The 115,343-nt window shown below is 42.0% G+C and carries 95 protein-coding genes and 2 riboswitches (1 of these 97 cut by a window edge); of the genes, 44 read left to right on the forward strand and 51 right to left on the reverse strand.

Annotated elements, in window-relative coordinates:
• Nucleotides 1–21: 21 nt before the first annotated feature.
• From ACTXGH_RS02240 to ACTXGH_RS02250, 3 genes are read left to right on the forward strand one after another with little or no spacing between them, the layout of a single operon-like run.
• On the forward strand, nt 22–831 hold the full coding sequence (locus ACTXGH_RS02240; RefSeq protein WP_439260495.1) for a DUF547 domain-containing protein: 810 nt from the start codon (nt 22–24) through the stop codon (nt 829–831).
• Between the two features lie 20 nt (nt 832–851).
• Complete coding sequence (locus tag ACTXGH_RS02245) at nt 852–1,574, forward strand: TIGR04283 family arsenosugar biosynthesis glycosyltransferase (protein ID WP_439295877.1); 723 nt, start codon at nt 852–854, stop codon at nt 1,572–1,574.
• A gap of 17 nt (nt 1,575–1,591) precedes the next feature.
• A complete protein-coding gene (locus ACTXGH_RS02250) occupies nt 1,592–2,224 on the forward strand; it encodes a TIGR04282 family arsenosugar biosynthesis glycosyltransferase (RefSeq protein ID WP_439295876.1) in 633 nt (210 codons plus the stop codon).
• A 183-nt stretch (nt 2,225–2,407) separates the two neighbouring features.
• Here ACTXGH_RS02250 and mtnP read toward each other — a convergent pair whose 3' ends face one another.
• The gene (mtnP, locus tag ACTXGH_RS02255; protein ID WP_439295875.1) at nt 2,408–3,340 is read right to left on the reverse strand and encodes an S-methyl-5'-thioadenosine phosphorylase; all 933 of its coding nucleotides are present in this window, start codon (nt 3,338–3,340) and stop codon (nt 2,408–2,410) included.
• A gap of 215 nt (nt 3,341–3,555) precedes the next feature.
• On the opposite strand from mtnP, the gene ACTXGH_RS02260 reads away from it, so the two are divergent.
• From ACTXGH_RS02260 to ACTXGH_RS02270, 3 genes are read left to right on the forward strand one after another with little or no spacing between them, the layout of a single operon-like run.
• A complete protein-coding gene (locus ACTXGH_RS02260) occupies nt 3,556–4,587 on the forward strand; it encodes a TAXI family TRAP transporter solute-binding subunit (protein WP_439260501.1) in 1,032 nt (343 codons plus the stop codon).
• Nucleotides 4,568–5,092: a DUF1850 domain-containing protein gene (locus ACTXGH_RS02265; protein WP_439260502.1), complete on the forward strand. Its 525-nt coding sequence runs from the start codon at nt 4,568–4,570 to the stop codon at nt 5,090–5,092. Before ACTXGH_RS02260 ends, ACTXGH_RS02265 begins: the two co-directional genes overlap by 20 nt.
• Nucleotides 5,064–7,148 carry a TRAP transporter permease gene (locus tag ACTXGH_RS02270; protein ID WP_439295874.1) on the forward strand — a complete coding sequence of 695 codons (2,085 nt, stop codon included), beginning with the start codon at nt 5,064–5,066 and terminating at the stop codon, nt 7,146–7,148. The genes ACTXGH_RS02265 and ACTXGH_RS02270 overlap by 29 nt, the downstream gene beginning before the upstream one ends.
• Before the next feature lie 160 nt (nt 7,149–7,308).
• Here ACTXGH_RS02270 and ACTXGH_RS02275 read toward each other — a convergent pair whose 3' ends face one another.
• The 3 genes from ACTXGH_RS02275 to ACTXGH_RS02285 form a co-directional block, all read right to left on the reverse strand.
• Nucleotides 7,309–7,782, reverse strand: coding sequence for a GFA family protein (locus ACTXGH_RS02275; protein WP_439260504.1), 474 nt, complete (start codon nt 7,780–7,782; stop codon nt 7,309–7,311).
• Nucleotides 7,783–8,060: 278 nt separating this feature from the next.
• A complete protein-coding gene (gene lipA, locus ACTXGH_RS02280) occupies nt 8,061–9,104 on the reverse strand; it encodes a lipoyl synthase (protein WP_439260505.1) in 1,044 nt (347 codons plus the stop codon).
• Between the two features lie 148 nt (nt 9,105–9,252).
• Nucleotides 9,253–9,648 carry a carboxymuconolactone decarboxylase family protein gene (locus ACTXGH_RS02285; RefSeq protein ID WP_439260506.1) on the reverse strand — a complete coding sequence of 132 codons (396 nt, stop codon included), beginning with the start codon at nt 9,646–9,648 and terminating at the stop codon, nt 9,253–9,255.
• Between the two features lie 415 nt (nt 9,649–10,063).
• Between ACTXGH_RS02285 and acnB the strand changes: the two genes are divergently transcribed.
• The 3 genes from acnB to ACTXGH_RS02300 all read left to right on the forward strand — a co-directional run bounded on the left by acnB (nt 10,064) and on the right by ACTXGH_RS02300 (nt 13,914).
• On the forward strand, nt 10,064–12,667 hold the full coding sequence (acnB, locus tag ACTXGH_RS02290; RefSeq protein WP_439295873.1) for a bifunctional aconitate hydratase 2/2-methylisocitrate dehydratase: 2,604 nt from the start codon (nt 10,064–10,066) through the stop codon (nt 12,665–12,667).
• A gap of 188 nt (nt 12,668–12,855) precedes the next feature.
• Nucleotides 12,856–13,296, forward strand: a complete 441-nt coding sequence (locus tag ACTXGH_RS02295; protein WP_439295872.1) for a DUF805 domain-containing protein — start codon at nt 12,856–12,858, stop codon at nt 13,294–13,296.
• 174 nt (nt 13,297–13,470) lie between these two features.
• Nucleotides 13,471–13,914, forward strand: coding sequence for a PACE efflux transporter (locus tag ACTXGH_RS02300; protein WP_439295871.1), 444 nt, complete (start codon nt 13,471–13,473; stop codon nt 13,912–13,914).
• 107 nt (nt 13,915–14,021) lie between these two features.
• Here the strand turns inward: ACTXGH_RS02300 and ACTXGH_RS02305 are convergent, their stop codons facing one another.
• Nucleotides 14,022–14,819: an enoyl-CoA hydratase/isomerase family protein gene (locus ACTXGH_RS02305; protein ID WP_439260510.1), complete on the reverse strand. Its 798-nt coding sequence runs from the start codon at nt 14,817–14,819 to the stop codon at nt 14,022–14,024.
• Nucleotides 14,820–15,202: 383 nt separating this feature from the next.
• Between ACTXGH_RS02305 and ACTXGH_RS02310 the strand changes: the two genes are divergently transcribed.
• On the forward strand, nt 15,203–16,015 hold the full coding sequence (locus ACTXGH_RS02310) for an alpha/beta fold hydrolase (RefSeq protein ID WP_439295870.1): 813 nt from the start codon (nt 15,203–15,205) through the stop codon (nt 16,013–16,015).
• 83 nt (nt 16,016–16,098) lie between these two features.
• Here the strand turns inward: ACTXGH_RS02310 and ACTXGH_RS02315 are convergent, their stop codons facing one another.
• The 4 genes from ACTXGH_RS02315 to ACTXGH_RS02330 form a co-directional block, all read right to left on the reverse strand.
• Nucleotides 16,099–17,163, reverse strand: coding sequence for an HpcH/HpaI aldolase/citrate lyase family protein (locus ACTXGH_RS02315; protein WP_439295869.1), 1,065 nt, complete (start codon nt 17,161–17,163; stop codon nt 16,099–16,101).
• 69 nt (nt 17,164–17,232) lie between these two features.
• Entirely contained in the window at nt 17,233–18,402 is a 1,170-nt protein-coding gene (locus tag ACTXGH_RS02320; RefSeq protein ID WP_439295868.1) for a cysteine protease StiP domain-containing protein, read from the reverse strand.
• A 37-nt stretch (nt 18,403–18,439) separates the two neighbouring features.
• Nucleotides 18,440–19,261, reverse strand: coding sequence for an HAD hydrolase family protein (locus tag ACTXGH_RS02325; RefSeq protein ID WP_439295867.1), 822 nt, complete (start codon nt 19,259–19,261; stop codon nt 18,440–18,442).
• A gap of 70 nt (nt 19,262–19,331) precedes the next feature.
• Nucleotides 19,332–20,624, reverse strand: coding sequence for a phosphoribosyltransferase domain-containing protein (locus tag ACTXGH_RS02330; protein ID WP_439295866.1), 1,293 nt, complete (start codon nt 20,622–20,624; stop codon nt 19,332–19,334).
• A 789-nt stretch (nt 20,625–21,413) separates the two neighbouring features.
• Between ACTXGH_RS02330 and ACTXGH_RS02335 the strand changes: the two genes are divergently transcribed.
• The gene (locus tag ACTXGH_RS02335) at nt 21,414–22,115 is read left to right on the forward strand and encodes a hypothetical protein (RefSeq protein WP_439260518.1); all 702 of its coding nucleotides are present in this window, start codon (nt 21,414–21,416) and stop codon (nt 22,113–22,115) included.
• Nucleotides 22,116–22,237: 122 nt separating this feature from the next.
• Nucleotides 22,238–22,978, forward strand: a complete 741-nt coding sequence (locus tag ACTXGH_RS02340) for an MHYT domain-containing protein (protein WP_439260519.1) — start codon at nt 22,238–22,240, stop codon at nt 22,976–22,978.
• A gap of 490 nt (nt 22,979–23,468) precedes the next feature.
• Here ACTXGH_RS02340 and ACTXGH_RS02345 read toward each other — a convergent pair whose 3' ends face one another.
• Nucleotides 23,469–24,590: an ATP-grasp domain-containing protein gene (locus ACTXGH_RS02345; RefSeq protein WP_439295865.1), complete on the reverse strand. Its 1,122-nt coding sequence runs from the start codon at nt 24,588–24,590 to the stop codon at nt 23,469–23,471.
• A 239-nt stretch (nt 24,591–24,829) separates the two neighbouring features.
• On the opposite strand from ACTXGH_RS02345, the gene ACTXGH_RS02350 reads away from it, so the two are divergent.
• On the forward strand, nt 24,830–26,098 hold the full coding sequence (locus ACTXGH_RS02350; RefSeq protein WP_439295864.1) for a TerD family protein: 1,269 nt from the start codon (nt 24,830–24,832) through the stop codon (nt 26,096–26,098).
• 104 nt (nt 26,099–26,202) lie between these two features.
• Here the strand turns inward: ACTXGH_RS02350 and ACTXGH_RS02355 are convergent, their stop codons facing one another.
• The 3 genes from ACTXGH_RS02355 to ACTXGH_RS02365 all read right to left on the reverse strand — a co-directional run bounded on the left by ACTXGH_RS02355 (nt 26,203) and on the right by ACTXGH_RS02365 (nt 28,530).
• The gene (locus ACTXGH_RS02355; RefSeq protein WP_439295863.1) at nt 26,203–26,811 is read right to left on the reverse strand and encodes a TerD family protein; all 609 of its coding nucleotides are present in this window, start codon (nt 26,809–26,811) and stop codon (nt 26,203–26,205) included.
• A 204-nt stretch (nt 26,812–27,015) separates the two neighbouring features.
• Nucleotides 27,016–27,768, reverse strand: a complete 753-nt coding sequence (locus ACTXGH_RS02360) for a TIGR00266 family protein (RefSeq protein ID WP_299186313.1) — start codon at nt 27,766–27,768, stop codon at nt 27,016–27,018.
• A gap of 186 nt (nt 27,769–27,954) precedes the next feature.
• Complete coding sequence (locus ACTXGH_RS02365; RefSeq protein ID WP_439295862.1) at nt 27,955–28,530, reverse strand: TerD family protein; 576 nt, start codon at nt 28,528–28,530, stop codon at nt 27,955–27,957.
• A 320-nt stretch (nt 28,531–28,850) separates the two neighbouring features.
• On the opposite strand from ACTXGH_RS02365, the gene ACTXGH_RS02370 reads away from it, so the two are divergent.
• Nucleotides 28,851–29,510 carry a 7-cyano-7-deazaguanine/7-aminomethyl-7-deazaguanine transporter gene (locus ACTXGH_RS02370; protein ID WP_439260526.1) on the forward strand — a complete coding sequence of 220 codons (660 nt, stop codon included), beginning with the start codon at nt 28,851–28,853 and terminating at the stop codon, nt 29,508–29,510.
• 144 nt (nt 29,511–29,654) lie between these two features.
• On the opposite strand, the gene ACTXGH_RS02375 is transcribed toward ACTXGH_RS02370, so the two are convergent.
• The 8 genes from ACTXGH_RS02375 to queC form a co-directional block, all read right to left on the reverse strand.
• Nucleotides 29,655–30,716 carry a DUF475 domain-containing protein gene (locus ACTXGH_RS02375; RefSeq protein ID WP_439260527.1) on the reverse strand — a complete coding sequence of 354 codons (1,062 nt, stop codon included), beginning with the start codon at nt 30,714–30,716 and terminating at the stop codon, nt 29,655–29,657.
• Between the two features lie 252 nt (nt 30,717–30,968).
• On the reverse strand, nt 30,969–31,544 hold the full coding sequence (locus ACTXGH_RS02380) for a TerD family protein (protein ID WP_439260528.1): 576 nt from the start codon (nt 31,542–31,544) through the stop codon (nt 30,969–30,971).
• A gap of 241 nt (nt 31,545–31,785) precedes the next feature.
• Nucleotides 31,786–34,083 (reverse strand): bifunctional 23S rRNA (guanine(2069)-N(7))-methyltransferase RlmK/23S rRNA (guanine(2445)-N(2))-methyltransferase RlmL, encoded by a 2,298-nt coding sequence (rlmKL, locus tag ACTXGH_RS02385; protein WP_439260529.1) that lies wholly within the window; start codon nt 34,081–34,083, stop codon nt 31,786–31,788.
• A 192-nt stretch (nt 34,084–34,275) separates the two neighbouring features.
• Nucleotides 34,276–35,481, reverse strand: coding sequence for a mechanosensitive ion channel family protein (locus ACTXGH_RS02390; RefSeq protein WP_439295861.1), 1,206 nt, complete (start codon nt 35,479–35,481; stop codon nt 34,276–34,278).
• Nucleotides 35,482–35,598: 117 nt separating this feature from the next.
• Nucleotides 35,599–37,083, reverse strand: a complete 1,485-nt coding sequence (locus ACTXGH_RS02395; RefSeq protein WP_439295860.1) for a dihydrolipoyl dehydrogenase — start codon at nt 37,081–37,083, stop codon at nt 35,599–35,601.
• Nucleotides 37,084–37,615: 532 nt separating this feature from the next.
• On the reverse strand, nt 37,616–38,113 hold the full coding sequence (locus tag ACTXGH_RS02400; RefSeq protein ID WP_439260534.1) for a peroxiredoxin: 498 nt from the start codon (nt 38,111–38,113) through the stop codon (nt 37,616–37,618).
• Between the two features lie 164 nt (nt 38,114–38,277).
• Complete coding sequence (locus ACTXGH_RS02405) at nt 38,278–38,607, reverse strand: hypothetical protein (RefSeq protein WP_299216741.1); 330 nt, start codon at nt 38,605–38,607, stop codon at nt 38,278–38,280.
• 320 nt (nt 38,608–38,927) lie between these two features.
• Complete coding sequence (gene queC / locus ACTXGH_RS02410; protein ID WP_439295859.1) at nt 38,928–39,725, reverse strand: 7-cyano-7-deazaguanine synthase QueC; 798 nt, start codon at nt 39,723–39,725, stop codon at nt 38,928–38,930.
• 328 nt (nt 39,726–40,053) lie between these two features.
• On the opposite strand from queC, the gene ttcA reads away from it, so the two are divergent.
• A complete protein-coding gene (ttcA, locus tag ACTXGH_RS02415; protein ID WP_439260822.1) occupies nt 40,054–41,184 on the forward strand; it encodes a tRNA 2-thiocytidine(32) synthetase TtcA in 1,131 nt (376 codons plus the stop codon).
• Nucleotides 41,185–41,294: 110 nt separating this feature from the next.
• On the opposite strand, the gene ACTXGH_RS02420 is transcribed toward ttcA, so the two are convergent.
• The 6 genes from ACTXGH_RS02420 to ccoN form a co-directional block, all read right to left on the reverse strand.
• Nucleotides 41,295–41,882: a FixH family protein gene (locus ACTXGH_RS02420; RefSeq protein WP_439260537.1), complete on the reverse strand. Its 588-nt coding sequence runs from the start codon at nt 41,880–41,882 to the stop codon at nt 41,295–41,297.
• 103 nt (nt 41,883–41,985) lie between these two features.
• A complete protein-coding gene (gene ccoG / locus ACTXGH_RS02425; RefSeq protein WP_439260539.1) occupies nt 41,986–43,395 on the reverse strand; it encodes a cytochrome c oxidase accessory protein CcoG in 1,410 nt (469 codons plus the stop codon).
• 341 nt (nt 43,396–43,736) lie between these two features.
• Nucleotides 43,737–44,894, reverse strand: a complete 1,158-nt coding sequence (gene ccoP, locus ACTXGH_RS02430) for a cytochrome-c oxidase, cbb3-type subunit III (protein ID WP_439260823.1) — start codon at nt 44,892–44,894, stop codon at nt 43,737–43,739.
• Complete coding sequence (locus ACTXGH_RS02435) at nt 44,894–45,073, reverse strand: cbb3-type cytochrome oxidase subunit 3 (RefSeq protein WP_299216726.1); 180 nt, start codon at nt 45,071–45,073, stop codon at nt 44,894–44,896. The genes ccoP and ACTXGH_RS02435 overlap by 1 nt, the downstream gene beginning before the upstream one ends.
• Nucleotides 45,073–45,711, reverse strand: coding sequence for a cytochrome-c oxidase, cbb3-type subunit II (gene ccoO, locus ACTXGH_RS02440; protein ID WP_299216723.1), 639 nt, complete (start codon nt 45,709–45,711; stop codon nt 45,073–45,075). Before ccoO ends, ACTXGH_RS02435 begins: the two co-directional genes overlap by 1 nt.
• 9 nt (nt 45,712–45,720) lie before the next feature.
• On the reverse strand, nt 45,721–47,202 hold the full coding sequence (ccoN, locus tag ACTXGH_RS02445; RefSeq protein ID WP_299216721.1) for a cytochrome-c oxidase, cbb3-type subunit I: 1,482 nt from the start codon (nt 47,200–47,202) through the stop codon (nt 45,721–45,723).
• Nucleotides 47,203–48,237: 1,035 nt separating this feature from the next.
• Between ccoN and ACTXGH_RS02450 the strand changes: the two genes are divergently transcribed.
• Nucleotides 48,238–48,627, forward strand: coding sequence for an SCP2 sterol-binding domain-containing protein (locus tag ACTXGH_RS02450; RefSeq protein ID WP_299216718.1), 390 nt, complete (start codon nt 48,238–48,240; stop codon nt 48,625–48,627).
• A 168-nt stretch (nt 48,628–48,795) separates the two neighbouring features.
• Here ACTXGH_RS02450 and ACTXGH_RS02455 read toward each other — a convergent pair whose 3' ends face one another.
• On the reverse strand, nt 48,796–49,782 hold the full coding sequence (locus ACTXGH_RS02455) for a hypothetical protein (protein ID WP_439295858.1): 987 nt from the start codon (nt 49,780–49,782) through the stop codon (nt 48,796–48,798).
• Nucleotides 49,783–50,286: 504 nt separating this feature from the next.
• On the opposite strand from ACTXGH_RS02455, the gene ACTXGH_RS02460 reads away from it, so the two are divergent.
• The 3 genes from ACTXGH_RS02460 (at nt 50,287) to ACTXGH_RS02470 (ending at nt 52,683) form a co-directional block, all read left to right on the forward strand.
• A complete protein-coding gene (locus tag ACTXGH_RS02460) occupies nt 50,287–51,522 on the forward strand; it encodes a lipoprotein-releasing ABC transporter permease subunit (protein ID WP_439295857.1) in 1,236 nt (411 codons plus the stop codon).
• A gap of 96 nt (nt 51,523–51,618) precedes the next feature.
• Nucleotides 51,619–52,299, forward strand: coding sequence for a lipoprotein-releasing ABC transporter ATP-binding protein LolD (lolD, locus tag ACTXGH_RS02465; RefSeq protein ID WP_299216709.1), 681 nt, complete (start codon nt 51,619–51,621; stop codon nt 52,297–52,299).
• Between the two features lie 75 nt (nt 52,300–52,374).
• Nucleotides 52,375–52,683 carry a hypothetical protein gene (locus tag ACTXGH_RS02470; protein ID WP_439295856.1) on the forward strand — a complete coding sequence of 103 codons (309 nt, stop codon included), beginning with the start codon at nt 52,375–52,377 and terminating at the stop codon, nt 52,681–52,683.
• 41 nt (nt 52,684–52,724) lie between these two features.
• Here ACTXGH_RS02470 and ACTXGH_RS02475 read toward each other — a convergent pair whose 3' ends face one another.
• Nucleotides 52,725–53,300, reverse strand: a complete 576-nt coding sequence (locus ACTXGH_RS02475) for a DUF2062 domain-containing protein (protein ID WP_299216703.1) — start codon at nt 53,298–53,300, stop codon at nt 52,725–52,727.
• A gap of 359 nt (nt 53,301–53,659) precedes the next feature.
• Here ACTXGH_RS02475 and ACTXGH_RS02480 point away from each other — a divergent pair, with 359 nt between their 5' ends.
• From ACTXGH_RS02480 to ACTXGH_RS02495, 4 genes are all read left to right on the forward strand, one after another.
• Nucleotides 53,660–56,629 carry a ComEC/Rec2 family competence protein gene (locus ACTXGH_RS02480; protein WP_439295855.1) on the forward strand — a complete coding sequence of 990 codons (2,970 nt, stop codon included), beginning with the start codon at nt 53,660–53,662 and terminating at the stop codon, nt 56,627–56,629.
• A 202-nt stretch (nt 56,630–56,831) separates the two neighbouring features.
• The gene (gene sppA / locus ACTXGH_RS02485; protein ID WP_439260549.1) at nt 56,832–57,893 is read left to right on the forward strand and encodes a signal peptide peptidase SppA; all 1,062 of its coding nucleotides are present in this window, start codon (nt 56,832–56,834) and stop codon (nt 57,891–57,893) included.
• Nucleotides 57,894–58,068: 175 nt separating this feature from the next.
• Complete coding sequence (locus ACTXGH_RS02490) at nt 58,069–58,956, forward strand: alpha/beta fold hydrolase (RefSeq protein ID WP_439295853.1); 888 nt, start codon at nt 58,069–58,071, stop codon at nt 58,954–58,956.
• Between the two features lie 71 nt (nt 58,957–59,027).
• Nucleotides 59,028–59,819, forward strand: a complete 792-nt coding sequence (locus ACTXGH_RS02495; RefSeq protein ID WP_439295941.1) for a CPBP family intramembrane glutamic endopeptidase — start codon at nt 59,028–59,030, stop codon at nt 59,817–59,819.
• Nucleotides 59,820–59,853: 34 nt separating this feature from the next.
• Here ACTXGH_RS02495 and dusA read toward each other — a convergent pair whose 3' ends face one another.
• The 3 genes from dusA to ACTXGH_RS02510 form a co-directional block, all read right to left on the reverse strand.
• The gene (gene dusA, locus ACTXGH_RS02500; RefSeq protein WP_439260553.1) at nt 59,854–60,825 is read right to left on the reverse strand and encodes a tRNA dihydrouridine(20/20a) synthase DusA; all 972 of its coding nucleotides are present in this window, start codon (nt 60,823–60,825) and stop codon (nt 59,854–59,856) included.
• Nucleotides 60,826–60,967: 142 nt separating this feature from the next.
• A complete protein-coding gene (locus ACTXGH_RS02505) occupies nt 60,968–62,269 on the reverse strand; it encodes an MFS transporter (RefSeq protein WP_439295852.1) in 1,302 nt (433 codons plus the stop codon).
• 214 nt (nt 62,270–62,483) lie between these two features.
• A complete protein-coding gene (locus ACTXGH_RS02510) occupies nt 62,484–64,127 on the reverse strand; it encodes a phospholipase D family protein (protein ID WP_439295851.1) in 1,644 nt (547 codons plus the stop codon).
• 446 nt (nt 64,128–64,573) lie between these two features.
• Between ACTXGH_RS02510 and ACTXGH_RS02515 the strand changes: the two genes are divergently transcribed.
• The 4 genes from ACTXGH_RS02515 to ACTXGH_RS02530 all read left to right on the forward strand — a co-directional run bounded on the left by ACTXGH_RS02515 (nt 64,574) and on the right by ACTXGH_RS02530 (nt 68,522).
• Entirely contained in the window at nt 64,574–65,866 is a 1,293-nt protein-coding gene (locus tag ACTXGH_RS02515) for an O-succinylhomoserine sulfhydrylase (RefSeq protein ID WP_439295850.1), read from the forward strand.
• Nucleotides 65,867–65,951: 85 nt separating this feature from the next.
• Nucleotides 65,952–66,281, forward strand: a complete 330-nt coding sequence (locus ACTXGH_RS02520; RefSeq protein WP_299216677.1) for a YbaB/EbfC family nucleoid-associated protein — start codon at nt 65,952–65,954, stop codon at nt 66,279–66,281.
• Nucleotides 66,282–66,388: 107 nt separating this feature from the next.
• The gene (gene recR / locus ACTXGH_RS02525; protein WP_439295849.1) at nt 66,389–66,982 is read left to right on the forward strand and encodes a recombination mediator RecR; all 594 of its coding nucleotides are present in this window, start codon (nt 66,389–66,391) and stop codon (nt 66,980–66,982) included.
• Nucleotides 66,983–67,250: 268 nt separating this feature from the next.
• Nucleotides 67,251–68,522 (forward strand): ribonuclease D, encoded by a 1,272-nt coding sequence (locus tag ACTXGH_RS02530; protein ID WP_439295940.1) that lies wholly within the window; start codon nt 67,251–67,253, stop codon nt 68,520–68,522.
• A 28-nt stretch (nt 68,523–68,550) separates the two neighbouring features.
• Here ACTXGH_RS02530 and ACTXGH_RS02535 read toward each other — a convergent pair whose 3' ends face one another.
• The 5 genes from ACTXGH_RS02535 to gcvT all read right to left on the reverse strand — a co-directional run bounded on the left by ACTXGH_RS02535 (nt 68,551) and on the right by gcvT (nt 75,265).
• Nucleotides 68,551–69,225 (reverse strand): esterase/lipase family protein, encoded by a 675-nt coding sequence (locus ACTXGH_RS02535; RefSeq protein ID WP_439260560.1) that lies wholly within the window; start codon nt 69,223–69,225, stop codon nt 68,551–68,553.
• Nucleotides 69,226–69,452: 227 nt separating this feature from the next.
• Nucleotides 69,453–72,353: an aminomethyl-transferring glycine dehydrogenase gene (gcvP, locus tag ACTXGH_RS02540; RefSeq protein WP_439295847.1), complete on the reverse strand. Its 2,901-nt coding sequence runs from the start codon at nt 72,351–72,353 to the stop codon at nt 69,453–69,455.
• Between the two features lie 144 nt (nt 72,354–72,497).
• Nucleotides 72,498–73,310 carry a nitroreductase family protein gene (locus tag ACTXGH_RS02545; protein WP_439260562.1) on the reverse strand — a complete coding sequence of 271 codons (813 nt, stop codon included), beginning with the start codon at nt 73,308–73,310 and terminating at the stop codon, nt 72,498–72,500.
• A 215-nt stretch (nt 73,311–73,525) separates the two neighbouring features.
• Nucleotides 73,526–73,906 (reverse strand): glycine cleavage system protein GcvH, encoded by a 381-nt coding sequence (gcvH, locus tag ACTXGH_RS02550; RefSeq protein WP_075102841.1) that lies wholly within the window; start codon nt 73,904–73,906, stop codon nt 73,526–73,528.
• A 168-nt stretch (nt 73,907–74,074) separates the two neighbouring features.
• Complete coding sequence (gcvT, locus tag ACTXGH_RS02555; protein ID WP_439295846.1) at nt 74,075–75,265, reverse strand: glycine cleavage system aminomethyltransferase GcvT; 1,191 nt, start codon at nt 75,263–75,265, stop codon at nt 74,075–74,077.
• Nucleotides 75,266–75,427: 162 nt separating this feature from the next.
• Nucleotides 75,428–75,579, reverse strand: a riboswitch (glycine riboswitch).
• A 56-nt stretch (nt 75,580–75,635) separates the two neighbouring features.
• A riboswitch (glycine riboswitch) is annotated at nt 75,636–75,767 on the reverse strand.
• Nucleotides 75,768–76,007: 240 nt separating this feature from the next.
• Between gcvT and ACTXGH_RS02560 the strand changes: the two genes are divergently transcribed.
• The 6 genes from ACTXGH_RS02560 (at nt 76,008) to ACTXGH_RS02585 (ending at nt 83,843) form a co-directional block, all read left to right on the forward strand.
• Nucleotides 76,008–76,328, forward strand: a complete 321-nt coding sequence (locus ACTXGH_RS02560) for a YcgL domain-containing protein (RefSeq protein WP_299216653.1) — start codon at nt 76,008–76,010, stop codon at nt 76,326–76,328.
• A gap of 181 nt (nt 76,329–76,509) precedes the next feature.
• Nucleotides 76,510–77,151: a hypothetical protein gene (locus ACTXGH_RS02565; protein WP_439260564.1), complete on the forward strand. Its 642-nt coding sequence runs from the start codon at nt 76,510–76,512 to the stop codon at nt 77,149–77,151.
• A 257-nt stretch (nt 77,152–77,408) separates the two neighbouring features.
• Nucleotides 77,409–78,275, forward strand: a complete 867-nt coding sequence (locus ACTXGH_RS02570) for an AAA family ATPase (RefSeq protein WP_439295845.1) — start codon at nt 77,409–77,411, stop codon at nt 78,273–78,275.
• A gap of 11 nt (nt 78,276–78,286) precedes the next feature.
• The gene (locus ACTXGH_RS02575; RefSeq protein WP_439295844.1) at nt 78,287–79,510 is read left to right on the forward strand and encodes a vWA domain-containing protein; all 1,224 of its coding nucleotides are present in this window, start codon (nt 78,287–78,289) and stop codon (nt 79,508–79,510) included.
• Between the two features lie 1,182 nt (nt 79,511–80,692).
• Nucleotides 80,693–83,323 carry a YadA family autotransporter adhesin gene (locus tag ACTXGH_RS02580; RefSeq protein ID WP_439295842.1) on the forward strand — a complete coding sequence of 877 codons (2,631 nt, stop codon included), beginning with the start codon at nt 80,693–80,695 and terminating at the stop codon, nt 83,321–83,323.
• 79 nt (nt 83,324–83,402) lie between these two features.
• On the forward strand, nt 83,403–83,843 hold the full coding sequence (locus tag ACTXGH_RS02585; RefSeq protein ID WP_439295841.1) for an outer membrane protein assembly factor BamE: 441 nt from the start codon (nt 83,403–83,405) through the stop codon (nt 83,841–83,843).
• Nucleotides 83,844–83,944: 101 nt separating this feature from the next.
• Here ACTXGH_RS02585 and fdhD read toward each other — a convergent pair whose 3' ends face one another.
• From fdhD to ACTXGH_RS02625, 8 genes are all read right to left on the reverse strand, one after another.
• A complete protein-coding gene (gene fdhD, locus ACTXGH_RS02590; RefSeq protein WP_439295840.1) occupies nt 83,945–85,015 on the reverse strand; it encodes a formate dehydrogenase accessory sulfurtransferase FdhD in 1,071 nt (356 codons plus the stop codon).
• Between the two features lie 198 nt (nt 85,016–85,213).
• Complete coding sequence (locus tag ACTXGH_RS02595) at nt 85,214–87,589, reverse strand: FdhF/YdeP family oxidoreductase (protein ID WP_439295839.1); 2,376 nt, start codon at nt 87,587–87,589, stop codon at nt 85,214–85,216.
• Nucleotides 87,590–87,870: 281 nt separating this feature from the next.
• Nucleotides 87,871–88,665, reverse strand: a complete 795-nt coding sequence (locus tag ACTXGH_RS02600) for an ABC transporter ATP-binding protein (protein WP_299216624.1) — start codon at nt 88,663–88,665, stop codon at nt 87,871–87,873.
• A gap of 69 nt (nt 88,666–88,734) precedes the next feature.
• Nucleotides 88,735–89,634, reverse strand: coding sequence for an ABC transporter permease (locus ACTXGH_RS02605; protein ID WP_439260573.1), 900 nt, complete (start codon nt 89,632–89,634; stop codon nt 88,735–88,737).
• 286 nt (nt 89,635–89,920) lie between these two features.
• The gene (locus ACTXGH_RS02610; RefSeq protein ID WP_439260574.1) at nt 89,921–90,961 is read right to left on the reverse strand and encodes an ABC transporter substrate-binding protein; all 1,041 of its coding nucleotides are present in this window, start codon (nt 90,959–90,961) and stop codon (nt 89,921–89,923) included.
• Nucleotides 90,962–91,038: 77 nt separating this feature from the next.
• The gene (locus ACTXGH_RS02615; RefSeq protein ID WP_439295838.1) at nt 91,039–92,085 is read right to left on the reverse strand and encodes an ABC transporter substrate-binding protein; all 1,047 of its coding nucleotides are present in this window, start codon (nt 92,083–92,085) and stop codon (nt 91,039–91,041) included.
• Between the two features lie 428 nt (nt 92,086–92,513).
• A complete protein-coding gene (gene metG, locus ACTXGH_RS02620) occupies nt 92,514–94,634 on the reverse strand; it encodes a methionine--tRNA ligase (RefSeq protein ID WP_439295837.1) in 2,121 nt (706 codons plus the stop codon).
• A gap of 237 nt (nt 94,635–94,871) precedes the next feature.
• On the reverse strand, nt 94,872–96,353 hold the full coding sequence (locus ACTXGH_RS02625) for a GntP family permease (protein WP_439260577.1): 1,482 nt from the start codon (nt 96,351–96,353) through the stop codon (nt 94,872–94,874).
• A 392-nt stretch (nt 96,354–96,745) separates the two neighbouring features.
• On the opposite strand from ACTXGH_RS02625, the gene ACTXGH_RS02630 reads away from it, so the two are divergent.
• The 8 genes from ACTXGH_RS02630 to dcd all read left to right on the forward strand — a co-directional run bounded on the left by ACTXGH_RS02630 (nt 96,746) and on the right by dcd (nt 105,946).
• Nucleotides 96,746–98,086, forward strand: coding sequence for a short-chain fatty acid transporter (locus tag ACTXGH_RS02630; RefSeq protein WP_439295836.1), 1,341 nt, complete (start codon nt 96,746–96,748; stop codon nt 98,084–98,086).
• A gap of 139 nt (nt 98,087–98,225) precedes the next feature.
• Nucleotides 98,226–98,939 (forward strand): CoA transferase subunit A, encoded by a 714-nt coding sequence (locus tag ACTXGH_RS02635; RefSeq protein WP_439295835.1) that lies wholly within the window; start codon nt 98,226–98,228, stop codon nt 98,937–98,939.
• Between the two features lie 104 nt (nt 98,940–99,043).
• Nucleotides 99,044–99,673 (forward strand): CoA transferase subunit B, encoded by a 630-nt coding sequence (locus ACTXGH_RS02640; RefSeq protein ID WP_439295834.1) that lies wholly within the window; start codon nt 99,044–99,046, stop codon nt 99,671–99,673.
• A gap of 64 nt (nt 99,674–99,737) precedes the next feature.
• Nucleotides 99,738–100,538, forward strand: coding sequence for a 3-hydroxybutyrate dehydrogenase (locus ACTXGH_RS02645; RefSeq protein WP_439295833.1), 801 nt, complete (start codon nt 99,738–99,740; stop codon nt 100,536–100,538).
• Nucleotides 100,539–101,376: 838 nt separating this feature from the next.
• Nucleotides 101,377–102,177: a 3-hydroxybutyrate dehydrogenase gene (locus ACTXGH_RS02650; RefSeq protein ID WP_299216594.1), complete on the forward strand. Its 801-nt coding sequence runs from the start codon at nt 101,377–101,379 to the stop codon at nt 102,175–102,177.
• A 264-nt stretch (nt 102,178–102,441) separates the two neighbouring features.
• Nucleotides 102,442–103,791 carry a magnesium transporter gene (gene mgtE, locus ACTXGH_RS02655; protein ID WP_439295831.1) on the forward strand — a complete coding sequence of 450 codons (1,350 nt, stop codon included), beginning with the start codon at nt 102,442–102,444 and terminating at the stop codon, nt 103,789–103,791.
• A gap of 244 nt (nt 103,792–104,035) precedes the next feature.
• The gene (gene apbC / locus ACTXGH_RS02660) at nt 104,036–105,253 is read left to right on the forward strand and encodes an iron-sulfur cluster carrier protein ApbC (RefSeq protein ID WP_439260582.1); all 1,218 of its coding nucleotides are present in this window, start codon (nt 104,036–104,038) and stop codon (nt 105,251–105,253) included.
• A 117-nt stretch (nt 105,254–105,370) separates the two neighbouring features.
• Nucleotides 105,371–105,946 (forward strand): dCTP deaminase, encoded by a 576-nt coding sequence (gene dcd, locus ACTXGH_RS02665; protein WP_058369435.1) that lies wholly within the window; start codon nt 105,371–105,373, stop codon nt 105,944–105,946.
• A gap of 81 nt (nt 105,947–106,027) precedes the next feature.
• On the opposite strand, the gene ACTXGH_RS02670 is transcribed toward dcd, so the two are convergent.
• The 6 genes from ACTXGH_RS02670 to ACTXGH_RS02695 all read right to left on the reverse strand — a co-directional run bounded on the left by ACTXGH_RS02670 (nt 106,028) and on the right by ACTXGH_RS02695 (nt 112,384).
• The gene (locus ACTXGH_RS02670) at nt 106,028–106,465 is read right to left on the reverse strand and encodes a ClpXP protease specificity-enhancing factor (RefSeq protein WP_439295830.1); all 438 of its coding nucleotides are present in this window, start codon (nt 106,463–106,465) and stop codon (nt 106,028–106,030) included.
• A 137-nt stretch (nt 106,466–106,602) separates the two neighbouring features.
• Nucleotides 106,603–107,217 (reverse strand): glutathione S-transferase N-terminal domain-containing protein, encoded by a 615-nt coding sequence (locus tag ACTXGH_RS02675; protein ID WP_439260584.1) that lies wholly within the window; start codon nt 107,215–107,217, stop codon nt 106,603–106,605.
• A 227-nt stretch (nt 107,218–107,444) separates the two neighbouring features.
• On the reverse strand, nt 107,445–108,161 hold the full coding sequence (locus ACTXGH_RS02680) for a cytochrome c1 (protein WP_299216576.1): 717 nt from the start codon (nt 108,159–108,161) through the stop codon (nt 107,445–107,447).
• Nucleotides 108,161–109,366: a cytochrome b gene (locus tag ACTXGH_RS02685; protein WP_299217979.1), complete on the reverse strand. Its 1,206-nt coding sequence runs from the start codon at nt 109,364–109,366 to the stop codon at nt 108,161–108,163. The genes ACTXGH_RS02680 and ACTXGH_RS02685 overlap by 1 nt, the downstream gene beginning before the upstream one ends.
• 22 nt (nt 109,367–109,388) lie before the next feature.
• A complete protein-coding gene (petA, locus tag ACTXGH_RS02690; protein ID WP_439260585.1) occupies nt 109,389–109,973 on the reverse strand; it encodes a ubiquinol-cytochrome c reductase iron-sulfur subunit in 585 nt (194 codons plus the stop codon).
• 464 nt (nt 109,974–110,437) lie between these two features.
• A complete protein-coding gene (locus ACTXGH_RS02695; RefSeq protein ID WP_439295829.1) occupies nt 110,438–112,384 on the reverse strand; it encodes an ATP-binding cassette domain-containing protein in 1,947 nt (648 codons plus the stop codon).
• 250 nt (nt 112,385–112,634) lie between these two features.
• Here ACTXGH_RS02695 and ACTXGH_RS02700 point away from each other — a divergent pair, with 250 nt between their 5' ends.
• From ACTXGH_RS02700 to ACTXGH_RS02710, 3 genes are all read left to right on the forward strand, one after another.
• On the forward strand, nt 112,635–112,904 hold the full coding sequence (locus tag ACTXGH_RS02700) for a SlyX family protein (RefSeq protein ID WP_439260587.1): 270 nt from the start codon (nt 112,635–112,637) through the stop codon (nt 112,902–112,904).
• A gap of 239 nt (nt 112,905–113,143) precedes the next feature.
• Nucleotides 113,144–114,517 (forward strand): hypothetical protein, encoded by a 1,374-nt coding sequence (locus ACTXGH_RS02705; RefSeq protein ID WP_439260588.1) that lies wholly within the window; start codon nt 113,144–113,146, stop codon nt 114,515–114,517.
• Nucleotides 114,518–114,919: 402 nt separating this feature from the next.
• Nucleotides 114,920–115,343: the 5' portion of an outer membrane protein transport protein gene (locus ACTXGH_RS02710; protein ID WP_439295828.1), read on the forward strand. Its footprint extends 1,085 nt past the window's final position; 424 of the gene's 1,509 nt are visible here — the first part of the coding sequence; its start codon is at nt 114,920–114,922; its stop codon lies beyond the right edge, outside the window.

Raw genomic sequence — 115,343 nt, forward strand, 5'->3', positions numbered from 1 at the left:
ACCAATAAGGCACTTTTATCTATGACCTCAATATCTATGGTCTCAACGACCAAAGCTCTTCTCGCTGCCACAATTATGCTATCGAGCGCCGCTTACGCTGATTTTAATCACAGTAGCTGGGATAGTTTGCTGGACAAAAACGTCACTATGACCAATGGCGGTAAAGCGTCTGTGGTCAACTATGCTGGCATGAAAGCAGACAACGGCAAGTTGAGTAGCTATTTGAATGCCACAAGCAAAGTCAGTCAGGCAGAATTTAACCGCTGGAATAAAGATGAGCAATTGGCCTTTTTAATCAATGTCTACAATGCTGCTACGATAGAGCTGGTGCTCATAAAATACCCTAATATCAAATCCATTAAAGATATCGGTGGACTACTAAGCTCACCATGGAAGCAAGACTTTATTCCGCTACTTGGCAAAACCCGTTCGCTAGATGATATTGAGCATAACCTTATACGCGGCTCAAAACGTTATAACGAACCGCGCATTCATTTTGCGGTCAACTGCGCCAGCATTGGCTGTCCAGCCTTATTGGACGATGCTTTTACCGGCAAGAAGCTAGAAAGACAGTTAGAGCAAGTCACCAATAAATTCTTAGCAGACAGCAGTCGCAATCGTCTTAAAGGTAGTACGCTTGAGGTGTCACCGATATTTAAGTGGTATAAAGAGGACTTTGAGACGAACTGGCGTGGTACTAACGACTTAGAAGGGTTTTTGGCCCGTTATAGCTCGTCTTTGGGTCTTAATAAATCACAAACTGCTGACCTAAAAGCTGGCAAAACCAAAATAAGCTACACCAATTATAATTGGAACCTAAATAAGAGATAAAAGGTTGAGTACTGCTAACTATGACCGCCACACCTACTGTTTCTATTGTTGTTCCTATATTAAATGAAGCGGACAATTTACCAAAGTTGTTTGAGCATTTGCATCAATTGACTGCAAAACCGCAGCAAATCATCATCGTTGATGGCGGATCGATAGACGGCTCTCTTACACTGGCTCAAAGTCTCATGACAGAGATGATAACGATTCAGCAGTCAGCTATCGATTGGCAAGTGCTAGCTTTTAGCGCTGGTCGTGCATTGCAAATGAATAGGGGTGCGGCATTGGCTACTGGTGATGTACTGCTATTTTTGCATGCAGATACGAAGTTGCCAGACCACGCTATGACTGAGATAGCATTGGCTATTACACAAGCTAAGTGGGGACGTTTTGATGTGCATTTGGACAGTAATAAACTGCTGCTGAAACTCGTTGGCAGTATGATAAATCTACGCTCACGACTCAGTGGCATTGCCACAGGCGATCAGGCAATATTTGTTAGGCGACGAATTTTTGAGCAGCTTGGCGGTTACCCCAATCAAGCGTTGATGGAAGATATCGAGCTGTGCAAACGTCTAAAAGCCATCGGCAAACCTGCTTGTTTAACCAGCAAGGTCGTGACTTCAGCACGGCGCTGGCAGCAGAACGGCACTTGGCGCACGATACTACTAATGTGGCGATTACGCTTCGATTATTGGCGCGGTGTTTCGGCGGATAGCATAAGGCGACGTTATTACAAAAACTAGATGACAATACATATCCTATGCCAAAAGACACCCTTATCATTATCTTTGCCAAGTTTCCTGCTCAGGGTATGGCAAAAACCCGTCTGCAACCGGCGCTTGGGGTTGCAGGCGCTGCGCAAATAGCGCGCAAGTTGCTTTTACACAGCATAGAGCAAGCCGTCGCTACTGGTCTAACCGTTGAGCTTTGCGTGAGTCCATCACCAAGCGATTCATGCTGGCAAACGCTTAATTTACCCGGGTCAGTACAGTGGTCAGGGCAAGCAGAGGGTGACTTGGGGAAACGTATGTTAACTGCTAGCCAGCAAGCTTTAGCTCAATTTAAGCAAGTTATATTAATTGGCACTGATTGTCCTAGTCTTAGCACGACTCAAATTCGAAGGGCCGTGCGGCAGTTAAAAACGTTTGAAAGCGTAATAATCCCAGCCTTTGATGGCGGTTATGTGCTTTTTGGTTTTAAGCAAGCTTGTGCCAGTCTATTCTCAAATATCGAGTGGAGTACCGCTAGTGTCGCTACGGTGACGCAGCAGCGTATTACAGCATTGAATTGGTCGCTGGCGTTATTAGAGCCATTAAACGATATTGATGAGCCTGCGGATTTAAAATACCTGCCCGTAGGCTGGCTGGACGGTTATAGAGTGACTAATAGCTAATTTATGACTATTTGAATATTTTTTCGTAGGCTGTGGCTTTAGCCCAGCATCTTAACTTTGCATAAGTAGAGCGCTGGGTTAAAAACCCAGCCTACAATGACTTCCCAAAGATAAAAAAGGCCATCAAATGCTTTGATAGCCTTTTATGTGTACAAAAAACCTATAAATTTAAGGTTTCAACCATTAAGGAAGTAACGTTGCCAGTCTTGTTTTGGTTTGCTCATCCATTGCTGTAACGGGCGTGACTAACGCTTGGGCAAGCGCAGTATGGGCGATGGATTTAGGCTGTTCAGCAGCGAGTAGCGCGACTGCTTGCTTAATAACTTGCTGGGCATTGTCGGCATTTTTCATCAGGTTCTGAATGGCGTAGTCAGCACTGACAGCTTCCTCGGTAGGATGCCAGCTATCGAAATCGGTCACTAGTGCCAAGGTGGCATAGGCGATACTGGCTTCACGCGCAAGTTTTGCCTCTGGCATATTGGTCATACCGATAATGTCAGCATTCATTTGCCGATACCAGTGTGACTCCGCACGAGTGGAGAACTGCGGCCCTTCGATACATATATAGGTCGCTTTTGAGTGGCACTGTCCATCGACAATATGCGCTTTTTTATAAGCTCGCAGCAAAATATCTGCTACTTTAGAGCATAATGGATCAGCCATCGATACATGAGCGACTGCACCATCACCAAAAAACGTACTAACACGCTGCTTAGTCATATCAATCATTTGATCAGGGACGACCATATCTAGAGGTTTTAGTGTTTCTTGCAATGAGCCGACCGCTGATACTGAGATGACATAGCGTACGCCTAAGGACTTTAGCGCATAGATATTGGCGCGATAGGGTACTTCTGACGGGGATAATCGGTGTCCTTGACCATGCCGCGTTAAGAATGCGACCGTTATGCCATTCATTTCACCCAATACAATTTGATCAGATGGCTTACCAAAAGGCGTTGGAATAACAATGCTGCGCTTATTAGTCAAATCTTGCATCTGATACAGACCACTACCACCGATGATGGCGATATCAGCGGAATGTTGAATAGTTGTAGAGGTGCGGTCGTTTAAATACGCTTTATTTGCAACTTGGCTATCTTTTATTGTGCTCATCCTAATTGGCTTCCAATTGGTTATCAATGTGGGGTCAGCATAACCTATATTTTTTCAAAAAATAAATCACTATTACTAAGTACCTATAGGTATAACACGAAAAATTCGTTAGATATCATTTTTATTTGGAGTGAGTTGCGGTATGCTTACAAGGTTATGAAGCAATTAGATTAATTGATAACCAAAAATAGTCTTAACCATCAAGGAAGAAATCAATGAAATTGACCAGTAAGACGGCTCTAATGATAGCAATGGTTGCCTCTAGTTTGGCATTCACAGCATGCTCTAATACAGAAAATGAAACAGCAAGCGCTGAGGATTCAGCGGTCTCTGGCGAGTCAGAAACCACTGCGGCTACTGCGAATGATAAGCTGGACACAAAGTTTGTCACCATAGCCACAGGCGGCGCATCTGGCCCTTATAATATCATTGGCACTGCATTGTCTGAGGTTTATGCCAAAACCTTTGGCGTTAACTCAAAGACGCAGACGACAGGCGCCTCAGTTGAAAACGTCAACCTATTGACTCAAGGCAAGGTTGATATGGTACTGGCGCTGAGTGATGTCGTCACCGATGCGGTTGAAGGTAAAAACAACTTTGATCAGCCAATTGACAACATTCAACAGATCGCTGTGTTATACCCGAATGTGGTTCAGATCGTGACGTCTCAAAAGTCAGGTATCAAGAATATCGAAGATTTGCGTGGTAAGCGTATCGCAGTAGGCGATCAAGGTTCAGGCACAGAAGTCAACGCTCGAACCCTATTAGAAGGTTTTGGTATTACTTATGATGATATCGATGTGGATTATCTAGGCTTTGCTGAAGCAGCTGATGGTATGAAGGCTGGTAAAATCGAAGCGGCGTTCTTTAGTAGTGGTCTACCAAACTCGTCATTGATGGAGTTAGAGCAAGGCTTAGACTTGCAGCTGATCACGATCGATCAAGACAAGCTGAATGACATCATCGCAACCAAACCTTATTTTAAGACTTTTGAGATTCCTGCTGGTACTTATGGCAACGATACTGCGATACCAACTGCAGCGATTATGAATGCATTATTGGTGAGTTCAGACTTATCTGAAGACGATGGTTATAAGCTCACCAAGGCTTTGTTTGAAAATTTAGATGGTCTAAAAACAGCGCATCAAGCGGCCAACGATATCAGCTTAGAGTCTGCTAATACCGGTATGGTAGCGCCGATTCATCCTGGCGCTAAAAAGTACTACGATGAGCAAGCAGCCAAATAAACGTTTATGGCTATTAACTAGCGCGGCACTGGTTGCTGCGCTAGTTTTTTTTGTGCTATGGGCCAGCTTATCACGTCAGTCCGTCATCGAAGTGCAAGTTGATACAGTGACTTGTTATTTTACTGAACCCGACTTTGAGCTGCGCTGGATTCATTCTGTAGAAAAGCAGTGGTGGGAGGAGCAGTATCAGCGCACAGACGATGGTCTGCTGTTGACCACCACTTATTTTGAAGCGTTTGGCGCAGGTACGCCTTCGACTGAAGCGCTAGCCCCCATACAAAAACCTGGCTATTTGGGTTATCAAATCAATGAAAAAATGCCAAGTCTGAATTGGGTAGTGTCTAGGCTGACCAAGGGTGAACTAAATTATGCCGACCATCGGCTTTTAATTCACGAATGGGCGCCAGATTATTCTGAAGTAACGATTACGCCCAAAGCGTATCATTTAATTGATAGATTAAAAAAGGATTTTTGTCATGAACTCTCAAGTGACGGATCACGATAATGTGACAACGATATCAGCCAATCAAGCTGATCTGCCCATACATGCCAACACCCATGCTGATACCAATGTAGATGCTGAGCTTGACGCGCAAGCTCATAATCAAGCCATATTAGAAAAGTATGATCGAGAGTCAATCACCCGTCAAATCACTCAAGGTCCAGTCAAGTATTTTATCGCTGGAATTTGCATTTTATATTCTATCTTTCATTTGTATATCACCTTTAATCCGATGCCAGCATTGCTACAACGCTCTGTACACGTCGGAGTTGGATTTGCCCTGATATTTCTTATCTTTCCAGCGAGTAAAAAAAGCAGCCGTAAGCGCGTAGCCTGGTATGACTGGATATGGTTTATGCTGTCCTTGTCAGGGATGGCCTATCTGATATACGAGTATCAAGACATTGTGACCTCACGTGGCGGCATGGCCAATCAGGTTGATGTGATATTTTCTATTATTACGGTCATCTGTGTACTCGAAGGTAGTCGACGTATCACAGGCTGGATACTGCCCATACTGGCGTCGATATTTTTGGCTTATCCATTTATCAGTCATCTAGATTTTATGCCTGATCGATTGCTCACGCGTCCTTATGATATGGGCGATATTTTTGGTCAATTATTTTTAAAAACTGAAGGTCTATATTCTGTCGCGATTGGCGCATCGGTAACGTTTATCTTTTTGTTTATTCTATTCGGGGCATTTTTAGCGCGCTCGGGCATGGGTCAGCTGTTTAATGACTTGGCACTTGCGCTAGCTGGTGATAAAAAAGGCGGACCTGCAAAAGTCGCGGTTATCTCTAGCGGCTTTATGGGCAGTATCAATGGCTCAGCGTTATCGAACGTTGTTAGTACTGGAGCGTTTACTATCCCGCTGATGAAAAAGGTCGGTTATCATAAAGACTTTGCAGGGGCAGTAGAAGCAAGTGCGTCGGTTGGTGGACAGATATTGCCGCCTATTATGGGAGCCAGTGCTTTTATTATGGCTGAGACAACAGGCTTGCCGTACAGTACCATTGCTTTAGCCGCTCTATTACCCGCAGTACTCTATTATCTGGGTGTCATTGCCCAAGTGCATTTTCGTGCAGGGCGCCGCGACCTAAAAGGCATCGCTAAAGAAAACTTACCAGCCGTCAAAGAGGTATTAAAAGCGCGTGGCCATATGCTACTACCGATTGTGTTTCTAATATTTTTATTAATCAAAAACGTACCGGTCGGCTATGCAGCGGCCTATACCATCGGTTTTACAGTCGCAATTAGTATGATACGCAAAGAGACCAGAATGGGGTTCTCCGATATTTTAGGCGCACTAGAAGATGGTGCTCGTCAGTCGCTGGCTGTGATGGCTGCTTGTGCGGTCGTCGGGGTGATTATTGGTGTGGTCAGCTTGACCAGCTTTGGGACGGTGATGACCTCATCCATCGTGACATTAGGAGCGGGGTCGTTGTTCCTCACCTTAATCTTGACCATGCTGGCCTCGATGGTTTTGGGGATGGGCTTGCCGTCTATTCCTGCTTATATTATTACAGCAACGATGGCAGCTCCTGCGCTAGCAGGTTTTGATATTCCGATTTTGTCAGCGCATATGTTTGTGTTTTATTTTGGTATTTTTGCCAATATTACCCCGCCTGTGTGTCTAGCCGCCTTTGCTGGGGCGGGGATATCTGGTGGTGATCCGATGAAGACAGGATTCTTATCGTTAAAGTTAGCATTGGCCGGATTTATCGTGCCGTTTATGTTTATTTATAGTCCGACGATGCTGATGATAGATCCAACTGGTCTAGCGGTTACAGCAAAAGACTTTCCGCTGCCACCTATCTTTGACATAGTGACAGTCGTATTGACATCGGTAACAGGTGTTATTGCCTTAGGGGCCGCGTTAGAAGGGTATTTTAAAGGTGCTATGAGTCCACTCACGCGTGGCGTATTGACCATCGGCGCGTTACTACTGATTTATCCTGAGCTTACGACAGGATTAATCGGGGGAGTAATAGTATTAATCGTGGCGGTATTTAATATAAAAACAGCTGATAAGCCAACGCCAACTCTAACTGTTTAAAGCGTTAGGTTTGAAGGCTTTACAGATTTATTAAAGTCATAAAAAAGGGTGAATAATGATTATCTGTTATTCACCCTTTTTATATTCTCAGCTGACTGTTTTTAGTGATGATTTCTAGGCTCTGAATTTGAGTTCTAAACCTAGATCCTAAACACAGACACTAACGACTCGCCACTCTTTCAAATATACCCTGGGCAAGCGCTTTAACGATCATTGCCTGACTTTGCACAAAGCCGTTGTATTTTGGCAAATTATCATCCGCATTTCTAACGCGGCGATGATAAAACAGATGCATAGACGGCTGAGGCAAGGCGTCGATATCTGGGTAGTTGTCCGTCGGTACTAATACAAGGTTACCACCTACCGCCATTTCTATACTGGGTTTGTGACAATATTTACAAAGGCCGCGGCTAATATTCGGCGGTAGTTTCCAGCGGCGAAAACGCGTTTTATTTATCTCTAATTCGCTAATATCCGATTTTAGCAAAACTGTAACATCGTTATATGCCTTTCCTGTGTAATCCTGACAAATAGTGCAGTGGCAAATAAAGCGCGCAATAGGCGTATGGGTGATCGTATAGGTATTGCTATAGCAGGAGCAAGAGCCATCTTGTGGGGTAAATTCGCTGCTCATTAGTTAGTCCTTCATTAATAAGAGGGTAAGAGAGTTAGCATCATTTATTAATGCAAAATATAGCACTATCTTAACGTACTAATGTAGTCACTTTGAGTAGAAAAATTGACTAATAGTTTAATTTTTCAATAAGTTAGTTTTCAAGTTCTAAGGCTCATTAGAATCGCTGTATGAAAAAGTAGTATGGTTTTTATAAAAATCCAATAAAAAAGAGACCAATAGTAGGTCTCTTTTTTATGTATAACTAACTTTCTATCACTAGCATAGTCAATCATAGACTAGCAGCCAAGCTTACCTTCAGCTGCCAATGCCTTTTTGCTACGAACCGGCGCAGGGCAGTCCTCGCCGTAATATTGACGATCAGCGAAGTAGCTTGAGCGTACCATTGGACCTGCCCAAATGCTAAAGAAGCCAATCTTTTTACCGTAGTCCATATAGCGCTGAAACTCGTCTGGATGGACATACCGATCGACAGGCGCATGGTTTTTACTCGGCTGTAGATACTGACCAATAGTGATCATATCCACATCATGAGCTTTTAGATCATCGAGCAGCGCATAGATTTCTTCTTCAGTCTCACCGAGGCCAACCATAAAGCCGCACTTAGTGGCGATATCAGGACGACGCTCTTTATAAATCTTAAGCAAATCTAGCGAATGCTGATAGTCAGAACCTGGACGGAAGGCTTTGTATAGACGTGGCACGGTTTCGATGTTGTGGTTAAAGACGTCTGGCGGTGTTTCAGTCAATAAGTCTAACGCAATCTCCATACGACCACGGAAATCTGGCACCAATATCTCGATCAAGCAGTTTGGGCTTAGCGCGCGCGATTCATTCAATACTTCTACAAAATGCCCAGCGCCGCCATCTTTTAGATCGTCACGATCGACAGAGGTAATGACCGCATATTTAAGACCCAAGCCTTGAATGGTCTCAGCAGTGTGACGTGGCTCATCTTTATCTAGCTCGTTTGGACGACCGTGGCCCACATCACAGAACGGACAGCGGCGGGTACAGATATCACCCATGATCATAAAGGTAGCTGTACCATCAGCGAAGCACTGCGGCAGGTTAGGGCAGGCCGCCTCTTCGCAGACGGTATAAAGCTTTTGCTCACGCAAGGTGGCTTTGATACGCGCGACTTCAGCAGGCGACGACATCTTTACCCGAATCCAATCTGGCTTTTTCTTCGCCTCGACGGTCGGGATGACCTTAATTGGGATACGCGCAACTTTGTCGTAGCCACGCAGTTTTTCGCCTTGAATGGCTTTCTTGGGTTTGACCTTCGCAGCAGGTACATGTGTTTGTACGGCAGTTGTCATAATGGAGTTATCTCTTAACCCTTTATACTATAAGGGTTTATGGAATGATCAGAATGTTTGATAAGTGTCGGTATTATAGCAGAAATTTAGGGTTTAATTTTTAGTGAATATTCTTAAGACTACTATGAATTGTTTGACTACCATAGTTTTAAATATCTATATCAATATCCAACTCATTCAGGATTTCTATGGCAGCGCGAAACGCTTCTTGAGTGGCAGGTGCACCGCAGTATGGCAAGCTATGCATCAATACTTCTCGAATCTCAGCGACACTAGCACCATTATTAATGGCACCGCGAATATGGCCTTTGAGCTCGGTCGGACTTTTTTGCGCGATCAAAAAAGCAATGGTTATTAAAGAGCGATATTTACGCGGTAGTACTGAGTCATCTTGCCATGTGCTGCCCCAAGCGTGTTCAATGATCCAGTCTTGTAACGGCTGAGTAAAGCCAGTCGCGCTATCAAGCGAGCGCTTAATATGTGCTTCACCCATTACTTCAGTGCGCACTTGTAGACCATTTTGATAATCGACATTTTCTGTCATTTTAAGCTCCTTCCTATTGTTTTTAATGTCATTATTCCCTATAGATCTTTTCTTTTGTACGGTTCTTATTTATGAATAAAATTTGCTTTTTCAAGTTAGTTTAGCGTATTCATACAGTGTATCTATTTTGTTTAGTATCGACTATCGCCCATTTATATATCTAACTATGATGCTAAAAATAGGCGCCTATTTTTAGCATCATGAGAGGGTAGTTAATCATACAATTGATAGTACTATTTTTATAATAAATGTCCAATATGGCTTTATTCTGTACCTTTTAAAGCCATAGCCATTAACATTGAGAGCATTTTAAGCTATGATTGCACCGAAATTATTTTATAAAGTACATAGACGCAGGCAGTCATACTGACTACCCACGTATTGTGTTAATTCCCAACTAACGAGGACGACTATTGTGTTAGAAGCTTATCGTAAACATGTCGAAGAACGTGCCAAGCTAGGAACTGTACCGCTACCATTAAATGAAAAACAAGTAGCAGAGTTGGTTGAGCTATTAAAAAACCCACCAGCAGGCGAAGATGATTTCTTAATGAACTTGCTAGAAAACCGTATTCCAGCAGGGGTTGACCAAGCGGCTTATGTTAAAGCCGCATTTTTAGCTGCTATCTTAAAGGGCGAAGCCTCATCACCGCTTATCAATAAGAAAAAAGCGGTTGAAATCTTAGGTACGATGCAAGGTGGCTATAACGTACAGCCATTGGTTGCTGCCCTTGATGATAGCGAAGTTGCTCAAGATGCTGCTGAAGCGTTAAAAAAGACTTTGCTCGTATTTGACGCGTTCAATGACGTGACTGAAAAAGCTGAAGCCGGCAACGATATTGCCAAAGAAGTCATACAGTCTTGGGCGGATGCTGAATGGTTCTTGAACCGCGCCGAGGTACCAAAGAAATCAACTTATACGACGTTTAAAGTCACAGGCGAAACCAACACCGATGACTTATCTCCTGCGCAAGACGCGTGGAGCCGTCCTGATATTCCACTGCATTCATTAGCCATGCACAAAAACTCTCGCGACGGCATCAATGCTGACGAAGAGGGCGTTGTTGGTCCGATGAAGCAAATCGAAGCGCTGAAAGAAAAAGGCCACCCACTTGCGTACGTTGGTGACGTGGTTGGTACGGGTTCTAGCCGTAAGTCTGCGACCAACTCAGTACTATGGCTGATGGGCGAAGACATTCCGAATGTGCCCAACAAACGTGGTGGCGGTCTAGTATTAGGTAACAACATTGCTCCTATCTTCTTTAACACTATGGAAGATTCTGGCGCATTGCCAATTGAGAAAGTGGCGGTTGATAACCTAAATATGGGCGATGTGTTTGACATCTATCCACATGATGGCAAAATCACTAAGCATGACTCAGATGAAGTTATCTCTGAATTTAAATTGAACTCACCAACGTTGCTTGACGAAGTGCGTGCTGGTGGCCGTATTCCATTGATCGTTGGTCGCGGTCTAACCAACCGCGCTCGTGAGTACATGGGTCTTGGTCATTCAGATGTCTTTGCTAAGCCTGAAGAGCCAGCCGATACTGGTAAAGGCTTTACCCTTGCGCAAAAAATGGTTGGTAAAGCGTGTGGTCTAGAAGGCGTACGTCCTGGTATGTATTGTGAGCCAAAAATGACCACAGTTGGTAGTCAGGATACTACTGGTCCGATGACTCGTGATGAGCTAAAAGATTTAGCATGTTTGGGTTTCCAAGCGGACCTCGTCATGCAGTCATTCTGTCATACCGCCGCTTATCCAAAGCCAGTTGACGTTGAGACTCAGCATACTCTACCTGACTTTATCATGAACCGTGGCGGTGTGAGCTTACGTCCGGGCGATGGTATTATTCATTCGTGGTTGAACCGTATGCTTCTTCCAGATACCGTTGGTACTGGTGGTGACTCGCACACGCGCTTCCCAATGGGTATCTCGTTCCCAGCGGGTTCTGGTTTGGTTGCATTCGCTGCTGCGACTGGTGTGATGCCTCTAGATATGCCTGAATCTGTGCGTGTCCGCTTCGTTGGCGAGCGTCAGCCTGGTATCACACTACGTGATCTCGTGCATGCCATTCCTTATCAAGCGATCAAAGAAGGTTACTTGACGGTCGACAAAAAAGGCAAAATCAACGAGTTTAACGGTCGTATCCTTGAGATCGAAGGTTTAGAAGACTTAACCGCTGAGCAAGCGTTTGAGCTATCTGATGCCTCCGCTGAGCGAAGTGCTGCTGGTTGTACCATTACCTTATCTGAAGAGTCAGTGACTGAGTACTTAAACTCAAACATCACGTTGCTTAAGTGGATGATCTCAGAAGGCTATGGCGACGCGCGTACTATCAGCCGCCGTATCGAACAGATGCAAGACTGGCTTGCCAACCCAAGCCTGATGCGTGCTGACGAAGACGCTGAATATACTATCGATATGACTATCGATATGAACGAAATCAAAGAGCCGATCCTGTGCTGCCCGAATGATCCAGACGATGCCAAAACTTTGGCAGATGTGGCAGGCGATACCATTGATGAAGTATTCATTGGTTCGTGCATGACCAACATCGGTCACTTCCGTGCGGCAGGTAAACTGCTACAAGACGTACCAGCAGGTAGTCTCAAGACTCGTCTATGGATTGCGCCACCGACTAAGATGGATGCGCGCCAGTTGATGGAAGAGGGTTACTACAACATCTACGCACAAGCAGGCGCTCGTACTGAAATGCCAGGCTGTTCACTATGTATGGGTAACCAAGCGCGTATCGCACCGAAGTCTACTGCCGTTTCGACCTCTACTCGTAACTTCCCGAACCGTTTGGGTCAAGGCGCAAACGTTTATCTGGCTTCAGCTGAGCTTGCTGCGGTCGCTGCGGTACTGGGTAAACTGCCAACCAACGACGAGTACCAGCAGTACGCTGGTATGCTAAATAGCATGGGCGATGAAGTCTATCAATATATGAACTTCGATCGTATGGAAGAGTATACTGAAGAAGCGGATAAAATTAACGTTGCTCAGTTGACCTAGTTTTTCATTTGAAAGCTTTTTAATCTTTTGAAAGAAAACCCCGTATCGAAATGATGCGGGGTTTTTTTATAACTACAAAATACTTTAATAACGGTTTGCAAACTTTTATTGAGTGTTTATAATTTAAGGAGCCAGTTAAAATCTTGAGTTGCCGATTCTACCGTTACAAATAAATGATGACAACCCCTATGGAAAATAGAAATATGCTCAATAAAGCGACGCCGCCACCCTTACCACAGAATACTATCAATAATAATGCCGCCGAAGCGAACTACGGAATTATTGATTGGTTTAAAAAAGCCTTGAGAAATTATGTCAATTTCTCGGGCCGTGCTCGCCGTAAAGAATTTTGGTATTTTTTCTTAGTACAATTGGGTTTAACTATCCTTGCAATGATAGTAGATGCCATAATATTTAGTTCAGAGACGGGACTGTTTTATATTATAGTAGCGTTTGGCTTGTTTCTGCCAGGTTTGGCGGTGACTGTGCGCAGATTACATGATACTGGTCGTTCAGGATGGTGGTTTTTGATATCGTTTGTGCCGCTTATAGGCGGTATCATATTATTAGTGTTTATGGCAAGCGATACCAAGCATGAAACCAATCAATGGGGTCCACCAGCAAAGTAAGCGTTTTACTGGCGCTTATCTAACGATAAAAGCACTAACTGATTTTCCCAGTTATCTTCTGTATAATATAAGGGCAGGCGGAAACCGTGGCTCTGCACTTTTTTACTTTTTCTATCTCGGGACGGACCGATACTTTAATTATGCACTTATAATCCAGGTGCTTTGGAGTCTTGGTTGATTACTTTATCCCCTCTCAAACGTCGCATCGTTTATGTGGTTATCTTTGAAATTATCGCTATTATCTCGTCCACTTATGTATTGATGAAACTTAGCGGTAGCAATGCGGCAGAGTCTTTGCCAGTCGCGGTGATGGTGTCATTGGCAGCGGTAATTTGGAACTTTATATATAACACCGCTTTTGAAGCATGGGAGCGGCGCCAACAGGTGGCAAAGCGTACGTTATTAATCCGCAGTATTCATGCATTGGGGTTTGAAGGCGGCTTGGTATTGGTTTGCCTACCGATTTATATGATTTGGTACGATGTTGGTTTGCTAGAAGCCTTCATGATGGAGGTGGCATTACTGCTTTTCTTCTTAGTTTACACTTTCGTTTTTACCTTAATTTTTGACAAGATATTTACCTTACCAAACCATCATAAGCCAGCCCCTGCTTCTTAAACAGCACCAATATATCAAAGTACTGCTTATTATTTATAAACTATGCTCAAAAAAAGCTGCCTATTATTGGCAGCTTTTTGAGTAATTTATACAGATATAAAGAGGTGTTATTTGCCTTGATAAACTGGCTTGCGCTTTTCGATAAAGGCGGTTACCCCTTCAATAAAATCATCGGTTTTGGCCAGCATGGCTTGCTGCTGTACTTCCCTATCTAGGGCTTCGTGTAGGCCAGAATAGGCATGGGTATTAAGAGAGTCTTTCATGATAGACAGTGCTTTACCGGGCAAGGCACTCAGACGAGAGGCGAGCTTTAGTACTGCGTCATCTAACGCCTCGGCAGTGACAACTTGATTGACTAGATTTAAGTCAGCCATATCTTGTGCGCCGATTTTATCTCCCAGCATGACAAGCTCGGTAGTCTTGGCAGGACCGACTAGCTGATTTAATAAGTACACACCGCCAGCATCAGGTATGAGACCAATATGGACGAACGCTTGGACAAATTTGGCGTTGTCTGCGGTGATACGAAAATCACAGGTAAGCGCCAAGTTCATGCCAGCGCCCGCGACAGCACCTTCGAGCTTGGCGATAATAGGCTTGGGGATACTACGCAGCTTTAAGCTGACTTCGCCTGCGCCTTCGACCATACCTTTTAGTTTATTGGAAATTACCTCTTTGTCGATGCCTTCAGACAGCATCTCTTTGATATCACCGCCGCTTGAGAAGTTACCGCCAGCACCTTGTAAGATAATTACCCGAACGTCATCATCAGCGTCGGCCTGCTTAAGCGCTGTTAGTACACTTTCTTTAAGAGGGGTACTAAAGGCGTTTAGGCTCTTTGGATCATTTAGGGTAATAGTGGCGATATGATTTTCGCTTTGATACTCAACGAGAGATTGGAGCATTTTGGATTTCCTTGTCTTATATAGTTGTTTATATCTATTAGCAGTCAATACAAAGAGAAGATAATAAGTCGGTTCTACTAATGCCAATTACTATAGCAGCTTGCTATGATTATAAAAGCAGGTTCTGTGAGCGCTAAAGCCACAGTAAGATAAATAATATATAGAAGATTATGAATCAGGGGTCAGTCTCAACACTTGATAAAAACAATGTATTTATTTAAATTTGCTTACATTCATTACGAAAAACCCTACTAGGCGACAGAGGGTTTGTGTCTTATGCTGAAGCATAAAAACCTGTATATAAAAATACTCACAAACAAGCCAATCGCTTTTTGCTTATAAACAACTATAGTTAATTGACTACATCAGACAAGGACGCTTCTATGCCACATATACAAATCAACAATGCCGATATTTATTACGAGGACAGTGCACCCAACGATCAGAATAAACCGGTCATGGTATTCGCTCATGGTCTGCTGTGGAGCTCACGAATGTATGATAAGCAGGTCGCTTATTTCAAAGAAGATTATCGCTGTATTGCTTTTGATTTTCGCGGGCAGGGACAGTCGCAGGTCACCAAAACTGGTTATGATATGGACTCTTTAACTGATGATACCATTGCGCTACTGGACGCTCTTGATATTGATAGTTGCCACTTCGTAGGCTTGTCAATGGGTGGGTTTATTGGGCAACGAATCGCTATAAACCGTCCAGAACTTCTGTCCTCTTTGATACTACTTGAGACATCATCTGATCCTGAAGATCCCAAAAATGTCCCGCAGTACCGTAAACTCATTACCGCGATCCGATGGTTAGGGATGAAACGAGTCAGTAAAAAAGCGTTGCCTATTATGTTTGGCAGTAGTTTTTTGGCAGATAAATCGCGCAAATCTGAATGCAAAGAGTGGCTTGCGCAGATTCAAGACAATCATAAGGTTGGGGTGAGTAAGGCCACAATGGGCGTCATCGAACGTAACGGAACCTATGAGCAGCTGGGAAGTATCACTACGCCAACACTGATCGTAGTCGGTGATGAAGATGCTGCAACCCCTTATTCAAAGTCTGAGCGCATGCACTTTGCCATTAAAAGCTCTAAGTTTGCAGTCATTAAGCGCGCCGGTCATACAGCGACTGTAGAAGAGCCTGAGCAAGTAAATACTGTGATAAGTAAGTTTTTAGAGTGCTGCGTGTAGTATATAAAGTCTAACCTAAAAAAACCGCTGCCCTAACGGGGTAGCGGTTTTTTTAGGTTAATGTACCGTATAAATCATCAATCTTATAAACGGGGTTTGTAGTCACTATTGCCATCATTAATTGTGCCAAACACTTCGGCACGATTCACCACTTCATGCGCCCAAGCGCGATGTGTCGCAGGCTCTAACATCGTATTGTTATATTTAAATACCGCTTTTGCTTCACTATGGAGTATCGCTTGCGCCTCATCCAACATACTAAGCGGCACGCAGTAAGCTTGCTGCACCAAAGCAATCTGACTTGGATGGATGACGGTTTTACCGACTAAGCCCAAGCTGACATCGCGTGTCAGCTCTTGCATAAACAGCGTTGGTTGATCTAAATACTCAAACACGGGCGCGCTAAGATAAAAACCATGCGGTACAAAGCAGCCAAGCAGTTGATAAGCGAGCGTACCAATCGGAGTATCATAGACGACACTGTCCTTTGGACGGCGCAAACGCAGCGCGGCAAACAAGTCGTTGCCACCAATGCGTAAGGCATAGACGGGCTGATTAAAGGCTTCTTTAAAACCAATCGCCAACTCTTGATTGTGATGCGGATTAAATAAAGCGGCAGTCTCCAAAGTTGGCATCAATAACTGCTCCGTGCTGACATTTTGGCAGGACATACGCCAATTCGACAAGCTATACATATCGACTTTGGGCATGACAAAACCATCGACAAGATCAATATGAGCAAAATCTGCAAGTTGTTGTAGCATCATCGGATTACGTGGGCGTACAAAGACTAGCGGCCGCGTTGGTTGCTGCGTTTGAATATCCGTCTGTCTTGAAGGCTTATTAATGCCATCGACGTGTAATGCCCACGTATGGAGTAGTGCTTGCAAGCGCTCAAGTGCCAACTCGACATCGCTATGGCTAACGGCATCTTCTAAACAAATAATAATGCTATTAATCGTCGGTAATTTATCACGCTTGATGACTTGCCAAATGTCTTGACGGGTAGCAGGCATATAAAGGCTTGCGCCAAGCTGATAGGGATGATAAGTGTGCGGCTTGATCATAGCATGACGTTCAGTGATCAGATGCTCATAAGACTGTGTGTGGCTATAAATATTTGTTTCGTTGTTTGGCGTATCTGACATAGTTGGCATCGTAAATAAGGATAAATGAGAAAGTATAAAAGGTGACAAAGAGTAGAAGATTACAAGGCGCTAATCGTCTTTGCCGCGCTGCTTAATAAGAGTGATGGCTTGATAAGGCAGTATTTTAGCACCTAAAACACTGATAGCAATATTACGCTCGCTACATAAATGACGTAATAGCACCGTGTCAGGGTGCTCAGCAGTTGCTAACAAGATACGCTCAGGGTCGCGGCGTAATATCGCTCTTGTCGCCTCTGCAATCGTTGGCTTAATGCGATTACGGTTGGCAATGTCATAGTCCGCTGCGATTTTATCTATCAGCTCGGCGGTCTGATATCGGGGCTGCGTAAACGTCGGCAAACATTGCTCTGCTATCGTCAGTGCTCGTCGCGCGTTATCGATTTGCTCGATAAATTTTAGGCTATGGTCTGCCTCTACCAAATTATCATAAAACACGCTGCGATGTAGCCCTGATTGCGGCTCGGTATACAAACTACGAGAGATCAGCCCCGATACGGTACTATTAAGTAATCCTGATGGGATTAGCCAGTCATCAGTACTGGCTGCCAGCCAAGCGACTCCTGCTGGATCAGCCAGTGTTAATAAAGGAATGGTGCCCTTACCTTGATGATAAATACTGGCAAAATATGGATGGTTGGGGTTACTAAAGGCTTCTAAACTGTGCGCCAACTCTTGGTAAATGGCGCCTTTACCCGTCCAGCCATCGACAAATACGATGGGACTGTTTGGATAAGCCTCCAATATCATCTGCAGTGCGACTGAGTCAAGACCGCGATCACGAATGATGCTGACGCCATAATGCACACTGGACAAAGCATAGCTGCTATTGGCATCGGCTAAGGCTCGCTGCAACAATACCCCAACTGGCAAACCTGCTCGTACCAAGCTGACCAGTACTAACGGACACTCATCATGAATAGTGTGCTGAAAAGTATGATGTAGCGTATGGGCCAAATGAGCAATATCAGTCGCGCATCTATTTGTGCCTTGAGCTAGGGCTTGCGCGTATAGCTGCTCATGCATGGCGGTCGGTGCTTGCTCTAGGGTTAGCATGTCTGAATAATGACGCTGACCACTTTGAATAAGGGCTTCTTTTTGACTGACTGGCACATCGGCCACCGTCTCTTTATCGACGATATCAAGCAGTACCGTCACATCACTGGCAAGATAGCTGCCTGAGCTGTATTTTTTTAGTTGTTGAATATTGGGGTGGGTCATAGAAGGTTTTTTCTCGTATAAGCTATTGTTATTATAATTACTGAGAACTGATATTGTCGTGCAGCTGACCATGATTGGGCATACCGTACCAATCTAATAGCTGTAAAAACGGCAAATCGGCTAAGCTATCACCAAAACCAAAACTTGGTCGTTGACTGTCTAAATGATGGTCTAGTAAAAACTGTACGGCATGACGCTTATGCACTGCATGCGGCAGTATGGCAAGATTGTTAGCATTTACGTGGACATAAAAATCTTGCTCAAAATCACGTATCAATGTAGGCAGCTTCTTGGCCAACTCTACCAATGCTTGATGGTCCTTTTGTGCATGTTTAATCGCTAGATAAATGGTCAGCTCTTCATTAACAGACCCATTACTAAAACTGTCGATATGCGGTGTAAATACTAGCTGACTGTCATCGTTTTTACTATGGTTTGCAAATACTTGGCTTAATTGGTGCAGTTTATCTTGTAAGGGTACAAGCTCGTTATACATATGCTGCTGCCACGTGCTTAATAGCTCACCATCAGAAGTTAAAATAATCGCTCCGTGAGTTAAGACTTGCCAGCTGTTAAAAGGCAATTTAACGCGTTTAATCTCATAGCGGTCGCGTGCAGTGACGACTATTAAGTCAGTGCTCACAAGTAGCCAGTTAAAGAAATTAGCTTGGCGCTGACTCATAAAGCTCAATGATGCGTCTTGTTTGTTGACCGCGGCGCATACTAAGTGTTCGGTTTCAGAAGTGGGTAAACCCCACGCATCAATTTTACGCTGAGTTTGAAACAGCGTATCGTCCAAATCCATAAGTGTATAAGGTTTGATGATGTCAGGGTTGGTCTTAAAAAACGGGATAGTCATAAAAGTGTCCGTAAATGATGAGTGTGAAAATCAGAACATAACCTAGTCAGAGCACAACTTGGAGAGTAGTCTAAAACGTAGGACTCACCACCAACACATTATCCAAACTTTGCCACATTCCATCGACACTATCAGCAGGTGTCTCCACACACAGTACAATCAAGTCCCAATCTTTTGGCTCAACGTTATAGACAAAGTTGGTCATACCAAGCCCATAATTATCGTTAAAGCTCATCATTGTACTAATCGCACCACCAGGCGCAATGGGTGAGCGTGTTAATGCACTAAATTTGACGGCTGGTACTGTTTCAGAGCCTTGTATTTGTGTCTCTTTTTCAAGCCATTCCGCCAATAAAAACGGCAACCAAACAAATTCATTACTGCCCAAAACCAAAATCCGCTCAGGCAACTGTTTTTGTTCAAACTGTAAATGACCACTAAAGTGAGTGAATGCCTTTTGAAACTTTAATAGATAGTCAGCGAACCCATCTGTACTATCGAGGGTCGGGAAGCGTCCCCAATTACCAGTGTTTCCTAAAGGCTGACTACCGGCATCAGTAGTGTCAACCGGTGGCATGATAATTGCTCTAGGGTTAGGAGTATCTGTCCATTGCCAAGTACCTGACAGCAAATGATGACGTTGGAAGTCAATATTAGGTAGACATGCTGATACCTGATCAGAGACTGGCTCGTCTGCGTCAGTTGCAGTCTGGGTCTGATTTAGGGACCAATCAACCAACGTGGTGAGATGTACTTGTTCTAGCTTTGAGAGTCCTGAGTTGCGTAAAGCTGTCACCACATTAATGCAAGTATTGCCTGTCGACGCTTCGTCATCAACCATGACAAGTGTTCTGCTGGCAAGTAGCTGTGCTTGTATGGCTTTATCAGCGCTTTTATAGATCAGATGCTGACTGGCATGACTATGATCTTCGCTAAAGGTGGTTAAGAGGGCGTTTTCGTCACCGTCTGCATGCTGTGCATGACGAGTAGAGTTTAGCAGAAAGGCATTTGGATAGCGCGTTTGTAGCGCTTGATGAACACCAGCAGATAAACCAACGGCAGTTTCTGCCATCCCAATGACTAAAATTGGCTCAGGCAAGTCACTAGGAATTGAGTTTGCCAAATCAGTAAACGCTTGGCGCATGGTAGTAGGCGCAACTGGAATATGACGCCCCAAGACTTTTGATACAAACAAAAATGCACGCTTTGGATTGATACGCTGCGCAAATCCAAGTAAATCTTCTAACTGATAATGGTCGTTTTGCTCTAAGTCATTATCACTTGTCACACCTTTAGTTTGGTAGGTCAAACTTAGTGTACCGCGAGGTAGGGCGATGGTTGTATGCTGCTGCTGAGATGACATTGATGTTCCTTTAAATTTTCAATTTTGTAGAGCGACGATTGGGGCATATGATAACTAAAATGTCATTATAACGCGCAAGTTTTATACTTTTTACAATAACAGCAGAAGTAAAATAAATATAAGTATATTAGTAAACTAAATGCCTATTACGTTTATTCGGATTAACGAATTTAAATAAAATAGGCATTAGTTTTTATTTAATTTTGGCTTCTTTATTAGTCGAATGTCATTTATCGGAAGAAACATCCCTTTATCGGATGATATTGTGCTAAAGCTTGCTAGTGTTTATTCCTTCAGTAATAATATTGAAAAACCATTCCATAGAACAGATGCTAGATTTTTTAGTAATATTAAGAAAAGATAAAAGAATATTTTTCAAATTAATAAAAACATAACTACTATCTTTATTAATTTGAAAATAAATATTAGTAGAGAGAATATATAACAATTTAATCTGTAAGCTAATATTTATAGCTGATACTCACTTTGTTAAATCAGTAATTCTATATCTTTAAAACTAGTTTGATGCCTACGTTTATGTAGATAGAATTCATAAGGTTAGACTAAAGAAACTATGGAATGACTATATATTATAACTTATAAAACCGAAGGTTTTGGCTAGATATAATTATAATTTTTATAAAAAAATACTGCAATTTTTATAAAAATTATAAACCAAATATATAATGCTACTATAAACCGTATATGCCATTTATTTTGACTATGAACTTTGTCTAAATAGCTTGGTACTAAAAAGTCTAGCTATATTTACAAAAAAAGGAGTGGTCTTTGAAATTTTCTTGTGCATTAGAAACGTCATCTGAACGCATTCGCCTAGTTAACGTAATCTCGCCTCTTATTAAAGCAGGTTATCAACTAGTATCGCAAAAACAAGAACCATCAGAAAACGGTGGAAATATTATTCATGTGGTCGCTAGAAGTCAAGGATCAAAAACACAAGCTGATCTGGTCGACGACTTATCCTCTATCGCAGGCTGTACGCTCTTCAATTTAGAAATCTCTGACGAAGAAACTGAAGCACCAACCAAAAAAGCGATGGATGAAAAAGATGTTTTGGCGACTATCGGTGCTCAATATCCCAATATAGTTAATGTGGTCAACCAATACGCTGACAGTTTAGCAGACAATAAGCGTGCGACTGCGTTACACGAACTAGGCCGTAAGGTTGGCGGTGGTATCTATCAACGCGATTATGCGCTTGGGAGTCCGTTAAAAAAATCTGTTGCCATCAGTCGAGAGCTTGTTCCAGCGTTGAAAAGTTTTGCTAAAGTTAAAGCTAATGAAAACATGATTAGTTTAATTAGATGTCCGTTTTGTGGTTCGTCAACTAGCAGTCATTCAAGTTGTGACTTTGTAGTAGGTTACATAGAAGGCTTTTTAACGGCCAATCCTGCAGTAGGTAAAGCAAGTGTTGAGGAGACCAGCTGTGGAGCTGGAGGTAACAATACTTGTGAGTTTAACATTAGATAAAATAGTCGCTCATAGTTAGTTTAGCCGCTATAAACAAAAATAGTAGATGTATTAAGCACCTCGGTTCAACCAAACCAGCATGGTCTTATGCTCAACTTTTATTACATATGAAGGATAAAAAAATGATTGAAGTTCAATATGACATGCTTTTGGTGTTTGTCTCATACGCGATTGCAGTATTTGGCTCTTATGTTGGTTTAAACCTTGCTATTCGTGTTCCAGCTGCAAAGCCAGGCGCAGATCTGTATTTTTGGGTAGCTTTATCTGCCATCGCTATTGGTGGTGCCATCTGGTCAATGCATTATATCGGTATGATGGCAGTCGATATGCAGATGCCAGTGACTTATGATGTAGGTATGACGATTGCTTCTATGATACTTGCGTTTGTGTTCGTTGCAATTGGAATCGTTATTGTAGGTCGCGGTACACCAAGTATTGCTAAGTTATTAGGCGGTGGCACACTAGCGGGTCTTGGTGTTGCAGCCATGCACTATACTGGTATGGCATCAATGCAGATGGAAGCGACCATGTCGTATAATACAACACTTCTAATCGCTTCAATTATTATTGCTATCGTAGCTGCTACCGCTGCACTATGGTTGGCGTTTAACTTACGCGGTAACTTACAACGTTTTGGTAGCGCGTTCATTATGGGAATCGCGGTTTGCGGTATGCATTATACAGGTATGGCTGCGATGGAAATGACCCATACAGGCGATATGATGTCTATGGGCTATACCAATTCAGGTGCATTCACCTCATCACTGACTATCTTTATTAGCTCAGTCATTGTATTAAGCTTACTATGGGCTGCTGCCTCTTATAACGCACCTAAAAAAGCGACACTAGTGTTTGGCGAATAATAACAAGCTAATAACACTCTTATAGTTAAACCATAAAAAAGGTTTTTAGATTTATATCTAGAAACCTTTTTTTGTGCCTGAATACTTAAGCCAGCTTTAGCTATACGGTAAAAGGGTTATAAGTGAAACTGTTTTAAGGTTGCCGCGTTAAATAAAAGACTACTTAAATTGACGTTATAGGCTTAGGATTTTTTACATTGTTCTTATATAGTAGGTTTAACTTAAACGTGTTGCAGCGATACTGGGATGAATTTTGCGCAGTCTCTAAGAACGCAGCAAGCAAGGAAAATTTATCCCAGTATCACGTTTGAACTTATGACAGTTTTATTTTCAACTGACTATATGATCTGAATCATTGTCTTTATTCTCACCTCTGCCGTACTGTGTTGACGTCTTTTCATAGTAGATTTTATGGAATACAATCTTGATGCGGAAGCAGTTTCTCGCCGAACCCAATATTTTCGAGTAATACTAGATGTCTTAACTCATTCTAAACTTTCACACTCGTCGTAATTGAGCGCACCTGACAGGGGGTAATCTGCTCGATGATGTCAGCTAATTTTGGCTTAGCTGTTAGTCCTAACCAATAGGCAAACCCTACTTGGGTTAAATCTACACCGCTATGAGCCGTATAGCTAATACCACCTGATGGGCGACTGTTAATCTCAAGGACACGGTGCTGACCATTATCATCCGCCTTGGTCTGTACACTAACAATACCATCACAACCAAAAGTTTTAATCAATGGCATAACGACGTCCATGACTGACTGCTCGTAGCCGATATGCTGGATTTTCCCTGTTTTATGGCGAGTGATTGCGGCTAAGACTTCGCCATATTCACAGACCACATCGATAGAATATTCCTGCCCTGATAAGTAAGGCATCAGTAACATAGGAATAGGACGCTCATGCACCATCTGACTGTTTGTATAGGCATTCACAAACTGTTCAATATTGATTTTCTTACTGTCTGTAAAATACAGATGCTCAAAACTATCATATTGTTCGTTAGCTGCTTTGCCAGTATCTAATCGCCAAAATCCTTGAGCAAAAATACCAGTAACCGGTTTTACACATAGTGGTTGATGACCATGTTTAGCCAGTAACGCTTCAAGCTCATCAGTAGTGTCAAAGCGCCAAGCGTCTGCCACGGGGATATCATGCGTATGACACTGCTGCATAAACGCAAATTTATCTTCAATTGACGCTAGTGCCTCTACGCTGGTTGCACCCGTTAATAAACGAATACCTGCTGTGTCAAATGCTTTACGCTGCACTTCGTAGTCAATTCCATTACGACCAGTCAAAAGCACCTTTACGTTGTGTTGTTTTGCATGCTCTAATACAAATTGCCAACGCGGCATGTCAGGTTTTAAGGCTGAGTCTTGATCGTCATCTATTAACACGCCAGTAGGCTCTTGATAAGTCAAATCAGCAAATTCAAAAATCTCAGGACGATGATGTCGATGTGAGGCAATCACATCAAATGGGGTGTTAGAACGAGTTTTTAGGGTTTGTAAGCTAGATAACATATCGCGCTGGCTTGATTGTCCTTCAGCAAGCCAAGCCGCGCTTAAATCATACTGATATTCATTGTCTTGGTTGTCCATAAATCTCTCAACGTCGTTTGGTTTGGCGTACTATGTTCACAGTCATTATATACAAATGTGGCAAATTATAAATCATTATGCAAGTAATGCACGACAGCTGATGTAGTAGATTTCAAGCTTAACCATAACAAGCGTATTCTCATTCAGCAGCTGCTAAAAATTGAGTCATATCCATGCTACTATAAGACGATAATAAGGCTAAAAATATCTCAACTGTATAACCATATAAAGGATAAATCATGAGTCAAACCCTAGTTGCAGGTGCCAATGCGCCATTACCAAATGACAATATTAGTATTAGAATTTTGAGTCAAAATGCGATTGATTGTGCCGCTTATCGTCTGACAAACAGCGGCAAAGTCCGCGGTGATGGCGATATGGTGTTTTATGGTCAAAAAAGTAGTGATGATAATAGCGTCAGCTTTCGAGGTCATGACAGTGATGGGTTTTTTGATATCAATTTGCCTGCGCAGCCTGCAAGCATCGAAAAAATAGCCTTAGCATTTTCTAGTGGGCAGACGCTGGCGCAACTGGGTGATGTCGACATTCAAGTATTGCAAGGCAGTCAGGTACTGATGACTTGCCAGCTTAGTAGCGCTGGACGTAATGAAAAAGCCATCATTCTGGCAGAATGCTATCGCAGGCAAGGTAGCTGGAAATTTCGCTTTATTGCTCAAGGTTTTGAAGGTGGACTAAAACCATTATCCGAGCATTTCGGTGTTGAGATTGCAGATGAAGCGCCAGTTCAGAACCAGTCACAAAATCAACCACAGAGTCAATCACAATCTATCAATACCCAAAGACCTATCAACACCCAAAAAGCGGGTAGTGCAAGTCAAGCAAGCATACCGCCGCCGATTCAGACCAGTCCTGCAATCAATTTAAGTAAAATTACCTTAACCAAAAACCAGTCCAGCATTAACCTCAAAAAACGCGATGACTTTGGTAAAATATCAGTTAATTTGGATTGGAATCAGCGCCCAAATACGGATAAGGCAGCGCCCAAAAAAGGCTTACTAGGCGATCTATTTAAGCAGCATGGTAAAGGCGGTATTGATCTTGATGTCGGTGCGATGATTCATCTGAAAAATGGCGAAAAAACACTGATTCAAGCACTAGGCAATCGTTTTGGTAGTTTGCAATCAGCGCCTTATGTATTGTTGCGTGCTGACGACAGAACTGGACAGGTAAGTGGTGGCGAGTGGCTCGATATTAATGGTCAGCAATGGGCACAAATCGAAGAGGTGTTTATTTTTGCCTTTATCTATGAGGGCGCACCAAACTGGGCGCAGACGGATGGGGTGGCGACGATACATGTGCCAGAACAACCACCGATTGAAACTCGCTTAACCGAAGGCGCTGGTAATCTACCAATGTGTGCTATTGCGCGTTTGGTAAACCAGCAAGGCAGTATTAACGTTGAACGCATCAATCAATATTTTAAAGGTCATCAAGAAATGGACAAAGCTTTTAATTGGGGCTTTAGTTGGAAGCGCGGGCGTAAGTAATATTTAGCCCCGATATTTAAATAAAAAACAGCCCGTCTATGCATAGCATACGGGCTGTTTTTTTATAATCACAATACAATTATAGCAGACTGTGCTTAAACCTATTATGCATGTGGCGTGATAGCAGGCATCAAATCATGAAAGGTACGACCAGAAGCAGTTTCACCAATAGCGTGCATCTTCCATTCATTATTATGGCGATACACTTTTGCCATAATCATCGCTGTATGACTGCCTTGTGCAGACAAGTTATAACGTGCCACTTCTGAGTTGTTGTCAGCGTTGACGATACGGCAAAAGGCATTTTCTACTGTCTCAAATGTCTGTCCAGTAAAGCTATTGACAGTAAAAACCAGTGATACTACCTTAGTAGGAACTTTTGCAAGATCGACGTTGATCACTTCGTCATCACCGTCGCCGTCGCCTGTGCGGTTATCACCAGTATGAACAATACTGCCATCTTTTGACTTAAGCTGACTGAACCATATGGCATCGACAGGCTGTTTGTTGTTATCAAACATAATGCATGAGGCATCCAAATCGATTGAGTCGCCGCCAGTGCCGCCACCAAATAACTTACCTAAGAAGCCACCTTTTTTGTCTTGGGGTCCTTGTGCGACATCCCAGCCAAGACCTAGCTTGACTTGGGTAAGGTTGCCGCCAGCTTCTTTGCTTAAGGATATTTTTTGACCCTTTTGTAAACTAACTGCCATGATGAGATCCTTATACCCTCTCAAAAATTATGATTAGCTGCGTCAAACTTGCTTAGTCTATGATGCGTAGTTCTACGATGCATAGTACGGACACTTATTTTCCTTGCTACTCGCATTTTTGTCGATAGTATTTTAGTAATTGTAAGTGGAATATTTAAATGTTGATTACTGTAGTTAGCCATTCATTTTGCTTATAAAGTTTGCTTATAAGATGTTATCTAAAAAACCACCATTGCCGCCGCGACCACCCGAACTGCTACCTAAGATACTTTGTAGCCAGCCCTGATAACTGTCTCGATTACGTGAACAAATAATGATCTTACCAGTGCCTGAAAAGTTTAGCACCATACCTTCACCACTAGTGACTGAATTGATGATATTACTCATAATACCTTTTTTCTTACTGGTTGAGACCGACAGCTTGTAATCAAGGTTTGAGTCCCAGCAGACTACATGCCCATTATCGATAATGACATCTTTGTCTGGCGTCACATCAATCTCAAACAAGGAGCCAAAGCCAGAGACAACGACTTGACCTTTACCTTGGGTCTGCATGACCATAAAGCCGCCCGTATCACCAAACACCGCACCGCCGAGGTTACGCTGAATATTTGCTCTGATATCGACCCCTGTCTGTGCGGCGACAAAGGCGCCATCACTCAGAGTATACTGCTGAGTACCGACGTCCAGTATCTGCATATCGCCATCCAGTGTTGGCGCAAGTAGGCAGTCACCTTCACCATTGACCGCTTCTATCTGTTGTTGAAACAGTGATTCATCATTAGCAAAGCGGCGCATTAACGATTGCATCAATCCACCTTGCATTTTACCTTTTAGCTCAAGATTGGACTCCATCATTACCATGGCATTGGCTTCGCAATAAATCGAATCGCCTTTTTTAAGGTTACAATGCAAAAATGGTTCGATAGTTCCGATTAAGCTAAACGTAGCAGTCATGAATGAAAAATCCTTCTAATTCTATATTGATTATAAACATCTTACTAAGCAATTATATTCAAATATTTTACGTAATCATCTATATTTAAAGCCATCAAATGTGGTCAATACACTTGATGGCTTAGGGGGAAATACAATCAGACATCTGATTGACTACGTTTACTCATAAATGGTTAAAATCAATGATTAAACATTGACACCATAAGAGGCAGCTAATGGTCCTAGACCACCGCTAAAGCCTTGACCAACTGCGCGGAATTTCCAATCACCGTTATGGCGGTATAACTCCCCAAAAATCATTGCAGTTTCGGTGCTACCATCTTCTGATAAGTCATAACGTGCGATTTCAGATTGGCCAGTGTCGTTAACGACACGAATATAAGCTTCACCAACTTGACCGAAGTTTTGATTGCGGTTTTGACCTTCATAAATGATGGCGCAAATAGCTACTTTGCTGACGTCAGCTGGAATGCTTGCAAGGTTGATTTTGATTTGTTCATCATCGCCGTCGCCCTCACCAGTACGGTTATCACCAGTATGCTCAACAGCACCATTATCCGACTTTAGGTTGTTAAAAAAGATAAAGTCCTGATCATTACGTACTTTGCCTGCTTCGTTGACCAAAAAGCCAATAGCATCTAAATCAAACTCTTGACCGTCAGTTGCGCGTGGATCCCAGCCAAGACCAACGGTGATATTGGTTAAGCCTGGCGCTTCTTTTGATAAGTTTACGTTGCCGCCTTTTGTTAAGCTAATAGCCATATAAATATCCTTTAGATTAATAATTAAGTGGATTAAAGAATCAAAAAAATGAAATAAAAATCGTGCAGTCGTCTAACAATCAACGTAAATATCAAAAATATCTACCTGTATGTCACGTCCTGCATGTCATTACGTTTTACTATACTAAGCGTTTGCCTACTAAGCAAGGCGAATTTTGTGTGACTATATGACATATACATTTCTATTTATAAAAAAATGGTTTTATTGCAATATTACGCTCATTTTGGCTATTTATTTGATTATGATTTATAATAGCGCGCTCAGGTTCCCTCTACCCTGGTGTAAAAAAAGGCCGCTTTATGACTATCAGTACTGTTTTGACAACCCCAATTGAACCCATTCGCCATAGCCGTGCTTTATTTTGGCTAGTCAGCTTACATATCTTTATCATCGCAAGTAGTAACTACTTGGTGCAATTACCTGTTGAGCTGTTTGGCTTTATCACCACCTGGGGCGCTGTTACCTTTCCTTTTATATTTTTGGTTACTGATTTGACCGTGCGTATCTTTGGTCAAAATCTCGCTAGACGCATTATCTTCTTTGCTATGCTGCCTGCGCTATTGATTTCTTATTATTTTTCAGTAGTATTTTCAAATGGTCAGTTTATTGGTCATGAACACCTGCTGGATTTTAATCTGTTTGTTTTTCGCATTGTTCTTGCAAGCTTTAGCGCTTATGTCGTCGGACAGCTTTTAGATATTCAGGTATTTAATAGATTACGCCGTCTTAGCGTCTGGTGGATTGCGCCCTTAGCATCGACGTTTATTGGTAATCTGGTCGATAGCTTGTGCTTTTTTGCCATTGCCTTTTATAAAAGTCCTGACCCTTTTATGGCGTCGCACTGGGTTGAGATTGGCGCGATGGACTACTTATTTAAGATCGTAATGGGTGTATTTATTTTCTTACCATTATATGGTGTGATATTGGCAAAGTTGCAGAAGATGCTGGCAGGGAAGTAGAGCGTAAAAAAATAAGTTGTGTATACGTAAATGTCTAACACGCTCTAAAAACGGACATAAAAACAGGTCATAACCGATAGTGGCGATGACCTGTCGTGTAACGGCTCAGAACAATTTAAGCATTAAGCTTAGAGTTATCGAGACCTATTCAATTGCTGCTTGCTTACGATATTTGAGTGAAGAAAGTAACGCCCAGCCGATAAAGGCGATACCGATAAGACCAGTAATCAGCTCTGGCACATGAAGCTTCACTGATAACAACATAATAATCGCTAGCGCACCGATAGCATAGTGTGCGCCATGTTCAAGATAAACGAACTCATCAAGTGTGCCTTTGTCCACTAGGAAAATGGTCATAGAACGCACAAACATCGCACCAATAGCAAGACCTAGCATAATAACGATAACGTCGTTGGTAATAGCAAAAGCACCAATGACACCATCAAAACTGAACGAGGCATCAAGGACTTCTAAGTATAAGAAACCAATAATACCGCCTTTCATAATGGCACTGGTCGCTTCCCCGCCCGACATACCATCTTCGTGTTCTAAACCTTCTTCAAGATCGCCCTCGAGCATACCAGATACCACTTGGACACCAAGATAAACTAGAATACCCCAAACGCCAGCGATTAATACAGCAGAAGCTTGCTCTGTACTAGCCCATGATACCGCTATCATCAAGATAATAAGTGCGACAAAGACACTCATAGCATCAACTTTACCCAGTTTTGCCAAACGGCTTTCAAGCCAGTGGAACCATAGGACTTCTTTTTCGTCAAATATAAAGTTTAAGAAAACCAGTAGTAAGAAAATACCACCAAACGCTGAGATTTCAGCATGGTGCGCCATCAGTCTGGCAGAGTACTCTTCTGGGTTGTATAAGGCTAGGTTGATCACTTCCATCATACCAAGGTCAGCGGTAACCGCGACAATGACGATAGGGAAGACCAAGCGCATACCAAATACGGCAATTAAAATACCAACGGTTAAGAAGATTTTTTTCCAAAATTCATCCCAGCCTTTGAGGACTGAGGCGTTGACCACCGCATTATCAAACGATAATGAAATCTCCATGACGGCCAAAATAGCAGTAATAGATAAGGTAGCTATCATGCCACCCATACCGCCATGTGAATATCCCCACCACGCCGCTACCGCTAAGGCAATGGCTGTAAAGATAAAGTCTAAATAAAAATGTCTCATGACACATCCTGTCTGGTTGCGTAAAGCTAAGGTCGGCCTATTATAGACACAAACCACAAAAAAGTGGCTATTGCTAACCACTTTTTATGCATAATTTTAATCGAAACATAAAGCATTATCAGTCGTTTGGCTACCAATAATAGTGACTGTTTTGTAGCTATACTCACTACTATTAATAGAGCAACCTATACTTTAGGTTTTGGATGTGATAGTTATTCTAATAGCAGTATAAGTACTGATTTTAGGACAACTCTAAATATCCACACCATACTGCTGACACATGGCTTGCAATCCACCTGAGTAGCCCTGTCCGACAGCACGGAATTTCCACTCGCCGTTGTGACGATACACTTCGCCAAATACCATGGCCGTCTCAACAGAGTAGTCTTCTGCTAAGTCAAAGCGAACGACCTCAGTACCTGTCTCTTCATTGACGACGCGGATGAAGGCGTTGGCTACTTGACCAAAGTTTTGACTACGAGCAGCAGCATCATGAATAGTAACGGTAACGACAACTTTATCGACATCAGCAGGTACTTGGGTCAAATTTACTTTGATGACTTCATCATCACCGTCACCTTCGCCAGTACGGTTGTCACCCGTATGCTCAACCGCGCCATTGTCGGACTTGAGTTGATTATAAAAGATAAAGTCATGATCACCGCGTACTTTGCCAGCCGTACTTAACAAAAACACACTAGCATCAAGATCGAATTCTGCGCCAGACGTCGCGCGCTCGTCCCAACCAAGACCGATAAGCAGTTTGGATAAATTTGGATCGGTTTTCGTTAGCGATAAGTTACCGCCTTTATTAAGTGATAAAGCCATTTGATAGTCCTTATTATTAGAGTAAGTTCAACGTTTTATTAAAATCGTGTTGATGTTGAGACGATACAAGGAAGAATAATATTGCATCAGAAATGGTGCAAAACCAACACGTAATAACGTTCTATCATAACAACAAAAAATGACCCAATCAAAGCAGATTAGGTCATTGTTGTGTTTATGACAAGGTGAACTACAAATGATAATATTTAAATACTACAGTGAACTTTAGTACATCTAAACTCTAGCGATGACGAATCTCAAAACTTTGATGGATGGGTTTTTTGATATTAAAATCAAAGCCAATAGTCTTTGAGGTAATATCAATGATAGCGTAGCGCTCGCTCAGCTGTTCATCTAATTCAAAGCGAGTAAAGTTGTTTGAAAAATACAACACGCCATCCGAAGTCAAACGATTCATAGCACGGTTGATAAGGGCAGCATGATCACGCTGTACATCAAAAGTACCCTGAAACTTTTTTGAGTTTGAAAAGGTCGGTGGATCGATAAAGATAATATCAAATTGCTCAGTATTGTCCTTAATCCACTCAAAGATATCAGCCGCAACGAATTGATATTTGTTACGACTAACATCCAGACCATTGAGTACAAAGTTTTGTTTGCCCCAGTCTAGATAGTTCTGTGACAAGTCAACGCTAGTGACTTTTTTCGCGCCAGCAAGGGCTGCGTGCACACTCGCTGTACAAGTATAAGCAAATAAGTTTAATACCGATTTACCGCGACTATTGCTCTTGATGCGTGCGCGCATATTACGATGGTCAATGAATAGACCAGTATCGAGATAATCAGTAAAGTTGACATAAAAATATGCACCATCTTCACGAGCGACATAAAACTTACCACGTTTTTCAGTGTCGCCTTGCTTACTATATTGATCATTGCCAGATTGACGTGCACGGGTTTTGATAAAGACTTGCTCGCGGTTGATATCAAATACCTCACGAATACCCATCAATGCCAAATTAAAGCGTTTTTTGGCAGTTTCCGGCGGGATGGTTTTGGGCGGTGCATATTCTTGCACATGCGCATAATCGCCATATAGATCAATTGCGACTTTAAAATCAGGCAAATCAGCATCGTAGACACGGATATTACTGACGTTGTCTTTTTTGGCCAGTTTTTTAAGCTTAGCAAGATTTTTTTGCAGACGGTTGATGAAGTCCTGACCATCTTCTACGTCAATCTCACGCTTTTCAAAGCGACTAACAAGGTTGCCCGTTTGCCCAGCGATGAGTGTTCCGTAACGGAAATAAACGGTGATAGCACCATTATGACAACGTAATGTTTTAGGCGCTTTAATCGGCAAGATATCAACTTGTTCGACATTAGCGGCCAAAATACCAAGCATTGGGTCAATTCCGCTACCAGCAAAGCTATCTTGCAAGATGAGTCCTAACGCATGGTATAACGGTTTTATCATCTCTTCATCACCCAAACGCTCACCATAAGGTGGGTTGGTGATGATTAAAGGGTTGCTCAATCGACCATCATCGACCAGTGGTTTTAACACACCGCTCAATTGGTCAAGAGCGCGGGTTTCTATATCCAGTAGCGGTAGCAAATCTTGCAAACCTGCTGCAATCAGGTTCTTCTCTGTCGCTAGAGTCGCACCGCTATCTGCATCGTAACCTAGTATAAGAGGCAGGGTATCTGGCTGCTCATGAGCAATCGCTAAAGCGTCGCGAAAACGTGTCTGCGCATCATCAATCATTTGCTGCCACAGTGCATCATCATGATGTTGCCATTCATAAAAACCAAATTGATTGGCCGCTTTATCGATACCGACTGCATAATCACAATGCATAAGAAGCGCTTCGATAATAAACGTACCAGAGCCGCACATAGGGTCGATGAGAGCATTGTAAAAAGGTGCGTTACCAGCGTCGTTTTTCTTATGCCAACCAGCACTATAGAGTAGGGCAGCTGCTAGGTTTTCTTTTAATGGGGCTTCGGTCATCGCCACACGGTAACCACGGCGATGCAAACTGGTACCTGATAAGTCTAGATACAGCTCAGCTTGTTTATCATTGACGGTCGCAAATACAGAAAAGTCTGGATTTTTACTATCGACATTAGGACGGCTGTCATAAACTTCATTAAAAGTATCGGCAATCGCATCTTTGATACGCAGCATCGCAAACTGTTGACTGACAGCAACACGCTTGTCAACAGACAGGCGAATCGCAAACGTTTGCTCCAAGCTAAACTGTTCAGTCCAGTTGACCGATTTTGCCAAGCCATAGAGCTGTTCTGCCACATCATAATCTGTATTGATGTTTTTACGTTTGATAAGCATTAGTACTCGTGAAGCCACACGAGACCACAAGCAAATCGTATATAGATCATGCAAAGTACCAGTCACTGCCAGACGGCCCGTACTTTTGATGTCACTTGCAATACCAAAACTTGTCAGCTCAATCTGTAGGGGCACCTCAAGTCCATCGGCACAGGTGATGATAAGATCAAGCGACAACGCTGGTGGAGATACTGTGGAAGAGAGGGGCGCGGCTGTTTCGGACATACGGATACCTGTGGGCTAAATGGATAAATGAGGCGCATCATAAATTACGATGTTTAACCCGCGATTTTACCATATTTCAGGATAGGATGGTTTAAAGTGGTTGGTATTAAGCAATATAGTCGATACTAAGTGTTTGAGTGTGCTAACTAATGATATGCACCAATACCCAATATCTAACGCGTCTCGACTGTTTTATTTCTCATTTTTGGTTAAGGGTAGCGGTTCTGTTTTTATTTCTGGTTCTGCAATGACTTGCGTTGTGGTTGCAAAAGGTTTGGTAGCGATAGGGTAGTCGACATCTTTTGGCATGAGCAACCGCATATGCGGGTAGGGCGTTGAGATATTGGCAGCATCGAAAGCGCGTTTGATATCTTCTTGTAGGTTTTCTTTAATTTTTGGCATACGTGCTACGGCTGCAGGCTTCACCCAAAAGCGCACAATAAAGAATACGCCATATTCACCAATTTCATCGACTGTGGCTGAGGCCTCAGGGCGACTTAACACGACATCGGTGTCAGTCAATACTTGTAAAATCTCTTTGCGAGCTGTATCGATATCATCTTCGAAGGCGATACGCATCCGAAGATCAAAACGTATAAAGTTCTTAGAGGTCAGGTTGATCACCTCAGAGGAGGCCACGTTAGAGTTTGGGATGATAACGGTGATGTTGTCTCGCGTCAAAATATGGGTGGTGCGTAAGGCAATAAGTACCACACGACCTTCGTTTTCATTAATGTGAATCCAGTCGCCCACCTGAAACGATTGTTCGAGCAAGATTGTGATACCAGCGATGAAGTTGGCGAGTGTTGATTGTGCTGCAAAGCCGACTGCTAAGCCAACGATACCAAGACCAGCTACCAAAGATACAATATCGAAGCCAAATTGGGCCATGACGCTGGCAAGTCCAAGCACCCATATTAGTACAGATAAAATATTTTTGAGTAGCTGCTCGATAGAGGCATTAAGACCATAGTGTTGCAGTACTTTATGAATGATCTGTCCTGATGACGTCCACAATATATAGTAGATACCTGCCCAAATACTGGCTTTTGCTGTGGCTTTAACAGTACCTGGCTCAAAGTTAATCTGACTCATAATAGCGATTAGACTAGCGACAACCCATATATAACGCAGTACTGAGCGTACGATGTTACTACGTCGCTCATTAAGACGAAACCGTGTCTTATTGTGCTTTATAATATAAATCGCCAGCCAATAAAAAAACCCTAACACTGCAAGCAGTATCAGGATTTTGATGCCAGTACTAACCAACTCTACTATCTGAGTGGACCAATCAAAAGAATCTTCTTCTACTGAGCCACCAAGCGCAAGATATAAACTGGTATGTAGGTCACGGATAATCTCTTCAAAAAAATCAGTAATACCAGCAATTGCCATTATCTTGTCCATGCAAAGTTAAGTCTCAAATTACTACAAGCTTTGTGCCAATCAACAGTCCAAATAGTGATTGGCACAAGGCATATCTCTTATTTGAAAGTGTAACTGAGCAGACAACTAAAAGCTATACTCCTGTGCATCTTGAGATTGATAAGGTATCTCCATTTTATGCTGGACATCGCGCAGAGCAGTACGCAGACCTTCTAAAATAGTAGGATGATAAAAAGGGGTGTCGAGTAAATCTTTGACACTTATATCATTGGTAATAGCGGTCGCCAATATATGTCCAATGTACTCAGCATCTGGACCAACCATACTGGCACCTAAAACTCTATCGGTTTTTTTACAAGCATAAATATGCAATAGGCCGCAGTTAACACCCATAATACGACTACGTCCTTGGTTGTCAAAACTGACACGGCCGATGACATATTCTAACTCTGGATCCTGTTGTATCTCAGGTAGTGACATACCGACGTTGACAATCTGCGGTGAACAAAACACAATAGAAAAGGGAATAGCTGGCGGACGTATATAAGCGTCTGCCTTATTTTCGCATACTATATTACCTGCACTATATCCTTCATCACTAGCAACATGTAATAGAGGAATATTAGCATTGGCATCACCAACAATATAAACATCAAGATCACCAATCTGACCCGTCTTCTTATCTAATTGTTTTGGCCGGTTTTTGTCATCAAGCTCAACATCTAAATTTTCAATACCCAATTGTTCAATATTATTACGACGTCCAGTCGCGACTAGTACACGTTCACCTTGCCATTGCTGCATCTTACCTGCACTGTCTTCATACTCAATAAAGGCGGACGTCTTATCTTCTCCTTCAACAGTTTGCGTACCTACATTATTGATCTTACTGCCCAAATGCATGGTCAATTCGCGGTTTAAACAAACGATTGCTTTATTGTTGATGTCATCATCTTTAAGTCCAGCAACGCGTTTAGCACGATTGAATAAAGTGACTTCTACGCCTAAGCGTTTAAACGCTTGCGCAAGCTCTAATCCGATAGAACCTGCACCTATGACGGCTATAGATTTGGGCAAGTCTGTCAGCTCAAAGACGGTATCAGACGTCAATAAAGTGTCACCAAGATTGTCAGACCAGTCATCTGGAATATAGGGAGAGCTGCCAGTCGCCACGATAATTTTATTGGCCTTTATCAACTCATCATTAACTTCAATCAAACCCTGTTTATTAATATGCGCGCGCCCTGATATCTTCTTGTTTTCAGGCCAGCTATCTACTTGCTTCTTAATATAGCTTGCAAAATGGCTACGCTCATCACGGACACGTTCCATTACTCGTTTACCATCTATCTGAGTCGTAGCATGAATGCCAAAGTCCTCAGAATGATTGGCGTCATGAGCACGATCAGCTGCGGCAATTAAAAGTTTACTTGGCATACAGCCAACTTGGATACAGGTTGTACTCCAAAACCCGTCATTAATAATAACAATGTTTTCAATAGTTTTACTGGCTTGACGAAACGCGTTCTGACCTGCAGTACCAGCACCAATTACTGCTACCTCTACCTTAAGAGTGACATTCTTGTCAGTGTTACCAGACAGTTTGCTCATATTATCCTCAGTTAGTTGATTATTTATATCTATATTTGACGATTTATTTTTTTAAATAGTGGGCTTTAATACTAAAGCTTATCTAAACGTTATGCACCTATGCATACGTAGCAAGCTGTTGCAAAAATGTGTCATTATTTTCTTAGATGACATAAATGTTTTTACAAAAATATTGATTGAGAATGATAAATATAGTTTCTGTCTTGTCAGAAAGTTTCATAGCAAGTGCTAATAATAAAGTAATGATTACGAAAAGCTTTGATATACAATTAAGTTTACTAAGTCAACATGGCAAACAGATGTCATTAGTGGATGATGCGCTGGCAAGCTTCTATGAAGCTATTAAAGAGTTAAACGCGACTGACAGTGTGACAACTTTAACAATCCAGATTTAGGATTTATGAAAAAATAGTCTTTTGTTGTTAAAAACAAAGAAGCCTTCATAGCTCTGATAAATACCGATGGTCCTTATCAAATCTAAGAAGGCTTTTTAAACATTTACTTGTTCTTCAAGCAATATCAATCGGAGTGATTACGCACTTAGCGTCTCTAACAAACGCTCAGTATAACCTTTTGCTCTTAGGTTGCGCTGCGCGTGGGTCAGTGTCCCGTCCTTATCAAATACAAATACTGAACGCACAAGGCCCATAGTGATTTTTCCATACATATTTTTTTCTTTAATAACGTCAAAGTACTGGCAGAGTTTTTCATCACTATCGCTAATAAGTGGAATTTGTAGATCGTACTTGGTGATGAACTTCTTATGAGACTCAACGCTGTCTCTTGATACGCCAACGATATCATAGCCAAGCTTATCAAAGACAGGTAGATGTTCTGTAAACTCTGTGGCCTGCGTAGTACAACCAGGTGTATCGTCTTTTGGATAAAAGTAAAGAATCAGCCCTTTGTCGGTATGCTCTACAAGCTCTTTTAAGCCGATGCTATCATCAATCAAGTGACCATCTAAATTGCGAACGATCGCTACTGGAAAATCTGGTAGGGTAATACTTTCTGTTGCTGGCTTTGCCATATTAACTTCCTCATCTTATTGAATTCAAAATATAGTCGATGTCAGTTGACTCATTATAGTTAAATTAATAATAGCGATTGATAAATTTTGTATATTGTTTATTTACTAGCAAAAAAAAGACTGACGATTGTCAGTCTTCTTAATACACGCATTTAAAAAATAACTTAAGCAGGCTTTTGGGGTTGTTTTAAGTCCAGACCTTTAGTGCATTGCTGCAAATCTTTTTGCATTGTTTTTACGTAAGGTAGGCCTGATGGGTCTTTTTTATCTTTTGCGTAGCTTTCAATTTCCCACATCTGACCAATCGTCATTTTACTGCGTACATCGATGGTACAGTTACACAGTTTAGTGGCAGTACTCTTGTCAGCGACTTTATATTTGACCGCACCAGTAACGCACTGATTAATATTGTTTTGCTTGATATCAGTAGCATTTGCTTGCGGCATAGCGACCAGACCGATTAATGCTAGGGGTAGTACTTTTAATAGCTTCATATACACTCTCTTATAAATAAACACAGCGCCGATAAAACAAACGCTAAATGGATAATACTGTTGATAGCCAGATATTGTTAAAAAGCTTTTCATCTATCGGCTATGCTGTTATTTGTAAACGATATCTAGTAGGGGTATAAGGATTCATACCATAACAATTATAGCTATCAATGAACACTGTGTACTTGCTGTGTTGATGCAATCAAATGTTACGCTTATGTTTGTCACGTTTATGGTCTGTGCTTTGAGCATAAAGCAGTGTTTAGATGAAGACATTCAAGCATAAACTTAAATACACAAGCAAACTCAAATGTTTGAATTTACTCAGGACGTTGGTACTGTGCTTGGTAATGCGTAGGATCAGCAACGTCAGCTTGAATAAATCCTTGACGACGTAGCGCACAGCTGTCACAAACACCGCAAGCAAGCCCATCTTTATCTGCTTGATAACAAGAAATGGTCTGTCCGTACTCAACACCAAGCGTAAGTCCAAGCTCAATGGTTTGTGCTTTAGACAATCTTTGCAAAGGTGTTTGAATGCTTAAATGATGACCTGTAACGCCAGCTTTGGTCGCAAGGTTTGCCATGTGTTCAAAAGCGGCGATGTACTCGGGACGGCAGTCAGGATACCCAGAATAATCTACTGAGCTGACACCAATAACGATATGATTGGCAGCCGTTACTTCGGCAACTGCCAACGCATAAGACAAGAATATGGTGTTACGCGCAGGTACATAGGTATTTGGAATGGCATCGTTATCAATCTTATCGTGCTTTTTATCAGGGAATTTATCCGCATCCCCATCAGGCACCGTCATACTGTGATCGGTTAATGATGAACCACCAAGCTGGGCAATATCAATATCAATAATGCGGTGATTCACTGCCGCAGTTTTAGCAATCGCTTTTGCTGCAACAAGTTCACTATTATGGCGCTGACCATAATTGAAGCTTACCGCGGTGACGCAAGCATAGCGAGCCTTTGCCCAGTACAAACAAGTGACCGAATCAAGCCCACCTGATAGTAAGACGACAGCATTTTGATCTTGTTGAAGCGTATGTGCAGGAGTTTTGGATACTGAGCTGAAAAAGTCAGATTGCGAGGTAATGTCAGTCATAGTAGTGTCTATTATTGAAAAGCGAAAAACAGCCATTTTAACAAAAATATGGCTACTATTACATAACCATAGAAGTTATAAGACCTATATGGATAACAAGGGTATTGAATTTTATGACTTTAAACCCTGCAATTTAATCTCATCTTTTCAAACTGTTAGCATTTTTTGTTATAATCGCTGCTGCTTTTAGTGCATTAGTAGTAACACGTCATTAAACCTTGTTCTACTATCAATTGCTTTATCGCCAAATCACCTTTGTAAAGATACTGAGTAATCTATGACCGTAGCGACCTTATTCACGCCAAAAAATACGCTTGAGTCTGACAAGATGTCTACTAAAGCACATCTAGATAGCCATACTTTAGAAACTGATGCTTATAGTGTGGAGTATGATGACGCTGATGACGCTGATGACGCTGATGACATCGCTACAGAATCTGCTTCTAAAGATTTAGCTGACGAACAAACTCTTACAGAGTCTGCATTATTTCGCAAATTACAAAAAAAGCTACGCAGGCAGGTTTCGTGGGCCATTCGTGACTTCAACATGATCGAGGATGGTGATGTCGTAATGGTATGCGTTTCGGGCGGTAAAGATAGCTATACGCTGTTAGATATTTTACTGCTATTGAAGCGTATTGCCCCGATCAGCTTTGATATTGTCGCAGTCAACCTTGATCAAAAGCAGCCTGGTTACCCAGAGGATATCCTGCCTGCTTATTTGAATGAGCAAGGTATTGCACATTATATTTTAGAAAAAGACACTTATAGTATTGTCAAAAGCGTCGTGCCAGAAGGGAAGACCTATTGCTCAGCCTGTTCACGTCTGCGCCGAGGCTCTTTATATGGTTTTGCTAAGCAAATCGGTGCAACCAAAATAGCCCTCGGTCATCATCGCGATGATATGTTAGCAACCTTCTTTTTGAATCTGTTTCATGGTGGTGCACTCAAATCAATGCCGCCAAAGCTGCTGAGCGATGACAAGCAAAATATGCTTATTCGTCCATTGGCTTATGTCGAAGAAAAAGACATCATTGAGTATGCCCGCTTAAAAGCATTTCCTATTATTCCATGCAATCTATGCGGCAGCCAAACCAACTTGCAGCGTGCCATCATCAACGATATGCTGCGCGATTGGGATGATGCGCACCCGCAGCGTCTGGCCTCGATATTTAAAGCCATGCAAAATGTTGCGCCATCGCAATTAGCTGATCGTGAATTATTTGATTTTGAACAGCTAAGCTTAGAGCGTGATAACCATGAGCGTCTATTTGAAGGGGATAATATCCAAGCAGGGCAGACCGACAGTCTTGCTGAGATTGGTCTGCCTGTCGCGCCAAAGACTCAGACTTTTAATGCAAAGTTTGATAATAATTATAAACAGTCAGCAGCTTTGGATAACAGAAAAGAAAGTAGCCGTGCCACACAGAAAATCCCTACGATTAATCCACTTCTTTAGCTGCTTATTTAACTAAGTAAAATTGGTTAGTACATAAAAAAACCAGCTTTTAATAAGCTGGTTTTTTATGGTTTTAAACGAGTTATTTTGAAAACTATGTCCAAAAAGGTTTAACTTTTGGCAAACACTTGCAGTGGATCAAAACTGACTTCTGGACGAGGCAATTTTGCAACGTCTTGCATACGCCAGTCGTCTTTACCATCATTGCTCACTTGCAAATAGTATTTGGCTTTTACTGAATCAATATCCACTTTGGCACTGTATCTATTCCCTTCTTGATGCTCTAGCACCACGTCTCGATCCTTTTTGACATCTGTTGCATGTGAAATCGAAAGCTCTAACGTATCAGGATAGGTAAGTGGTTTACCATTTAACAGTTTGCCTGTTTGTAAGCTCTGCTGTGGATAATCAAGATAAAAAGTAATATCTCCATTTGAGTTAAATTGCATTTTGCCACTCAAGTCTAAATCGTATGTCAGCTTATCGCGTGATACATCGTGATACAGCGTTTTGCCGTCCATATACCAATCGTCACGTACCACACTGTCACGAATCTGATAAGAGTAGTAGACAAACCAAAGACAAGCGATAACCACAAAAGCGGGCATACCAATAACAAAGATAACCACCATATAATTTTTATACCATGGTTGGCTATCTTGATGCTTAAAACTTGGCGAAGAATTTGGTGTAGACATAGAATACCTATTAGATGTATGAACCGATCAATATGCTATTACCTAGATTGAGTCTCTAATATACAGACACTCAATCATAGATTATACCTTATATTTCAAGTATTTACTGGCCTTGAGTCGTAAAAATGTTTTGTTTACTGACTTTATACTGACCGTCCTCACTTACCACGTTTAAAGTAACAGGCGTTTGACCAGACTCAATAATATCAGGGTCACCATAAATGCTCACAGGCATATCGAAGCTTTCGCCAGCTTCTAATGGCACGTCGTTAAAACGCAGCACTAAGCTAAGACCATCTTGCGGTGCGAGCGATATTTTGTAAGCGTGAGGCTCTTGGGTTTTGTTGGTTAGCTTCACAATATAGCTGTTTTCAATCATACCTTGGTTAGTTAGAGAAGACAGCTGGTTACGGTCACGGCGAATGTCAATTTCTAATGGCACGCGATCAGTTAATGCATAGATAAGACCCCCACATAACACAGTTAATAGTGTCAAGTAAGCAAACAAACGCGGGCGTAAGACACGGCTAGGCTCATTTTCAGCCAATTGTCTCTCAGTTGTATACCTTATAAGTCCGCGTGGATAGCCAACTTTGTCCATGATTTCATTACAGGCATCGACACACGCTGCACATTGAATACAAGCAACTTGTAGGCCGTCTCGAATATCGATACCAGTAGGGCATACCTGCACACACATTTGACATTCGATACAGTCGCCTAAATGGTCTGGATTGGTACCTTTTTTTCGTGCGCCGCGAGGTTCACCGCGTTCATAGTCGTAAGATACGATGAGAGTGTCTTTATCGAACATGACACTTTGGAAACGACCATAGGGGCAGATTTGAATGCACATCTGCTCACGCATATAACCGGCGTTAGCATAAGTCGAAAAAGCGAAAATAAATATCGAAACCCAAACCCAGGTTGGCCAATCAGGAAAAGGGATGAACCCTATCATCTGCCAGCTGTTATACAGCGCTTCTGTTCCTGATACATAACTGACAAAAGTCGTGGCAGTAATCATCGAAAACACAAACCAAATAAAATAAATCAAAAACTTTTTAAATGCTTTGCTCGCACTCATCGGCGTTTTGTCAAACTTAATACGCTTGTTACGATCGCCAATCACCAACTTCTCAACATATTGGAACAGATGCGTCCAGATGGTTTGTGGACAAGCATAACCACACCATACTCGACCAGCATAAACGGTGACCATAAACAGCGTAAAAGCGGCAATAAGAGCAAACGCGGCAATAAAATAAAAATCTTGCGTCAAAAACGTCATGCCGAATATATAATAGTGCTGTGAGGGCACATCAAACCATATTGCTTGCCTACCGTTGTAACGCAACCAAGGTAAAATTAAAAATAACGCTAAAAACGCATACATACTGATGACACGAATATTTTGATAAAAACCTGTGACGAATCGAGGATGTATACGATGCTTTGTCGCATCAAGATCTATTTGTTGTACTGGGATTTTATTAGGTTGTGGTGCTGACATAAACTTGCCTCTTTAAAAAAAAGAATCAGTTCGCTGGCATGGGTAACATACATAAAGTGATGCAAAGCTTAGCATTGTTATCAATGTCAGTAAGTAGTTAAAGCATAAACATGGCATAAAAAAACTGCCCAACTACCAAATGATTGATTGTAAATAACGGGTTTAAATACTGACTATTTTACCATTTACCTTAGTATAAATGAGGCGATAGGCTCAAAAAACAATCATTATACAAATATAAAATATTTTTATTATGAATGTTTAAACTTAAAAAAGGAGAGCCGTCATAACAGCTCTCCTTTGTTAACGCTCATTACTAATCAGACTAGATAATTAAGAACTTAATTGCTGCTGACTGCTGGAACACTATTGGTCGCTTTTGGCATAGAAGCCGCAGCTGTCACATTAGCGCCGTTCTTGGTAGCTGCTGATCTGTCTGATAATGAATAAACATAAGATACTACAAGCATAATACGCTCATTACCCAATTTGGTTTCCCATTCAGGCATGACGCCTGCACGGCCATAGCGTAGGGTATCGCGAACAGTTTCACGCTCACCGCCATACAGCCAAATGTTATCAGTCAAATTAGGCGCACCAGTTGAAATCATACCTTTGCCATCTTTACCGTGACATAAAGCACAGTTCGCATCATAGATAGACTCGCCTTGGGCGACTAAAGTTTTATCCAGCTCACCGTTGTCCTTATGACCGTTGTTATCAGATAATGATAGAACATACTCAGAAGCTGCGCGAACGCCTTCTTCACCAATCTGATCACGCCATGCTGGCATACCACCAACCCGGCCTTTGTGTAGCGTGGTGAGTAGGTTTGCCGCATCACCACCATATAACCAGTCATTATCCGTCAAGTTAGGATAACCTGTTGCACCCTTAGCGTTTGACCCATGACACACTGCACAGTTTTGCAGGAACAAACGGCTACCTACTTTTAGTGCGTTAGGGTTTTGTGCCAGTTTTTCGATTGCAGGCGCAAGATCAGTAATTTTTTCATCAATCTTAGATTGCAAATCCGCTGGTGGGTTGTCACTACGTTTCAAAGTATTCTGTAACTCTGATAGCTCACTTAAAGTCTGAGCGGCATCAGTGGCATCAGCTTTTACCAGAATACTTTTTTCAAAGTTATCGGTAAATACTTTATTGTTGCTTTCAAGTTCACTATTTAACTCATTGTGAGAAGTCCATGGTACAGTCTCGCCATCAACTTCTACTGTTGCAATACCGTCCCAGTGTTTTGGGAACATCGCTGGAAAAAATATCCAATAAGCGACCGCCCATACAATAGAACCAAAAAATATTACTAGCCACCATTTGGGTAGCGGTTTGTCGTATTCTCGAATACCATCATACTCATGTCCTGTAGTGCCGTCCTCTTCTACTTCTGGCTTATACTTTAGTACCATTAGTAAAACTGCGAGAATACCTAACCAACACGCAAAGCTCAGTATAGTGATCCAAGAACTCCAAAAAAATGTCATCATTCATCCTTATTGCGCGGCTGGTCAGATGAGGATTCTTTGTCCTCATCATCAAGCGCAAGTTGTGCATCTTCTTCGAAGCGTTTTTTGTTTTTTGGCGAATACGCCCACCATGCAACGCCCAAAAAAGCGATAAAGGCGGCAACCGTTGCAATGGTCTGTAGTTCACCAATACTCATTAGCGCTGTCCTTCCATCGCTGTACCCAATTGCTGTAAGTAGGCGACTAAAGCATCAAGCTCTGTGGCACCCAGTACCGCATCAGGAGCACCTTCAATGTCTTCTTCAGTGTAAGGTACGCCAAAACGATCACGGAATAGACGCATCTTAGTTTGAACGTTATCACCATTAACTTCATTAGTTGCAAGCCATGGGAAACCTGGCATGACAGATTCAGGTACCAACGAACGCGGATTGATTAAATGCTGCTTTTGCCAGTCATCAGAGTAGCGTTCACCAACACGAGCCAAATCAGGTCCAGTACGCTTTGAACCCCATAAGAAGGGATGATCCCACGTAGACTCAGCAGCACGTGAATAGGGTCCATAACGTTCAACTTCTGCACGTAACGGGCGAACCATTTGCGTATGACAAACATGACAACCTTCACGAATATAGATGTCACGACCTTCAAATTCTAATGCAGTCCATGGTTCCATAGCAGGAAGAGGAGCGTTGACCCCACCATCCTCAGGACCTTTGTTATCATAAATTAGTGGTACGATTTCAACTAGCGTTGCAAAGCTAATAGCAATAACGATACCGATGACCAACAAGCCTGTATTTTTTTCAATAATTTCATGCGGTGTACCAGCCATGATCGCTCCTTATACGTTAGCTGTCGATGGTTTTTCGACACTAGGTTCATGATCCGTTGGATCTGCGACATCTACAGGCTTACCTTCTGGCATCTTGAGCGTTTTATAGCAGTTATATGCCATAACAAACATACCTGATACATATAAGAAGCCACCAAAAGCACGACCAATATACGGGAAATGTGAAAACTCAACCGTATCAACGAAACTATATACCAAAGTACCGTCAGGGTTAGTTGCAAGCCACATCATGCCTTGACCGATGCCCGAGATCCACATTGATACGATATAGAAAATTGTCCCTGCAGTCGCAAGCCAAAAATGCGTAGTGATTAAACTGATTGAGTACATTTTTGGTTTGTTATAAATACGTGGTAACAATACATATAATGAACCGATAGTAATCATACCCACCCAGCCAAGTGCTCCTGAGTGTACGTGACCGACCGTCCAGTCAGTGTTATGCGATAAGGCGTTGACTGTCTTAATCGACATCATCGGACCTTCAAACGTCGACATTGCATAAAATGACAGTGCCACAATCATAAAGCGAATAATCGGATCCGTACGCAGTTTGTCCCAACTACCTGATAGCGTAAGCACACCATTAATCATACCGCCCCAAGAAGGTGCAAATAGGATGATTGAGAATACCATTGCTAAAGACTGCGTCCAATCTGGAAGCGCTGAATAATGCAAATGGTGACCACCAGCCCACATATATGAAGCAATTAACGCCCAGAAGTGAACGATAGACAAACGATACGAATAAATCGGACGACCAATCTGTACCGGAACGAAATAATACATCATTCCAAGAAAGGCAGCTGTCAAGTAAAAACCTACCGCGTTATGTCCGTACCACCATTGCACCATCGCATCAGTTGCACCGCCAAATAACGAGTAAGACTTAAATGCACTAACAGGAATGGCCATGCTATTTACGATGTGCAGTAGAGCAATCGTAATAATAAAAGCACCAAAAAACCAGTTAGCCACATAAATATGTGACGTTTTACGTTTGATAAGGGTGCCAAAAAAGACAATGGCATAAGAGATCCATACCAAAGCAATCAAAATATCAATTGGCCACTCAAGCTCTGCATACTCTTTAGTAGAGGTCAAACCTAAAGGGAGGGTGATTACAGCGGATACAATCACCGCTTGCCAACCCCAAAAGGTAAACCAAGCCAGATAGGGGGCAAATAGTCTTGTCTTACAAGTACGTTGAACGACATAGTAAGAGGTTGCGAACAGGGCAGAGCCACCAAACGCAAAAATGACCGCATTGGTATGTAGCGGTCTTAAACGACTAAAGGTCAGCCATGGAATGTCAAAGTTAAGTGCTGGCCATGCCAACTGTGAAGCAATGAACACACCAAGACTCATGCCGACGATGCCCCATGCAACGGCCATAATCGTAAAAAACCTTACGATAGTAATTTCGTATTCACGGTCAACTGGGGCGACTGCTGTGTTTTGTAAACTCATTGGATGATTCCTTTACAGCCCGAATTATCAATAGAACTAACTAACGCTCCACGTTACGTATATGATAAAACATAATGAACGTGACACATGATATTGTCCGACTCACCTATTACCGTAAGGGTTTATTAACTACTTTATTAAACTTTTCGCAGGGGATTGATTAGTAATGATGGCACAAAAGAAACAAGGCTTACGACTACTATTCAGCGAGACTAAGGCAATTAATATATCGTTACAGTTAATGCAAAAACAAACCGACTTTAGGCATTAAACATCTATTTTACAAAGCGTGAATGATAGAGGTATGCGAGCGGCGGCTGACAAAAACATATTGACGTAATATTTAGTTAAAATTCCTGATTCTGTTTAAGGTATTGTAACGCAATCTTAATAAAATATCATCAGAACTATGCGTCAAAATACAAACTCTTTGGTAAACCATACGGCTAACAACCTTTACTTATGGCTAAGTAAAAGGGTTGTAAAACGTTATATTTATGATAAAAATAGATGTAGCTCTAATCTGACAGTAAAGAGTAATTAACCTAGTTACCCTATTGTTCAATAGTGTTAAATTTCATCATACATCTTTATTAATACTATTAACTTATCTGCCGCTAACCATATGATTTAACTTATGATACGCTTACAAAGTAGATATGTTAAGAACATTTTTTGAAGTTTATCAACGTTTTATCTTATGTAACTGTTTTGGCTTATTAAAGCAACAACTTTTATATGACATGTAGTTATTCAAAGTCATCGGCGCTCATCATAACAAAAAACCTTAATATATCAATACAAAACATAAGGATTTTTCTTATAAGCTTCATAGAAGCTAAAACTGAGTGTGAAGCACTAAATTATGTTGATCAGCGACGGTCTTAAACAAACCTAACCATACTAGCATTTGTTACAATTCAAAAAAATCTCATATTTTTGGGTTTTACTTATTATAAAATCACGCCATAATGACACGCAGCAATATTAGCAATGACATTAATCGTAACTTTTTAACGTAAACAGGATAATAATATGGCAGTTTTTTTGACGGATGCATGGTTTGAGCAGGTAGCGCAGTTAGGGAATGAAGCTGGTGAGTTGAATTTACCACCAGCATTGGCAGACATGGTTATCAATTTAAAAGTTTCTGATGCTGAGCAAGATATCGAAGCCAGTTTTTCAGACGGCTTACTTCACCAAGGTTTAAATGATAATGCTACTACTACGCTGCTACTTGATCGTGATACTTTACAATCTATCATCACAGATTTTGACATGAACGAGATTATGGGTGCTTTTATGGGGGGTAAGATTCGTGTTGAAGGGGATATGTCACAGTTGATGGCATTACAAACTGCTCGTCCAAGCACAGAACAAAAAGAGCTATTTAAAAAGATTAAGTCCATGACTACTATGGCTTAGAGCACTGGTCAAACGGTGTCAGGTAAATGATGTTACTCTTTGGCCTGAAATAAAAAGTCTGTAAGTAAAAGCCTTTAAATAAAAAGCCTCTAATTAAAATTAGAGGCTTTTTATTTGTGCCAGATGTCGGTTGTAGACAGTGTGTCTGTTTAGACTATTATAAAGATATCAGCTGGCCTGAGTCTGTATTTGTACTTTTGTGTTTTTAGAGTCCTGATTTTCTTTATAAATCGCTGCTTGTAGCCAGATATTTGCTTGAACATAATTATTTACTTTGATGGCCTTTGTGCTTGCCGTACTCAGAGCGCCGATACGCACAACAAATGGGTCTGCATCCTGCTCACGCAATATAACCACATCGAACAAAATAATAGGCTTGTCATTGAACGTCGTTTCTTGTTTGCCAATAACTTGCCCCTGACACCATGCTTCGTCTTCTTGGCCGAGTGTATCGCCAAATAGATAAGCACACATATGACCCAAGTTAATCTCTACTGGTGCCATCTGTTCTTTGGTTTCTGGTTGCCAACCTTTAATCTGTTCTTGAATGTCTTCTGGTACTTGTCCATCATTGGCCGCAACGATATCGTTAAAAGCGCGATGATAGCGAATCGCTTCTTGATCCTCGACCATAATGACTTCCTCTTGATCGCTGATCGAGATTTCGTGAGCCCAAGCGCTAAAATTCACAAAATAAGGCGTGCTTTGTTGATATAAGTGGCAATTGGCCGTATAGAGCTGATCAAAAGCATAAATAATGCTGCCATCAACACTACGCAGGCGTAATACTGCATCATGCGAGCTGTCACTGACAATCATACGCTCAATCGTACAAGTCAGTCCATAGGGACCATTGACGCATGGATAGGCGTTAATAAAGCATTCAGGTTTGCCATCTTTCATGGCAAGTACTTGATTGATATGGCAAGGCTGATCCTCAGACAGTAGCAAACAAGCGTCTTGAGCACTCGCATTAGCATTAAGGCCCTTGGGCATGGTCGCTTGTTCAATCATTTTTTGTAGCCACTCTGGCACATCACGACTCATATCATCAGTCAAAATACGCCAATGATCAGCGTGCCCTGCCGTTTGATCGTCTGTTAAAGTAATTTTGGTCGGAGATTGTACGTTTTTATATTGATAATTAATAGTCATGAAAATACTCAAACTTAAGTCTGCCATGGAGTTTGGACGCCAAATAGCGCAAAAAGCTTTTATTTGTTACTAACACAGTAAGCCAATACCTAAGCAATATATTATATACATTCTCAATATTGTGCTATGTTTGCGCAGCAGCAATGGGTCAACAAACAACAATGATGGGTTAATGACAATTGTCCTTAGCATACAATATATAGGTATAGACGCAACTAATAGCAAGCCCCTCATAAAAAAATAATAACGAAGCGCTGTATTTTATGAAAAAAGACCTGCAGTTTTTACGAATGACTGGCACATATTAGAAAAATTGTGTCAAACTATCCACTTTTTTGGTAGCCACGATTGGGACGTCTAAAACCATGTTTATATGTCTGCGTTATATTCATATAAGCATGACCAGTACTGGCTCAGTTGCTTGTTAAGCACGGAAAGCTTGTTGGCTTACGTTAGTGTGCTTATATGACAGTTGCTCACCTAGATAAAATAAAGAGTTTGAATATGTTTCGTCCTTTAGCATTATTTATCGGTTTACGGTACACCCGAGCAGAGCGTAGTAATCGCTTTATCTCTTTTATATCGCTCATTTCAATGATAGGTCTAACTCTTGGAGTAGCGGTATTGATTACCGTGCTATCAGTGATGAACGGCTTTGATCGCGAACTAAAGACCCGTATTTTGGGAATGGTTCCACAAGCGACTGTGACGTCACCTGAGGTCATTGGTGATTGGAAACAGCTTGCTGAACGTATTCAAGAAGATCCAGAAGTTGCAGCAGTCGCACCATTCATACAGTTGCAAGGTATGCTGACTTCTAATGGTCAAGTTGCTGGTATTATGGTCACAGGTATCGATCCTGAGTACGAAAAAAATGTCTCAATCATTAATGAGCATATGACTGAAGGCAGCATTGATACTCTAAAAGGTGGCGACTTTAGTATTGTGTTGGGCGAGGAGATGGTACAGTCTCTTGGTTTGAATATTGGCGACAAGGTCACGTTGGTGCTACCAGAAGCATCACCATCGCCAGCTGGTGTCATACCGCGCTTTAAGCGTTTTACTTTGACAGGTATTTTTAGTATTAGTCCAGAAGTGGATAGCTTGATGGCATTTATTCCGATGAATGATGCTGCTAAATTGCTGCGTCTTCCTGAGGGCGCGCAAGGTATTCGTATGAAGCTTGATGATTTATTTAATGCACCGATGGCCGCGCAAAAAGCGGCGGCAATTGCGCCAGAACAACTGTACCCCAATGACTGGACACAGACTCATGGCAATCTATTCGGCGCCATTCAGATGGAAAAAGCGATGGTAGGCTTATTATTGTTCTTAATTATCCTTGTCGCCGCCTTTAATATCGTCTCAAGCTTAGTCATGCTCGTCACTGACAAAAAAGCAGACATCGCTATCTTAAAGACTTTTGGTGCCTCTCCGCGTCTGATTACTCAAGTATTTATGGTGCAAGGTGTGGTCATCGGGGTCATTGGTACCGTCGCTGGTACTGTGCTTGGGGTTGTTTTTGCCTTAAGTATTAGCGATATTTTAGGTTGGATTAATCAAAGCTTTGGTCTAAATCTGTTCGATGCTTACTTTATTAACTACTTACCATCACAGCTACGCTTGGTTGATGTTGTACTAATCACTGGCGCATCGTTTATTTTGAGCTTTTTGGCCACTATCTATCCTGCACGCCGGGCAGCCAAAATTCAACCTGCCCAAACATTGCGTTATGAGTAGTAACATTCACGGTTATACGGCAGCAGTATAAAAATATAATTATAGACTTTTAAGTGTCAGCGTTTGATTGACAAAAATTTGAGTGAAGGAAGCGGTATGGCGGCCATTTTAGAGGCAAGCAACATTAGTAAGGTATACGATGAGGGTGCAGTGCATACGCAAGTGCTGACCGGATTGGATTTATCTGTCAATGCAGGCGAGCGCATCGCTATCGTTGGTACAAGCGGGTCAGGTAAGAGTACTTTGCTGCACTTATTAGGCGGTTTAGATACACCAACTGATGGTGAAGTATGGTTGCATGGTAAGTGCTTAAATCATATGAATGAGACGCAGCGCGGCGCCATGCGCAATCAGTATTTAGGCTTTATCTACCAGTTTCACCATCTATTGGCAGAATTCACTGCGGTAGAGAACGTCGCCATGCCTTTATTAATGCGGCCAAAAGTTTCTACAACAGACGCGCGTCTGCAAGCAGTCGAGCTGTTAGAAAACGTGGGTTTGGGTCATCGTTTAGATCATAGACCAGGAGAGTTATCAGGGGGTGAGCGTCAACGCGTGGCTATTGCCCGTGCTTTGGTGACTAAACCATCGCTTATATTGGCGGATGAACCGACTGGTAACTTGGATTATGACAATGCTCAATCTGTCTTTGGTTTGCTGTCAGAATTACAAAGTACGATGCAAACAGCGCTACTAATGGTGACACATGATCGTAATCTGGCTGCATTGGCTGATCGGCAATTATTGCTACGAAATGGCCATTGGGCTGAGTATTAAGCCGCTGGGCATGTACCGATAGCAAATTATATTTATATAATTTAAAGTCTGGCAAAGTTTATGAGGATAAATATTATGACTGATAATAAAGATCCAGTTTCTGATTTTGGTAGCGCTGAAGAAGGCAATAATCCGCTAAAAGATTATATTGACCCAACGCTGTTTGAAACGATCGATCGACAGGCTCAAATAGAGCTATTGACCCCCGCTTTTGACGCCATTACGCTTGCTGGTGCTGACTATGATTTAAAAGCTCGAGATAGCGCTACAGGGAAGCGTTATACATTACTTAAAAATAAAGAAGTAATAGAGATTTTAATGATGGATAACAGTTTTACTGACCAAGTCGTTGATGCTATAAACAAAGACCAAGAAGAAGGGTAGTGCTTTTAAAAGTATAACTCACTCAATACAGATGAGTTCTACTACGTCTTTGGTGGTTTATCTGAAGATTCTTTTTGACGCTTTTGCCAGCTTGTCACTGTTTTATAGCGCCAAATTGCTTTAAAGGTTAAACCACAAATAATACTAGTAATTACTGCCAACAACGCCAGTCCTAAACAAAATGCCGTCAACGATACTGTACCGCGGTAAGTAACAAAGGGATTGGCACCATTTGCAAGTACCCACAAGCTAAAATCAGCAATCATCCTTCCGATTACCCGTAAGCTAATCATGGGCTCACCCATAATATGGGCACCAACGTAATAACCTGCATAAAAAATAGGTAGGGTAGTAAGAGGGTTGGTAATCCACGTTAGGCCAAGCGCCATGGGTACGTTAGCACGAAAAATAAGTGCACCAATCAAAGCCAACAGCATCTGTCCTGGCAAGGGGAAAAATGCACTAAGTACCCCTATATAAACCGCTTTGTTCAAACTATGACGATTAAACTGCCATAAACGAGGATCAGCCAAATGCGGCGCAAACAGCTTTAAAGAGCGGCTCTCTAGTATTTTTTCAGGCGTGGGTAGGAGGTTTTTAAGACGTTTTTGGGGCACAGGTTTGCCTTTGATCGTTATCTACAGTTCACTCAGTAGAGCATAAGCGTTTGATATTCGACAATTTTGATAAAACATTGTCAGTAAAGATAAAGTGTTGATAAAAAAATAGGACGAGTGGCTATCAATAAAGGCAATCGCGATATGATAAATAGTATAGGGTAATACCGTTAATAATGCTATCATCGGTATTTAGTCGTCTAATGTTAGTTAATAAACAACCAAACAAATGATGTATGATAAAAGTTGATTGATCGCTATCTTTTCGACTTTATCTATTCTTCTATGTAGAAGGTTGTGGATAGAACATCGTCAGTGGTTAAGTGTATATTTAATAAGCCGTCATGCAAGGAGTGCTGATGTATTGGACGATTGGCATCTCAATCATTATAGCGATGGTAGGCACATTATCAATAGGGACGGTAGACTTTGCTCAAGATAGGTTATTAGCATTTGATTTGTCTATAGCAAGCGCTCTTATTTGGCTCTTGTTGATCGTAACAGCGATTATTTTCCTTTTTCTTCTCCAGCGCAGTGCAGCGTTGCCGTCAATAAGCAACTACTCCCTTCATAAACGTCGAACACAAAATCATACGATATCTTCTAAGTTTATCCGTTATCTACTGATGACGATCATAGCGAGTGTGCTGGTTTTTGGAAGTGCCCTGCAAGCATTGTCTGCCTATCAGCAAGCAGAGACGACAAAAATCACCGAGCCTATGCAGGTACGTGCGTGGGTGACCATCAAGGGCATTAGCGATAGTGTATATGATTCTGAAATAAATAGTGGCTATCGACAAGTGGCAACGTTGCAATTAGTTGAGCCGTTGGTGTCCAAATTAACTTCACAGGATTTACAAGCGCAAACGTTAAGCTATATTAATAATAGCCTAAGTAGTAAAGGTTTGTATAATAAAGACATAAATGATGACAAAAACTTAGAGCATCGTGTGCTTCTCAGTGCTTATCCTAAGCGAACATCTGGTAACACACAAACAATTGATCTTAATGGTCTACAGCCTGGTGATCAGTTGCTCATGACTTTAAAGCTTGTACCTCTAGTCACCTCTGGACAAACACTCAACAATCCAACAGGTTTCGACAGCTATCGCTGGTTACGGGGACGTCATATCGATGGTATGGCTACTATTATGGCGACTGGCGAGCCTATCAGAGTGTTAGATAGCTCATCGACAATGCTTGCTTCAAATGCCGCATTTGACTCATTTCTTAACAGTTTGCGCACTCATGTTGACCAGTGGCGTTGGCAGCTGCGTCAGCATTTTTATGCAGATTGGCTGCAGCAAACGACAGCAGAGCAGCAAGCCAAAGCAGTAACGTTAAGTTTACTGACAGGTGATCGTAGTTTAATCAATCACGAGACCAAGGATCTATACCAGTTGGCTGGTATCTCGCATCTGTTAGCCATTTCTGGCACGCATGTTTTGTTTTTGGCCATCATACTCGCAGGTGCCGCAGTTTGGTTAGTAAACCACCAGTGGCCAGCGCTGTATCGTAATATACCGCGCTGGCAGGTACGTTGGTGGGTCATGATTGGTGTTGCTTTTATCTATGCGTTATTTACAGGATTTGATGTACCAGCTGTCCGTACCGCATGGATGCTACTAGCAATAGGGTTGGTGCGATTAACGCTACTGCCTATTAGTACCATGCGTGTGTTACTTGCGATAGCAGTACTCATGGCTTGGTTTGATCCTTATGTATTATGGCAAGCAGGCTACTGGCTATCGTTTGTCGCGGTGGCATTATTATTAAAATATGACGACACATCATATCAGCGAGATAACGTAGCTTTAGCGCAGCATCGTCATGACATTACTGATAACAACCATATAAGTAGTACTTTACTGACCCAAATAGGGCTAACTGGTAAACGCGTATTTAAATTGCAGTTTTGGTTATTTATCGCATTGTTGCCTATTACGTTGTTATTGTTTGGCAAAGCCTCGCTGTGGGGGCTGTTCATCAACCTATTTGCTATCGGTTTATTCGGTTGGGTCATCGTACCTTTGAATCTGTTAGCAGGGCTCTGCTATCTTTTATTACCTACTGTAGCAGATAGTATTTGGGCATTGGTAAGTATCATAGTTGCAAGCCTGCATAAGCTGATAGCATGGCTGACTTCATTACCAGCGTTATCAGACGCATGGCTGTATACGTCAGTGAATATGGCTATATTGCTGATGGCGCTACTGGTTATGATGCCATGGTTGCTACCACGCGGGCTTATCAGTCGCGGGCTGGCGTTACCACCTCTAAGCTTGTTAGTGATGACGGTTTATGCCAATCAGCAGTCCTTGGTAACAGCTCCTACCTTATACGTGCTACCAACTGGCGATCAGTATTTGAGCGCGACGGTATTGCAGTATCCTATAGTACGTCAACACATAGATAACAGTAGTCATGTTAAAAATAATAATGAAAGAGCGCCAGTTTCAGGCGCTGTTTACTGGCTATTTTTAGCAGACCACCGACCTTATGGTAACAGGACGATGCCAAGCACAATGACTGCAGATGATATAACTGCTCACTTAGCACAACAGCTGGGAACGTTATCGATTGACCAGTTAGAAGGTGTTGTCATACAAACCAGTGTACCGATATTGACCGACACTCTTTCTTCTAAACAAAACAATAGCAAGATTAAAAGCAATATAAAAAAATCTGAGCTACTACCGATGAGTGTCTTACAATTAAATCAAAGGATGCCTATTAATCAGTACTGGCAAGCAGGACGCCATGAGCGCTGGGCCGCTTATCAGCAGTTATACTTAGAGCAAAAACAATCTGCGCGAGCAACTACTATTACCGCTCAAAGCTGTGAGCAAGGCAAAACATGGCAGCTAGACAATAAAGATATGGCATTACAAGCAATGACAGGCTGGCGTGATATCGATGATAGTAGCGTTTGGGATTGTACTATAGCGATTGCTAGCAAACAGCCCATTCGTGTCATTCGATATGATGCTAACAATCCACAGCAGTCATTACAGGCAGATTCTCAAACGTTTATTCCACCTACACCGATATCAAAGACCAGTCAGAAAACTACCCATCGAAATGGGGCATTTGAAGCACGTGTGGTCTTAAATGCAGACACTCACCATCACCTCTGGCAAATGTGGCCCTTGCTGTGCTCAGCTGATTCGTTTGCATATAGTACCAGCATAAACTATCCTACGCAGTGGCTTGGTCACAGTACATCTCAGGTAACTACAGAGGCATTAAGCCGACAACAGATTGATAAGATAATCACATACGATCGCAAAACTTTAGAGATAGCGCTACGTTTTGATGCTTTACCATAAAAACGATACCGATACGGCCAATACCTATTATCAACATCGTAGTATAATGATATTTCACGTTTTCACTATTGAACCATGAGTAAAATACCACCATACTTAATGACCTAGTCATACTAATCATTCATGTATGCAAATTTTTATCGTGTTTATTTTCTATCCTCATTTTTACTTGTTTTAGATTGCTTTTTACCTAGGAAGTTATATGCCCAACTGGCCGCCAGACCCTAACAAACGTCCTGATAATTTAGAAAATCAGCCGGTACCATTGCAACAAACATCGCCTAATCAGCCAAATGGACAAGAATGGCGTCTTATTGAAAAAACTTTATTAGCCAGTGTAGAAGAGCAGCGCCGTTCAAGGCGTTGGAGCATCTTTTTTAAGCTACTTACCTTTGGTTATATCTTGTTATTATTCTTAACGATAGGCCGTAGCTGTAGTAACGATGCGCCATCTGGGCTAGAAGGAATTGATACCAGTAAGCCGCATTTAGCGGTGGTTGAGCTACAAGGTACGATAAGTAACGCCGATCCTGCAAATGCTTACGATATTAGTAAAGCGTTGACGCGTGCTTTTGAAAATAACAACTCAAAAGCAGTGGCACTTGATATAAATTCACCTGGTGGCTCTCCGGTACAATCAGATGAGATCTGGCAAACTATGATGAACTTACGTCAGCAGTATCCAGACAAAAAGCTTTATGCGGTGATTGGTGATATTGGTGCGTCAGGCGCTTATTATATTGCATCTGCTGCAGATGAGATTTATGTCAATCCATCAAGCTTAGTAGGCTCGATTGGGGTCATCATGCCAAGCTATAATATTGAAGGCTTAATGGACAAAGTAGGCGTGTCCGATCGTACCATCACCGCAGGCGAGTACAAAGATATTTTAAGCTTGTCGCGTCCGCTTACTACGTTTGAGACACAGCATGTTGAAAACGTACTTGATAATACGCATAAGCACTTTATTAATGCAGTCAAAGAGGGTCGCGGCGATCGTCTTAAAGACCCTGAGGCCAACAATTTGTTTTCGGGGCTGTTTTGGACCGGTGAGCAGTCTATCGCACTGGGACTGGCAGACCGATCAGGTAGCATTGCAAGTTTAGAAAAAGATTTAGAATTAGATAACGTGGTAAATTACACGCCACTAGATCCGTTCCAACTATTCATGGATCGCTTCGCAGTTAAGCTTGGTGCAGGCGTAGGCTCGAGTATCAATCTTGATGTATTGCCACAAGAGGATGGTAATATCGAGATGCGTTAAACGTTCTTTTTTCATTTTGAACGGATTATATTTAATGTGTATGATTGTTGAGGCTGAGCATATAACTATGCTCAGCCTCAGTTATATAGTCAGTTTAAATTATAAATAAATTACTAAATCAAGTACCGAGCCTTTAAGAGCACCAAACCTCTATAAGAATTAGTGAGAGCCTGTCATGAGTGAAATCAATTTGCAGACCTTTGCATCATTGCCTGTATCGAACATAACCCAAAAGCCAGTCCTTCATTTTGCTCATGCGAACGGGATGCCAAGTGCGGTCTACCAGCCATTTTTTGAGATATTGGCTGAATTTTTTACGGTTGAATATATACCGATGTTAGGGGGCGACCCAGACTATCCTGTTGACAATCACTGGCGCAGTCTTACCCAGCAAGTTATCGATAGCGTAAAAACTGTCTGTGAGAGGCACGGCATCTCACAAGTGGTTGCGGTAGGTCACTCGCTTGGTGCTATGTGTACGCTACAAGCGTTGTACCGCGCTCCCAAAATATTTAATCAAGCAGTACTTATGGATCCGCCTTGGGTTTATGGCAAGTCAAGCTTACTATGGCATGTGGCAAAGACAGCTGACAAGTTGCCTCTGATGGACAATCGTCTGATGGATAAACTGTCACCATCTGGTATTTCTAAGAACCGCCGTGATGTTTGGGATAGTCGTGCAGATGCTTACGAAAAAATGCGTCATAAAGGGTTTTTTAAGAATTTTGATGAGCGTAGCTTTGAAGGTTATATTCAGCATGGCTTGTATGAGCGTGCAGATGGCAAAGTCACTCTAGCCATTCCTAAAACTAGTGAGGTTGCTGTGTTTCGTACCAACCCTTCTTGGTACTGGCTGTCACCTAATCGTCGGCCTAAGCCGCCAGCGACACTTATTATCGGTGAGGAGAGTATATTTTTAAAGCGCCGTTTTCCGCAGCGAATTCAAACGCGCTTGGGTATTCCTTATCAGACCCATGCAGGAGGTCATATGTTTCCGCTTGAGCATCCTGAATCTGTCGCACAGCAGGTATTGGCATTGATAAAGCAGCAACTGTCAACTTAACTGGTGATTAAATACTGTATATCATAAATATTTATGAGAATTATTAAGTTACTGTTTTGAGTATTACTATTATGCCAAACCGTGCTACTGCTTTGAATAACACAATGACACTGCAACCAAAGCGCTCGGCTTTGTTTTCACGCTTAGGTGCGTTTTCTCTTGTCATAGGAATGGTCATTGCTTTTTTTGTCAGTCAGTTGATAGGGGTTTATGTCGCAGGCAGATTATTGCTGCCAGCTACCAAAAGCACGACAGTAGGAGATGTATTTTTTTTTGGTAGTAATGATGGAACCGTAGTAAGTGCTTCGATTATTATCAGTTGCATACTACTGATGGCACTGAGTTATTTGGTTGTACGTGTAAAATCTGGAGATATACGTGAATACTTAGCGATCAAGCCATTTTCCTTAGTAGTTGGCATTGGTATGTTTGGAATATTGTTAGTATTTATGATTGGCAGCCAAGCATTGACTTATTTGTTGGATAAGTCTCCACTGGTTTTTGTAGATCCGTTATATCAGTCTGTCAGCTCAGTGTGGTTACTCGTTTTTGCGATGGTGATAGTCGCACCGATATATGAAGAGCTAATTTTTCGCGGCATTTTGTGGTCGGCTGTCGCAGAACAGTTTGCTGCAACTCCACGCTCGAAACAGCGCGGAGCACTGGTAGCGAGTATCGTGACCAGCTTTATTTTTGCTGTGATTCATTTGCAATATGGTATTTATGAAATCACTACTATCGTGGTACTAGCATTTATATTTTGCTACGCGCGTATCAAGTCAGGATCACTAGTACTGCCTATGTTGTTACATATTATCAATAACGGTGTTGCTATGTGGCAGTACCTAAACCAAGTTAGTTGAACAAAAGATACTTGACCAAAACGATCAAAACAAATTAAGCATTAGGGTTTAGTTGCAAAACTTCGTCGGCAGCTTTTTTGATATCATCGAGTGTCAGCTGCGGTTTACCGCTTAATGCTTGTCGCCACTTACGAGCTCCGGGCAATCCTTGAAATAATCCCAAATAGTGCCGCGCCATCGTCGATAGTGTCTCACCTTTTATAAGCTGCTCCTCTAAATATGGATACAGCTGCGCTAAAATATCTGCACGCTTAGGCATCGGCTGATCCCATAGACTATTAGCTTCTGCTAGTAAGTAAGGGTTATGATAAAAAGCCCGTCCAATCATTACCCCATCAATATATTGTAAGTGCGTGGCAATATCAGCGACAGTCTCGATACCACCATTAATCTCAATATCAAGCTCTGGAAAGTCCTGCTTGAGTCGATACACATCATCGTAACGCAGTGGTGGTATTTCACGGTTTTGCTTAGGGCTGAGTCCTTGTAGCCAAGCTGTGCGCGCATGTACGATAAAACGTGTACAACCAGCATCAGCTACCGTCTTTACAAAATCCACCATAAACTCATAACTGTCAAAATCATCGATACCGATGCGATGTTTGACGGTTACTGGAATATCTACAGCCGCCTGCATGTGCGTTACTAAGTTGGCCACAGTGTTAGGCTCTGCCATTAGGCAGGCACCGATTTTATTGTGCTGTACACGGTCAGAGGGGCAGCCAACGTTGATATTGACTTCGTCATAGTTATGCTGCTGAGCAAATTCGGCGCACTGAGTCATCTCGGCGATATCAGCACCGCCAAGCTGTAGTACCACAGGATGCTCTAATGCATCGAAGCGTAGATGCCGCGCACGGTTGCCATGTATAAGAGCACCAGTACTAATCATCTCGGTGTACAGATATACTTGCGGGTTAAACAGACGGGCAAAGTAACGATAATCCGTCGTCGTCCAGTCAATCATCGGAGCAACTGATAAACGCTTATTGGTCATATCAACCATGGGTGTTAAGCCTTAATATTTTTTGAAGTTTGTATTGGATGTGATAAAACAGCTGTTTCATTACATCCAATGTTTGATTGAAAAATCTATAAAACAAGAACAGTAGGTCATCAGACGCGAGACAATATGAGTAATCATACTGCTAGATTAACTGATTGATTTTTTTGTACTCAGGCATATTATAAAAATAAAACCCCATGATGATGCCAATTAAGCCGATAAAAGCGATATAGAGTGCAGGCGAAAAGCTTACAAACATAGTGGCATAGCCAAGTCCGAAAGGTACGGATACGCCCACAAGTCCATAGATTACATTGTAGCAAAACGCCATTCCTGTCAGGCGTACGTTGGTTGGAAATAACTGTACGAAGATAGCAGGTACCATGCCAATGATGCCAGCACAAAATCCTAAGAGTGCATACATGATCAAGATATAATCACCGCCAGCTTGCATATGGTAGAAAAACGCAAACATCTGAGCAATCAGTAAAACGGAGCCGACTATTAAAATTTTACCAAAGTTCTGGTAGTTAGATAGTATTCCATAAAATACACAGCCAAAAATCATAAACACAATGCCCAAACTGTGTGAAAACCCAAATAAGTCTTTGTCTAAAGCAAACCGTAATTCAATCAAGTCTGGGAGCAACAGTATGATGACAGTCGTAATGCTAGACATAATCAAACTTAGCATCAAACCGATAAATATTGAATGCTTACAGTGTTTGAAAAGTAAGGTAAATGGCTGAGCGGTATGACTATTCGTTTTTACTTTTTTAACTTCTAAAAAGAATGGTGACTCATCAATAAAACGCCATACTAATAAAGGTAAACAGCTCAAGATTGCTGCAATAAAGAAGGGCAAACGCCAGCCGTAACTGGTTAGCTCTTCAGGGGTCATAGAGCCAGTAAGCCATACAAAAAAAGCGTTAGAAAATAGCACTCCTATAAAAAAGCTTGCCATTACATAGCTACAGCTAACCGATAGATACTGCCGCGGTACATGCTCTGCAACAAAAACCCAAGCCAATGGGACATAAAGGCCAAATGCCATTCCCTGTATCAGTCTAAGTAGGATAAATAGGATTGGAGCTAGTATGCCCCACTGTGCATACGTGGGCAAAAATGCTATGGTCAGTAAACTGCCTGCAATGATAGCCATGCTGATGAATAGAATTGGCCTGCGACCCTTGATGTCGCCATAACGTCCAAGAATAATGCCACCGAGGGGCCGTGCCAAATAACCCACTGCAAAAAGCCCAAGTCCTTGTAGTCTTAGGATATCAGGATTGGTACTAGTCGGAAAAAAAGCAGACGACACGATGTCTGCGATGTATAAATAAATCAGAAAGTCAAAAAAAGCAACAGCGCTGCAAAAGCAGACAAATAAGACTGTATTTTTGTCTTTAGAGGACATCAGTGCATATTGAGAACGAGAGGGCATAATTGATCACGCATCCACATATAAAAGTGGTTGTTGAGACGATCATCATGAGATAACCGACCATCATAAAAAACGACAAACCAACATGGGTAGATGCTGGTTTGCCAGAGGAATGATTTAGAACGTTTTATTTAAAAAGGTTTTGACAAAAATATTTTTGGACTATGTAATAAGCAATGATATTGATAACGTTAAAAGAAGACATCGTTGGTATTTACAACAACCAATCAATAGGCAACCAAGACATGACAGTTAGCCATAAGTGATCAGTCAAATCTACTTTTGGTTCTGAATCATACACCACTTTTTCTCCATTTTCGAGCGTATGCCATTGTAACTTATTGTTATCTATTAACTTTACTTCATAAGCTTGACTTAACAGATCGTCACTGAGCGCTTCATGTAGTTGTCTTGCCAGCTCATCGTCATTGATAATCACGCCCATTTCAGTGTTAATATTAGCTGAGCGGGGGTCAACATTATAGGAACCAATGAAGACTTGATGGTCATCTACAGCGAAAGTCTTTGCATGTAAGCTGGTTGACGACTGACTGCGCGCTTTCCATAACTTGTTTTCGCGCTTTTCTTCACTAGCGGTTGATTTTAACTCATATATTTTAACACCAGCGCCGAGTAGATGAGGGCGCCACTTGCTATAACCAGAGTGAACAGCAGTTACGTCAGTTGCATTAAAAGAGTTGGTCAAAATCTTTATATCAATTCCTGATTTTGCCAGTTGTACTAACGTATCTACACCGTCTTTGGTTGGGACAAAATAAGATGAGATGATGGTTAGCTTTTCAGAGGGGCTTCCAAGTAGGGTTCTTAACTGATGGACTAAGTTGCTGTCAGTGGGGACGGTTTTGGTCAATTTGCCGACATCATCACTTAAGAACTGCATATCTGTCCAACGAAATGGTACGCGCTTGTTAATCAGGTCAGTATCGATAGAGGAGTCTTCAATGGCTGCTTTATAAATAGTTAAACTGTCGCTAGAACGGCTCTTTTCATCTCCATCTAATTTATCTAATCCTGTCAAAAAATTACTGGTAGTGTTTTTATCGAGAGTGACTAGCGTTTCAATATCGAAGGATATAGGGGCTGACCAGTAGCTCATAAAACTGTTATCAATATCAGCGACTACTTTGCCAATAAGTAGCACGTCTAAATCAGCAAATTGACTGCTTTGATCATTACTAAGGTATTCGTTACCAATGTTGCGACCTCCAATAACGGTAATTTGTTTATCAAAAGTCATGCTTTTATTATGCATGCGTCTGTTGATACGGGGCAAACCGGTGACAAAGTTCATCGCTTGAACCTTACGATGCATTAAAGGATTGATAATGCGTACAGCGATATTTGGATGGCTGGCAAAACGTAATAAGTGCTGATCAAGTTTTGCATTGTTATTAAAATCATCAAGTAGTAAGCGTACGATTACCCCGCGCTCAGCAGCTTTCCACAAATCTTTTAGCAACAGCTGACCTGCTTGGTCATCATGCCAAATATAGTACTGTACATCAATACTGCGAGTGGCCATATCAGTTAGGATACTTCGTGATGCAAAAGCATTCGCACCAGTGACAATAGGATGGTAGCCTGATAGCTCAGGGTGTATGTCGTTTTGTTCACTGATGGATGCCACTAAGTCGTTGTTACTGCTGGTGCTGTTTTTACCTTGAGTATTGTCCAGACTACTGTCTTGTTGGTATAGAGCATTAACACGGGCTGATAACGCTTGGCTTTCAGGCAGATGCGGCTGTTTTGGCAAGCTTTGGCATCCACTAAGACCTAATGTTAGGCCAAGTATTAGACTCAGTGACAAGCTGCTCGGCTCTCTACTTAACATCGACATAACTGGTTTACCTTGATAAGTTTTAGAATGTACTGAAATTTATATAGACTAATGTGGAGGAATAATAGCATTGTTTATAAGGTATGTAATAGCAACGTTTAAAGCCTAGTTAAAAATGCTGCCAAGCTTAGCAGGTGATGCAGTATCTGCCTATCAAAAATACGTTATTTTTCTTAGATTGGCAGTCACTCACGTTGTTATAATAGCTTAAGCTGAGACTAGGTTTTATTATTTAACCATAAGGCCTTCAAAAACAACCCATAGTCAGTGCTTAAAACTGACTATAAACGTTAAGTGTTTCAAATCTGAAACAGACAAACAAGTAAAAGCGATACCTGAAATCTAACGTCTGATATATGGGAGCATGATATAATAAGCGCTTTGACTTATGTATCATGGAAACTATAATCAGCAGTGTCAATACCAACCATAGTAACGGAAAACTTATGAGTCAGTCGCAAGCGCATGATGAAAGCAATTCAAATCTATTGGACCCAAACTGGCGCAATGATGCTTTAGACTTAGACCTCGATTACGGCATGCAGACTATTGCAGTTCGTGCAGGGCAGCATCGTACTGATGAAGGAGAGCACGCCGAACCTATCTTTACCACCAGCTCTTATGTCTATACTTCTGCAAGTGATGCCGCTGCGCATTTTAATGGAACAAAGACTGGTAACGTTTATTCGCGCCATACTAACCCCAGCGTGCGTACCTTTGAGCGTCGCCTAGCAGCACTCGAGAACGGTGAACGTGCGGTTGCCACAGCCTCAGGTATGGGTGCGATTTTGACTATGTGCTTGGCCTACCTAAAAGCAGGTGATCATCTGCTTGCAGCCAACCAGCTCTTTGGCTCATCCATTGGTTTATTTAATAATTACATGGCTAAGTTTGGCATTGAAGTCAGCTACGTTGATTGCTTCGACAATGACGCATGGGCAAGTGCCATACGACCGAATACTAAAGTGATTTATTGCGAGAGCCCAAGTAATCCTTTGGCGCAGATTTGTGATATCGGTCATTTAAGTCAGCTGTGTAAAGCCAATGATGTATTACTAGTCGTTGACAATTGCTTCGCCACGCCAGCGCTACAGCGGCCATTAGACTTAGGGGCTGATGTGGTTATTCATTCTGCAACCAAATACTTGGACGGTCAAGGCCGAGTACTGGGCGGCGCACTTGTCGGTAGTGATAAGCTGATGCAAGCAGCATTTACCGTTGTGCGCTCAGGCGGTATTAGCATGAGTCCGTTCAATGCTTGGGTCTTTACTAAAGGACTTGAGACCCTTAAATTACGTATGCAGGCGCACTGTGCCAATGCTAATCAAGTGGCAGAGTTTTTGGTCAATCATACTAACGTCAGTAAAGTGCACTTTTCAGGGCTCTTAGATCATCCCTCTCATGAGCTTACCAAGCGTCAGCATCATATGAAGAATGGCTATGGCGCCATTATGGGGTTTGAGGTTAAAGCGTCTGCTGCTAACAACCATGCCAATGATCGCGACACAAAAGAAGCTGCTTGGCATGTCATTGACTCAACACAAATGGTCTCTATTACTAATAATTTAGGAGATGCCAAAACCACCGTTACCCATCCTGCGACCACGACTCATTTTAGGCTTACCCCTGAGGCGCGCGCTGAGGCTGGTGTCAAAGATGGGCTTATTCGATTGTCAGTAGGACTAGAAGATGTGGAAGACATTATCAAAGATTTGGCGCGTGGTTTAGACAGTTTATAAAGATGACGGTATAATCAACGTTATCGTATTAACTTTATGATCAAAAGCTATTTATCATTCATCAATATAAAACAAAGAGGCAATTATGAACATCCAAGCACTTATGCAACAAGCTCAGACAATGCAAAAAAAGGTCGAAGCCAATGTTGAAACTGCAAAAAAGGATCTAGCAAATAAAGAAGTCCAAGCAGAGGCGGGTAGTGGTCTAGTAAAAGTTACTATGACTGGTCGTCACGTGGTCAAGCGCTTAAGTATCGATCCAAGCTTGCTTGAAGATGAGCCTGATATGATTGAAGACTTAATCGCTGCTGCTATTAATGATGCTGTCCGTCAAGCAGATGAGCTATATGAAGAGACAATGGCTGGCGCGACGTCAGGTATGGGTCTGCCACCAGGTATGCAAGGTTTATTCTAAGTCTTAATTTGCTGTAATTACTACATTTTGTGGACCATGATGGGGTTGTTATCTATAGGATGCGACCCCATTTTTATATCTACGGTTTACAGATAAAGGAAGCAGATTTGCTTACAGCTAAATTTGATCAGCTGGTTAAACAGCTGCGTATTTTACCAGGGGTTGGGCAAAAAAGTGCCCAGCGCATGGCAATCCACCTACTTACCAAAAAACGTCCGCAAGGGATGGCGCTCGCTCAAGCACTTGATGAGGCAATGCGCGATATTGTTGAGTGTCAGCGTTGCCATAGCTTCAGTGATGATGCGGTTTGTCCGCTATGCCAAGATCCAAGACGTGATGATGGATTGTTATGTGTGGTTGAAACCGCCGCTGACGTCATGGCCATTGAGCAAACAGCGGGTTACCGTGGACGTTATTTTGTTTTAGGTGGGCATCTGTCACCGATTGATGGTATTAGCGCTGATGATTTAAACATTGACCAGCTGGTATGGCGCGTTAAACAAGAGCAGGTTGAGGAGCTTATATTGGCAACAGGTACCACTGTTGAAGGTCAGACAACGGCACACTTTATCAGCGAAGCGGTGAGTCGTCATGTCAATAAAGTCACTCGTTTGGCACAAGGCGTACCCATAGGCGGTGAGCTCGAATATTTAGATAGTATGACATTGGGACAGGCACTACAAAATCGCTCCTTTTTATAATATAAACAAAAGCTATATGTTTTAGTCTCGTAAATAATGGCTTTAAACTTGACGCTGTCATACGAAACGCTCCAAAACATGAACGCTAATTTGTTATAATTTTCTTTTATTGTCTCTAGGCGCTATTAATAGCGCTCTTTTTTCTTCTATTCTCTTCTATCTAAGCAGGTATCTGCCCGTGTCTGATCTAAGCTCTTTTGATGTAAGCGCTCAAACCAATTTATCTCAAGTTGATTTTTCGCAAGATGATTTGTCTCAAGACGATGTTTTGCAACCCGATGCAAAAGAAGGCGTTGACGGTGGTCAAACATATGCAGCTACTAATGTGGTAGACATGCCTGCCGAGCCGGATATTGACGCGTTGCTAGACATAGCAGATGAAGCATCTGTCACTTGGGTACGTGAGCAAGCGCAATTGGACGAGGTTATCAAGGCCTTGGAAGTTTGCGGGCGGGTAGCGTTAGATACTGAATTTATCAAGCGTGACACTTACTATCCACGTCTTGCTTTAGTGCAGCTTAATACTGGCGATCACATTTATTTATTAGATGCCCCGCAACTGCAACTAGCTGAACTATGGCAAGTCCTAACTGAAGTCGATGTGGCGATTTGGCATGCTTGCGGAGAAGATCTAGGTATTTTTTATCTACTCTCTGGCTGTCCGCCATTGACCAATATTTTTGATACGCAAATTGCGCTGTCTTATTTAACAGGTCAACTGCAAATGGGCTATCAGCAAGCGCTTGATGATCAGCTAGACATGCAAATTGACAAAGAACAAAGCCAGTCTGATTGGCTACAACGTCCATTGTCAGATGAACAAGAACAGTATGCAATCGATGATGTGCGTTTTTTACCAGCACTGTATCTAAGTTTGGAGTACGAATTAAAAAGACAAGGTCTATATGATTATGTATGGGCGGATTGTCAGCTCTATGCTCATGAGCTATACAAGGTGCAGCATGTTGAAGATGAAGCTATGTATTTGACGATGGCAGATTATCGTTATAATTCAGAGCAGATGGCTATACTAAAAGCAGTGGCTACTTGGCGTGAAGCGCTGGCACGTTCGACCAACCAGCCGCGTACTTTTGTAATTAAAAAACAGGCGGTGCGTGAGATTATCACCGAAAAGCCAACCAGTATGCGCGCGCTTGCCCATAAGACGACGATGCACCGCAGTATGTTGCGCCTTTATGGTGAGGAGCTGCTAAAGGTCATTAAAGAGGCAAAAAACTTAGCGCCTGCTGAGCATCCAGAGTGTCTACTACCGCCATACCGCTCGAAAAATAAAGTACTATCAAAAGCGGTACAGCAAGCGGTAGATGAGCAAGCTAAAGAGCTTGGTGTGCCGGCTAACGTGCTTATGCGTAAAAAATGGTTAGGTCAGCTTTATGAGGTTATTGCCTTCGATAAAGATTTGGCCGAATTACCAGAAGGTCTAAAAGGCTGGCGCAATGAATGGGTGATGCAAACTTTGATTCCAGTGATTGAACAACATAAGACTGAATTGCAGCAAGGGATGGGTATCAATGTTTAAATGTTTGGATATTTTTCTTGGTTAAATATCAGCGTTTAAATTTTCCGTGCTGCAAAAAGTGTTCAGTTTGCTTAGCCACTGTTTCATTTACTAACATGCCTGTATGCGAGACAGGTAAGACGATATGATCGGTGGCTTTGTCAATTTTAGTCTCTTCTACATATACCGTTCCATCATGCACAAGCGCTTGCTTGGGACTTGACTTGTCTGCTTTACGCAATTTTCGATTATGATACTGCAAAAACAGTTGCCCTAAACCATAGGGCTTATTACCCGCAATCACTCCCAAAGTAATATGTTGTGGCAATGGTGCCACCGTCCCATCTAAAGCATCGACGTATGAGCGGCCTACAATAGCAGGGGTTAATCGCCAAATATAATCGGCACAAACGCTGCCAACATGCGGTGTACCTAGGGTCACACAGCGTCCAATCTGCCACTTTGGATAATGGTAAACAAAGTCACGAATAATCAGCCCGCCTAAACTATGCCCCACCAAATCTAACGGCTGGTCGGGATGATGGTTGTTTTCAAGCCACGTATTAAGACGCTGACTATTGGTCGTAATACTGTCACGCATACTACGGTAGCCGTATTGATGAGTACTAAAGCCTGCGGCTTGCAAGCGTTTGGCCAATGGTCGCATAATCCATGCGGTTTGATGCAGACCATGAATAAGAATGACGCGGTTTTTTTGTTGCATTTTATCGTCCAAAAAGTGCATTAAATAAAGATCAGCAGTGCCTACTAATAAGTAACGAACATTAATAAGTAACGAATATGCTTTAGTATATCGTTAAATAATCGTGTTAATTGCTCATGTTAAATAGATATGTAAGTAGTGTACAAAATAAAAACCTCCAAATCAGCTACTGACTTGAAGGTTTGTTTTTATATAAAAGACTTAAGACGACTACCTGTTACCACATACTACATATAGTTTTCGATACTTGGGCAAGAGCACATTAGGTTCTTATCACCATAAGCGTCATCAACGCGTGCCACACTTGGCCAGAACTTATGAGCACGGACATAAGGCAGTGGGAACGCAGCGACATCACGGCTGTATGGATGCGTCCATTCGCTATCAGTGATCATAGAAGCTGTATGCGGAGCATTAACCAATGGATTGTCTTCAAGCGTCCAACCATCTTCGCCCGCTTTGGCTTTCATCGCTTCAGCTTTGATAGATTTTAAGGCACTAATAAAGCGATCTAGCTCTTCGACAGACTCAGACTCGGTTGGCTCAATCATCAAGGTACCTGATACTGGGAAGCTCATCGTTGGCGCATGGAAGCCGTAATCCATCAAGCGTTTGGCGATATCACTCTCGCTGATGCCTGTCTCTTCTTTTAGTGGACGAATATCAATGATACATTCGTGCGCGACTTGACCATTTTTACCCGTGTATAGAACAGGGTAGTGGCCTTTTAACTGAGAGGCAACATAGTTGGCATTTAATAGCGCAAGATTGGTCGCTTCGAGTAAGCCATCACGGCCCATCATCGCGATATACATCCATGAAATCGGCAAGATACTCGCTGAACCATACGGTGCTGCTGATACTGCTGAGCAGTCCTTTTGCGCATTATGGACTGGAGTAATGGTATGGTTGGCCATAAATGGCGCCAAATGTGCCTGCATACCGATAGGACCCATGCCAGGACCACCGCCACCATGTGGAATACAAAAAGTCTTGTGAAGGTTCATATGTAGAACGTCGGCACCAACGTCAGCAGGCTGCATGATACCAACCTGAGCGTTCATGTTAGCGCCATCCATATAGACTTGACCACCGTGCTTATGGATGAGGTCACAAATCTTGCGAATACCTTCTTCAAATACACCATGCGTTGATGGATAAGTAATCATCAAGGCGCCAAGGTTTTTGCTGTGTTCTTCACACTTAGCATTAAGATCATCTATATCTACATTACCGTTGTCATCTGTTTTGACCACGACGACTTTCATGCCCATCATCATTGCTGTCGCAGGGTTGGTACCGTGCGCTGATTGAGGAATGAGGCAAACATCACGATCTGTTTCGCCTAGTGATTCATGATAGCGACGAATTGCCAGCAGGCCTGCATACTCACCTGAGGCACCAGAGTTTGGCTGCATAGAGACATCATCAAAACCTGTAATGGCTTTTAGCTGCTCTTGTAAGCTATCAATCATATCGATATAGCCACCAACTTGGTCACGCGGTGCAAAAGGATGCACGTTTGCAAATTCAGGCCAGGTAATAGGTAACATCTCACTAGTAGCGTTTAGCTTCATCGTACAGCTACCAAGTGGAATCATACTGCGGTTCATCGCCAAATCTTTATCTTCAAGCGATTTTAAGTAACGCAGCATTTCATGCTCGGTATGATGCGAGTTAAATACAGGGTGAGTCAATATATCGTCTGTACGTAAATGCTCCGCATCTAAAGAGACAGAAGCCGTTTCGGGTAGGTCATGTGATTTATTGACAAACAACTGAGTTAAGACATTAAAGTCTTTTTCATCACTAATTTCACTAAATGATACACCCAGTTTATTTTCACTCAAACGCCATAAGTTGTAGCCAACATTGTCTGCATTCTCAAAGATTTGCGTGGCAAGCTTTGCTGAGCCACAATCAACTACCACGGTATCAAAAAACTGCTTATGAACGACGTTTAGTTGATTATCGCTATCTGCAGTGCTAATAACATCAGCAAAAGCAGTCGCAAATGCATGAATACGAGTAGCGATACGCTTTACACCGCTTGGGCCATGATAGACGGCATACATGCCAGCAAGATTGGCAAGCAATACTTGTGAGGTACAGATATTTGAGTTGGCTTTTTCGCGGCGGATATGCTGTTCGCGAGTCTGTAACGCCATACGCAGAGCAGTATTGCCTTGTGAGTCTTTTGAGACGCCAATGATACGACCAGGTGCGGAGCGTTTTGCTTTATCAGAGAAAGCAAAATAGGCAGCGTGTGGACCACCAAAGCCCATAGGAATACCAAAACGCTGCGTGCTACCTAGAGCAAGATCTGCGCCCATATCAGCAGGTGATTTTAATAATACCAAGCTCATGATGTCGCTGACGACTGACGTGTAGGTTTTATTTTGCTTAACGGCGCTAATAACATCGGTTAAGTCTTTAACATCACCCTCGACACCGACATATTGAAATAAGGCACCAAAGTAGTCACCAGATTTGGCCAGTTCAAAATCACCAACGATAACTTCCCAACCAAAATACTTAGCACGAGTATGGATAACGTCTAGTGTTTGTGGGTAGATACGCTCATCAACAAAAAATTGGTTTGATTTGCTTTTACTCATACGCTTTGACATAGCCATCGCTTCTGCAGCGGCAGTCGCCTCGTCAAGTAGCGATGCACCAGCCAGCTCAAGTCCAGTGAGATCAATACAAACTTGCTGAAAATTAAGCAAGGCTTCTAGACGACCTTGAGCGATCTCAGCCTGATAAGGCGTATAAGCAGTATACCAACCTGGATTTTCAAGTACATTACGCTGAATCACTGCTGGCATACGCACAGGTGAGTAGCCTTGACCAATATAGCTTTTATTAACGGTAATGTTGTCTGCCATAGTACGTAATTTGGCAAGCGCTGCATGCTCACTCATCGCAAGTGGCAAATCCAACTCTCTATGTATGCGTACTGGTTCAGGAACCGTATCATTAATAAAACTTGCCATGTCTTTATAACCAATAGCACTTAGCATATCAGCTTGCTTGGCATCGTTAGAACCTAGATGACGATAAACAAATTCAGTTTCATTAAATAAACCTTTAAAAGTATCAAAGGTAGGTTTTTGAGAATGAGTCATGAAAATCCTTAATAGACTTGGTAAAAAAGTAATAAGTTAGGACAAAAAAGACGGCATAAAATTGAGAAAATAACTTTAGACCAGACACTTATTAAAGGGTTAAAAATACGAGATAGACCGTATAAAGCTCAACAATAGATAAGGTTAAACATAGTGAACAAACTGCTTTTGATCGAAGCGAAACTGCGAGTGATAAATACCTTTATCAGAACGCTCACCTGCACCAATCATCATTACAATATGATGATCATCGCTAAGTTTGAGCAGCTTTTTCATTGCGGGCTCATCAAAACCGCCCATCGGACAGCTATCAAACCCATGTGCCCGTAGCGCTAGCATTAAGTTTTCAGCGGCAAGCGCCGTATTGTTTGTCGCCCAGTTTTTGACATCTTCAAAGGTATAGTAAGGCGACTTTATTGGACCTTTTACTCGCCTAGCTACTTGCGTTGCGCCCCATTTAACGACAGAGATTGCGTTTATCGGACCACGCAGAAAGTCTGCTGTGACTACTTTGGTGTAGTAGTCCGTCACTTTTTTGGGTACAGGCTTATCAGGATACTCACGCAAAACCTGCTTAGCGTGATCGTGCCAAATATCCGTACGTGCGACAACGGCAATCAAACGAGCAGATGTTTTTGCAGCATTTTGGTTCATACAGTTTTTGACAGCGCGTTTGCGACTATCTGCGCTATCAATCACATAAAACTCCCACGGTTGCAAGTTACTAGAGTTTGGCGCTAGCATTGCAAGTCGTAGGCAGTCTGCGAGCACATCGTCAGGAATAGGCGTATCGGTAAAGCGGCGTACCGAACGACGTGACTCTACAACTTCACAAAAGGCTTGTAGCTGCGAGGTATGGCTTGGCGTTGCTAGATTATCTGTTTTGGGATTTTCTGCTCGAATCTTTGGCGTGTCGGCTACATTGATATGGTTGTCGTTAGTATCTGCTTGACTCATATAAAGCTCCAAAACGTCGCGTTAATAGAAAAAACGATAAAAATATAAGCAAAAAAACAGGTAATAATAGGATGGTATAAATGGCGTTACGCGTTAGCCAGTTGGTTTTTTGATAAGGTTAACTATGTCTTATAAGACATAAGCAGACATCAGCTGACGCCAATATCTGCAGGTTTTTGATAGCTAACGTAGGTCAGCATAAAAGCTTTAAAAAATTATAGCTCGTTTTGATACTCTTCAGCCGTCAATAGTGCTTCGTAGTCGTCCAAGTTGTCAGGCTTCATTCTAAAGAACCAGCCATCGCCATAAGGGTCTGAGTTGATGATTTCTGGATCATCTTCTAGACTTTCATTAATAGCAACGACTTCGCCTGAGATAGGCGCGTACACATCAGAGGCCGCTTTTACTGACTCTACCACCGAGATTTCATCATCAACGACGATAGTGTCACCAACTTCTGGTAACTCAACGAACACCACATCACCAAGCAAGTCTTGGGCATGATCAGTGATACCAACGGTGATAGTACCGTCTTCTTCTAAACGTAACCATTCGTGGCTAGCGATGTATTTCAATTCTGCTGGAACATTGCTCATGGTGTCTCTCCTAAATGATAGAGGCTGGTTAATAGAACATATAAAAAATAAGAGCCAATAATAGGCTGTGGTCAATCGACACTTTCGGCGTTACTTTCGGCGTCGTTATCAAAAGTCTCGATTAACCCATAATCAAACAGTATTCGTTTAATTTAGTCAATATTAAAATCAGTCGAACTGCTGTTTACCATTGCGTACAAATGGTAGCTTAAGGACGCGTGCATCTACGAATTTACCTTTACCGCGCAAGTCAATTTGCACATTATCATCGTCTGATAAGCTGGCTGGGACACGGGCGATAGCGATAGAGTTTTTGAGGCTAGGGGAGAATGTGCCACTAGTGATAATGCCTTTTTGCTCGTTGTCCGCTCCTTGGTTAATGGTCACTTCCATCCCTTCACGCAAGACACCGCGAGTTGTCAATAATAGACCAACTTGTTTCATTGCAGTGCCGTCTTCTTTTGCTTGCTTGCGCTGGTTGACCAAGGCTTCACGACCAACAAAGTCGCGATCGTCTTTTAGCGCAAGTGTCCAGCCCATATTACATTCATAAGGGCTAATGCTCTCATCCATGTCATGACCATAAAGATTCATACCGGCTTCTAGACGTAGCGTATCACGTGCGCCAAGCCCCGCAGGCTTGATGCCGTGGGCTTTTAATAGCTCAAAAAAAGCTGGCGCGTCATCAGCATGCATAATGACTTCAACGCCATCCTCACCCGTATAACCAGTACGAGCGACAAACCAATCTGTACCCTCTATGTCGGTAAGATCAGCACCAACGAAAGGCTTTAATTCGTCAAGAATAGCGCTCCAGCTCGGTTTGGCTTGAGCCAGTTTTGCAACTGCATTTGGCCCTTGGACGGCAAGCATAGCAAGCTCTGAACGCTCAGTAATCGTAATATCGAAAGCGTCAGCAACTTTATTAAAATGAGCGATATTTTTATCACGAGTACCTGCATTGGATACGATACGATATTCAGTCTCATCAGCAGTTATTAAGTAGACGATGAGATCGTCGATGATACCGCCTTGCTCGTTAAGCATAGGAGAGTATAAAGCTTTACCGACTGTTTTTAGTTTATTGACATCGTTTGCTAGCAGTTTTTGCAACCATGTTTTGGCGTCTTGACCTTTGATATCAGTCACGACCATATGTGAGACATCAAACATACCAGCATCAGTACGTACAGCTTCATGCTCTTCAATTTGTGAGCCATAATGAATTGGCAACTCCCAGCCCGAAAAATCTACCATCTTACCATCACTATCGACGTGAGACTGATATAGAGGGGTGCGCTGAGGAGCTTGGCTAGTATTGTCTTGAGAGCTGGAGTTTTGAGAATTGGTATCGGTCATAACAAATCCTTGTGTATACGCTATCGGCCTTTTATAAAGGTACGAGGATGATGAGCGTCATTACAGTAGAGAGAAGCAAAATTGCAAGGCGCAAACATTGCTCCAAAGGGTAGCAAAAAATAAAGCAATAAGCCAAACAGACGCATAACGTCAGTTTAAACAAAAGCCCTATCTGTCCTGTGACCTGAGATTTTCAACACGATAGCTATATGTTAGCAGTTATGACTCGATGTGAGCATACAGTATCGTATTTTCTCCCCTTCGGTGGGTAAGGCGTCGTTGCTGGCTCCTTACCTCTCTCCAGATTTGTTATGTCGCTTGTGTATGATTGCAAAATTCAAATAAAAAGTGCAAATAAACAACGAGGGACATGCGTTTTTCAGTCCTTTTACCTGAGCGATTGGCAGGGTAGATGCGCCTTCGGTGGTCGTATAACAATACTGATAGTGCCTTATAAATACAGGGCGCATACTGTTAAACGACTCTCTCCTGAAAAACGCTATTATTATGAAAGGTTAGTCGCGCTTTTACAAGTCATCAATGGGATTAATATTAACAATTCTATAAAAACCTAACATTTAATAGAGACAAGCAGCAAAAACCAAATAAAGTTGTAATACTAAAAGTCACTATTGATAACAGAGCATGCCATGATAGGCTATAATTCTATTATTCATAAGCATTTTTTATATCAATTGTGATGTGTAATTTGCTTTCATTTTTAGTGTTAGATAGGTGTTTTATGCATTGTGATATTTATAAGTTCCCCAAACATGACGATATGTATGTCTATATTGCTCGTCCTGATTACCCTGACGACACTGACGAAATTAAAGATTGGTTAAGTGTGTTGCCAAAGGATTTTAGAGCCGGTTTGGGTGTGAGCAAGTTTGTTATGCATTTAGATTTAGAGACGACGCCAACGCTTGCTCGCGTCGATAAAAAGGATGTTTTAGCAAAACTAAAATCACAAGGATACTTTGTTCAGATGCCGCCACAAGAGGTGATGCGTCGTCAAGCAGCGCTACGTGCCCGTGAGGCTCAAGACAATATTTACGATTGAGCATCTATATCGTGATAAACTGATCATTTATCAAACTTGTATATTGGTGCCAAGTTGCTGGTCAACTGAAAGACCATGTAGTCAGCAATTTCGCTATCAGTTGATAAGATCATTGTCATCGAATTACAAACCAAGCGATTGATAAACCGAGCAACTTATAAACTTAGGTAACTAAACACGCATGGACTGGTTAAAAAGTATCTTAGACAGCTTACCTTTAGAAAAGCTGAGCGATCTTCTTGGTGAGATTGTTATTTGGTGGAGTCAGATGGTCAAAGACGTGCCACCTGCTGACTTGCCAATGTACGCATACCTTGGTGGTTCTATTATAGTATTATTACTTTGGATATTGGTGGCGCGTATGCTGCCACGTCCATTAGGTGGCATGAGCTGGATGGTTCTGTTTGCAGTTTTATTAGCTCCAGGAACTGCACTGAGTGATCCTAGTGTTATTGCACCAGCGAGCATCAGCGTGGTTTACGCTATCATGATGAAAGACATGACAGGGGCCATTACCAATGCATTACCCATTCTAGTGGTGTTGGTTGCAGGGTTGTTTTTAGGTTTTGTCTGGCAGCTTATTCGCGGAGCTTTTGAGTCAAGTTTGGATAAGGCTCGTCATCGTAGCGCTGAAGACACACAAGCCAATCTACAGCTGGCAACGGGTAATTATATAGGCGAAAAAGACTATGCAGGTGAGACAAATAATAAGTCTTTGCCAGTGAATACTCCAGTAATTGATAAGGCTACGACCAAAGGTACTCTTAATACTAAAACTGAGAAAACTGCTAAAAGCAGTTCAGTCGATAACGATAAGAGATGATGCTTCTTGGCTAGTACTGACTACAAGTTGTAGAAGTCTAACTCTATATATAACTACATGATAGATATTGAGTGACATAAAAAAGACACCTGTGCGTGTCTTTTTTTATGGTCATAGATTTGTTTTATCGTCATAAAACATTTGAGCTTCACTGGTAACCGCGACGCATGAGTATTTGGGCATTAAGATACGCTGTGCTAATCTAAACCATTAATTTTCTATCATTTCACATTGATAACAACGACAGAGATCTTACCATGAGTACTGATAATAAGACTGCAAAACCGAGCTTTACAGGCACCAGAAGCTATATTGCCACTGATGATTTGCAACTAGCAGTTAATGCAGCAATGACGTTACAAAAGCCGCTGCTAATCAAGGGTGAGCCTGGCACAGGTAAAACGCTACTTGCAGAAGAAGTGGCTAACAGCTTAGGCATGCCGCTTATCACCTGGCATATTAAATCGACTACTAAAGCTGAGCAGGGACTGTATGAATACGATGCAGTATCGCGCTTGCGTGATTCGCAGTTAGGGGATGATAAAGTATATGAGATTGGCAACTACATCAAGCCTGGTAAGCTTTGGGAAGCTTTTACCAGTAAAGATCGTAGCGTGCTCCTCATCGATGAAGTGGATAAAGCAGACATTGAGTTTCCTAATGACTTATTGCATGAGCTTGATAAAATGTCGTTTTATGTTTATGAGACAGGCGAGACCATTACTGCCGAGCAGCGTCCTGTGGTCATCATCACCTCAAACAATGAAAAAGAGCTGCCAGATGCCTTTTTGCGTCGCTGTTTTTTTCATTATATAGACTTCCCAGAAGAGCAAACCATGCGTCAAATTATTGAAGTGCATTTCCCTAATATCCAAGAAAAGTTAGTCAATGATGCGCTCGATATCTTTTATAAACTGCGTAATATTCAAGGTCTCAAAAAGCCACCGTCAACCTCAGAGTTGGTTGATTGGCTAACTTTACTGTTGGCTGATGATATGGCACAAGAAGAATTAGAAGAAAATCTGCGCGGCGAGAAGTCCATTCCGCCTCTATACGGTGCACTGCTAAAGAATGAAGCTGATGTAAATTTATTACAGCGTTTTGCAAATATGATGCGCCGCTAAGGTTAAACACTATGTTTATCAAACTATTTTATACCCTGCGGACTTATGGTGTGCCAGTCAGCACGCGCGAGCTACTGGATTTAAATGCCGCGTTAGATCAGGGTCTAATGATGCAGCCGCATCCTGAGAATCCAGCGCTGTCTACCTTTGCCAGTCGAGAAGATATGTATCGTCTTATTCGTCTATGTATGGTCAAAGATGAACGCCATTTTGACAAGTTTGATCGCGCCATGGCAGATTATTTTGAAGGAATCGATAGCTTAGATATTGATGAGCTAATGGCAAAGTTGACGAATGTTCCAAAAGAATGGCTCGATCTCAAACTAGATCCCAAAAACCTAACAGATGAACAGCGGCGTTTATTAAAAAAATATGGCTCGCTTGAGGAGCTGATGAAAGCACTTGAGGAGCGCTTAAAGGAGCAAAAAGAGCGTCATCAAGGCGGTAGTAAATGGGTTGGCACAGGTGGTAGCTCGCCATTTGGCGCTTACGGCGATCATCCAGAGGGCGTACGCGTCGGAGGGGAGTCACGCAAGCGTAGTGCAGCCAAAGTCTGGGAGCAGCGTAAATATCGCAATCTTGATGATGATAACCTGCTCGGTACGCGACAGATTCAAATGGCACTTCGCAATTTACGCCAGTTTGCGCGTACTGGTAGTGCTGATGAACTTGACATCAAAGAAACAATCAAGCGTACTGCTAAAAAGGGTGTGCTCGATATTCATATGCAAGCGGAGCGTCGCAACCGTGTAAAAGTACTGATGCTATTTGATGTGGGCGGCAGTATGGATATTCATGTGGAAGCACTAGAAAAGTTGTTTTCTGCTGCGAAAAATGAATTTAAAACGTTAGAGTTCTTTTATTTTCATAACTGTCTCTATGATTATGTCTGGAAAGACAACGATCGACGTCATAGCGCACCGATGCCAACTTTTGAGCTACTAAATACCTATGGTCGCGAGTATCGAGTAATATTTGTCGGTGATGCGTCTATGTCACCTTATGAGTTATTTTCAGTCGGCGGCAGTGTCGAGTACATGAATAATGAGGCAGGTATAGTATGGTTAAAAAGAGTACTGGCTCACTTTGATAGAGTCGCCTGGTTAAATCCTGAAACCCCAGCTTATTGGAAATATACCCAAACTATTAATGAAATTAAAAAGGTATTTAATGATCATATGTATCCTATGACATTGCATGGAGTAGAAGACATGACCGCTTATTTAGCACGTTAACCCATTGTCTTATATACCTACTTAATTTCGTAAATACAGAATCATTAATTTAAAAATACCACTACTATAATTTATGGTAGTGGTATTTTGTATTAGAATTGATAAATTGAATATTCTTCAATAATCGAATTAAGGTTAGCTAAAGACAAATGTTCTTAAAGTTAACAATTTGTAGATAAAAGCTTTTATATACTAACAGCATATAATTTCATTTCTATTGACTATTTCTTATTTGTATGAGTTTAATTAAGGCAGTGAATTTAGAGCATACTTTATGAAATATTTGCATAGCAATCTTGAGCTCAGTCATAAAAAAGAATAGCAATTTTGATAAAATAATTTGATTAGGAAAACTTATTAATAGTAATTTTTTATTTGGTGTATGAGTTTTTGCACAGTGATTGCTTTTTGAAATGCTAGAGGGTGTGCTTATCGCTACTTAAGCCAAACGAAGAATTTTTTAATAATGTTATTAAAAACCATAACTTGTAGGTTAGCCATAGTGAACTGTCTGAATAGCCGATAAATGGACGTTTTTGGGCAATTAACCAATAAGGAACTATAATACTTTTTGATCTATTGTATATTGTAGGAAATATAATCTGACTGACAGTTACATAGGATGATGTTCTATCAAAAAAACTACTATTATATGGTTATATTTTTAAAATTAGTAACAAACATACCTGCTTAAATAACTAATTGTAAAAACAAACTTTTATATTCTCTATGAGAAAATATAAAAAAGAAGACTTTGAGTCATTTTGGACTTGAGGTCTTTTTTTATGTCTATCGCCGGTGCATATAGCCTTTCACCATACAAAATCTCTATTTTAATCAGATTTTATCTAAGGAATTACTTCTAAAATACTAACTTACTTTGTTGTTAATATGTAAATAAAAGGATAAACGGTTGTAAATAATCGCCTAACGGTATTGTTTCTATATATGTATATCCGTTAAGATGAATGCATATATCCGGAATTATGAATATATATGGAAACAGTCAGTTTACAATACAAAAATTTTTCGCTTCTTAATGCTTAATAACGGGTTACATCTTAACAAGATGTTACGTATATGTAAGTCTAAGGCCCGTTATCTTTTGTTATTTAGACTCTCTGTAACATAGATTTTGGTTTTGTTTTTTATATCTAATAGATCTATTTGGGAGTATATATTATGAATCGCAGTTATAAAGTCATATGGAATGAAGCGTTGCAATGCTTTACAGCAGTTGCTGAAAATGCCAAAGAGAAGGGTAAGTCATCAAAGTCTTCTATCAGTGCTTCAGCTCTAAAGACTGATATAGGGACACAAAGCGGCCGTAGTCTACGCCTAAATGCATTACGTTCAGCACTTATTGCCGTCGGCTTGACAAGTTTGGCAATCGGTATGTCTTCACAAGCTATTGCTGCTGTCGGAGTGAACGGCGGTACAGGAAGTGGTACAGCTATTTCTGAATGTACTAATGATAGCCAAGCAAATTCAGGCACTAATAAAGAAAATATCGCTATTGGCTGCGAATCTTCTACCAGCAACAAGGGATATCAAATCGCTGATCGTGGCAACCCTTACTATACTGATAATGAATTTACGCCTGGGATGAAGAATGGAGGCTCCGTCGCGATTGGAACAGGTGCAAGTACAGAGCATGTATTTAGCGTAGCAATAGGTGAATATGCAAAAACGACTAGTGGCGCTGGTGTGGCTATAGGCGTTGGCTCATTATCTGAAGGCAATACTGCATTAGCGATAGGTCGTCAATCAGTTGCTAGAGGAGACTACTCACAAGCCATGGGTAACGTCGCTTCTGCTACAGGCGATGGATCGTTAGCTATAGGACACTCTACGACTGCAACAGGTTATCGAGCGATAGCTATTGGAGCTGCAGATATCGAGAATGCTACGCCAAGTTTTGGTCAGTTAGGTGCCAATTATCAATCGGTAGACCAAACTACAGCTTCTGCAAAAGACTCTATTGCGTTAGGTAGTGGCGCGCAGGCTAGCACTGAAGGCGCTGTGGCATTAGGTCGAGGGTCTAATACTCAAACCGATGCAAATAGTGTCACTAGCGCAACTGTAGGCGGTGTCACATTTGATAACTTTGCTGGGGCAGCTAACGCCGCAGGAGATCAAATCTCTGTGGGTGCTAGCGGACAAGAACGTCAAATTAAAAACGTGGCAGCAGGCGATGTCATGGAAACCAGCACAGATGCTATCAACGGTAGCCAGCTATTCTCTGTCGCAGATACGTTGAATACTAACATTGCTGGTAATACGACTAACATCACTAATAATACTAATAGAATTAATGACGGTATCAACTTTGGTAATGGCGCTACAGCTAATAAGTTTGAATTGGGTGACACCATTAATGTTATTGGTGATGAAAATATAACCTCTACGACAACGACTAATGGGGTACAAGTTCAGCTAAACAGAGACGTAGATTTGGATAGCGTCACTTTAACTGGTGGTTCTAACCAAACGGTCAGACTGAGTAACAATGGTCTTAATAATGGTGGTAATAAAATCACCAATATCGGTAGAGGCACAGAGGGGTCAGATGCAGTCAACGTTGACCAATTAAATGAGGTTAGAGACAGTGCTACCTCTGCTAACCAAGGTTTCAATGTTAGTGCCCAAGGTGGTAATGAAAGTACTGTTAGACCGGGTGATACTGTTGATTTTAACAATCAAGATGGCAATATTGTGGTCTCTAAAGACGCCAATAGTAACAATGTAAGTTTTGATTTAAACAAGGACGTTAATTTAGACAGCGCCACCTTTGGCGATGTAGTGATCTCAGCTAATGGTCTAGATAATGGTGGCAATAAGATCACTAACGTCGGTAATGGCACTGTAACAGCAGGTTCTAGTGATGCCATAACGGGCGATCAGCTCAACAGTACAGCAGATGCTATTGCCAGCGTTATCGGCGGCAATGCAGTGAACACAGGCGGCATCATTACGACTACTGATATTGGTGGTACTGGTCAAGATACTATCGATGGCGCTATCGGATCTATACAACAAGGTGTGACGAACACTAATACTCAAGTAAATACTAATACGACTAACATCGCTAACAATACGACCAATATTACTAATAATACCAATCGACTGGATGGCGGATTAAACTTTGGTGCGGATAGTGGTAACAATATTAATAAACCAATAGGTGATGATAGCGTACTTGGCTTTGTAGGTGGTAACAACATTACCACTACTGCTCAAGGCAGTAGTATTAGATTCGATCTAAATAATAATATTAATGTAGATAGTGTGACTACAGATAAAGTGGTCGCTGGCAATACTACTGTTGATGATAATGGTCTGACCCTAACAGGTGGGGATAATCAAGAGGTCAAACTGAGCAACAACGGTCTAGATAACGGTGGTAATAAAATAACCAACGTAGCTAGGGGTGAGGATGACAGTGATGCTGTCAACAAAGGTCAGCTTGATGAGCAATTTGATAGTATTGACAGAGTAATCAATGGTCAAATTGCTGATATGGACTCAAAACTTGAGGGCAAGGTTGATTCGCTAGGTTATAGAATCGACGATGTTGAAGACGACGCCAATGCAGGTATCTCGGCTGCAATGGCAATGTCTTCATTACCGCAAGCTTATATTCCTGGTAAATCGATGGTAGGTGGCGGTGTGGCATCATATAACGGGGAAAGCGCAGTTGCTATCGGTGTGTCCAGAGTCTCTGATAACGGTCGCTGGGTGATGAAAATAAATGGTACAGCAGATACTCAAGGCAATGCTGGCGGCGCTATTGGTGCAGGCTTCCATTTCTAATCCAATCCAACCTATTTTGACGATGTCTGTACTCTGACAGACATTGTCATATCACTCATGACACATTAAGGAATAAACAATGAATTTATCTACTTATGGCCACGGATTATTGGCTACTGCCTTATTATTTGCTGTAACTGGCTGTACTTGGCATGTGAGTCCTGGCGCACAGCATGGGACAGTTCATCCTGATGATCTTGTATTCCCTGAGCAAAGTAAGGCATGGCAAAAAGAAGGCAGGATCGTTGAGCAAAATGATGTTGCCAAAATCAAAGTCGGTACGACCAAAAATGAGATTTATAAACTTATTGGTACACCGCACTTTCAAGAAGGTTTTAATTCCCGTGAATGGGATTATATTCTCAAGTTCTATGATACCAATCAAAACGTAGAAACCTGTCGCTATAAAATCATCTTTGATGATAGTTACGAAGGTATACTGCGTAAAGATGAGTTTTATGCCACAGAGACCTATTGGCAACCTGCCTCTTGTGCAAAATATTCACAATTTACCCAATAATCTGATTAAGTGCTGAAGTACGAATAAAAGAAGTACGAAAAAAAGAACAAGGCATTTAATGTCTTGTTCTTTTTTATAACTGGCTATGCTCGCTGAATGCTTTAAATACCTGTGTAATAGGTCACTCTGTTATCACGTAAAAAACCAGCCAACCCTAATCCATAACGTTCAGCGACTCGAACTGCTGTACTAGTAGGGGCAGACATACCGACTAACCAAGGTATGCGGCTACGGATAGATTTTTGTACCAGCTCAATGGATAAGCGAGACGTCATAAGAACGTATTCAACTTCCATTTTGTTCCGCAGTTGCCAGCCGATAAGTTTGTCAAGCGCGTTATGACGTCCTACATCTTCAAATAAATGTAAGTCATCACCTTGCATCGTTGCCGCTGCATGTACTGCACCTGTCAATTGATGAGTGTGTTGCATAGTATCTACTCGTTGCCGTATTGACAACAGATAGCTGAGGTGTGGGACAATGTCTTTTACATACTGCCTCTTTTGATGATAGGCACTCAAGTCAGGTAATGCTTGTGTTAGACCAGTCATACCGCACATGCCGCAGCCAGTACGGCCCGCTAGCTGACGTTTTTGTGCCTGAATACGCTGATGACAACGCTGATTCAATACTAGCTCTACTATATAAACATCATAATCTTGCAATTGTGCTAAGCTTTGTTCAAGTATTTCGCTTTGTTCAAATATTTCTGTTTCAGAATTTTTATCGATTGAGCCTTGTATAAAGCTCTCATAGTTGGTTGTATCGGTAAGCTGAGTCACCTCCCAATCTAGCAATTCATGACTATACTGAATTAAGCCCTCACTAAACAAAAACCCAACGGCCAAATACTCCAACTGGTAAGGACTGGCCATCAATACGGCATAATGCACACCATTGATGACGATAGCAACAGCAGCCTCTACTGCCAAACTTGCAGGTTTATTTTCGATATAAGGATGGTAATGGTCATAATAATTTGATGGATAATAGTGCTTTTGTGCCAAATGAGTGCGTGAAAGCGGTGTGACTGACGAGGGTAGTGAAGTATCAATTAAGACAGGTGCTTGAGCTTCATCAATTATATCGGAGACTGTATGAGATACCGAAGCAGATGACGCAACGGTTTCGAGTAGATTGTCTTCTAAGACTTTGGTATGTTCAGTTATCATAAAATCTGCTTTTAACCTAAAGCGTGTTATCAATAAGTACACTTATGCATTTAGCGGTCTTAAAATAGATAAATTTCGCTAAACAGTACCAAAAGCCTCGTTAATGTATTCATATTAATAACGATTTCTTCTTTGTTTAGCGCAATTTACCTCATTTTAAGCCTCACCATCTAAACTAAAAAATGACCATGGCAAAAATCAAGCCGAAGCTACCAGTCCATCTGCGCTACTAACTTGTGCTTGCTTATCAACTTTACTTGGCTCGCGACTATCAGCAGCTACGCGCTCCAAAGTCACAGTTGAGGATTTATAAGCTGGGATGTGCGACTCTGGTGCATGAGTGTCTAAATCAAATAAATCATTACACTCAGGATAATAAGCAGCGATTGCATTAGAAGCAATATCCATCTCAGTTAAAACGAGTGGACCAAGAGTACGTGCTTGGTTGCTACTGTCTTGACGCGTCACTATAACGCTATCTCCTTTTTGCCAGCCCAAGCGGCTAATTTCATCAGGATGCATAAAGAGCACATCACGGCGGTTGGTTTGACGATAACGGTCATTGTAGCCAAAAATCATCGTATTGAACTGATCATGACTACGCACACTGGTAAACTGCCAAACCTTTTGTTGCTCATTTTGAGATGGATTAACCTTCTGTTCAGTCGATGCAGTCTTTTGAGCCATTTGCTCAGCAACATAAGTAATCGGATATTGTGGTACTTCGATTTGAGCCTTACCACTATCTGTATTCCATACGCGATGACGCGCTGGGTGATATAGATGAAAACCGCGCTCGCTATCACGAATACGCTGATTAAAGTTCTCAAAACCATCGATAGCTTGCGATACATAATCACGCACCACATCATAGTCTTCACTCATCGCTTGCCAATCTATATTGGTTGTCGAGCCTAGTACATGTGTCGCAATATCTGCGACAATCTGCGCTTCAGACTTTAACGTATCGCTAACAGGTTTAATAGTGCCCTTGGTCGCGACAATTTGACACATAGAGTCTTCGATGGTGGCAAACTGCTCGCCTTTAGCGGTCACTAAACTTTCAATCCGGCTTAAGCAAGGCAGAATAATATTATTGGCACCAGGATACAGCATGGTGCCGTTAAGTTTGGTACCAACAAAAACATTCAATTTGTTGTTCGTTAAAGCTTGTTGAATCGCACTAGTATTTGGTGCTGCTACTGCAAAGTTGCCGCCCATAGCCATAAAAGCTTTAAGCTTGCCGTCGATCAAAGCTTTTGCTCCTGAGACAACATCATAGCCATCTTCTTGCGGCATCGAACGTTCAAACACCCGCTCAAGGCTGTCTAAAAGTTTTTGCTTAGGGCGTTCATGAATACCCATGGTTCTATCGCCCTGCACATTAGAGTGCCCGCGAATTGGCGAAGCGCCAGCACCATCAATACCTATCATGCCCATAAGCAGCAGCAAGTTGGTAATCATAGCCACATTGTCTTCGCCCTGCACATGTTGCGTAACGCCCATGCCCCAAGTACATATCGTCGCTGGACTATCGGCAACCAATTTTGCCAGTTTGACAATCTCTGCTTGTACAATACCACTACCGCGCTCAATATCTGTCCAAGTTTGCTCGGTTAGCCATTCTTTTAATGCCTCAAAACCTGAGGTGTGCTCGGTAATAAAATTGTGATCAATTTTGTCATGCTCGACCAGCCATTTGGCCATACCCGCTAACAAAGCCGTATCGCCACCAATTTGAATCTGGACGACTTCATCAGTCATCTCATCACTTTGACCTGCTGCCATGTGCGTGGGTTTTTGCGGATTTCTAAAAGCCTTTAAGCCTTGTTCGCGCATCGGATTGATAGAGATGATTCGGCAGCCTTCTTTATGCGCGTGTGCCAGCATCTCAAGCATGCGTGGATGATTGGTGGCTGGATTATGTCCAAAGGATAATAGCAGTTTGGCCTTTTCAAAATCTTCAAGCATGACCGTGGCTTTGCCGACACCCAATTGCTTACCCAGCATAACGGATGTTGGCTCATGGCACATATTGGAGCAATCAGGCAAGTTATTGGTGCCAAAACAGCGTACAAACAGCTGATACATAAAGGCAGGCTCGTTCGTTACTCGCCCTGAGGTATAAAATAAAGCGTCATCTGGCGAGTCAAGCTTATTCAACTCTTTCGCGATAATCTCATAAGCAGCCTGCCAAGAGATAGGGAGATAGCGGTCCTGCGCTGCATCATACCGAAGCGGTTCTGATAAACGACCACTATGCTCAATCTCGTAGCCGTTCCATTTCTGGAGCTCTTTGACGGTATATTTTTCAAAGAATTTGGCATCTGCTTTAGTAGACATGGCCTCACTAGCGATGACTTTAATACCAGTTTCGCAAATATCAAGTGTTTTATGAGACTTATGATCAGGCCATGCACAGCCTGGACAATCAAAACCCGTCTTAGGCTGATTGCTTTTCAACATGCTTAAGCTACCGCGCACAAAGGCCTTATAATCCATAAGTTTACGAGTAGAGGCAATGAGCGCTGGCCAACCAGCAGCAGGATGAGAGTAAATAGGAATTTTGCGCATAACAAACCTCATAGTAAATGGTGGCAAATAAGCTTATATAACAACTATATAGTGACTAACGAGAAGTTTGTATATAATTAACTATAGATAACAAAAAACCTTCAAGAAGTATGTATTTGGATAGATATTAATAAACTGTTTATAACTCATAAAAAGGTAGAAAAATGAGTATGTTGAAACTTAAAATACAATTAGAACTTGAGATTTTTCAGCCAATAAAAAACGCCTGCTACTAGACAGGCGTTTTTACTTTTTAAATCCAAACTATTTAGCTGAGTTGTTCAACTCAAAATCAAGCTATCATCTTCGACCTTTTCACCGCGTGTTTGCTCAAACATATCGAGAAGATCATGGACAGTCATACCACGACGAATATCGCCAGCAACATCTAAGACCACTTGTCCTTGATGTAGCATAACGGTACGTGTGCCATGTGCTAAGGCTTGCTGCATGGAATGGGTAACCATCATAGTCGTGAGATTATTGTCTGTCACGATTTTATCTGTCAGCTCCAAAACAAACGCCGCTGTCTTAGGATCAAGCGCAGCAGTATGCTCATCTAGCAATAAAATCTTAGAAGGCTGCAATGAGGCCATAAGCAAACTAACCGCTTGACGTTGTCCACCTGACAGCAGTCCCATGCGGTCGGTTAGACGCTTCTCTAACCCCAATTTCAAGACTGATAGTTTTTCTCGGAACAGGTCACGGTTATTTTGGTTCAATGCAAAATTCAGTCCTCGTTTGCCGCCGCGCTTATAGGCGAGCGCCATATTCTCTTCGATAGTCAAGGCTTCACAAGTGCCCGCCATCGGATCCTGAAACACACGCGCGACCCAATGAGCGCGCTGATGAGCGGTTTTTTTGGTGACATCAATGCCATTCAATAATATTGAACCACTATCAACACGTGTGGTACCACTGACTGCATTTAAAAAAGTTGATTTACCAGCGCCATTGGTACCGATGACAGTGACAAACTCACCATCAGCAATGTTTAGATTGATACCGCGTAGGGCAGGGTTTTCGATAGGCGTGCCTGGGTTAAAAGTTAACCGTAAATCTGTGGCTTGCATCATAATCGTGGTTCCTTGTCATCTCTTTAAGCTAAAAGCTTCTTCAAGCTTGTATGGCTATCTTAAGCATCATCAAGCGCGAACTCTACGAGATAAAAACTTAGTTTTAGCTTTTGGCAATACTAATGCCAATACGACGAGTAAAGCAGTAATTAAGTTCAAATCTTGTGGACCAAAGCCAATACTACGTAGCGTATCACTTGATAACGCAACCTGAATAAACAACTTATACAGTACTGCGCCAACGATTACAGCAAAAGTAATGAGCCAAATGCGTTTGGCAGGAATAATGGTCTCACCGATGATCACTGCTGCCAGACCAATGACAATGGTACCAATACCGATAGAGATATCTGCACCGCCTTGCGTCTGCACAAACAGCGCTCCGGCTAAAGCGATCAAACCATTAGAGACTGCCATACCGATAATAGTCATCCACGAGGTGTTGATACCTTGTGCTTGTGCCATGCGAAGGTTGGAGCCAGTCGCGCGCATGGACAAACCAGTTTCGGTGCTATAAAACCAATCTAACAGTAGCTTGGCAAGCAAGATAACGACGCCAATAATTAAGCAGCGCATCCAATAACCGTTGCCATCAGTCACAAGTGAGCTAAATACGGTGGTTTCACCAAGCAGTGGTAGATTGGGTGCGCCCATGATACGTAAGTTGACAGAATATAGGGCAACCATGACCAAAATACTGGCAAGCAGCTGTAAAATACCTAGCTTGACATGCAACCATGCTGTGACGATACCAGCGACTGACCCTGCCAGCATACCAAAAACGCAGGCAAGCCACGGGTTAATACCAGCGACGATAGAGATACCAGCGACCGCGCCACCTAACGGAAAACTTCCATCAGCGGTTAAGTCGGGAAAATCGAGGGTACGAAATGAGATTAGCACACCAAGTGCTACGAGGCCGTAAATCAGACCACTTTCAAGCGCACCAAAAAAAGCGATTAAAGACATAAGAGATCAGTAAGTCATAACCAGGCGTTTAGCGAATCGCATTCTAATGATTGACTGGTAAAACCAATAAATGGTGTCTGCCAATACTGTTTGTCCCAGCAACATAGAAGCCAATCTTAGCTAAACGTCTAAGTGGTGAATTTAACAGATTAAGTAATCTGCGGTTAGGGTAAATCAAAACATGTCGCTATTGAACATCAAAGCAGATGATAGTTGGCGATATTCATTGTGCTCGCTATTACCGTCTGTTTTACGGTTTTAATTTTAGGCAGCCTACAAAGGTGCGCTATTCTACCACTTCTTTTGCTTGGTCGATGACGGCTTGTGATAAGCTAATACCTTCTTCTTTTGCATGTGTTGGACTGACATACAAGTCAAGCATTTGCGGTGTATATACAGGTATAGCACCTGCTTCTTCACCATTTAAGATACGTACTACGATTTTTCCAGTCTCACGGCCAAGATCGTAATAATTCACACCTAAGGCTGCAACGGCACCGCGCTCAACTGAGCTGGTATCTGACGCAATCAATGGAATCTTACTTTCTTTAGCGATTTGATATAATGACTCGTAAGCTGATACCACGTTGTTATCGGTTGAGGTGTAGATCATATCGACCTTACCTTCAAGGCTACGTGCAGCCATCGCAATATCATTACTACGCTGAGCCGGCGCTTCATGCACATTGATACCAAGTGGCGTCAGTTTTTCTTTTAAGTTTTTCAAAATGATGGTTGAGTTGACTTCGCCTGGACTATAGACATAACCGACGTTTTTGAGATCGGGTATGATTTGACGCATTAAGTCAATTTGTGGCTCATAGGGTAGGGCATCCGATGCACCTGTGACATTAGTGCCAGAGCCATCAAGCTTAGACACCAGTTTGGCTGCTACTGGGTCAGTCACGGCTGAAAATACCATCGGGATACTGCTGGTAGAGGCAGCAACAGACTGAGCAGACGGGGTTGCAATAGCGACGATAACATCAGGCGCATCTGCAACGAATTGCTTAGCAATCTGACCTGCTGTCGCTGTATTGCCTTGAGCACTTTGGAAGTTGACCGTTAAGTTTTCACCGTCTTTAAACCCTGCATCATTTAATTCGTCGATGACACCTTTACGAACACTATCAAGTGCTGGATGCTCGACAATGGCAGTGATAGCGACAGTCTTCATTGCTGTGACGTCATCGCTAGTAGCCGCACCATCAGGCGCACTCGTATCTTGTGCCGACTGGTTACAGCCGGTTAAGATGGCAGTACACATACCGCCTAATAACAAGGCTTTGCTAAAATTGAAATGACCAAAACGGTTTTGATAAAACATGGGTCTCGCTCCTAAAATAATAGTGTGTCCGTACACTATATAAATAATTGACGTGCTGATTGTTATCTTACTACTTTTTATTTGGTATCGACATCAGTATCAGTGTTGATGGCATCTTTTAGTAAGTCTTCTGATAAGCTCACTCCTTGCTCAGCTGCGTGCTTTGGGCTTGCATACAAAGTTAACGTGTTCATAACCTCAGGTTTAATAGTGTTAACGGCTTCTCCATTTAATACGCGATAAACCATTTTGCCAGTAGTACGCCCAAAATCATAGTCATTTACCCCAAGTGCTGCTGTCGCGCCGCGTCTGACACTAAATTCATCTGAAGCAATAACTGGAATATCAAGCTCGTTTGCTGCACCTGCCATCGCCTCGAATGCAGACACGACGTTATTGTCTAACGAGGTATAAATGACATCAGCGCGACCAGCAAGACTGCGCGTCGCCATAGCAACATCAGTTGGTCGGTTGGCTGTTACGTCGAGTATTTTGAGTCCACGTGTTGATGCCGCCTCCTTAAGCTGATTCAGCACGACCACAGAGTTGACCTCACCTGGGCTATAAACGTAGCCAATGGTTTTTGCATCGGGGACAATCTTTTGAATGTTCTCTAACTGCGGCTCGATAGGCAATTGGCTGGATAGGCCTGTCACGTTGGTTTGAATGGGAACGCCCTTATCATCGATAAGTTTGGCTGCAACAGGGTCTGAGATGGCAGTATAAACAACTGGAACGGTTTTGGTGGATGCCACGATTGACTGAGCAGATGGCGTTGAGATGGCTACAATGGCATCTGGATTGTCGCCTGCAAACTGCTTAGCGATCTGCCCTGCTGTCGCCGTATTACCTTGTGCACTTTGGAAATTAACGGTTAAGTTTTGGCCCTCGACATAGCCGTTATCTGCCAACTCATCGATAATACCACGGCGCATCTCGTCTAGTGATGGATGTTCGACAATTTGAGTGATGGCTAATGTCTTGGCAGGTTTGTCAGTATCAGTTGCTGGATTTTCATTAGTCGCTGTTGCAGTATCAGTAGAGTTTGAGCAGCCAATCAATCCAAGAGCGGTGCTGATAGCAGCACCATATAGGCTTAAGCGTAGGGTAGAAGCAATAGTCATTATTAGATTAACTCATAAGTTGTATCAATTCCAAAAACCAGATTCATCAAGCCTAATCATAGTAGTGCTTGCACTCGTCTTCGTGATCTTTGATCTTTAAAGTAGTATTGGAGAATGCAGATTGGTCCGTTCAATGCTATGTTGATGTCAAAATAGCAGGTTAACAATAAAGCAATCGTTCCGTCGATCGTTATGTATAGGAGCTGAATTCTATGTAACCCCTATATTATGACAGTAATGTAAGTTATCGCAATAAAAAATTAAAGCGCATTCGTCATAGGTATTATTAAACAATGCTGTGGCACTTTTATAAAGCAATATAAAGCGGTTTTTAGCCATTACGTTATAAAAAATACACAAATTCAAAAAGACACAAAAAAAGATGCCATGTAGACATCTTTTTTATTATTTCACATTACACTCAAAACTTATGCCAAGGTATCACCAACGACACAGTCATCAGGCAGGGTAACGACCGTTAAACCTGTTTTGGGATCACCAGTCGACAACACCATGCCTTCTGAAACACCAAACTTCATCTTTCGCGGGGCAAGATTGGTCACACAAATCACTTTCTTATCAGCCAACTGTTCAGGCTCATAAAACTTACGAATGCCACTAAACACATTGCGCGGTTTGTCTTCGCCGACATCTAAGGTAAATTGTAGTAGCTTGTCCGCGCCTTCGACGTGATTGCACTCTAAAACATGTGCCACTTTCATCTCAACTTTGGCAAAATCTTCGATGCCGATATAATCCGCTTGCTCAGTATTAGTATTAGTATTAGTATCAGTGTTAGCTGGCTGTGTGTTTTTGGCAGCTTTGCTATCATTATTTGCATCTGTGTCGCTTGCAACTGGTATAGCGGCTTGAGCCAAAGATTCCTTTGACGCCTCAACCATTGCCTCGATATCTTTTTCTTCGATACGCTGCATCAAAGGTTTAAACTTATTGATTTTTTGACCCAGTAGCCACTCATTGCGACTAGCAAAGCTTAAGTCTTCAATATTTAAGAACGCTTTGGCATTGGCCGTCAGCTCAGGTAATACTGGCGCAAGATATACCATCAATTGACGGAAGATATTAATCGCCACCGAGCATACGTCTTGCACTTCTTGCTCAGTACCCTCGATCTTAGCAAGCGACCACGGTTTTTTCTCGTCAATATATTCATTGGCTTTATCCGCACATTGCATAATCAAACGCATGGCACGTGAGAACTCGCGATTCTCATAAGCGGCAGCAATTTCATCACCGGTTTTGGTAATATCTTCTAGCAGCGTTGACTCTACGCAAACGTCCGACAGCATCCCGTCATACTTTTTAACAATAAAGCCGGCACTGCGACTGGCGATATTAACCACTTTACCCACCAAGTCAGAGTTGACCTTTTGCATAAAGTCTTCTAAATCAAGGTTGATGTCCTCGACTTTATCAGACAATTTGCTAGCGAAGTAGTAACGCAAATACTCAGGGTGTAAATGATCAGCGTAAGTTTCGGCTTTAATAAAGGTGCCGCGTGACTTACTCATTTTTTCGCCATTGACCATTAAGAAGCCGTGAGCAAAAACGCCGGTTGGGGTACGGAACTCACTACCTGCTAACATGGCCGGCCAAAACAACGCATGAAAGTACACGATGTCCTTGCCGATGAAGTGATAAACTTCTGTTTTGTGCTCGTTTTCTTGTGCCCAGTAACGATCAAAATCAAGCGCTTGCTCTGTACCTTCACGCTTATCGCATAGGTTTTTAAAGCTCGCCATGTAGCCGACTGGCGCATCTAACCATACATAAAAGTATTTGTCCGGCTCGTCGCTTGGCGTATCTGGGATTTGGAAACCAAAGTAGGGCGCATCACGTGAGATATCCCAACTGGCAAGCCCAGCTTCGAACCACTCTTGGAGTTTGTTGGCGACCGATACTTGCAGGCGATTATCACTACGCGTCCAATCTTTTAAAAACTGCTCAAATTCTGGCAAGTCAAAGAAATAATGCTTTGAGGTTTTTAGCACAGGTGTGGCATCAGACAACGTCGAGTACGGATTTTTGAGATCTGTCGCGTCATAAGTTGTGCCGCATACTTCACAGTTATCACCATATTGATCCAGCGCACCGCACTCAGGGCACTCTCCTTTGACAAATCGATCGGCCAAAAATAACTGCTTTTCAGGATCAAATAATTGCTCAACATCGCGAGTTGAGATATGCCCTGCGCTATTAAGACGGCGATAAATCAGCTCAGAGAAATGTTTGTTTTCTTCTGAATGAGTGGTGTGATAATTGTCGAAGTTAATCAAAAACTTTGCAAAGTCCGCTTCATGCGAGGCTTTAACTGAGGCAATCTGCTCCTCTGGCGTGATGCCATTGGCTTCAGCTTTTAGCATGATTGCCGTACCATGTGCGTCATCCGCGCAGACATACGTAACCTGATGGCCTTGTGCCTTCATCGCACGCGCCCAAATGTCGGTCTGAATATATTCTACAAGATGCCCCAAATGGATATAGCCATTGGCGTAGGGCAGCGCACTTGTTACTAAAATCTCACGCACTTTTGTCACCTATACTTTTATATAAACGGGTTAGTTATCATCATCGCACGCTATTTATGGCGGGCGGACGCGATGTTATCAATGGTAAAGCTTTTAAAAAAGGAAAAATTTAAAAATTGTGCCTATGATACCGTAATTCGACCAAATTTGTGACAATCCTCGGTAATTAATCACGTTAAAAAACCCACCAAGTAAAGTACGAAGTGGGTTTTTATGCACATATTAATATAGATTTGTTTAGAAAGAACCAAACATCGTACCTAAGATAATGATAGAGGTAACAGCGATTAACGGAATAACCATGGTGACCATGGCAAGGTTTAAATATGACTGTTTATGGGTCAAGCCGCAAATAGCAAATAACGTGATGACAGCGCCACTATGGGGCAGAGTGTCAAGACCGCCCGCTGCCATAACTGCCACACGGTGCATAAGCTCTGGATCAATTCCAGCTTCTACCGCCATTCTTAAATAGTCGTCACCGAGCGTCGACAGTGCAATACTTAAACCACCAGATGATGAGCCTGTAATACCAGCAAGCGTGGTCATCGCCACGGCTTCTGAGATAAGCGGGTTATTAGGGCTTAGATTTAAGATATTGTCACGAATGATAAGAAAACCTGCCAATGATGCAATCACCGCACCATAGCCAACTTCTGATGCCGTATTAAAAATCGGTAACATCGAATCGTAAGTACCACGGTTGATGGTCTTTTGTAGGTTATTCCAATGACCAATACGCAATACGATCAAAACTATACAGGCTACAACTAACGAGATAATAATTGACCAAAGTCCAAGTGATCCATCGATATTTAAGTCTGGGAACTGGGCTTGCAAGCCGCTAAAGTCTAATGACGGAAAAACAGCATAAGTAAGTAACGCGTTTAGAGCGATGACCAATACCAGCGGAATCATGGCGATGGCAAACGAGGTTTGATGCGTGTTGTGCATGGCGCTTGATGTTGCTAGATTGCTTTTAGCGATGTTGTTTTGTGCAGTATTGTTTGTCGTGTCACCTGTAGGCTCTTTTTTAGCATCGATACCACCGACGCCCACGTCATCATCATGTTGACCATAGCCTTCACCTGCAGCATTGGCTTTGCGAGCGCGCGACTGCAACCATAACCACCCACCAATGAACATGATCGTACCGCCAATAATACCTAAGATAGGCGCTGCAAAGACGTTGGTATTATAATAAGGAATCGGAATAGCATTCTGAATCGCTGGCGTGCCTGGCAATGCCGTCATCGTAAAGGTAAATGAGCCTAAAGCAATCGCCGCCGGAATCAAGCGCTTAGGAATATCAGCGGCTTTGAATAAGTCTTTGGCGATTGGGTAGATAGCAAACGCTACGACAAATAACGAGACACCACCATAGGTTAAGATAGCACAAACCAAAATAACGGCTAAAATGGCTTTACTGGCACCGAGCTTTTCGACCACGGTATTGGCAATCGCTGTCGCCGCGCCAGAGTCTGCCATCAACCGTCCAAACAGCGCACCTAATAAGAAGATAGGGAAGAATTTAAGCAAAAAACCACTTAATGCCCCCATAAACACATCGGTATAGGCGGGAATACTACTTAAAAAATCACCTGATAAAAAGACCGCTAACGTCGCCATAATCGGCGCTAGGATGAGCACCGAATAACCGCGATAAGCAAAAAACATTAATAAAAATAAAGTAATAATGATAGCAAATGTGCTAAACATGACTGCCCTCCTTGGCAAAATTCAGTCAGCGATTATGCAGGGCATATGAATGTAGGTCAATAAAATTAATCAAAATAAGCAATATATAATCTTATATTAAACATAAATCCACATTGATAACATATTGGCTTACCATATACTGAGTTACTATGATGACTGGTACACTCTTAACGTTATTATCTAGTCGCTGCAAGGATAATGTGTTAAGTTATTATAAAAATTACATATGATATATCGATATAAAACGTATTAACATAACTATTTGCATATTTGGAAATTCTGTATATTTGGCAACGCAGATAAGCTATCATATTTGTGAAGTGCTTTTGCTAAGCAAGATTTCATTGTCAAAAGACTCAAATAACAAACATTGATCGACAAGGAATGTGGATATGTTTAATGCCATAACCAACGCCAGTGTACAACTGGTTAACCGTTATTTGCCATCTCCGTTCGTATTCTCAATTATTTTAACGCTCATTGCCTTTGTTGTTGGTCTTGCCGTTACTGGTCAGGATATGATTGCTATGGCTGGACATTGGGGTAATGGATTATGGTCGCTACATAGCTTTGCCATGCAAATGGCCCTCATATTAGTGACAGGCTATGCGTTCGCTAGTGCACCCTTCATTCAGCGTTTACTGGATAATATTGCCAGCCGTATTCATTCTCCTTCGACCGCTATCATAGTATCGACCTTGGTGGGTTTGGTTGGTTCATGGATAAACTGGGGGTTTGGTCTCATTATTGGGGCTATTTTTGCCAAATCACTTGCCAGAAAAGTCGCCAATGTCGATTATCCCTTATTGGTAGCCGCAGCCTATTCAGGATTTGTTATCTGGCATGGGGGCTTTTCAGGATCGATACCGCTAACATTAAGCTCAGGCGGCGATACTTTACTCACGCTATCGGGTAATGTCATGACCGAAGCGGTGCCTTTATCACAGACGGTATTTGCTGGTTATAATTTACTTATTGTCGGCTTGCTAGTCGTAATTTTGCCTCTTCTAAATCGTTTTATGCACCCCAAAAACCCTACTGTTATCGACCCCAAGCTCATTAAAAAAGAAGCTTATGTATCGCCTCGTAGAGATACCCCAGCACAAATATTGGATGACAGCCGTATAGTCGCTATAATTTTGCTAGCGTTGGCTTTGATGTACTACATCAGTGAATTTAGTAGTAATGGTTTTAATTTAGGGCTCAATATAGTTATTGGGCTATTTTTGTTTGTCGGGTTGTTATCGCATGGCACGCTTGAGCGTTATTATCGCGCAGTAAACTCAGGTATAGGCGGCATCACTGGTATTGTATTGTTGTTTCCGTTTTATGGCGGCATCATGGGTATCATGACCGGAGCAAACGCTAATGGCATCTCTATTAGTACACAAGTTACCGAATTTTTCGTCAACTCTGCTTCAGCAGACAGCTTTCCCATCTTTGCATTTCTAAGCGCAGGCTTGGTTAACGTTTTTGTACCATCGGGCGGCGGTCAGTTTGCTGTACAAGGGCCTGTTATGATACCTGCTGGCGTTGAGCTTGGTGTTAATCCAGCAGTGACAGCGATGGCGGTAGCTTGGGGCGATGCATGGACCAATATGATTCAGCCATTTTGGGCATTACCATTATTGGGTATTGCAGGCTTAGATGCTCGAGCTATTATGGGTTATTGCCTAATAGTGCTTGCCGTATCAGGGGCAGTTATTATGGGTGTATTTTGGTTGGTGGTATAGTTAGTGGTATAACTGGAATGACATATCAGCATGTACAAAATGTAAAGACTAGCAAAATTAATAGAATCAGTTAAAAGCAATAATAGAACGGATGCGTAATGAATATAAATCAACGAACAGATAATTATAGGAGTCAACCATGAGTCAATCAAAGGTATATAGTAGTGCAGAAGAAGCGTTAAAAGGTATTGTCAGTGACGGCCAAACTCTTGCTATTGGCGGTTTTGGTCTATGCGGCATCCCTGAGGCGTTGATCGAAGCATTGCGTGATAGCGGTGTTAAAGATTTAACCTGTATCAGTAACAACGCAGGTGTTGATGACTTTGGCTTAGGATTGCTACTACAAACTCGTCAAATCAAAAAAATGATCTCATCCTATGTCGGTGAAAACAAAGAGTTTGAGCGTCAATACTTAGCGGGCGAATTAGAAGTTGAGCTGACCCCGCAAGGTACATTGGCTGAAAAGTTACGTTCGGGTGGCGCGGGTATTCCTGCCTTTTATACTGCAACTGGCGTTGGTACACTTGTCGCAGAAGGTAAAGAGACGCGTGATTTTGATGGTCGCACATATGTACTTGAGCATACATTGCGTGCTGATGTGGCGCTAATTAAAGCGCAAAAAGCAGATAAGTCAGGCAACTTGATATTCAACAAAACTGCTCGTAACTTCAATCCAGACTGTGCAATGGCTGGCAAAATCACCATCGTCGAAGTAGAAGAAATCGTAGAGACAGGCACTTTTGATCCCGATGAAGTGCATTTACCTGGTATCTTTGTGCAGCGTATTGTGTTGAATAATAGTCCTGAAAAACGTATTGAGAAAACGACAACTAAAGCAGTTGAAAGCGCTTAGATGTTGCTTGGACACTGTATTAGATTAAGCACTTATTTAGATAAATAAATGAAATAGCTATTTAAAATATTTTTTAGGATTGGTATAAAAATAAGGAAAATATCATGGCATGGACAAGAGAGCAGATGGCACAGCGTGCCGCGAAAGAACTACAAGATGGTTATTATGTGAATTTAGGAATAGGGCTACCAACCTTAGTGGCCAACTATATCCCTGAAGGTATGGACGTTTGGCTACAATCAGAAAACGGCCTATTAGGTATTGGTGAGTTTCCAACTGCTGAAAATGTCGATGCTGACTTGATTAATGCGGGTAAACAAACAGTAACCGCAGAGCCTGGTGCCAGTTATTTTGGCAGTTCAGAATCATTTGCTATGATTCGTGGCGGTCATGTCAATCTGGCAATATTGGGCGCGATGGAAGTCTCAGAGCAGGGCGATCTTGCCAACTGGATGATTCCCAAAAAAATGGTCAAAGGTATGGGCGGTGCCATGGATTTGGTTGCTGGCGTGCAGCGTGTGATTGTACTGATGGAACAAGTGAACAAACATGGCGATCCAAAAATCCTTGCCAATTGCGAGCTGCCATTAACAGGTAAAGGAGTAGTAGATCGTATTATTACCGAGCTTGCAGTATTAGATGTCACTGATAATGGCTTAAAGCTGGTTGAGCTTGCAAACGGTGTGAGCTTTGATGAGCTGCAAGAAAAAACGCCTGTGAGTATTGCTCAGTAGTTATGGTGCATAAATATATCTAGCACAGGCATTCAAAAAGCTATTTAATCAAGGAATACAAAATATGGCGACCGAATTACAGCAAGATCTGACAGGAAAGGTAGCATTAATCACAGGCTCTGCAAGTGGTATTGGACGCGATATCGCTGAGACTTATGCCAAAGCAGGGGCAGCGGTTGGTATTGCAGACATTAATCTTGAAGCGGCGCAGCAAACGGTCGATGCCATAGAATCGGCTGGCGGACGTGCTCTTGCAATTGCTATGGATGTCACCTCAGAATATGCCGTAAATGATGGCGTACAACAGTTAGTCGATACCTTTGGTGGTATTGATATTCTCGTTTCTAACGCCGGTATCCAGATCATTGATCCAATTAGTAAAATGGCGTTTGATGACTGGAGAAAAATGCTGGCTATCCATTTGGACGGGGCGTTCTTAACTACTAAAGCTGCCGTACAACATATGTATAAAGAAGACAAAGGTGGTACGGTCATTTATATGGGTTCGGTACACTCGCACGAAGCTTCACTTTATAAAGCACCTTACGTTACCGCTAAGCACGGTCTGCTTGGGCTGTGCCGTGTATTGGCAAAAGAGGGCGCAGCTCATAACGTGCGCTCGCACGTAGTATGTCCAGGGTTTGTGAAAACGCCGTTGGTCGAAAAACAAATCCCTGAGCAAGCGGCTGAAAAAGGTATCAGCGAAGAGGAAGTCGTTAACGATATTATGTTAGTCAATACTGTCGATAAAGAGTTTACCACTGTCGAGGATATTGCTCAGTTAGCGCTATTTTTAGCAGCGTTCCCAAGTAACGTATTTACAGGGCAGTCTATCGTTGCCAGTCATGGCTGGTTTATGAACTGATCTTCTGAATAAATACATTTATCTTTATATTGCTTTAAACAGAACAAAAGCCTTGTAACTTTATCTCGATGGCTCTATAAGGCTATTAAGATAGGGTTATTAAGGCTTTTTTCTATTAATATCATAATGATAATATAAGCTGATCATTCACAGGGATAGTTAAGCAATTCATATTTTAATCTTTAGTTCAAATTTATAGTTGACATTCAATGCATATCACTCTATAAATAATATTCAATTATAACCAACAGCCCATTGTTGTCACTTTGCTTTTAGTGTGTGACAGCAACGTCATGGCGCTGCTCCAGTACCGATTCAGCATCTAACTCTTTACCGATAATCTGTGTAATATCGCAATCTATTGTATATCCTCATCTATTACACATAGCTCTACTGGCAACACTATCCGTATCAAATGAGCGAGCGTATTTTCTAGCGCTAGCGGTTATCTATTTTATATCGACTGGCTATAATATTGATTATCAATAACTATGCTCGTTTTTCTGAGTTGATACCATTATTACCTATCAAAAAACATTCAATAAGTACGATCAAGAACCATCATTAATAACAAAAAATTTCTACAATTCGTTATCTCCTTTTCCTAATAACAGCATTCAAACGGCTGTTGTTTATTCAAGACCACGCAATACGAGACACTTCATAATGCGTGTTAACCCTAAGTAATAGGGTCAGAACGCTACAAAAACTGTGCAACGGAACTGCGCATAGCTTATCACTGAGCTACAAAAACAGTGAGTGCGTGCTTAGTTAAAGGCTTGCTACAACTGTAGCGTTTCGCCATTACTATTATACCCACCCATAATAAGGACAAACTATGGTGACCCAAGTACAACAAGATTTGACAGGCAAGGTAGCCTTAATCACTGGTGCAGCTGCTGGTATTGGGCGTGACATTGCTGAGACTTATGCAAAAGCTGGTGCTCTGATCGGCGTCGCTGACATTAATCTTGAAGGCGCTCAAGAAACAGTCGATATGATTACCAAAGCTGGCGGTAAAGCGCTGGCAATCAATATGGATGTCAGATCTGAAGATGCTGTCAACAGTGGTACCAAACAGCTTGTCGATACCTTTGGTGGTATTGATATTTTGGTCTCAAACGCAGGTATTCAGCTTATTAATCCGATTAATAAAATGAGTTTCGACAACTGGAAAAACCTGTTAGCTATCCATCTAGATGGTGGTTTTTTAACCACTAAAGCGGCTGTAGAATATATGTATAAAGACAATAAAGGTGGCACGATTATCTATATCGGTTCAATTCATGCTCATGATGCGTCACTTTTTAAAGCACCTTACATTACTGCAAAGCACGGATTACTAGGTTTGTGCCGCGCCATTGCCAAAGAAGGTGCTCCGCATAATGTACGCTCGCATATGATTTCTCCAGGCTTTGTCAGAACGGCAATGGTTAATGAGCAAATACCACTACAGGCTACTGCAAAAGGTATCAGTGAAGAGGCTGTGATCAACGATATCTTACTTGCGAATACGCTCAATAAAGAGTTTACGACTATCGAAGATGTGTCGCAAACGGCACTGTTTTTGGCCGCTTTTCCAACCAATGTATTTACCGGTCAGTCTATCAATGCCAGTCATGGTTGGTGCATGAGATAAGTTTTTACTCCCATCATTTATAAGAACATTTATAAATAAGAAAATAATTTTTAGATTACCACAAAGCCAGTACTATTGGCATTGTGGTTTTTTTGTTCATCCAAAACCAGTTTATTCATACCCATACGAATTTGAATTGACTATCGCTTGCTAATAAAAAATCAATCCATTAACATCTTGTCTTCTATTGACTTGAGCCAATGATGTTGACTCTTTTTTATTATTGTTTGCTGCACCGCTTAAAGGTCGCTCGGAGTAAGAATAATGAATAGCAAAGATGTTGTAGAGACCTTAGCAAAGACATTAAGCTGTGCTACTGAACAACACGAATTTGAGCAGTCAGTCAATCAATTACAAGACTTGCGCCCCATCGATATTGCTGATGTGCTCGCACTTATGGAGTCTAAACTTGCTTGGCAATTATTAGAACGTCTATCTAATCGCTCCACCATTTTTTCTTATTTAGAGCCTGATGTTCAAGTTGCTATGGCGCATGAGTTTCCTCGGAATATCATGGCGATATTGGTAGGGGAGATGCCTGCTGATGAACGCACTGACTTATATAAACATTTAAACCAAGATCAGCGTGATGCTTTACTTCCAGCACTGGCACAGGCGCAGCGTGAAGATATTCGTAAACTGTCCGCTTATGAAGAGCGCACGGCTGGTGCTTTGATGACATCAGACTATGCTACTTTGAGTGCTCAGATGACGGTTGCCGAAGCTTTGCATGCTCTACGTTTGGAAGCGCCTGATGCTGAGACCATCTACCACACCTACGTAATTGACGACGAACGTAGGTTAATGGGGGTAGTGTCATTACGAGTATTGATTTTAGCGTCGCCTAATCAGGCTATTGCAGACATGATGATGAGTACTGTGGTGTCCTGTCATGTCGATGACGATCAAGAAGTAGTGGCTAAAACCATTGCACGATATGACTTGATTGCCCTGCCAATTATCGATAATAGTGGTGCTTTGGTAGGCATTGTTACCCATGATGATGCAATGGACGTTGCAAGTGATGAAGCCACTGATGACTTTCACAAGTCAGGCGGCATCTCAACTATGGTAGGCAAGCTCAAAGATGTTAGCATTCGGGTGCTATATCGTAAGCGCGTGTTTTGGTTGGTGTTTTTAGTATTTGGGAACTTACTATCAGGATTAAGCATCTCAAATTTTGAAGAGGTCATTGCAGCCAATCTGGTATTGGTGTTTTTCTTGCCATTACTGGTAGATAGTGGTGGTAACGCCGGATCGCAGTCTGCGACCTTAATGGTGCGCGCCCTAGCGACTGGGGATGTGGTCATGCGAGACTGGTTTTCACTACTAGCCAGAGAAGCTCTGGTCGCGCTCATGCTTGGTGCTACGATGGCAGTGGCTATCTCTATCATCGGTTACATACGCGGTGATGCTGTGGTATCACTAGTGCTTGCGCTTAGTATGATGTCCGTGGTTATGATCGGCTGTGTGATTGGTATGAGCCTTCCTTTTGTGCTCAATAAACTAGGGTTTGACCCTGCTACTGCGAGTGCACCTTTAATTACCTCAGTATGTGACGCCTCAGGTGTGCTTATCTACCTCTTTATTGCTTCACAATTTTTGTCCATTTAACAAGCTAAATATAGATACAATAATCATCGACACCAGTATTTAAGTTAAAAGGCAGAAAAAACAGATTGTACAGGGCCTTGTACGATTAGCGTTGTGGTTTTTTTATCCTTGTAATTGAGCTACACTGTCACGATAAAAGGTTTGGCTAAAAAGCTCATAGACTATCTGGTTTTTCATATTTATAGCATTGTTAACTGAGCTCTTTTACCATGTCCACCCACTTTTATAGGCAGTAATAGTAGCTATGTTTAACTTTATAAAAAAAATAACGTCAGAAAAACCTGAGACTCCCAAGCAACAGGCAGAACGTGATAGTGCAGTAGATAAAGTACTACTGGGCTATGAAGTAGGTACTGTTAGCATTGCTACCATGATAACAGGGCTTGAGCGCAGCGGTAACCAGCTAACCTTAGACTTACGGTTGCCACAAGATAGTGATCCTGAAACCATTCAGCAAGAGCTTGGACAACTGCTGCATCCGCATGGTATCCAAACGATCCATATGAATGTGCGCCTGCCTGCACCAGCAAAAGGTGACGGAGCAAGCTTACCGAAACAGATGCCAAAGACGACCGATGCAATGGCTAAGCAAGATAAGTCAAGCGTACAGTCACATACAGACAGCGAACCACCCATAACGAAAGCGGCGCCAACTCAAGCTTCACTAGCAGCACATCCGCGTATTCGACATATTATCGTAGTAGCGTCAGGCAAAGGCGGCGTCGGTAAATCAACCACCACCGTTAATATTGCCTTGGCTTTAAAAGAGCTTGGCAACCGTGTTGGTGTGCTTGATGCTGATATTTATGGGCCTAGTATGCCAACGATGCTGGGCGTCGCTGATGTAAAACCGCAACTAGAAAATGAGCAGTTTGTTCCTGTTGACGCGCATGGCTTAGCGATGCTATCTATAGGTAGCTTGCTTGATAGTGATAATACACCTGTCGCTTGGCGCGGACCAAAAGCCACAGGTGCGCTCATGCAGCTATATAACCAAACCAACTGGCCACAGCTAGACTATTTGGTCATTGATATGCCGCCAGGTACGGGTGATATTCAGCTGACGCTTGCACAGCGTATTCCAGTGACTGGCGCAGTGATTGTAACGACGCCGCAGCATATTGCCTTACTTGACGCGCAAAAAGGTGTTGAGATGTTCAACAAAACCAGTATTCCAGTACTTGGTGTGGTTGAAAATATGGCATTGCATACTTGTAGCAACTGTCATCATACCGAAGCCATCTTTGGTATTGGAGGCGGTGAGCTTATCGCTGAGCAATATCACGTGCCGCTATTAGGTCAGCTGCCACTCGCCAGCGGTATTCGTGCGCAAGTGGATAAAGGTGAGCCAAGCGTTTTAGCTAATGATGAGTTCGCATCCTATTATCTGAACATTGCTAAGAACATTGAAGCCAATATTAGTAAGTTTGCTAAACCTGTCGATGATAAGCGTATATTTTAACCGACAATTAACTTAAGTAGGTTTAAAAAAGCCAGCTTAAGCAATTTTGTGATTACTCTATAAATTGATCTATCAATTCCGTATAATCGTCGCTATTAAAAATTTTGAGGAATAACAATGTCTATCAAGTCTGACCGCTGGATTCGTAAAATGGCTGAAGAACATGGTATGATCGAGCCATATGAGGCGGGTCAAGTACGCTTTAATGATGCAGGTGAGCGTCTGGTTAGTTACGGTACTTCAAGCTATGGTTATGACGTGCGCTGTGCACCTGAATTTAAGGTCTTTACTAACGTCCATTCGGTAGTCGTTGACCCTAAAAATTTCGATGAAAAAAGCTTTATCGACATTGTTGGTGATGAGTGTATTATTCCGCCAAATTCTTTTGCATTAGCACGTACGATGGAATATTTTCGTATTCCACGTGATGTATTGACTATATGTCTTGGTAAATCGACTTATGCACGCTGCGGTATCATCGTCAACGTGACGCCGCTTGAGCCTGAGTGGGAAGGGCACGTCACTTTAGAGTTTAGTAATACTACCAATTTACCTGCACGTATTTATGCGGGGGAAGGTGTGGCACAAATGTTGTTTTTCCAAAGTGATGCAGATGATGTCTGCGAGACCAGCTATAAAGATCGTGGCGGTAAATATCAAGGTCAACGCGGTGTGACATTACCGAGAACTTGATTTGAGTTGTAAAACTTTAAATAGACAATAAAAAAGCTGGGCGTATTAAATACGTCCAGCTTTTTTGTATTTTGCCATTTACTATTTTAAGACTTTTAAACCCGCTTTATTATTACGTTTCGGCTTGGACTCGGTAGCTGTGCTCTTTTTAGACGTACCTACAGAGTCTTCTTCAGGATCATAATTTTCATATTCGCTCGGGTCAAAAAACATACCTTGTGAGTTTTCTTTTGCATAGATACCCATGACGGCAGGTAGTGGCACCCAAATCTCTTGCGATACTCCGCCAAAACGTGCACTAAAGTGAATATAATCATTCTCCATACTCATATTACCAGTAGCGCGGCTAGCGATATTAAGCACGATACGGCCATCCTGTACGTGTTCGGTTGGTATTTGCACGTTTTTGGCAGTGGCATCAACCATTAAATATGGTGTCAGGGCGTTGTCCTCTATCCATTGATATAGCGCACGCACCATATAGGGACGAGTTGGGGTAATAGACGTGGTTTCGCTCATCTGATGGTTTCCTATATTTTTTGGTTTTTGATTAATAAAGTAATTTTATATGGCTTTTAGCTAACGGATAAGGATAAACTTACTTAGCTTATACTGGGTCAGTTGCTATTCTAGGACAGCTATATAAAGTTATCTAATTAGCGAACACTTTTTTGAAAGCTATTACGCTCAAAAAGCCGCGTTTGATAGTCTAGTAAAGGACGACTAATTGCACGTGGTAGCTCGATACCCATCTCGTCCAGTCGCCATAATAAAGGCGCCAATAGCACATCACACCATCCAAATTCATCTGACATAAAGTATGATTTATGAGCAAATAGTGGTGATAGGGTAATTAATGAATCAGTCAGCTGTTTTTTTGCTGAGGCTGCTTGCGTTTTGTTAAAGCTATCTGGATGTTTAAGCAAGCGTTTACCAAGCACTAACCAATCATGTTGAATACGCCAAGCTAACTGACGAAACTGCGCACGTTCTTGAGGCGTATCAGGCAACAGTTTATTTGCATGATAACGCTCTTCTAAATACTCAAAAATCACGTTAATCTCATATAGTGAGATTTCGCGCTGCTGTAACACAGGCAATGTATGATAAGGGTTCAGTTCAGTAAGGTCTTCAGGGCGCTCTGAGTGTAAACGTGACAAATAATAATCAAGCTTTTTTTCTTCAAGCAACAGGCGTACCACATGACTGTCGTAGCCATCATCAGCATATAAAATCAGCTGACTACTCGGAATGTCATTCGCATCAATCATGAGAGCCTAATGTTAATAGTTGAGGGTGTCATCGTAAACAAAGTTACCCTGTTTATCAAGGTAGCGTGCGTAAACATTATATACTGCTAGAGTTTATATAGTCACAGCAAGTCTATTTTATTTCTAAGATAGATTTTATTGAACTTTAAAACAATGCAAAAAAGGCACTACCTAAGTAGTGCCTAGTTTATACTGAATTTCTACATCTTTAACGTCTACTTATTTTATTATTTCACGTCTTTCCAAAACTCTTTATTAAGCAAGTAAACTGGAATGAGTAGTACCAATAAGAATAAGATGACAAAAAAACCAATTACTTGACGGTCATGACGGGCAGGTTCAGCCATCCATGCCATAAAATTCACCAAGTCACCGACTTCAGATTCGAATTCTTCAGCACTTAACTCTTCTTGCATATTATGCAATACATGAGGCATGGCCGCATTTGCCAGTACTAAGTTGTTAGCCCCCCAAGGACGGCTAGGATCTTCATAAAACGATAGTAAGTATGTATAAACCCAATCATCACCACGCAGTCTGGTTTCAAGCGTTAAATCTGGTGGTGCAGCACCAAACCATGACGCTTGAATCTCAGGATCAATTTCAGCATTGATATGATCACCGATTTGATCAGTGGTTACCATCAAGTACTTTTCTACAAGCTCAGGTGGTATTTCAAGATCTTTAGCAATACGTGAATGACGGACGTACTGTGCAGAATGACAACCTGCACAGTAGTTCATAAATATTTTTGCACCGTTTTGTAGCGAGCCCTTATTAGTAAAATCAATAGGCGCTGTACTACAGGCTAAGTGTTCTTCAACGCCTTCGGCATTGACAAAAGTCCCGCATCCGCCGCCGCCTGCTGCCAGTGCCGTACCAGCAGTCAAGGTCAATGCCGCGCCTAAGCCTAAACCTGTTAAGGATTTTGTTAGCGTGTTCATTAGTGACCTCCGGTAACACGTTCTGGTGGCTGTTTACACTTCTCGATAGCAGTGTAAATCGGCATCAACAAGAAAAACAAGAAATACAAGATTGTAAAGACACGGGCCATGATAGTCGCCGTTGGTGTCGCAGGCGTAGCACCTAAATAACCCAGTACAATGAAGCTAATAGCAAACACAGTTAATGCAATCTTAGACAAGATACCTTTATAACGTATAGAGCGTACTGGTGATCTATCAAGCCATGGTATTAAGAATAGCACGGCAATTGCGCCACCCATTGCAATAACACCGCCAAGTTTATTTGGAACAGCACGTAAGATTGCATAAAAAGGCGTGTAATACCATACAGGTGCAATATGTTCAGGTGTTTTTAGTGAATTCGCTGTTTCAAAGTTTGGTGGCTCTAGGAAGAAACCGCCGCCTTCTGGGAAGAAGAACACTACAGCAAAGAAACAGATAAAGAAGACAACAATACCGATCATGTCATGCACGGTGTAATAAGGATGGAACTCAATACCATCTAATGGCACACCATTTTTATCTTTAAGCTTTTTAATATCGATACCGTCTGGGTTGTTTGAACCCACATGATGCAAGGCAACGATATGCATAAAGACTAAGCCCACAAGTACTAGAGGAATAGCAACGACGTGTAGCGCAAAGAAACGGTTTAACGTAATACCTGAGATAATATAATCACCACGAACCCATTCAGCAAGGCCATCACCAATCACAGGAAGCGCGGCAGGAAGGTTTAAGATAACCTGTGCACCCCAGAATGACATGTTGCCCCAAGGCAGTAGGTAACCGAAGAAACCTTCAGCCATCAACGCCAAATAAATTCCCATCCCGATCAGCCAAATAAGCTCACGAGGCTTTTGGTATGAACCATAAAGCAAGGCACGGAACATATGCAAGTAGACTACAACGAAGAAGGCTGAAGCACCAGTCGAATGCATATAGCGAATAAGCCAACCGCCTTTCACATCACGCATGATATATTCAACAGACGCAAACGCGCCTTCAGCACTTGGGTTGTACATCATCGTAAGCCAAATACCGGTCACCAATTGGTTGACCAATACCACCATTGACAATACGCCAAAAAAGTACCAAAAGTTAAAATTCTTTGGCGCATAGTACTTTGACATGTGGTATTCATAGGTTTCGGTCGCAGGAAAGCGTGCGTCCACCCAATGCATTAACTTTTTACCCATACTCATGTTAAGCCTCCCCAACCGTCAAGATAGTACCATCCATACTATATTCTGGGATGGGTAAGTTAAGCGGTGCCGGAACGCCACTATAGACACGACCCGCTAGGTCGTATTTAGAACCGTGACAAGGACAGAAAAACCCACCATACCAGTCATTGCCACCTAAGTCGGCTGCACCAACGTCAGGACGATAGTTCGGTGCACAGCCCAAATGCGTACAAACGCCTTCTACCACCAGTATACCCGGTTCAAGAGAGCGAGTAGGATTGACACAGTATTCAGGTTGTAGCGATGCACTAGAATCAGGGTCAGATAACAGCGGTTTTACTGATTCAAGCGTACCTATCATGTCTTCAGTGCGCTTAACCACAAAAATAGGTTTGCCACGATATTTGACGACGATCATTTGTCCATCTTCGATAGAACTGATGTCTTGAGTAACTGCCGCTCCGGCAGCTTCTGCTTTAGCACTTGGGGTCCAAGAACGAACAAAAGGTGTTGCTACAGCAGCTACCCCAGCTGCACCAATTGCGGCAGTCGAGGCAATAAGAACTCTACGACGTTGTACATTAACGCCTTCGGCTTGGCTCATTAATACTTCCTCCAGGTGAATGAAATGGGATTATCCCACACTGGGTTTGTGACTTAGAAATTTACAATACAAATATATAAGCCACGTTAGCTGTGCCTAATTTTGCTAATTGTTGCTATTCTAAGCTATTTTGGTCATAAAATAAATTAATGTGTCAAAAATAAAACGACTCTGACAACACATTGTTTATAGCTATAGTCTTATGAAAAAGTCACAGCCAAATCAAAGCTGAAACCTTATTATATTAAAATCCGATTGCAATAATCACCTTAAAATTAATAAGGATATTCAAAGACCAAGAATGATACTCGAAATTAGGGCAATGTTCACTAACTTTCCATAGATTTACTATCATTTGGTTCACCTAAACATATTCCAAACCTGCTTATCTATGATTTGTTACTATGGTCTATTCATAAACCTAGGTAAGTTGCTTTTGTAGACTGATCTAATTTAACAATGCTCTAATTGTTTTCGAGGGCTTCCCAACGTTCAAGCATATTCATTATCTCATCTTCGATCACTAATAAGCGCTCGCTTGCAACGGTTGCAGCGTCGAAGTCTTCGGTGAACCATGAACCATCCGCTAGTTTCTCTTGTAATTGAGTTTGTTCTTGCTCAAGAGTAGCAATCTGTTTTGGTAGGTTATCAAGCTCACGCTGCTCATTAAAATTTAATTTTTTAGCTGTTTTTTTAGGTTTGTTTTCCGCTGCTGACTTATTGGTAGATTTGGTATTTTCAGAGGCTTTATTTGCAGATTTGGCCGCATGAGCAGCTTGAACACGTTTTTTCTGTATCAAATATTCTTGATAACCACCTACATACTCTTTAACCACACCTTTGCCATTTTCGTCTTGGTCAAATACCCAAGTAGAGGTGACCACGTTGTCCATAAACGAGCGATCATGGCTGATAAGGAGAATGGTACCGTTAAAACTGCTGACCGATTCTTCTAATAGCTCAAGGGTTGCCATATCTAGGTCGTTGGTTGGCTCATCAAGCACTAGGATATTGGCAGGTTTTAGCAGTTGTTTGGCCAGTAAGACACGATTACGCTCACCACCTGATAGAGCTTTAACCGGGGTACGTGCACGCTCAGGCGCAAATAAGAAATCTTGTAAATAACTCATGATGTGGGTTTTACGACCACCAACTTCGATAAAGTCTGAGCCTTCTGATACATTTTGAGCGACAGTTGCTTCAAGATCCAGCTGATCTCGTAGTTGATCAAAAAAAGCGATTTGCAAATTTGTCCCAAGCTCAACGCTACCAGTCTTGGTTACCTCATCATCAGACATGTCGAGTAGGGCTTTAATAAGTGTGGTTTTGCCTGCACCATTTGGACCTATAATGCCGATTTTATCACCGCGCATAATAGTGGTTGTAAAATTATCAACCAACACATTACCGTCATACTCTAGATGCAGGTTTTTAACCTTACAGACCAGCTTGCCACTTTTTTCACCTTCACCCATAGTAATGTTAACATTACCAACTTGCTCACGGCGTGCGCTACGCTCTTCACGTAATGCTTTTAATTCACGAACGCGGCCTTCATTACGGGTACGACGTGCTTTAATGCCTTGACGAATCCATACTTCTTCTTGCGCCAGTTTTTTATCAAAATTGGCATTGTTCTTTTCTTCTGCTAGTAACTGCTGCTCTTTAAGTTCTTGATAACGGGCATAACCTTTTGCGCCCTGAGTCACGTCATAGCTTGTCAGCTGCCCGCGGTCGAGCTCTACAATGCGAGTCGCAAGCTTATCAACGAATGCTCTATCGTGAGTGACAAACAGTAGAGTTAGGCCTTGCCAGTCGAGCAAGAAGCGCTCTAACCACTCAATACTATCAACGTCTAAATGGTTGGTCGGCTCATCTAATAAGAGCATATCAGGCTTGGTCACTAATGCCCGCGCCAGTAACACACGGCGCTTACGACCACCAGATAAAGAGGATAAATCATCTTCAGGATCAAGCCCCATCGTTGTAATTAACCGTCTTGCTTCGCGCTCTAGATCCCAGCCATGCACAGCGTCGATATCATGTTGCAACGTTGCCATACGCTCGCACGCATCCATATCGCCATTTGCGCATAGGTCAGTTTGCTGATTGTATTTAATCAGTAAATCAGCGGTATGGCGGCTACCACCCATGACGATGTCGAGTATTTTACCACTGGTTTCAGGTACATCTTGCTCAAGCATCGCTACGCTTGCACTACCATTGATGATGATTTCACCACTATCAGGCTGTAAAGAGCCGTTGATGAGTTTGAATAAAGTAGATTTACCTTCACCATTGCGGCCGATCAAACAGACGCGCTCACCTTCATTAATGCTAAAATCAATACCATCGAGGACAGGGGCGACGCCAAAGGCGAGATGAATATTTTTTAAATGTATCAGTGCCATAAATTATCTTAAGCTTATATATAGTGATAAAAACAATGAGTGGACAATAGAGGTTTAAAGAATATTGCCAAATTGTTAACAGTATAACATGCTGCTAGATGACTTTAGTGTAAGCAAGGACTTTTTATCACCTCTATTATGATTAAAATTTTAGTAAGATGGTTTTGATTCCTGTGTTAATGCTTTGTTCCCTATAAATGACCTATAATATAAGCTCCATGCTACAAATAATTATGACAATGAGATAAGTATGAAGACAGCATCAAAGAATAATGCAAACCAAAAAGATCATGCAATAGAACTATCTGAACTACAAACACAAATGGTCGATCTACAAATGAGCATGGCGCATCTTGAATTGACTGTAGAGCGACTTGATGAGGTAATTGCTCGTCAAGACCAGCATATTCATACGTTACAGCGTCAGCTCCAACTGGTCTATAAGCAAGTAGAAAGCCAGAGGACTGACGACGGCATTGCACCATTCGATGTAATAGCAGATAGACCACCGCATTACTAGCGCGTATAGCTATAACTAGCTATAACTAGCTATAAAAACAGATCAAGTTCTCTAAACTATTATATTCATCTATATACATAAAAACACTCTTTTATGACTATTTAGTCATAAAAGAGAAATAATATTTTTTTTCAGTTGTTTTAGTGTGCCAAAAACTTTACTATCTTTGACTTCGGATACTGCTTACTTGTCTACATAGGACAAAGTAGTAAAACAATGCGGACGTTTGGAGATAGACAATGCGCGCAATTTTTCATTTAAAAACTCTCACAGTAGCTGTTGCAGCTCTTTCTATCGCTAGCGTTGCTAGCGCTGCTGGTCTTGATCGCTCAGGTCAAGATATTACTGCATTTTTACAAGATGGCACTTATGCAGAAACCGTCTATACCTATATTAATGCTGATGTCACAGGCTATGACAATGCAGTGGTACGCTCTAATGATGAAAGCTATGTACAAGGCAGAAAAATAGATGATATCGCGGAATCCTACGACTTTTTTCGGTATGGTGTAAAAACCGACATCAATGACACCTTTAGTATTGGCGTGTTATACGACGAGCCATTTGGTGCTGCTGCTCTTTACAGTGGTGACAACAACTTTGTTTCAATCGACGATGCCGATACGATTGTTGCAGGTGGATCAGGAGGAGACATTCCGAATGTTGCAACACTCAATGGTGCAATCGCTCAGGCTAAAGGCGCTCTAGCTAATCCAAATATACCAGACGCTGCTAAGCCAGATATAGCAGAAGGGCTGGCTCAACTAGAAATTCTAAAAGGAGCAGCAGATGCAGCAGGTGAGGCGACCAATGTTGAAGTACGTAGCCACAGCCTAACGGGTATATTGGGCATGAAGCTTGGTCAAAACAAAAACTTCCAAGTGTATGGTGGCCCAGTTGCACAGCGCATAGAAGCTAATGTAAAGCTACGTGGTGCTGCTTATGGTCCAGCTTCGGGCTATACTGCGAATATCAACCCTAGCCAAGATTATGGTTGGTTAGCTGGAGCTTCATACAGCAAGCCTGAAATTGCTTTAAAAGCTGCTCTGACTTATCGATCTGAGATTGATCACAAAACCCAGATTGGCGAAAGTTTTGATGTAGGCGTTGGTAATTCAATTGAAATTACCACACCAAAATCAGTCAATTTAGACTTCCAAACAGGTGTTAATCCAACGACACTGGCGACTGCAAAAGTGCGCTGGGTACCTTGGGATGACTTTGCAATTACACCACCAAACTACAATGAAGTTAGTAAAACTCTGACTGGAGATGACAAAGGTTTAGATTTAGTCAGCTATGATGATGAGCAATGGGTTGTTGAGCTTGGATTGGCCAAACGCCTAACACCAGCTCTAGCAGTTAGTGGTACAGTTGGCTGGGATAGCGGAGCAGGTGACCCAGTCACGTCTTTAGGTCCTATCGAAGGCTACTATAGTGCAGGTCTTGGTGCCAAATACAATGTCACCGAAAACTGGGCAGTATCAGCAGGCGGTAAATATTTATGGTTTGGTGATGCAAAAGGTAAGACACCAACCCAAGATATCGTCAGCAACTTTGAAGACAACGACGGTTATGTACTAGGGGTTAAAGTTTCTTACCAAGCGCAATAGTGCTAAGAATTGCACGTCTATCTCGATGCAGCAATAGTCATCTAATACTTATTATTTAATGATAAAAAAGCGATCCAATAAGGGTCGCTTTTTTATTGGTCTTTATAAATTAAACTTATTTATTGAAAGCGTTCTTGACAGTATAAATTTGGTTGACAAGAAGTCGGTATGCATAAGTTATTCGGTTAGAAAAATATTAATAATATTCACTTAAGTGCATAATAATAATTAAGAACTGTCCAGTCATATTTGAGAAATAAAGTACTTTAAGTGTTGTCTTAGTGTGAGAAAGCCATTACTATTCAAATTAGGAGACCGTTTAAATAATAGGTATGGAAGGAGATTGTTCTGACCTACTGATTATAGGAACGGTAAAACAACGAGGACGTTTGGAGATATACAATGCGCACTACCTTTCATTTAAAAACACTTGCGGTAGCGATCGCAACGCTTTCTGTAGCCAGCGTAACAAACGCTGCTGGCCTTGATCGCTCGGGTCAAGATGTCACTGCTTTCTTCCAAGATGGCGTTTATGCCGAATCTGTCTATACTTACATTGATGCTGACGTTAGTGGTAGAGATAGCGCAAATAATGTGCCTAGCAGTAATACTTATGTTGAAGGTGGTGACACTGGTGATATTGCTGAATCTTATGATTTTTTCCGTTATGGCGTAAAAGCAGATATCAATGATACCTTTAGTATCGGTCTTTTATATGATGAGCCATTTGGTGCTGCTGCTGAATATACTGGTGATAGTAATTTCGTTTCAAAAGGCGATATTAATGCTTCTATCACTCAGTTAACTAATGGACGAGTGAATGCTG

Origin of the sequence: Psychrobacter sp. 1Y10 (genome assembly GCF_052259005.1) — a bacterium.
Classification (GTDB): Bacteria; Pseudomonadota; Gammaproteobacteria; order Pseudomonadales; family Moraxellaceae; genus Psychrobacter; species Psychrobacter saeujeotis.

Bases quoted from the DNA above. Each gene is read 5' to 3' on its own strand.
- ACTXGH_RS02615 (WP_439295838.1), bottom strand. From the start codon at position 92,085: ATGACTATTGCTTCTACCCTACGCTTAAGCCTATATGGTGCTGCTATC.
- ACTXGH_RS02575 (WP_439295844.1), top strand. From the start codon at position 78,287: ATGTTTATCAAACTATTTTATACCCTGCGGACTTATGGTGTGCCAGTC.
- ACTXGH_RS02680 (WP_299216576.1), bottom strand. From the start codon at position 108,161: ATGAACACGCTAACAAAATCCTTAACAGGTTTAGGCTTAGGCGCGGCA.
- ccoN (WP_299216721.1), bottom strand. From the start codon at position 47,202: ATGAGTTTACAAAACACAGCAGTCGCCCCAGTTGACCGTGAATACGAA.
- ACTXGH_RS02635 (WP_439295835.1), top strand. From the start codon at position 98,226: ATGAGTCAATCAAAGGTATATAGTAGTGCAGAAGAAGCGTTAAAAGGT.
- fdhD (WP_439295840.1), bottom strand. From the start codon at position 85,015: ATGATAACTGAACATACCAAAGTCTTAGAAGACAATCTACTCGAAACC.
- ACTXGH_RS02320 (WP_439295868.1), bottom strand. From the start codon at position 18,402: ATGACCCACCCCAATATTCAACAACTAAAAAAATACAGCTCAGGCAGC.
- ACTXGH_RS02490 (WP_439295853.1), top strand. From the start codon at position 58,069: ATGAGTGAAATCAATTTGCAGACCTTTGCATCATTGCCTGTATCGAAC.
- ACTXGH_RS02295 (WP_439295872.1), top strand. From the start codon at position 12,856: ATGGAAAATAGAAATATGCTCAATAAAGCGACGCCGCCACCCTTACCA.
- ccoO (WP_299216723.1), bottom strand. From the start codon at position 45,711: ATGGCTGGTACACCGCATGAAATTATTGAAAAAAATACAGGCTTGTTG.
- lipA (WP_439260505.1), bottom strand. From the start codon at position 9,104: ATGACAACTGCCGTACAAACACATGTACCTGCTGCGAAGGTCAAACCC.
- ACTXGH_RS02360 (WP_299186313.1), bottom strand. From the start codon at position 27,768: ATGACTGCTACGTTTAGCTTAATCGGAACTATCGAACCATTTTTGCAT.
- gcvP (WP_439295847.1), bottom strand. From the start codon at position 72,353: ATGACTCATTCTCAAAAACCTACCTTTGATACTTTTAAAGGTTTATTT.
- mtnP (WP_439295875.1), bottom strand. From the start codon at position 3,340: ATGAGCACAATAAAAGATAGCCAAGTTGCAAATAAAGCGTATTTAAAC.
- rlmKL (WP_439260529.1), bottom strand. From the start codon at position 34,083: ATGTCCGAAACAGCCGCGCCCCTCTCTTCCACAGTATCTCCACCAGCG.
- ACTXGH_RS02545 (WP_439260562.1), bottom strand. From the start codon at position 73,310: ATGAGTCAAGCAGATACTAACGACAACCATATCAATGTAGCCGACACG.
- ACTXGH_RS02375 (WP_439260527.1), bottom strand. From the start codon at position 30,716: ATGAGACATTTTTATTTAGACTTTATCTTTACAGCCATTGCCTTAGCG.
- ACTXGH_RS02270 (WP_439295874.1), top strand. From the start codon at position 5,064: ATGAACTCTCAAGTGACGGATCACGATAATGTGACAACGATATCAGCC.
- ACTXGH_RS02240 (WP_439260495.1), top strand. From the start codon at position 22: ATGACCTCAATATCTATGGTCTCAACGACCAAAGCTCTTCTCGCTGCC.
- ACTXGH_RS02355 (WP_439295863.1), bottom strand. From the start codon at position 26,811: ATGGCAGTTAGTTTACAAAAGGGTCAAAAAATATCCTTAAGCAAAGAA.
- petA (WP_439260585.1), bottom strand. From the start codon at position 109,973: ATGAGCCAAGCCGAAGGCGTTAATGTACAACGTCGTAGAGTTCTTATT.
- sppA (WP_439260549.1), top strand. From the start codon at position 56,832: ATGCCCAACTGGCCGCCAGACCCTAACAAACGTCCTGATAATTTAGAA.
- ACTXGH_RS02705 (WP_439260588.1), top strand. From the start codon at position 113,144: ATGCGCGCAATTTTTCATTTAAAAACTCTCACAGTAGCTGTTGCAGCT.
- ACTXGH_RS02370 (WP_439260526.1), top strand. From the start codon at position 28,851: ATGACTATCAGTACTGTTTTGACAACCCCAATTGAACCCATTCGCCAT.
- ACTXGH_RS02275 (WP_439260504.1), bottom strand. From the start codon at position 7,782: ATGAGCAGCGAATTTACCCCACAAGATGGCTCTTGCTCCTGCTATAGC.
- ACTXGH_RS02700 (WP_439260587.1), top strand. From the start codon at position 112,635: ATGAAGACAGCATCAAAGAATAATGCAAACCAAAAAGATCATGCAATA.
- ACTXGH_RS02610 (WP_439260574.1), bottom strand. From the start codon at position 90,961: ATGTTTTATCAAAACCGTTTTGGTCATTTCAATTTTAGCAAAGCCTTG.
- ACTXGH_RS02600 (WP_299216624.1), bottom strand. From the start codon at position 88,665: ATGATGCAAGCCACAGATTTACGGTTAACTTTTAACCCAGGCACGCCT.
- ACTXGH_RS02245 (WP_439295877.1), top strand. From the start codon at position 852: ATGACCGCCACACCTACTGTTTCTATTGTTGTTCCTATATTAAATGAA.
- ACTXGH_RS02630 (WP_439295836.1), top strand. From the start codon at position 96,746: ATGTTTAATGCCATAACCAACGCCAGTGTACAACTGGTTAACCGTTAT.
- apbC (WP_439260582.1), top strand. From the start codon at position 104,036: ATGTTTAACTTTATAAAAAAAATAACGTCAGAAAAACCTGAGACTCCC.
- ACTXGH_RS02315 (WP_439295869.1), bottom strand. From the start codon at position 17,163: ATGTCAGATACGCCAAACAACGAAACAAATATTTATAGCCACACACAG.
- ACTXGH_RS02650 (WP_299216594.1), top strand. From the start codon at position 101,377: ATGGTGACCCAAGTACAACAAGATTTGACAGGCAAGGTAGCCTTAATC.
- ACTXGH_RS02330 (WP_439295866.1), bottom strand. From the start codon at position 20,624: ATGTCATCTCAGCAGCAGCATACAACCATCGCCCTACCTCGCGGTACA.
- lolD (WP_299216709.1), top strand. From the start codon at position 51,619: ATGGCGGCCATTTTAGAGGCAAGCAACATTAGTAAGGTATACGATGAG.
- ACTXGH_RS02305 (WP_439260510.1), bottom strand. From the start codon at position 14,819: ATGCTCCAATCTCTCGTTGAGTATCAAAGCGAAAATCATATCGCCACT.
- mgtE (WP_439295831.1), top strand. From the start codon at position 102,442: ATGAATAGCAAAGATGTTGTAGAGACCTTAGCAAAGACATTAAGCTGT.
- ACTXGH_RS02495 (WP_439295941.1), top strand. From the start codon at position 59,028: ATGCCAAACCGTGCTACTGCTTTGAATAACACAATGACACTGCAACCA.
- ACTXGH_RS02520 (WP_299216677.1), top strand. From the start codon at position 65,952: ATGAACATCCAAGCACTTATGCAACAAGCTCAGACAATGCAAAAAAAG.
- ttcA (WP_439260822.1), top strand. From the start codon at position 40,054: ATGTCTACTAAAGCACATCTAGATAGCCATACTTTAGAAACTGATGCT.
- ACTXGH_RS02605 (WP_439260573.1), bottom strand. From the start codon at position 89,634: ATGTCTTTAATCGCTTTTTTTGGTGCGCTTGAAAGTGGTCTGATTTAC.
- ACTXGH_RS02505 (WP_439295852.1), bottom strand. From the start codon at position 62,269: ATGCCCTCTCGTTCTCAATATGCACTGATGTCCTCTAAAGACAAAAAT.
- ACTXGH_RS02380 (WP_439260528.1), bottom strand. From the start codon at position 31,544: ATGGCTTTATCACTTAATAAAGGCGGTAACTTATCGCTAACGAAAACC.
- dcd (WP_058369435.1), top strand. From the start codon at position 105,371: ATGTCTATCAAGTCTGACCGCTGGATTCGTAAAATGGCTGAAGAACAT.
- ACTXGH_RS02510 (WP_439295851.1), bottom strand. From the start codon at position 64,127: ATGTCGATGTTAAGTAGAGAGCCGAGCAGCTTGTCACTGAGTCTAATA.
- ACTXGH_RS02450 (WP_299216718.1), top strand. From the start codon at position 48,238: ATGGCAGTTTTTTTGACGGATGCATGGTTTGAGCAGGTAGCGCAGTTA.
- ACTXGH_RS02625 (WP_439260577.1), bottom strand. From the start codon at position 96,353: ATGTTTAGCACATTTGCTATCATTATTACTTTATTTTTATTAATGTTT.
- ACTXGH_RS02405 (WP_299216741.1), bottom strand. From the start codon at position 38,607: ATGAAGCTATTAAAAGTACTACCCCTAGCATTAATCGGTCTGGTCGCT.
- ACTXGH_RS02390 (WP_439295861.1), bottom strand. From the start codon at position 35,481: ATGGCAATTGCTGGTATTACTGATTTTTTTGAAGAGATTATCCGTGAC.
- ACTXGH_RS02570 (WP_439295845.1), top strand. From the start codon at position 77,409: ATGAGTACTGATAATAAGACTGCAAAACCGAGCTTTACAGGCACCAGA.
- ACTXGH_RS02675 (WP_439260584.1), bottom strand. From the start codon at position 107,217: ATGATTGATGCGAATGACATTCCGAGTAGTCAGCTGATTTTATATGCT.
- ACTXGH_RS02695 (WP_439295829.1), bottom strand. From the start codon at position 112,384: ATGGCACTGATACATTTAAAAAATATTCATCTCGCCTTTGGCGTCGCC.
- ACTXGH_RS02560 (WP_299216653.1), top strand. From the start codon at position 76,008: ATGCATTGTGATATTTATAAGTTCCCCAAACATGACGATATGTATGTC.
- queC (WP_439295859.1), bottom strand. From the start codon at position 39,725: ATGACTGACATTACCTCGCAATCTGACTTTTTCAGCTCAGTATCCAAA.
- ACTXGH_RS02435 (WP_299216726.1), bottom strand. From the start codon at position 45,073: ATGAGTATTGGTGAACTACAGACCATTGCAACGGTTGCCGCCTTTATC.
- ACTXGH_RS02585 (WP_439295841.1), top strand. From the start codon at position 83,403: ATGAATTTATCTACTTATGGCCACGGATTATTGGCTACTGCCTTATTA.
- ACTXGH_RS02340 (WP_439260519.1), top strand. From the start codon at position 22,238: ATGATTGAAGTTCAATATGACATGCTTTTGGTGTTTGTCTCATACGCG.
- ACTXGH_RS02265 (WP_439260502.1), top strand. From the start codon at position 4,568: ATGAGCAAGCAGCCAAATAAACGTTTATGGCTATTAACTAGCGCGGCA.
- ACTXGH_RS02470 (WP_439295856.1), top strand. From the start codon at position 52,375: ATGACTGATAATAAAGATCCAGTTTCTGATTTTGGTAGCGCTGAAGAA.
- ACTXGH_RS02350 (WP_439295864.1), top strand. From the start codon at position 24,830: ATGAGTCAAACCCTAGTTGCAGGTGCCAATGCGCCATTACCAAATGAC.
- ACTXGH_RS02400 (WP_439260534.1), bottom strand. From the start codon at position 38,113: ATGGCAAAGCCAGCAACAGAAAGTATTACCCTACCAGATTTTCCAGTA.
- dusA (WP_439260553.1), bottom strand. From the start codon at position 60,825: ATGGTTGATATGACCAATAAGCGTTTATCAGTTGCTCCGATGATTGAC.
- gcvH (WP_075102841.1), bottom strand. From the start codon at position 73,906: ATGAGCAATGTTCCAGCAGAATTGAAATACATCGCTAGCCACGAATGG.
- ACTXGH_RS02455 (WP_439295858.1), bottom strand. From the start codon at position 49,782: ATGACTATTAATTATCAATATAAAAACGTACAATCTCCGACCAAAATT.
- ACTXGH_RS02565 (WP_439260564.1), top strand. From the start codon at position 76,510: ATGGACTGGTTAAAAAGTATCTTAGACAGCTTACCTTTAGAAAAGCTG.
- ACTXGH_RS02345 (WP_439295865.1), bottom strand. From the start codon at position 24,590: ATGGACAACCAAGACAATGAATATCAGTATGATTTAAGCGCGGCTTGG.
- ACTXGH_RS02285 (WP_439260506.1), bottom strand. From the start codon at position 9,648: ATGACAGAAAATGTCGATTATCAAAATGGTCTACAAGTGCGCACTGAA.
- ACTXGH_RS02365 (WP_439295862.1), bottom strand. From the start codon at position 28,530: ATGGCTATTAGCTTAACAAAAGGCGGCAACGTAAACTTATCAAAAGAA.
- ccoG (WP_439260539.1), bottom strand. From the start codon at position 43,395: ATGTCAGCACCACAACCTAATAAAATCCCAGTACAACAAATAGATCTT.
- ACTXGH_RS02640 (WP_439295834.1), top strand. From the start codon at position 99,044: ATGGCATGGACAAGAGAGCAGATGGCACAGCGTGCCGCGAAAGAACTA.
- ACTXGH_RS02310 (WP_439295870.1), top strand. From the start codon at position 15,203: ATGCCACATATACAAATCAACAATGCCGATATTTATTACGAGGACAGT.
- ACTXGH_RS02480 (WP_439295855.1), top strand. From the start codon at position 53,660: ATGTATTGGACGATTGGCATCTCAATCATTATAGCGATGGTAGGCACA.
- ACTXGH_RS02250 (WP_439295876.1), top strand. From the start codon at position 1,592: ATGCCAAAAGACACCCTTATCATTATCTTTGCCAAGTTTCCTGCTCAG.
- ACTXGH_RS02670 (WP_439295830.1), bottom strand. From the start codon at position 106,465: ATGAGCGAAACCACGTCTATTACCCCAACTCGTCCCTATATGGTGCGT.
- ACTXGH_RS02325 (WP_439295867.1), bottom strand. From the start codon at position 19,261: ATGACTATCCCGTTTTTTAAGACCAACCCTGACATCATCAAACCTTAT.
- ACTXGH_RS02260 (WP_439260501.1), top strand. From the start codon at position 3,556: ATGAAATTGACCAGTAAGACGGCTCTAATGATAGCAATGGTTGCCTCT.
- ACTXGH_RS02420 (WP_439260537.1), bottom strand. From the start codon at position 41,882: ATGTCTACACCAAATTCTTCGCCAAGTTTTAAGCATCAAGATAGCCAA.
- gcvT (WP_439295846.1), bottom strand. From the start codon at position 75,265: ATGACCGATACCAATTCTCAAAACTCCAGCTCTCAAGACAATACTAGC.
- ACTXGH_RS02395 (WP_439295860.1), bottom strand. From the start codon at position 37,083: ATGAGCAAACTGTCTGGTAACACTGACAAGAATGTCACTCTTAAGGTA.
- ACTXGH_RS02595 (WP_439295839.1), bottom strand. From the start codon at position 87,589: ATGCGCAAAATTCCTATTTACTCTCATCCTGCTGCTGGTTGGCCAGCG.
- ACTXGH_RS02515 (WP_439295850.1), top strand. From the start codon at position 64,574: ATGAGTCAGTCGCAAGCGCATGATGAAAGCAATTCAAATCTATTGGAC.
- ACTXGH_RS02685 (WP_299217979.1), bottom strand. From the start codon at position 109,366: ATGCATTGGGTGGACGCACGCTTTCCTGCGACCGAAACCTATGAATAC.
- ACTXGH_RS02645 (WP_439295833.1), top strand. From the start codon at position 99,738: ATGGCGACCGAATTACAGCAAGATCTGACAGGAAAGGTAGCATTAATC.
- ACTXGH_RS02460 (WP_439295857.1), top strand. From the start codon at position 50,287: ATGTTTCGTCCTTTAGCATTATTTATCGGTTTACGGTACACCCGAGCA.
- ccoP (WP_439260823.1), bottom strand. From the start codon at position 44,894: ATGACATTTTTTTGGAGTTCTTGGATCACTATACTGAGCTTTGCGTGT.
- ACTXGH_RS02580 (WP_439295842.1), top strand. From the start codon at position 80,693: ATGAATCGCAGTTATAAAGTCATATGGAATGAAGCGTTGCAATGCTTT.
- ACTXGH_RS02535 (WP_439260560.1), bottom strand. From the start codon at position 69,225: ATGCAACAAAAAAACCGCGTCATTCTTATTCATGGTCTGCATCAAACC.